Consider the following 115343-nt stretch of genomic DNA (forward strand, 5'->3'; position numbering starts at 1 on the left):
GGCGGGGCAATGATTCCGCCGTACATGGTCAGGACGTGCTGGAAGCCGTAGGCGAAGGTGCTGCCAATGGAAAGGCGCTTGTCCTCCGGGCGCTCGGACTGATGTTTCTGCGAAGAGGTGGTATTCGCGGGGCGGGACTTCTTCTTGATGTTCATGGCAGACTTTCTGGGTTCATGGCAGACGTCTTCGTCTGGCTAACTGTGTCTGGCTAACAAAATCTTGTGGTTTTTGGGGTTGGCTGTGTGCAGGTCCGGCCTTCAGGGGGCGCCGTTGGGAGGGACCTGCACACAAACCCGTTGTCGGTGCGGTTTGTTGCGGGGTTACTGCGGGTTGGTGTGGTGTTTCTGCGGGTTTAGCAGAAGCCGGCGATGCCGCTCCACGCAACCGGTGCAGCCTCGATGTCCTCGCGCTGGACCGTGGCTTCGATCAGGCCGTACGGGCGGTCAGCCGCGAAGAAGACCTCGTTGGGGTTGTCCAGGCCGAACGGGCTCAGGTCAACCAGGAAGTGGTGCTTGTTGGGCATGGAGAACTTGATCTCGTCCACTTCGCTGTGTGCTTCCAGGACCTTCTTGCCCATGTCGAACAGCGTCTGCTGCAGGGCGTGGGAGTAGTTCTCGGTGAAGCCTTCAAGCAGGAGGGCCTTGATGTCCTCGTAGCTCTTGTTGAAGTCCGTGCCGGCGAAGTCCAGGTTGGTGTTGTAGCGCCAGCGGGCGGAAACGTCGGTGGCCAGGATGCGGTCCGTGGTCTCCGGCAGGGTGGTGTACTTGTCGCGCGGGTAGCCGACAAAGCCGGACTGCGTGGTCTTCAGGACGGTCAGGTCCTTGAGGCCGCTGATGAGGTGCGTGGTTGCGCCATCACGGACGACGACGGCGGTACGCACCTCTTGTCCGTTGCGGACGAAGCTGTGGTCATGTCCCTCGCCGTGGGCCTGGATACGATCCCAGCTGTAGGCTTCGGCTTCCCAGCGTCCGCCGGTGACCCAGTCGAATCCACCGGTGAAGTGGTCTGCGAGGCGCAGGAGGAAGGACTCGGGGGAGCCGATGCCTTCACGGGCGAACGCGTAGACCGTGTTCTTCTGGGTGTCGGTGGCAACGACGTGGCCGTTGTCGCCCTGGAGGTGTGCTGCCTGGAAGTCGCCACGCAGCTGCGAGGTGACGTTCAGGTCTTCGATGTGGTGGCGGTCCGTATCCCGAGTGACCTTGACGACGCGGACTTCTGCTTTGCCGTACTGGTTTTCGCCGAGGACGATGTTGTTGCTCATGGTCATATCCCAACTTCTGTGAGGTGGAACCTACGTTCCATCAATGAAATTAAGCGCGTGTTTCCACCGCGTTTCTGGTGGAGCTGACCCAACAAAAAAGAGCCAGCATCCATGGATGCCAGCTCATTACGACCCTGCCTGCTGCTCTCAGGTTACGTGACCTACGCCACGAACTCATTCGAGAGTAGCGCATGATTTCGGCCTGTGTATATGGGTTGCCAAGGATCGTTATGAACCAGCCAAATGTGACCGGGGCAACTTGGTTGGGGTGTCCGGGGGTCTTGACGGCTGCTTTCGCCGCTGCCTACACTTTCCACATAACAATAAAAGATTTCCGAAGAGCGGAAACTGTGTGCATAAGAAAGAGGAGGAACAGATGGACTCGAAGGATACGAACAACGTCGTGGAATTCCCGGCGCCGGGCCAGGAGCTGTACCTGCCCTTCGGTGCAACAGATCCGGACTTCTACATTCCGGCCGACTGTGATCGCAAAGCCGGCGGGTTCTCCCGTTGGCTGCGTGCACTCCCGGTGTTCGGCCGGCAGCGCCCCTAGGATCTTTCCTGCATCCAAAGGCGTGCGGACTCTGCGCAACAGAGCCAACGAGGCGGGCGATACCTGGGGAGGTGTCGCCCGCTTTTGCGTGCCTTCTTCCTGCTGTGGCCGCCCGTTTCGATGGCTTGCTGCGGGGTGTGCCGTGCGCGCGGCATGGTGTGCAGCGAACCCCCGGATTGGCGGGCCATGGCGCCGCAGCTCTGCCCGGTCGTTTGTTGCCCGGACGTTGCCGGCTGCCGTTTCGATGGCTTGCTGCGGGGTGTGCCGTGCGCGCGGAATGGTGTGCAGCGAACCCCCGGATTGGCGGGCGGTGTGCCGCAGCCCTGCCCGCCCGTTTGTTGCCCGGACGTTGCCCGCACCCGTTTCGATGGCTTGCTGCGGGGTGTGCCGTGCGCGCGGCATGGTGTGCAGCGAACCCCCGGATTGGCGGGCCGCGTCGCCGCAACCCTGCCCGGTCGTTTGTTGCCCGGACGTTTGCCGGCTGCCGTTTCGATGGCTTGCTGCGGGGTGTGCCGTGCGCGCGGCATGGTGTGCAGTAAACCCCCGGATTGGCGGGCCGCGTCGCCGCAACCCTGCCCGGTCGTTTGCTGCCCGGCCGTTTGCCCGACTGCCGTTTCGATGGCTTGCTGCGGGGTGTGCCGTGCGCTCGGCATGGTTTGCAGCGAACCCCCGGATTGGCGGGCGGTGGCGACGCATCCCTGCCCGCCCGTTTGTTGCCCGGCCGTTTGCCCGGCTGCCGTTTCGATGGCTTGCTGCGGGGTGTGCCGTGCGCGCGGCATGGTGTGCAGCGAACCCCCGGATTGGCGGGCGGTGGCGCCGCAGCCCTGCCCGAGTCAGCCGCATCCTCACCCGGAGCCTCTACGGAACGGCCTGGCTCGTGGTGCGCAGAACCCCAAGCACGGTTGCTTTGAACTCCTGTTCCTGAAATAGATGCTTCCACTGGACCCGGATGAACTTCCAGCCCTGTGCCATGAGGGCCTTTTCACGTTGTCGTTCCTTGTAGATGACCTCGTCGGTGGGCGCGTATTCGAAGTACTTCACCTTCCCGTCGAACTCCAGAGCAACTTTCTTGTCCCGCCACGCAAAGTCCAGCCGATGACGACCCACAACGGAAGACACCTCCACCTGCAGCTCGGGAAGTTCGATGCGTAGCCGTTGGAGAAGTTCACGGCTCAGCGTTTCGCCCGGTGATTCTGACCTGGCATCGGCGTTTTCCAAAGCCCTCCGGAGAGTCCGGACTCCGCTGCGTCCGGCCATCGATGCGCACATTTGCTGCATCTTCTCCGCGTCGGCACCCTTTCTGAGCGCGTGATCCATCAGCACCAGGGCCTGTTTGTAGTTCAGGAGCCGGCAGCAGTCCACCACCGTTTGTTCCAACGGGGTGCATGGCATGCCCTGAATGAAAGCAACTGCACCCGTCAGCTTCCGCAGGCGGGTATGTGCAACTACGTCCCCGCCGTGAGAAGTGGAAGACGCTGTGGTTTCCGTAGTGATGTGGACCTTGTCATCGACGTCCCATAGAAACAATCCGTGAAGGCGCGCAGCCGAGGTGTGGCTGTAAACCGAGCCGCCGGCCGACGTCGTAAGAGTCCCGTGTGCGTGCGCGGCAACGAGCTGCAGGCTGCGGATCCACGGTTTCTGGGGCGTCCACGTGCTGCCTCTGATATAGCAACCGCGGCGTAGCCGTACCAGTTCTCCGGAGCGGACCAGCGCAGCAATTCGTCGATCGTGGATCCCCGCTTCGTGCAGTTCGCTGGTCCGCCACAAGTCCATTCCCGGGGGCAGCTGGGCACCGATTCTTTTCGTCATGAATCAAGCGTCGAAGGTACAGGAGAGTTGGCACAGGGGAGGGTTGGCCTATGTGGAGAACCGGCGTCGATGGTTCCCTGCCGAACGTGCCGTGCGCGCGGCATCCTGATCAGGGAACCCTCGAAGTGGGCGGCGTGGCGGAATTCGACTTACCGTATGCTGGGCCGACGACCACCTACGGGTACCTCAAGGTCGTGGCGGCCCTGACCGGACACGGGCCGCAAACTCCCGCTCGACCGGGCCGTCTACAGGCGGCGTGCGGCAACGAACGGGAATCCGACGCGCATCGCCGCGCCGTGCCGGGCGATGTCCCGGCTGAAACCCTGCCAAGGCAGGTGGCGAAAGAGCCGGCTGGGGAGACGGCATCGAGGCAGCTTCACTGCGGCTGCAACTCAAAGGAATGCAAGTCATGAAACTCAAGGTCTCAATTTTCGTGGCGGTGATGGCGTTGGCTCTTTCCGGGTGCACAACTCCTGAGCCACAGCCAACACCAAGTGCCACTGCGACTTCGACGGCGACGCCGACTGAAACTGCGACGCCGACACCCACACCCAGCGCAACGCCGACGCCGACTGAAACTGCGACGGCGACGCCCACACCCAGCGCAACGCCGACGCCGACTGAAACTGCGACGCCCACACCCAGTACAACGGCGACGCCGACTGAAACTGCGACGCCGACACCCACACACAGCGCGACGGCGACGCCGACTGAAACTGCGACGCCGACACCCACACCCAGCGCGACGGCGACGCCGACTGAAACTGCGACGCCGACACCCACACCCAGCGCGACGGCGACGCCGACTGAAACTGCGGCGCCCACACCCAGTGCAACGGCGACGCCGACCGAAACTGCGACGCCCACACCCAGCGCAACGGCGACCCCAACCCCAACCCCACCCACTCCACCCACCGGCAGCCTTTCCAACTTGGCCCGGGTTCCTTGGGACGGCGGACCGTCGTACTGGTCCAAGTTCGCCGGTGCGGCGAAGCTGAACGATCCCAATCTCTTCCCCGTGAGCGTCTTCTTCGGGAAGCCGGAACATGCCGCCCAGTTGAAGGACCTTGGAGTGAATGTCTATCAGGAGGCAGAACACGATGGCTCAGCACTGACCTCCATCACTGACACCGGGATGTTGGTCATTGCCGGCCAGGAGTGGACACGCGCCGAGGTGGGTAACAATGCCGGCGTTGTCGCCTGGGCGACGTTTGACGAGTGCGACATGGGCCTGGGTTGTTCCGGGAGCAACACTCAGGAGAACCTGCAGCAGATGAAGGACCTGGTGGCGAAGATACGCGCCTACGGTGATGGCCGCCCCATCAATGCCAACTACGGTAAAGGCATTCTCGGGACGTGGTGGGCCAGTGGGACCATGGATGATTTCCTGGCTGTGGTGGACTTCGCTTCCGCTGATAATTACGCCTACACCAGCCCGGCTGTGGGTGATGCCATCAAGGCTTCTCCCGCCTGGCCTGCGGGAGCGAACCCCGCGGCGAGTGCTGCGTACGGATGGCAGATTGACCGGCTGCGCTCCTTCCAGGCACCCCCTGGAATGAAGCCGAATTGGGCGTTTGTCGAATCGGCTCGGCCCTACTTGTCGGAGTCGAATGCCAGCACCATAACTCCTGAGCAGATGGAAGGAGCCATGTGGTCGGCCATCATCCATGAAGCCCGCGGAATCAGTATCTTCCAGCACAACAACGATTCCCGGTTCGGGACGTATTCGTTGGTGGACATCCCGGCGGACCGCAAAGCGGCGATCAAGGCTGCGCTGGCTGGCATCCAGTCGCTGGCACCTGTCCTCAACACCCAAAGCTATGTGTGGAACGCTGGAGCCCCGGGTGCGGACACCATGCTGAAGGCCAGGGACGGCGACGCTTATCTCTTCGCCGGCATCGGGTTGAATGGTGCCACCGGTTCAAAGACGTTCACAGTTCCTGACGGCATCACCGGCACGCAGGTGGAGGTGGTGGGCGAGAACCGCACCATTTCTGTCCAAGACGGGAAGTTCACGGATTCTTTCGCGAACGAGTACACGCATCACGTTTACAAGATCAGGATCTAGCTAAACCGCGCGCCCATCCAGGCCATCCGTTTCGGGGGTTCCCTGCTAACAGTGCCGTACGCACGGCATCCTGAGCAGCGAACCCCCGAAACGGGCGCGGCCAAAGCAGAAACAACCTACCCCGCCACCAACTTCCGCGCCGCAGCCGAGTGCTCAGCGATCAGTCCGGCCACATCCAGCCCGGGAATCGCACCGTCCACCACGCGCCACTGACCCCCGACCATCACCCGGTCGGCACGGTCCGCCCCGCAGAGCAGCAACGCGGCTACGGGATCGTGGCTGCCCGAGAACCGCAGCTCGTCGGGCTTGAACAGGGCCAGGTCAGCTTGGAGCCCCGGTGCCAGCTGCCCAATATCGGATCGGCCCAACACGGCAGCGGACCCACGGGTTGCCCAGCCCAGTGCACGCTCCACAGGAACGGAGGCGCCATAGCGGAGCCGTTGCAGATACAGTGCCTGCCGTGCTTCGAGGATCATGTTCGAAGCGTCGTTCGACGCCGAACCGTCCACTCCCAGCCCCACGGGAACGCCTGCTGCTTCGAGTTCCAGGACCCGCGCGGTCCCGGAAGCCAGGCGCATGTTCGACGTCGGACAGTGGGCCACCGCTGTTCCTGCGGCTCCCAGCCGCGCAATTTCCTCGTCGTTGAAGTGGATGCCGTGTCCAAGCCAAGTGCGTGATCCCAACCAGCCCACGGATTCCAGGTAGTCCACGGTCCGCAGTCCGAACATGGATTTGCAGAAGTCTTCCTCGTCAATAGTCTCTGCGAGGTGCGTGTGCAGCCGGACATCGAACCGCTCAGCCATCGCCGCAGACTCGGCCATGATTTCCTTCGTCACCGAGAAAGGCGAGCACGGGGCCAAGGCTATTTGCACCACAGCCCCGTCTCCGGTCTCGTGGTACTGACGGATCAGCCGTTCGCTGTCCGCAAGGATCGCCTCGGGTGACTGGACCGTGGTCCTGGGCGGCAGCCCGCCGTCGTCCTCTCCCAAGGTCATGGACCCGCGGGTCAGCGTGGCCCGCATCCCCATGGCACGCACGGCGGCGACTTCAATGTCGATTGCGTCTTCCATGCCGTCGGGGAAGAGGTAGTGGTGGTCGGCGGCGGTGGTGCATCCCGAGAGCAGCAGTTCGGCCAGCGCAACCTGCACGGCAAGCTCGAGGCTTCGAGGAGTCAAACGGGCCCACACGGGGTAGAGGTTCTGCAGCCACGGGAACAGGGGAGCGTTGGCCACCGGTCCCCAGGCGCGGGTGAGGGTTTGGTAGAAGTGGTGGTGCGTGTTGATGAGCCCGGGCAGGACAACGTGCGCGGAGGCATCAAAAACGGAACAGGGAAGCGATGGCTGCCCGCCCGAAGGCACCAGCTCGAGGATGGTGCCGGAGTCGGAAACCACCAGGCCGCCGCCGGCGTCGAGGTCGTTCGCGGTGAAGATACCCAGCGGGTTCTTGATCCATAGAGGGGTCATTGCAGGTTCCTTGTCTGGTCGGCGTGTACGCGTTCCAGCTCAGTTAGGCCCTGTCTGCTGATCCAGGTTGCCGGACCGTCAGAACGGGGTCCAGTCCGAAAAGCGTAGAATGCACGACGGCGGCCGTCAACGCCCGAGGTCGTCATCCGGTCACATTCGGGCGCCAGCCCCGGCACCACACGAGGCGCTTCCCGGCGCCAGCCCCGGCACCACACGAGGCGCCTTCCGGCGCCAGCCCCGGCCCCCCCGAGGCACCACACGGGGCACCACACGAGGCGCTTCCCCGCACCAGCCCCAGCCGACCAGTAATTTCGCATGACGAAATTAAGTTTTCAAAAAACTATGGCGCGGCTCACAAACCTGGTGCTACGCTCTAACTGCCAAAGGCGGGCACCCGGACCTCGGGAAGCTATCTACCAGGCGCAACTTAACCTTCATCGCACATGCTGAAGCCTGGTAACCAAGCTAACTGGAGCTCCTCTCTGTAGCGCCCCCGAACAGGTCACCTGGCTTCCTCAGCACTAAGGAAGTCGCAACATGAGTACAACCGTCACGGCCGAGCAATTCCTGGCCACATCCATTGAGCTGGCTACAGCCAATGTCCTTAACAGTGGTGGCCCTTTCGGCGCCGTCATTGTCACCGCGGACGGACGAGCCTTCGAAGGCGTCAACCGCGTTACCGCAACGAATGATCCCACCGCACACGCAGAGGTTACGGCCATCCGCAACGCCTGCCGCGAACTGGGGACCTTCGATCTCAGCGGAGCAACCCTCTACACCAGCTGCGAGCCATGCCCCATGTGCCTGGCTTCGGCACTCTGGGCACGCGTGGACCGCGTGTTCTTTGCCGCAGACCGTCACGACGCCGCATCCGTTGGCTTTGACGACGCCGTCTTCTACGAGTACTTCGAGAACGACAACCGGGACGCGCTGATGCCGGTAGCCAAGCTGGAACTGGGCGACCCCCAGGCTCCGGAGGCCCTCCAGCCGTTCAACACATGGAACACGCTTGATTCCAGGATTGACTACTAGGGCCCGGTGGCTGACATGAACATCCTGGATAACGCAGAAATGCAGACAGCAGCTGAGAAGCAGGCTGCGCTCTTCCCCAACGGAGAGAACAGCGCAGAGCCCACAGCAGCAAAGCACACGGCAACCGGCCTGGCAGATGGCAACAAGAAGCCCCCGGTGTCGAACTCCTTTCTGGACAGGTTCTTCCAGATCTCCAAGCGTGGCTCCACGCTGGCCCGTGAATTCCGCGGCGGACTGGTCACGTTCTTCACCATGGCGTACATCGTCATCCTGAACCCGCTGATCCTTGGCGGCTTCTCGGCAGAAAACGCTCCCACGGACGTGGCCGGCGGCTGGCTCTCAGCAGCACAGGTCGGTGCCGTAACGGGCCTGACTGCCGGCGTCATGACCATCATTTTCGGTCTGATTGCCAACTTGCCCTTCGGCCTTGCGGCCGGCTTGGGCATCAACTCGTTCCTTGCCGTCGCGGTCATCCAGGAAGTGACATGGCCAGAAGCCATGGGCCTGGTGGTCATCAACGGCATCCTGATTGTCCTTTTCGGTGCCACCGGCGCCCGTACGGCGATCTTCAAGGCAGTCCCCAAGGAACTCAAGGCCGCCATTACCGTTGGCATCGGCCTGTTCATTGCCTTCATCGGCTTCGTCGATTCCGGCTTTGTCCGCGCCACCACGGGCGGTCCGCCGGTCCAGCTGGGCGACAACGGCTCCATCACGTCCATCCCCACCCTCGTCTTCATTGTGGGTCTGCTGACCATGGGCATCCTCGTGGCACGCAAGATTCAGGGCGGCCTGCTGATCGGCATCGTCGCCACCACCATCCTCGCCGCCGTTGCCGAGGCCGTTTTCCACATTGGTCCCGGCAGCGCAGAGAACCCGGGCGGCTGGCACCTCAATGTCCCCATCCTCTCGAGCCAGTTGGTGTCCGTCCCGGACCTCAGCCTGGTGGGCCAGTTCGATCTCTTCGGTTCGTTCGCCCGGATCGGTGGATTGGCAGCAACCATGTTGGTTTTCACCCTGGTATTCACCAACTTCTTCGACGCCATGGGCACCATGACGGGCCTGGCCAGGAGTGCAGGCGTGGCGCATAAGGACGGCACGTTCCCCAAGCTGAAGTCGGCCTTCATTGTTGAAGGCATGGGCGCAGTGGTGGGTGGTGCGACGTCGGGTTCGTCCAACACGGTGTACATCGACTCGGCGGCCGGCATCGGCGAAGGCGCACGTACCGGCCTGGCCTCAGTGGTCACCGGTTTGCTGTTCCTGGGCTCGATGTTCTTCACGCCGCTTACTTCGGTTGTGCCGCTGGAAGTTGCAGCAGCAGCCCTGGTGGTGGTGGGTGCCATGATGATGGCGCAGATCCGCGAGATCAAGTTCACCAAGTTCTCGATTGCGCTCCCGGCGTTCCTGACCATCGTGACCATGCCGTTGACTTACTCGATCGCCAACGGAATCGGCGTCGGATTCGTTTCCTTCGCCGTGATCAGCGCGGCGTCGGGCAAGGCCAAGAAGGTCCACCCGCTGATGTGGGTGGTTACGGCCGGCTTCATCATCTACTTTGCCCGCGGCCCGATCAACGCCCTGATGGGCGTCTAACCGGGAGCCGCACCCGCGCCGGCGGTTGTTCCGGCACTCTGATCGGCGGTCCGCCGGCACCCACCGCACGAATAGGCGTCCGCCGTCGTCGTCCTTCCCGAACCATAAGGACTGGAAGGCACGACGGCGGGCGGCGGCTGGGCGGTCGACGCTCCGTCAAGGAACGGGGGCAGGGAGATGAAGCCCTTGCCCCCGTTCCCATGAACGCTTTTATCGATTACCTGCGACTTCCCCTCAACAACCTCTGGAAATGAGATTATGGGGCAAGATCGCGCACTGCTCCGGCCGGGCCACCCGGCTGGGACACCTGGAATAAGGATGTGTTGCCATGCTGGATCTGATGCCTTCACTGGGCAGCTGGCGGCCTGCGGTCTCCGGCCAACTGTGTGCTGTGGCCACGATCGTAGGGACTGGCGGTTCTGTGCCGCGGCCCATGGGAACCTCAATGTTGGTCTCCGAAAACGGCGAAATCCTGGGCAGCCTGTCCGGGGGTTGCGTGGAAGGCGCCGTGGTGGAAGCGGCTTTGGAAGCAATGCGCGACGGCGGCCCCCGCCTTGAGTCGTTCGGCTACAGTTCCGAGGACGCGTTCGCCGTCGGCCTTACCTGTGGAGGGGAACTGGAAGTCCATATCCAGCCGCTCCGGGCAGGATCGCCTGAGCTGTCTGTTTTTGCCGAAACCCCGCGTCCTGCGGCCTTGATCCGCCGGCTCGATGCGCACGGCGGAGTCATGGTGGTCAATGATCCCGTCCGGTTCCGTGCCATGGAGTCCGAGGAACTGGCCAAACTGCTGGGCGACCACCCCTCCACACTTTTTGCCGCCGCTGCCCAGGTGGAGCCACTGCTCCAAGGTGGCCGAGCCGGTTTGGTGCGCCTGGCACCGCCCGAGGGATGCATCGATGGCTGGGTCACCACGGAGAGGCTGGACATGCCCCCACAGGAGGAAACGCAACCGGAGCCCATCACCCTGTTGGTGGAAAGCCGGTTGCCGGCCGCCCGGATGCTGATCTTCGGCGCCAACGACTTCGGCGCAGCACTGCTGCCTGCAGGACAACTCCTCGGCTACAACGTGACCCTGTGCGACGCCAGGCCTGCGTTCGCCAAGCAAACCCGATTCGCGGGAGCAGACCAAGTGGTCACCGAATGGCCGCATCGTTACCTTGAAGCAGAGGCAGCGGCAGGACGCATCGATGCCCGCACCGTGGTGTGCGTCCTGACGCACGATCCCAAGTTCGACATCCCCCTGCTCCAGAGCGCCCTCCGTATCAACCTGGCGTATCTCGGCGCCATGGGTTCCCGCCGCAGCCACCGCCAACGGATCGACGCCTTGCTCGAGGCAGGCACTTCGCCGGAGTCCCTGGACCGGCTGCATTCGCCGATCGGACTGAACCTGGGTGCTGTCACTCCCGCTGAAGTGGCGGTTTCCATCACCGCCGAAATCATTGCTGAGCGCGGTGCGGGCCGGCGGACTTCGAGTGCCCCCGGGTTCCCTTCCCTCAAAGACAGCGCCGGCCCGATTCACCCAATGCCGATTCACGCAACGCCCAACGCAGCGCCGATCCCGGCCCCGACTTACGCAGCGCCCAACGCAGCGCCGATCCCGGCCCCGACTTACGCAACCACTCAACACCTCACTCAGGAGGACCCATGGACATGAACACCATCGAGGCCGTGGTCCCCACCACGGACCCCGCACAATGGCGCGACGGCGACGCCTGGCTCGCCGGGGGCACTGTCCTTTTCTCCTATGGAAGCACCGTTCTTAAGCGGCTCCTGGACCTTGGCCAGGCGGAATGGCCGGCCATCACCGTTACGGATGCGGGCATCGAACTTGCCGCCACCTGCACCGTCGCTGAGCTCTATGCCCTGCCGCAAACCGCCGAAGCAGCCAGCCGCGAGTGGCCCGGATTGGCGCTGATCCGGCCGTGCTGCGACTCGTTCGTGGCCTCGTTCAAGATCTGGAACATGTCCACCGTGGGCGGAAACATCTGCACCGGGCTGCCCGCAGGACCCATGACCTCGCTCTGCGCAGGACTCGACGGTGAGGCCACCATCCTCAGCCCGGACGGCACCAGCCGCAAGGTTCCCGTGGCCGACGTCGTGACTGGAGACATGCAGACTGTTCTGGCGCCGGGGGAGTTGCTCCGCAGCATCCATCTGCCGGCCAACGCGCTCTCCGCCCGTGTGGCCTTCCGCCGTTTGTCCCTGAGCAACCTCGGCCGCTCCGGTGTGCTGCTGATCGGCCGGCTCGACCCCGACGGCGGCCTGGTCATTACCGTAACCGCGTCCACCAAAAGGCCGGTGCAGCTGCGGTTCCCCGCCGGGCAGGTTCCCGACGCCGGGACGCTGGCTGACGCCGTCGGCGATTCCATTCCGTGGCCGCTGTACCACGACGACATCCACGGGCTCCCCGCGTGGCGGCGGGATATGACGTTCAAGCTGGCGGAGGAAATCCGGGCAGAACTGTTGGGCGAGTCCATGGCTGTGTCCGGCGATTTCTGGCCCCCGCACAATACCTCGCCCCAGCCGTCCACCCAGCCCACACCAACCACCACCCAGCAGAAGGAGGCCCCGAATGGCAATTGAGATCAACGGTTCTGCCTCGCAGGCCACACCCCGCCCGGGCCAGTGCCTGCGCACGTTCCTCCGTGAAGAGGGAAACTTCGGAGTCAAGAAGGGCTGCGACGGCGGCGACTGCGGAGCCTGCACGGTTCACGTAGACGGCACACCCGTCCACAGCTGCATCTACCCGGCTGTTCGCGCAGAAGGTAAAGCGGTCACCACCATCGAGGGCCTCGCGTCGGCCGAAGGCCTGCACCCTGTGCAGGAGCAGTTCCTCGAGGCCCAGGGTTTTCAGTGCGGTTTCTGCACCGCCGGCATGATGATGACTGCTGCAACGTTCGACGACGAACAACGCGCCAATCTGCCGCGCAACCTCAAGGGAAACCTGTGCCGGTGCACCGGTTACCGGTCCATCGCGGATGCGGTCTGCGGCCATGGCGAAGGCCACGGCGGCCGCCACAGTGGCGGAGACCAGCACGACGCCGGAGCTGACGTTTCGGGGGCACAGCCAGTTTCCGGGACGCTGCCTGATTCGGGCGCACAGCGTGTTTCCGGGGCACAGCCTGCTTCCGGGCCGGATCCTGCTTCCGGGGCACAGTCTGTTTCCGGCACGCAGCCGTCCGCTGCAACCGGCACTGCGCAGGCGATGGCAGCAGCAGCTGCCCCTGTTGCAGCCGCTCCGGGCCAGCTCGGCGACAACGTTCCCGCACCAGCCGGCCAAGCCGTGGTCACCGGGACCGCCCGCTACGCCCTGGACGTACCTGCCGAGGACCTTCCGGGCCTGCTGCACCTGAAGCTGCTGCGTTCGCCGCACCCGCATGCCCGGATCGTGTCCATCGACAAGGCCCCAGCATTGGCGGTTCCCGGCGTCGTGGCGGTCTTCACGCATGAGGACGCTCCACAGCTGCTGTTCTCCACGGCCCAGCACGAGAACTTCACCGACGATCCTGACGACACCCGGGTGTTGGACAACGTGGTGCGCTTCATCGGACAGCGCGTTGCTGCGGTAGTCGCTGAATCCGTGGGCGCAGCCGAGGCCGGGGCCCGGGCACTGGAAGTGAATTACGAACTCCTGGAGCCGGTGTTTACGCCGCAAGAGGCCATCCTCCCCGGAGCCCCGGCTATTCACGGAGAAAAGGACGGGGTCTTCTCCCGCATTTCCCGCCCGCATCACAATGTAGTGGCCGAGGTCCATGCCGAGCTGGGCAGCGTTGCGGACGGCTTCGCGGCGGCCGACTTCATCCACGAGCACACGTACCAAACCCAGCGCGTGCAGCATGTGGCCATGGAAACCCACTCGTCCATTGCCTGGCTGGATGAGGACGGCCGGCTGATGATCCGTTCCTCAACGCAGGTTCCGTTCCTGGTGAAAAGGACCTTGAGTCGGGTGTTCAACCTTGCGCCGGAGACCATCCGGGTGGTGGCGGGCCGGGTTGGCGGCGGTTTCGGTGGCAAGCAGGAGGTCCTTACCGAGGACCTGGTGGCCCTCGCCGCCCTGAAACTGCGCAGGCCCGTCCAACTGGAGTTCACACGGACAGAGCAGTTCACCGCGACCACCACCCGCCACCCCTTCACCATCAAGCTCAAGGCCGGTGCCAGCCGGGACGGGTACCTCACGGCGCTGCAGCTTGACGTCCTCACCAATACCGGTGCCTACGGAAACCATGCTCCCGGTGTGATGTTCCACGGCTGTGGAGAATCCTTGGCCGTCTACAAGTGCGTGAACAAGAAGGTGGACGCGCACGCGGTTTACACCAACACCGTCCCCGCAGGCGCTTTCCGCGGGTATGGGCTTAGCCAGATGATCTTCGCCATCGAGTCCGCCATTGACGAGCTGGCCATCGGGATCGGCATGGATCCGCTGGAGTTCCGGCTCAAGAACATGGTCCGGCCCGGCGACCACATGCTCTCCACAACCCCCGAGCCCGAGGAAGACGTCCACTACGGAAGCTACGGATTGGACCAGTGCGTCGCCTTGGTCAGGGATGCCCTGGACCGCGGCAAGGAACGCTACCGGGCTGCCGGCCTGGATGACCTCGGCCCGGACTGGGTAGTAGGGGAGGGCTCGGCGCTGTCCATGATCGACACCGTCCCGCCGCGCGGACACTTCGCCCACACCCGGGTGAGCCTGGAAGCTGACGGAAGGTTCGCCGTCGACGTCGGTACTGCCGAGTTCGGGAACGGCACCACCACCGTCCATGCGCAGTTGGCGGCCACCGCCTTGGCGACGACTGCGTCCAAAGTGACCGTGCGGCAGTCCGATACCGACCTCCTTGAGCACGATACCGGCGCGTTCGGCTCGGCCGGAACCGTGGTGGCCGGAAAAGCGACGCTCGGTGCGGCGCTGGAGCTCGGCACCCGGATCCAGACCGTTGCCTCGTCCCTGACGGGTGTTCCAGTGGCCGACTGCCGCTTGGCGGACGGTGCGGTGCAGTGCGGTGACCGTACGGTGCCGCTGACGGAAATCGTCGACGCCGCCCGGCTGCAAGGCGTTCGGCTCGCCACCGACGGCAACTGGGGTGGGACGCCGCGTTCGGTGGCGTTCAACGTCCATGGCTTCAGGGTCGCTGTCAACACGGGAACCGGCGAGCTGCGGATCCTGCAAAGTGTCCAAGCCGCGGACGCTGGTGTGGTGGTCAACCCGCGGCAGTGCCGTGGCCAGATCGAGGGCGGTATCGCGCAGGCCCTCGGCGCGGTGCTCTACGAGGAAGTAAAAGTGGACGACGCCGGCCGCGTCACCACGGACATCCTGCGGCAGTACCACATCCCTTCGTTCGCGGACGTGCCACGGAGCGAGGTGTACTTCGCAACCACCAACGACTCCACCGGGCCTTTGGGTGCGAAGTCGATGAGCGAGAGCCCGTTCAATCCCGTGGCTCCCGCGCTGGCCAACGCCATCCGCAACGCAACCGGCATCCGCTTCGGCGAGCTGCCCATCGCCCGGGACAAGATCTACCTGGCCCTCCGCGACCGCACCCTGATCCCCAACTGACCCCTGTCCCCATGCCAGCCCAACTAGGTAACAGCAAACGTCGCTATGAGCCCTCATTGCGACGTTTGCTGTACCTACTTGGGGGAGAGGGTGAGCTCCATGAACACGCTGTTCGGGTCCAGGGTGTAATCCCCAAAAGGCGGGCACTCCGTAAAGCCGTGCCGGGCATACAGCCTGCGGGCCGGGGCGAAATAATCCTCGGTACCCGTCTCCAGGCTCACGCGCCCGTAACCCAGCCGCGCGGCTTCGGCCACAATGTGCTCCAGCATCCCGGTGGCCACCCCTCGTCCGCGTGCGGCGGACGTAGTGCGCATGGACTTGATCTCGGCCTGCCCTTCGGAGAGTTTCTTCAACGCACCGCAACCCAGCAGTACCCCGTCTTCGCGGGCTGTCCAGAACGTAATGGACTCGTGCGACAACGCCGAGTGGTCCAGCGCATGAACGCTCTCGGCCGGGGAAGTGGCGAACATGTCGGCCAGGTGCTCGCTGAGGAGCTGGCTGACATCAGGGCGTGCGGGATCGTCGGGTTCGATGCGGATCATCATGCCCCCAAATCTACCCGGCGCTACCCTTCCAGAAGGTGCAGCTGGTCTTTGGTATCCAGGTCCTCGCCGGAACAAAGATCACTGCAATCCACCAGGTCCACCAAGCCTGGATGTGCTTTGAGGAATGAACGCGCGCCGGTGTCGCCGTGAGCTGCCGCAGCAGCGTCGGCGCGGAGTCCGACGTCGAAAATCACCGGGTGCCTGCGCTTCAGGTGACCCGACTCGTCAGGGTAGGCGGCTGCGGTGACCCGGCCGGGACGGTGGCTGCCCAGCAGCCTGCTGACCGCCGTCGGGGTTAAACCGGGTTGGTCCACCAGCGCCACCATGATGCTGTTTCCTGGGGCGGCGGAGTCGATTCCGGCTCGGAAAGAGCCGGCCATTCCCTTGGCCCAGTTCTCGTTCTCGACCACCATATGGGTGCCCAAATCGGTGTTGCTCCGAACATGCCCGGCCTCAGCACCGAGTACCACCACAACCTCGCGGCAACCGCCGTCGAACAAGGTATCGGCGAGAACCTCCACCAAAGTCCGCCCGCGGAAGGGCAGCAAGGCCTTGGGACCACGGCCCAGGCGGGTGCCGGCCCCGGCAGCGAGGAGCACACCCGTGGTGGGGGCCGTGCCGATGTCAGTCATATCCTCACCATACGCGCGGGGGTGCATGCGGTCTCTAGCTCCTTGGTGGCTTTCGAAGCGATCTACCTATATCGGTTGTAAATTACCGATCAGTAGGGCTTTTGGCTGTGTGAAATGGCCGATATCGTCTATGGGGGAGTTATGAAGTCAGCTCGGAAACGCAACGATGCGTGAAAGTACAGGGGAAATGGCTGGCAATTTCGAAATTCTCAAAGCAGGATCCAACTCATTCCGGTTCAGGCTTACCGCCGAGGACGGCACGGTTGTGGCAGTGTCGCCGCAGTTTCCGAACCTCAAGGCCGTGGTGGCCGGCATCAACGCCGTCCGCGAAAATGCGGCAACCGGCTTTGTGGTGGACCGCAGGAACCTGGGCACCTAGGCCCGGTTGGCAGAAACCAACGAAACAACAAGTGGCGGCAGCGTTCTTTACGAACACTGCCGCCACTTGTTGATACGGGGTGTTTAGGCGTCTCCGCCCGCTCCGCCGGTAGTGCCGGCGTTCACGTCCAGCAGTTTGTAGCGGTCAATGGCGTACGACGGCGCGCCCTCCTCGACCTCGCCCCTCGCCGCCAGCAACTGGAGGGTTTTGGCGACGATGGAGTGGGTGTCGTTTTTGAAGTAGCGGCGTGCGGCTTGGCGGGTGTCGGAGAAGCCGAAGCCGTCTGCTCCGAGGGAGGCGAAGTCGTTGGGGATGAATTGGCGGATTTGGTCGGGGACGGCTTTCATGTAGTCCGAGACTGCGATGACTGGTCCGGTGGTGCCTGCGAGTTGTTCGGTGATGAACGGGGTGCGGGCGGGTTGGCCGGGGTTCAGGAAGGCGTGTTCTTCGGCGGCGAGTCCGTCGCGTCGGAGTTCGTTCCAGGAGGTCACGGACCAGACTTCGGCGGCGACTCCCCAGTCTTCGTTGAGGATCCGGGCGGCTTCGAGGGCCCAGGGGACGGACACGCCGGAGGCGAGGATGTTCGCGGTGGGCCGGTTGCTGTCTCCTGTGGGGGCTTCGGCGAGGCGGTAGATGCCTTTGAGGAGCCCGTTGATGTCGAGGTTTTCCGGTTCCGCGGGTTGGGTGATGGGTTCGTTGTAGACGGTGAGGTAGTACATGACATTCCTGTCATCACCGGTGCCGTCAGCGCTGGTGCCGTCTGTGTTGTTTTCGCCGTACATTTCTTCGAGGCCGTGGCGGATGATGTGGCCGATTTCGTAGCCGTAGGCGGGGTCGTAGGTTTTCACGGCGGGGTTGGTGGAGGCCAGGATGGGGGAGTGTCCGTCGGCGTGTTGGAGTCCTTCGCCGGTGAGGGTGGTCCGTCCTGCGGTGGCGCCGATGATGAAGCCGCGGGTCATTTGGTCTGCTGCGGCCCAGAAGGAGTCGCCGGTGCGTTGGAAGCCGAACATGGAGTAGAACACGTAGATCGGGACCAGGGGTTCGCCGTGGGTGGCGTAGGCGGTGCCGGCGGCGGTGAAGGCTGCGACGGCTCCGGCTTCGTTGATGCCGGGGTGGATCAGTTGTCCGGCGGGTGATTCTTTGTAGGCCAGGACGAGGTCGCGGTCCACGGAGAGGTAGTTCTGGCCTTTGGGGTTGTAGATTTTCGCGGTCGGGAAGAACGCGTCCATGCCGAAGGTCCGTGATTCGTCCGGGACGACGGGCACGAAGCGTGCGCCGAAGTTTTTGTCCCGCATGAGGTCCTTCAACAACCTGACGAAGGCCATGGTGGTCGCGGCTTGTTGTTTACCGGATCCGCGTTTGGCTACTTCGTAGGACTTCGCTTCGGGCAGGGTCACGGGGGTGTGTTTGCGGCGGCGTTCGGGGACGAACCCGCCAAGTTCTGCCCGGCGGTCCATGAGGTATTTGATTTCCGGGGCGTCCATGCCGGGGTGGTAGTACGGGGGCCGGTAGAGGTCAGCGTCGAGTTGTTCATCGCTGATGGGGATGCGGAGGTGGTCACGGAAGGCTTTGAGGTCTTCCATGGTCAGTTTCTTCATCTGGTGCGTGGCGTTGCGGCCCTCGAAGTGCGGGCCCAGGCCGTAGCCCTTGACGGTTTTGGCCAGGATGACCGTGGGTTTGCCCTTGAACTCGGTCGCTGCCTTGTACGCGGCGTAGACCTTGCGGTAGTCGTGGCCGCCTCGTTTGAGGCCCCAGATCTGTTCGTCGTCCAAGTCCGCGACCATGTCCTTGGTCTGCGGGGACTTACCGAAGAAGTGTTCACGGACGAACCCGCCGGACTCGGCCTTGTAGGTCTGGTAGTCACCATCGGGGGTTTCGTTCATGATCTTCACCAACGCCCCGTCCCGGTCGTTTTCCAGGAGGTGGTCCCATTCGCGGCCCCAGACGACCTTGATCACGTTCCAGCCCGCGCCGCGGAAGAACGCTTCGAGTTCCTGCATGATTTTGCCGTTGCCGCGGACCGGTCCGTCCAGGCGCTGGAGGTTGCAGTTGATCACGAAGTTCAGGTTGTCCAGGTTCTCGTTCGCGGCGAGCTGGAGCAAGCCACGGGACTCGGGCTCGTCCATTTCCCCGTCACCCAGGAACGCCCAGACCTGCTGGTCCGAGGTGTCCTTGATGCCACGGTTCTGCAGGTACCGGTTGGACTGGGCCTGGTAGATCGCGTTCATCGGGCCGATACCCATCGACACGGTCGGGAATTCCCAGAAATCAGGCATCAACCGCGGGTGCGGGTACGAGGACAGGGCATGACCGGCCTTGGACTTTTCCTGCCGGAACCCGTCCAAATCCTCTTCCGTGAGACGGCCTTCCATGAACGCGCGGGCGTACATGCCAGGGGAAGCATGGCCCTGGAAGAACACCTGGTCCCCGCCACTGGGGTGGTCCTTGCCGCGGAAGAAGTGGTTGAACCCCACCTCGTACAGGGTCGCGGCACCGGCATAAGTGGAGATATGCCCGCCCACACCAATATCAGCCCGCTGCGCACGGTGAACCATCACCGCGGCGTTCCACCGCATATACGCACGGTACCGGCGCTCGAACTCCTCGTTCCCCGGGAACGGCGCTTCCTGGTCCACCGGGATCGTGTTCACATAATCAGTGGTCGTCACCATCGGCACACCCACCGACCTCGCGCCGGCACGCTGCAACAACGAACGCATAATGTACTGGGCACGCTCGGTACCCTGCTCCGCGATCAACGCATCAAGGGACTCAATCCACTCAGCGGTCTCTTCCGGATCACGATCAGGCAGCTGGGCAGTCAACCCGCTGAGGATGTGTGAGGTCTCTTCTCCTGCAGCCACGTCCAACCTCTCTTCATTGAATGTCTGGGCGCTTGCTCTGTGGGGGCGCTCAAGGAATTTCGTATTGTGAGAATAAAATTCTGCAATTCGAGATTACGTCTGCTGATGGGCAGCGTCAACACGGATTGCGTAACCAAAACAGTCAACTGGGAAACCGTTGCCCAAGCAACCGAATGTGACCCTGCATACACCGCGGATCCTTGACGTTACGTGACCTGAGTCATAGAGTGCTTTCACTATTCAATAACTAGATTCCGCAATGTGGAATCAGTACGAAGTGGAGATCCACGATGCAGACGACTTCATCAGTCGGCGTCACTGAGACTCCGGGAGAACCAAACGCAGGTGGCCCCAACCACCCGGTCGTGGGAAACACTGACCTCTGCGCCATTGCTTCCGAAGCCGCAGGCCGTACCATCAGCCCCAGTCTTTACAACATCGACCTTGCACCTACTAAGGCCAAGGGCCGCAAGTGGACCAGCTACAGCATCTTTACCCTCTGGGCCAACGACGTCCACAGCCTGGGTAACTATGCCTTCGCCATCGGCCTGTTCTCCCTCGGACTGGGTGGCTGGCAGATCCTGGTGGCACTGGGCATCGGTGCCATACTGCTGTTCGGCCTCCTGAACTTTTCCGGATTCATGGGACAGAAGACAGGCGTTCCCTTCCCGGTCATGAGCCGCATCAGCTTCGGCATCAGGGGAGCGCAAATTGCCAGCCTTGTCCGCGGCGCCGTCGCCGTAGCCTGGTTTGGCATCCAGACGTACCTGGCCTCTGTGGTCCTTCGCGTCATGCTGGTTGCCATGGCCCCGGGCTTGAAGGACCTGGACAGCAACTCCATCCTGGGCCTCTCAACCCTTGGCTGGCTCTCCTTCGTGGCCCTGTGGATCGTTCAGCTGGTCATCGTCAGCTTTGGCATGGAGATGATCCGTAAGTATGAGGCCTTCGCCGGCCCGGTCATCCTGGTGACCATGGCCGCAATCGCCGTGTGGGTCTTCATCGAAGCCGGTGGCGCCATCCAGTGGTCCGGCATCAAGGGCCTTGAAGGTGGGGAAATGTGGCTGACCATCTTCGCCGGTGGCGCGCTCTGGGTCTCCATCTACGGAACGTTCGTCCTGAACTTCTGCGACTTCACGCGGTCCTCCACCTCCAAGAAGTCAATCGTCAAGGGCAACTTCTGGGGCATTCCCATCAACATGCTTGTCTTCGGCGCCATTGTGGTTGTCATGGCCGGTGGCCAGTACAAGATCAACGGAACGGTCATCGAGAGCCCATCGGACATCGTCCAGAGCATCCCCAACACCCTTCTGCTGGTCCTGGCGTGCCTTGCCCTGCTGATTCTGACAGTGGCAGTGAACCTGATGGCCAACTTCGTTGCTCCGGTCTATGCGCTGACCAATCTCTTCCCGCGGCACCTGAACTTCCGCAAGGCAGCCTGGGTCAGTGGCACCATCGGCTTGGTCATCCTGCCGTGGAACCTCTACAACAACCCCATCGTCATCGTGTACTTCCTCGGTGGCCTCGGCGCATTGCTTGGACCACTGTTCGGCGTCATCATGGCCGACTACTGGCTGGTCCGTCGCGGCAAGGTCAACGTCCCTGAGCTCTACACAGAGGACCCCAAGGGCGCCTATTTCTACAAGCGCGGCGTGAACCCGAAAGCCATCATCGCCATGATTCCGGCGGCAGCAATCGCAATTGCCATTGCCTTCATTCCGGCATTGGCAGCCGCAGCACCGTTCGCCTGGTTTATCGGAGCAGGCGTTGCTGCACTCACGTTCTTCGCAGTGGCTGACAAGAAGCAGGTCCACGAGGACGTCTCCGGCGAGCCGATCGCCGTCGCCAGTACCCACTGACTCACCGAAACATCAAGGCATCGCCCGTCCCCCAACCAGCAGGATCCCAGCAAGCGGATCCGGGCCGGCCGGCAGGGACGGGCATTGCCGTTGGAAGGAAAACCATGCGCATCCTGGTCGCGAACGTCAACACCACCCAGTCCATGACGGACTCCATCGCCGCGCAGGCTCGTGCTGCAGCGGCCCCCGGCACCGAAATCATTGGCATTACCCCGCGCTTCGGCGCCGACTCCTGCGAAGGAAACTTCGAAAGCTACCTTGCCGCGATCGCCGTCATGGACGCCGTGGTCAACTATCCCGAACCATTCGACGCCGTCATCCAGGCCGGCTATGGCGAGCACGGCCGCGAAGGCCTCCAGGAACTCCTGGACGTCCCGGTGGTCGACATCACCGAAGCAGCCGCCAGCACTGCGATGTTCCTGGGCCATAAATATTCCGTGGTCACCACGCTTGACCGCGCGGTTCCGCTGATCGAGGACCGCCTCAAGCTTGCCGGCCTCGATGCCCGGTGTGCTTCTGTGAGGGCCAGTGGCATGGCCGTGCTCGAGCTGGAGGAATACCCGGAACGCGCCGTTGAAGCGATCGTGGGCCAGGCGGAACAAGCGGTCAACCATGACAAAGCCGAGGTCATCGTCCTGGGGTGCGGTGGCATGGCCGGTCTCGACGAGGAGATCCGTCAGCGCACCGGCGTTCCTGTAGTGGATGGTGTGGCCGCGGCAGTCACCATCGCAGAATCCCTGGTCCGCCTCGGACTCTCCACGTCCAAGGTCAGGACATACGCCACCCCGCGTCCCAAGACTGTCATAGGCTGGCCGATAACCGCGGCCTCAACCCACGCAGGACCCCAGCCTGCCGAAGCGGCACACTGAGGCAAAGTACGTCCCTGAAAGGCAACCATATGACTGACTCCAGCCTGCCCGCAGACCCCAGGGTCGCCGTCGTTACCGGGGCGGGTTCAGGTATTGGGCGGGCAGTTGCCCGGCTCATGCTCGCCGAGGGTTACCGCGTAGCGCTGGCCGGGCGTCGTGGGGCGCAGCTGCTCGAAACTGCGGGACGCCATCCGGAAGCGCTGGCAGTTCCGTGCGACGTCACAGCGCCCGACGACGTCGCCCGCCTTTTCGGGGAGGTCCGCCAACGCTGGGGCCGGGTTGATGTGCTGTTCAACAATGCGGGCATCTTCGGACCGGCCGGCGACGTCGGAGAGATCAGCGTGGAGGAGTGGGAAGCAACGCTTCGCGTGAACGTCACCGGTTCCATGCTGTGTGCGGCCGAGGCGGTGCGGACCATGAAAGCCCAGGAGCCCCAAGGTGGCCGCATCATCAACAACGGCTCCATTTCGGCGCATTCGCCAAGGCCAAGGTCCGTGGCCTATACGGTAACCAAGCATGCGATGACGGGCCTGACCAAGAGCATCGAGCTCGACGGCAGGGAGTTCGGGATCACTTGCGGGCAGATCGACATCGGCAATACCCGCACGGAGATCATGGACACCATCGGCGTGGGCTCCGGGGCGCTGCAGGCCGATGGCAGCCGCAAGGTTGAGCCGATGTTCCCGGTGGATGACGCTGCCCGGGTGGTGCTGATGATGGCCAACATGCCGGCCTCGGCCAGTGTGGGGTCCGTGGTGGTGACTGCTGCCGGCATGCCCTTTGTGGGCCGCGGCTAGCGAGTTTTTGTACACATAACGCCCTCAAAACCGCCCTTTCCGGGCATTAGCTGTACAAAACATCCGGTCTGAGGGAGCTGGTCTGTGGATAACTCTTTCTCGCCTCAGCGGTTGTGACTCAATGGGGCATGCGCCCGTTGTCTTCCCTTCCCCCGGCTCTTTCTGACCAAGCCTTTACTCTGGCTGCGGCTGCGGAATTTGGAGTTGCCCCAAAGAGACTCCGGGCATCGGACCTTCTGGTGCCCAGCCGGGGACTCCGCGTGCCGCAGCGGACGCAGACGTTGCTGGAGGTTGCCCGGCCCCACCTTGACCTCCGTCAGGGTGACTTTTTGAGCCATAACAGTGCCGCTGAGGTGCTGGGATTGCCGCTGCCCTCTTGGGCGCAGTTCAGGCCCGACGACGGCGGGCCGGTGACCGCCGTCGTCGAACCTATTCCCTGGGGACCAAAGAGCGGCCCTCATTTTCGGGAGCCGGGACGATTTATCCATCTCTCGCGGCCAAGGGATGGATCGTTGCCTCGGCGGAGGGGAGTGGCCGGCCATCGGCTGACATTGAGGGACGGTGATCTCACAGATCTGGAGGGGGTTATCCTCACGTCTGTGGCACGAACCTGGGTGGATTTGGCCACGATGCTGCCGATGGACGACTTGATCGTGGTCGGGGATGCCATTATCAGCGAGCACAGCCGCACCTTCGGCCCTCCCCGGGTGGCGCTTGTCTCCCTTCAAGCCCTCAAGAGTTTCGTGGAGAAGGCCAACGGTGTTCACGGCGTCCGCAAGGCTCGCGTCGCGTTGGAGTCGCTTCGCGTGGGTGTTGATTCTCCGCCGGAAACCAAGCTCCGGCTCTTGCTTGAAGAGGCCGGGCTTCCTGCATTCGTTCCAAACTGCCGGGTAGACGATGCGCTTGGCAAACCGGTGTGGACTGACTTGGGATGCCCGGAGTATCGGATCTGCCTTGAGTACGAGGGCCTTCATCATCTGTTACCAGAGCAGCAGGCTCTGGATGCTTATCGGGATCAGCGCGTCTCAGAGGCTGGCTGGCGACAGGTAAAGATCAACAAGATCGACATGACGCATGGCAGGAAGTGGGTGGTGGCCCGGGTATCCCAGGGGCTCCGCAAACAGGGATGGACGGGCTGAGGTTTTGTACAGCTGATGCCCTCATGGCTCGTCCTTTGGGGCATCACCTGTACAAAAAACCAAATGTGACTTCCACAATATGGAAACTGAATTCCCCCTTGCGGAATGGAACAAGCAGGCCTACATTTGAAAAACCCCCACAAAATGTGAGGCTGTTCACAACTGATTGGTTCAGAACAATGAAGATCCCAGACTCCGCGGCGCTGAAGGCGAGTTCGGCCCCGCAGAAGAAAAAGCGGCTGTACCAGTCGCTCTTTTTTCAAATCCTGATCGCCGTCGTCGCAGGTGTGCTCATCGGTCATTTTTGGCCGACCATTGGGTCCGCCCTTCGGCCACTGGGCGATGGATTCATTCAACTCATCAAAATGATCATCGCTCCGCTGATCTTCCTCGTGATCGTCACGGGCATCTCGGCAGTGGGCGACGTCAAAGCGGTCGGAAGGGTCGGGGTCAAAGCGCTCCTGTACTTCACCGGCGCCACTCTTTTTGCCCTTGTCTTCGGACTCATCGTAGGAAACATCGTTCAGCCTGGTGCTGGCCTTAATATCGACCCCGCTTCGCTCTCGCAGGACGCACTGGACGCCAAAACCGGTCATGCCGTCCCCAAGGACGCCGCAGCGTTCATCCTGGATGTCATTCCCGTCAGCGTGATCGGTGCTTTTGCCAACAACAGCCTGCTTCAGGTGCTGTTCTTCTCAGTCTTCTTCGGCGCGGCCATTGTGGTCATCGGCCGCGAACGCTGCCTGCCGGTCATCAGCCTCATGGAAACTGTCCTCGAACTGATCTTCAAGATCATGTCTTGGATCATGAGGGTTGCCCCCATCGGCGCCTTCGGTGCCATGGCCTTCATTATCGGCCAGTACGGGATCAGTACGCTGAGCACCTATGCCCTCCTGATAGCCGCCTGCTACGGAGCGGCCATCATCTTCATTGGCTTGCTGTTCGTAGTGGCTTGGGGCTTTGCACGCGTTCCACTATGGCAATTCCTCAAGTACACCCGCGAGGAATTCCTGCTGGCACTGGGCACCGCGTCCACAGAAGCTGTGATGCCGCGCATCATGACCAAGCTGACCAACGCCGGCTGCTCCCGTGCCACCACAGGCCTGGTGGTTCCCACCGGCTACTCGTTCAACCTCGACGGCGCCGCGATCTACCTCTCCATTTCGCTGCTGTTCCTGGCACAGGCCTTCGGGCACAACCTTGACCTCGGCCAGCAACTGGCGGCCTTGGGTGTCCTCCTCCTGACGTCCAAGGGCATGGCCGGCGTCCCCGGCTCGTCCTTCCTGGCGCTCTCCGCGACAGCCGCAGCCCTGGGTATCTTCCCGGTTGCCGGCGTCGCGCTCCTCCTTGGAGCCGACCGCCTCATGGACTCCATGCGGGTAGTGGTCAACCTGCTCGGCAACTGCGTGGCAACGTTCGTGGTGGCCAAGTGGGAAGGTCAGTTCGACCGCAGCGTCATGCTCCGTGCTTTCAACGGCGAAATCACCAACGAGGACACGGCCATCATGCTCGGCAAGGAAGAACTCTTTGCCCAGCAGGAACTGGAGCGGATCAGCGGCGGCCAGGAACCCTCACCGAAATTCCGCGGAGGCCCTGCTGCCGACGCCATCCCGCAATTCGAGATGAGCAAGAAGGGGCAATCAACCACCCCGGTCTGCCCGGACTAAACCGGATACTTTTTGTACAGCTGATGCCCTTAAGACACGGTCTTAGGGGCATTAGCTGTACAAAAACTCCTTAGAGGGGGAGCAGTTCGGAGAGGTCGGCGCGCAAGCCGGACGCCATGACCCGGTGGGTTGAAACGGCGTCCGCCCACGAAAGGGTGCCGGTGACCAACGAGAGCCAGGTGGCGGCGTCGGTCTCTATGACGTTCGGGGGAGTGCCGCGCGTATGGCGGGGCCCCTCCACGCACTGCGTCACCCCGAACGGCGGCACACGGACTTCCACGGAATTCCCGGGCGCGCGGGCGGTGACCTCCTCCAGGGAGTAACGCACCGCCGTCGCAATCAAAGCGCGCGACGGCGGCGTCCCGGCAGCGCCGCCCGGCTCACCTTCACTGTGGGAAGGCCCGACGGCGGCCTGCCAGGCTGCCAGCGCAGCGCGGCCCTCGGAGATATCAACGCGGCGTCGTGCAACTGCCATGGATTTTTTCCTTCTTAACTACTGGTCCGTCATAACTACTGGTCCAGCTACTAGTCCAACAGGGCGGACACTGCATGGCCCAACCGGATCCTGCCCACCGTGCGTCCACCGCCAAGGACGGGCTCAACTACCCGTTCCAGGACGTTCGAAACTGCGGGGATGTCCACGGCGCCGCTCACGGCAAGGAGGGTCAGCCCTACCAGGGTTGTGGCGCGGAGGTTTCCGTCCAGCATCTTCACGGCTACCGTAGCGCCCGTGGGGGTGGCCAGGACCAGGACGCCCTCGGCGCCAATCTTGGCCAGGACTTCGAGTTCTTCCATCACCACGGTGTTGGATTCGCCCCGGCCCTGCACAGCCCAGGGGTAGTCCAACATGGACGTGGCAATGGTGGCCGCGCGTGCATTGGAAGATTTGTCACCGGGGGATTTGGCCAGGCGTGAATAGGCGCGGGCCAGCCCTGTCAGTGACACGGCGGCAACGGGTGCGCCGCAGCCATCGATCCCCAGGTGGGAAATGGTTTCTCCGGTGTATTCCTCAATGACGGACCGGACCCGCTGCTGAAGCGGGTGATTCGGTTCGAGGTAGCTGCGGAGGTCCCAGCCGTTCTCCGTGCAGGCCCACAGGAAGGCAGCGTGTTTGCCGGAGCAGTTGAAAGCCAGCCTGGACTCTCCGCGCTCGGACCGGACCAGCCAATTGCGGGCAGTTTCGTCCTGCGGCCAGGCGCTGGGGCACTGGAGGTTCTCTTCCTTGACGCCCGCCGCTTTGAGCATGCCCTCCACAACATCCATGTGGTCAAGGGAACCGGTGTGGCTGCCGCAGGCAACAGCAACCTGGGCGCCGCGCAAGGGCACGCCCGACTGCATGGAGGCCAAGGCCTGGAAGGGTTTGAGGGTGGAGCGGGCCAGGATGGGGGCATCGATGTCACCAAGACGGGTGACCACCGAGCCGTCACCGGCAAGAACCACGGCCGCGCCGATGTGCCGGGACTCAATAAAGCCACTTCGTTCGATCACTGCCAGTTCCACCGCAGACTCAACGTTGAACGTTTCATGCGAACTCATGGGCATAAGCCAAGTCTAGGGCGCAGCAGGGTCCGGGGAGTGACACAGCTTAGGCCGCGCGCCCTTCACAAAGTACCCTTGAAGACTGTGAAGGTACTCGTCATTGGCCCAGGCGGCCGCGAACACGCCATTGTCCGCTCTCTGCTTGAAGATCCCAACGTTTCCGAGGTCCACGCGGCCCCGGGCAACGCGGGCATCAGCAAACTCGTTCCCACCCACGCGATTGACGGGAACAACCCGGAAGCCGTGTCCGCCCTCGCCACCAAGCTGGCAGTGGACCTGGTTGTTGTAGGACCCGAGGCGCCGCTGGCTGCCGGTGTGTCCGACGCCGTCCGTGAAGCCGGGATTCCGGTCTTCGGTCCCAGCAAGGAAGCTGCCCAGCTGGAGGCTTCCAAGGCCTTCGCCAAGCAGATCATGGCCGAAGCCAACGTCCCCACGGCCATGGCCCGCGTTGCCACCAACGCCGAGGAAGCCGCCGACGCCCTGGACACCTTCGGTGCGCCCCACGTTGTTAAGGACGATGGGCTGGCAGCAGGCAAGGGCGTGGTGGTCACCAAGGACCGCGCGGAGGCCCTGGCCCATGCCCAGGCATGCTTCGACGCCGGTGGAACCGTGGTGATCGAGGAATTCCTGGACGGCCCCGAGGTTTCCCTGTTTGTCCTCTGCGACGGCCGCACCACTGTCCCGTTGTCCCCGGCACAGGACTTCAAGCGCATCTTCGACAACGACGAAGGCCCCAACACCGGTGGCATGGGCGCTTACACCCCGCTTGAATGGGCTCCGGAGGGCCTGGTCCAGGAAGTCATCGACCGCGTCGCCCAGCCCACAGTGGACGAGATGGCCCGCCGCGGCACTCCCTTCGTGGGCGTGCTGTACTGCGGCCTCGCCCTGACGTCCCGCGGCACCCGCGTCATCGAATTCAACGTCCGCTTCGGGGACCCCGAGACGCAGGCCGTCCTGGCCCGCCTCAAGACCCCGCTCGGTGCGCTGCTGCTGGCAGCTGCCAAGGGCGAACTGGACACCGCAGAAGAGCTGCGCTGGTCCAAGGACACGGCAGTCGCCGTCGTCGTGGCCGCCGAAAACTACCCGGACGCACCCCGCACCGGCGATCGCATCCGCGGCCTGAAGAAGGTTGACGAGCTGGACGGCGTCCACGTGGTCCACGCCGGCACCAAGCTGGACGACGAAGGCAAGGTGGTCTCGGCCGGCGGCCGCGTCCTGGCTGTTGTGGCGCTGGGTTCCGATCTGGTGGAGGCCCGCGAGAAAGCGTACGACGGCGTGGAGCTGGTTCAGCTTGAAGGCTCACAGTTCCGCACGGACATCGGAGGCAAAGCCGCACGCGGCGAAATCCGCGTGCCGTACACCGCTACCGGCACCATTCCGAAAGTGCAGGCCTGAGCATGACTGATTCTCTTCCCACCGGCGGTTTCGAGACCGAGACCCTGGATCTTCCAGGCTGGACCCACGTCTACTCCGGGAAGGTCCGGGACCTCTACGTTCCGGCAGATGAGGCCATCACGGAGAAGATCGGCCAGGAGTGCGTGCTGGTTGTGGCCAGTGACCGCATCAGCGCCTATGATCACGTGCTGAGCAGCGAGATCCCGGACAAGGGCCGTGTCCTGACACAGCTGAGCCTGTGGTGGTTCGACCAGTTGGAGGTTGAGCACCACGTGCTGGCCTCCACGGTTGAGGGTGGCGTACCTGCCGCCGTCGAGGGCCGGGCCATGATCTGCAAGAAGCTGGATATGTTCCCGGTGGAGTGCATCGCACGCGGCTACCTCACTGGCTCCGGCTTGGTGGAGTACAAGGAACACGGCACGGTCTGCGAGATCCCGCTGCCCGAGGGCCTGGTGGACGGTTCCCGCCTGGACAAGGCATTGTTCACGCCGTCGGCAAAGGCCGAGGTGGGCGAGCACGACGTCAACATCACTTACGACGACGTCGTAGCCATGGTGGGCGACGATATTGCTGCCCGCCTGAGCGAGCTCACGCTGAAGATCTACACCCGCGCCGAGGAGATCGCCCGTGAACGCGGCATCATCCTGGCCGACACCAAGGTGGAGTTCGGCATTGATGCCGCAACCGGCATCATCACCCTGGGCGACGAAGTCCTCACCCCGGATTCGTCACGCTTCTGGGATGCGTCCACTTACGCGCCGGGCAAGTCGCAGCCGTCCTATGACAAGCAGTATGTCCGCGACTGGCTGACTTCCGCAGAGTCGGGTTGGGACAAGTCCTCCGACACTCCGCCGCCGGCGTTGCCCGCTGAGGTAGTGGAGCGCACCCGTGCACGCTACGTCGAGGCGTACGAGAAACTCACGGGCCGTACCTTCGCCTAGAAGACCCAACTGAGTCGCAATTAGGCGCGTTTTGACCCCTCAAAACGCGCTTAACGGCGACTTACTTGGTTAATCAGGCTTGGGGTTGGATCAGGCTTGCGAGTGTTCTTTCGCGGCACGGCGCTCGGCCAGGCGGATCTCCAGGACTGCGTCCATGGCTTGCTGGACCCTGTCTGAGGCTCCGGCCGCGCTGAAATCATGCTGGGCCTCTTCAAGGAACTGGAGTGCCTCGGAGGCTTCGCCGGCTGCTTTGAGCGACTTGCCCAGCAACAGCGAGACTTCCCCCGCGGTGTGCTTGGCCAGGACCTTGCGGTCTGCATGAATTTCGCGGAGCTTCCCGACGGCGGCCGGAATGTCACCGGTCAGGTACAGCCAGCGTGCGCGGATGAAGGCGACCTCCAGCTGGTCCGTCTTGTTCCCGCCCACAATGGACAACGCGAGTTCTGCACGTTCAATGGCGGAGAGCGTTTCCGGCTCCACGATGCCGGAGGAAAGCCGGACCGCCGCTGAAGCCTTGTTGAACCGCGCCCACAGCTCAATGTCGTTGGCGGGGGAGAGGAGCTTGGCTGCCCGCTCGTGGTGCTTGATGCCCTCCACGTAGTCGTGGCGCATGAAAGCTACGTTGCCCACCACCCAGGCCACCTCGCCGGCGAGCTGGGACATGGAGTGCTCGTCCATGTGCTCGATCATGGCCAGGCAGTACTCCCAGGCCTCATCAAGCTTGCCGCTCTCGGCAAGGGCACCAATCAGCGCGCGGTGCGCACCGATGATGAGCGTGGATCCCTTGGGCAGCTGCTCGGACAGCTTTACTGCCTGCTTTGCATGCTCGACGGCGGTGGCCAGCTGACCTTGTCCGTGACACACAGCGGCAAGCATCTGCCAGGCGCGCACTCCAAGGCCTGCGGATTCCGTGGCCATGGGGTGCTCCAGGAGGTGCTCAACAATCTGCTGGCATTCCTTCAATTGGCCTTGCTTCATCACGCACTCGGCCTGCATGTATGTCATGTTCCACCAGGCGCTGTTGTTCTTGGCTTCGAGGGCAATCTGCGCGGCGGTGGCTGCATGGCTGGCGGCGAGTTGGTAGTCGCGAAGATCCCAGGCTTGCCGGGCATACAGGCCGGCAAGGACGTACTCCGCGTCACTCACGGAAACGGGTTGGCTCCACGCTTCCAGGGCCTTCGGAGCGAGTTCGAGCCTGCGTGCAAGCTCTTCGATGACCTCGGCCGTGGGTTCACGGCGGCCGGTCTCAAGCAGCGAAATGTAGCTGGGCGAATACAGGTTTTTGCCGAGCTCAGCCTGCGTTAACCCACGTTCGAGCCGTTCGGCACGTAGCTTCTCGCCGAATCCGTTTCCCACGGGTCCCTCCTACAGGTGTCTTTTGACCAAAACCTTGACAGTCTCTGTGGAAAACATTTTACAATGTATGTCAACAGGGACCGTGCAATTTCCGTAACGAATCCGACTCGCATTGGGGTACAACATCATGTTCAAGAAAATCATCGCTTCAGTGGCCGTGGCGGGCGCACTGACGTTCGCGGTTGCGGCTCCCGGTGTAGTCTCTGCTGCTCCTGCTGCAGATTCAAGCACAGTAAGCGCCATTGGTAACTGGCCGGATCCTATGCGTGTGGCGGCGCCGACCAAGTCAACCGACACCACGTACACGCCGATGTCCATTGGCAACTGGCCCGACCCTATGTAAAGCAATTGTAGTTAAGAAAACCCCGGGGCGTGACGAGCGATGCCCCGGGGTTTTCTTTTGCCCTGGCAGATTGGAAATCCCCTGCCATCTCTTGAGTACAGCGATAGTCGAGGGAACACAAAAGAGGGCCTTCCAATGGAAGACCCTCTTTGTTTGGTCGGGATGACAGGATTTGAACCTGCGACCTCTTCGTCCCGAACGAAGCGCGCTACCAAGCTGCGCTACATCCCGATCCGCTGCGAAAGCAACTGTTCAAGAATAGCCGAAACGTCCCGTGATGCGAAATCGAGGAGCCGGTGTCCCTTGTCACAGCCGCGAGGCAGCGGAAGCTACACCAGCGAGTCGCGCCACGCCCCGTGCAGTTGGGCAAACCGCCCGCCTCCACTGATCAGCTCGGCGGGTGTTCCGTCTTCCACAATGCGGCCGTCATGGACCACCAGAACCCTGTCGGCCGTCTCTACAGTGGAGAGGCGGTGGGCGATGATGATTGCCGTCCTGGCCCCTCTGCCACCGGCCACTCCTTCCAACAGGTTGGACAGTCCTTGCTGGACCATGCGCTCGGAAGGAATGTCCAGGGAGGATGTTGCCTCATCAAGAATCAGCACGGCCGGTGCGGCCAGGAAGGCGCGGGCGAAACCGATGAGTTGGCGCTGGCCTGAGGACACCCGCCCACCGCGCTTGTTGACGTCAGTGTCGTAGCCCTCGGGAAGGCTCATGATGAACTCGTGCGCACCCACCGCTGCAGCGGCCGCCTCAATCTCAGCCCGCGACGCTTCCGGCCGGCCCAGTGCGATGTTGTCGGCAACGGAGCCGCTGAACAGGAATGCTTCCTGCGTCACCATCACCACGGCGCGGCGGAGGTCGGTGGTGGACAGGTCCCTGAGGTCCACGCCGTCCAGCGTGATCGCGCCGGAGGTGACATCGTAGAAGCGGGCCACGAGCTTAGCCAACGTTGACTTCCCCGCGCCCGTTTGGCCCACCAAAGCAACGGTTTGCCCTGCCGGTATGTGCAGGTCGAGCTTGGGAACAACAACCTTGCCATCGCTATAGCCAAACTCCACGGCCTTGAAGTCGATTTCGCCGCGGGAGCTCTTCAGCGCCACAGGGTTCTTGGGCGGACGGACGGTAGGAACTTCCTCAAGGAGTCCGGACACCTTTTCCAATGCTGCCTGTGCGCTCTGGAAGGAGTTGTAGAACATGGCCATCTGGTCCACGGGTTGGAAGAAGCGCTTGGTGGACAGGATCAGTGCCAGCAGGACGCCGACAGCCAAGTCGCCACTGAGCACCCGGAAACCGCCGAATAGCAGGACCACGGCGACGCAGACGTTGCCGATCAACACCAGGCCAGGCTGGAAGATGCCGTTCAGGTTGATGGAGCGGACGGTGTTCTTGCGGTAATCCTCGGCCAGTTCGCCGTACCGGGAGGCATTCTCGCGCTCCTTGCGGAAAGCCTTCACCGCGCGGATTCCGGTCATGGTTTCCACGAAGTGGACGATCAGGCGGGCTGAGACCACGCGGGACTCACGGAAGGCTATCTGCGAATGCTTTTGGTACCAGCGGGCCAGGAAGAACATGGGCACGCCGGCTGCCAGGACGATCAGTCCGCTCCGCCAGTCAAGGGCAAAGATGGTGAAGGCGGTGAACACCATGAACAGCATGCCGGAGGCCAGGGAGCTGACACCGGAATCCAGGAGTTCCCGGAGCGCTTCAAGATCAGAGGTCTGACGGGCGATGATCCGGCCGGACGTGTATTTCTCGTGGAACTCAAGGCTCAGCCGTTGGGTATGCCGGAAAACCCTCAAGCGAAGATCCAGCAGCATGGCTTGGCTTAGCCGGGCAGTGGAGGTCACGTACAGCGCCGTCATTCCAGCTGTGGCAATCGCAGCTGCCAGATAGAGGGAACCAGCAAGCACCAAGGGGCCGTTGTCACCCGCCTGCAGCGCAGGGAGGGCGTTGTCGATCCCAAAGGCGATCAGTGCAGGTCCGGCAACCCGGGTGAGCTGCGAGACCACCACCATCACGATCGTCAGCCAGAAACGCAACCGTACCGGGCGGATGAGCGAGGCAAGCAAGGTGAGCGACCGGCGTCGTACGGCTTTGCTGTCTGCTTTGGTGAGGAGTGTGTTGTCCTCGTTGGCGGTTCCGAACGTTGCGGCACTCACCGGCGGGCCTCCTCAGCTTCTTCGAGCTCGTCCATTTCGGTGTCCAGGTCCTTGGGTCCTGCGTCCAGGCTGGCAATGACGTAGCGGTAGTGATCGTTTTCGGCCAAGAGTTCCGTATGGGTCCCGACGGCGGTGATGGTTCCGTTTTCGAGCAAGGCCACCCGGTCCGCCAGTGCCACCGTGGAAGGGCGGTGTGCGACGATCAACGTGGTGGTGTCGCGGAGTACCTGGCGCAGCCGGGCCTCAACCCTTTCCTCGGTGTTCACATCCAAGGCCGACAACGGATCATCCAGCACCAGGACCTTTGGCTTGGCCGCGATGGCCCGGGCCAGGGCAATGCGCTGGCGCTGGCCGCCGGAGAGGCTCAGCCCCTCTTCGCCGATCAGCGTGTCCACGCCATCGGGCAATGAGTAGGCAAACTGGGCCTGCGCCACGTCCAAGGCTTCGTCCAAGGCAGCGTCGCTGGGATCGGGAGCGCCGAGGAGCACGTTGTCCCGCACGGAGCTGGAGAACAGCGTGGTGTCCTCGAAAGCCACGGCCACTATCCTGCGAAGCTCCTCAACGTCGTAATCGCGGACATCAACGCCGTCGATCGTCACTGCACCTTCGGTGACGTCATACAGGCGGGGGACCAGTTGGAGCATGGCGCTCTTGCCGCTGCCAGTGATGCCCACCAAGGCCATGGTCTCGCCGGGACGGATATCCAGGGTGAGGTCGTGCAAAAGCGAGCCGCCGTCGTCGAACCCGAACCCCGCGTGCTCAAAGCGCAAGGCGCCCTTTACCGTCTCCGGTACCGAGGCCTGGTCCGGCGAAGTGATGGTGTTCTCCGTGTCCATGACCTCGAAGTGGCGGTCCAAAGCGGTCTTCGCGGTCAGGGCCATGGCCAGGAGCATGCCGGAGAATTCCACCGGCGTGGCCACAACAGCGGCGGTGGCGAAGAATGCCACCAGCGAACCGATGCTCAACTGACCGCTGGCCGCGAGCATGATGCCCACCACCAGACCAACCCCCAAGGCCAGCTCCGGAAGCAGCGTGACCACCAAAGTGAAACCGGCTTGCTGCTTGGCTTTCGCGATCTCCGTCTGGCGAAGTTCCTCGGCCTGGCCATTAAAGTTCTCCAGTGCCTCGCGGCTCCGGCCGAAAGCCTTCAGGACACGGATGCCGTGGACGGATTCCTCCACGGTAGTGGCGAGGTCGCCGGCTTGGTCCTGGCTAAGGCGGGTGACCAGGCTGAAGCGGCGGCGGAAGCGGAAAGAGTTGATCATGATCGGCACGGCCGCGCCCAGGAAGATCAGCGCCAGCTGCCAGCTCATCGAGAACATCACGCCGACGCCGATGATCACCGTCAGCGTGGTGACCACCAGCATGATCGCACCAAAGGCCATCCAGCGGCGCAGGAAGCTCAGGTCGGTCATGGCCCGGGAGAGCAGCTGGCCCGAACCCCAACGGTCGTGGAACGCAACGGTGAGCTCCTGAAGGTGGCCGTACAAGGTCACCCGCATCCTGGTCTCAACCGTGGTGGCCGGGTTGATGACGAACTGCCGGCGCAAAGCCACCAGTCCCGCTTCAGCAACACCCAACGCAAGAATCACGACGGCGGCAATCCAGACTGCGTCCGTGGAACCGCCGGGCTGCAAGGAGTTGTTGACGAGGACGCGCAGGACCTGCGGAATCGTCAACGCAACAATGCTCGCGAGCAAGGCGCAGATCAGGCCCATGAAAAGGCGGGCGAGGATGGGCCGCACATGAGGGTACAGGCGGCCGACGGAGGTGAAAAATGACGTTTGCTTGGACATGCCCGCTTCTCAACAGCTGGATCTTCAGATGGTGCGGAGGTAGTTTCCCGTAGCAACTACCCTATGCCATGGCGTGATTCGTTTCACAGGAGAACGCAACGTCGGTGAAATGTTTGACCCAGTTATTGAGGATCGTAATGATCCGCGGGGATTAGTTGCGGGGCGTGAGCGTCAGCAGCACTGCCTCCGGGCGGCAGGCGATGCGGACCGGTGCGAACCGTGAGGTGCCAATGCCGCCTGAGACGTTCACCGGCGTCGTGAATTCCTTGCTTTCCCAGTCGTGGAGGCCCTTGGCGCGCCAAGTCGGGAGATCACAATTGGAGACGAGGGCGCCGTAGCCGGGGATGCAGATCTGGCCGCCGTGCGTGTGGCCCGCGAGGATCAGGTCTGCCCCGGCTTCGGTGAAGTGGTCCAGCACGCGCTGGTACGGAGCGTGGATCACAGCGACCTTCAGGTGGCGGCGCGCATCCTGGTTCACGGTTCCGCGAGGCCAGCCGGCATACCGCTCGCGTTTGAGGTGGGGATCGTCCACTCCCGAGAAATCGAACCGGAGTCCATTCAGGACCACCGACTGGGCACGGTTGGTCAGATCGATCCAACCACCCATACCGAACGCCGAGCGGAGCTTTGGCCAATCGAGTTTGACGGGGTCCTTCTTGTGCCTCGATGGTCCGCGGAAGTAGCCGGCAGGATTCTTGATCCGCGGGGCGTAGTAGTCATTGGACCCGGGAACGAACACGCCGGGGAACTCCAAGAGCGGACGTAGAGCCTGGATCAGGGGATCAATGGCCTTTGCATGGCTCAGGTTGTCGCCTGTATTGACAACGAGGTCGGGCTTCAGCTCAGCCAGGGACTCAAGCCACTGGGCCTTCTTGTCCTGACCCGGGACGAAGTGGATGTCACTGAGGTGCAGGATACGGAACGGTGCTGAACCCTCTGGGAGGATTGGCAACGTTTCCTGGCGGACCTCGAACTGGTCCTTCTCCCACCAGCCATAAGCAGCTGCTGCCGCGCCGGCTGTTGCACCGAGGGCTGTAGTGACGGCGAAACCGCGCCCGACGGTGCGGACGCGGTTTGCCAGTGAATCACGGAAGGACATGCCTAGCCCTTGTTGCCGTTGCCATTATTGCCATTGTTCCCGTTGCCGCTGTTTCCGTTATTGGAGGGCGGTGCGGGGTTCTGCGTGGTGGGTGCCGGCGTCGTGTTGCGCTGCGGAGCGGCCGTGCCCAACAGGTTGGACGGAGGTGCCGGGAACGGGTTGGTTCCGTATGCAGGAGCCACAGACAACATGTAGTTGGTGAACTGCGGACCGGCAATCATGTAACCGTCAATGGACTGGTAGAACTGGCCGTTGATGGTCAGGTTACGTCCGGGGCGGAGCTGGTTGTCCAGCGGATCACCGAACCACGAAGCCGTGGCCAGGCCGGTGGTGTAACCCACGACCCAGGTGGAGCCGTTGGAGTCGTTGGTACCGGTCTTGGCAGCCACCGGGAAGTTGCCCTTCGTGGAAAGCGACGGGCGGATCAGCGAACCCGAGCCTGCGTTGAGCACTTCCTGCATGGCGTAAGCAACACCACGGGCAACCTCAGGTTTGACGGCATCCTTGCAGTTGGATGACTGGGCAGGCAATTCAGCGCCCGACTGGTCCTTCACCGACGTGATGGCAATCGGCTCACAGTATTTACCGTCAGCAGCGAAGGTCGCAAAAGCAGCCGCCATGGTCAGGGGTGCAGTCTGCGTAGCGCCGATCAGGTTGGACAGTGTGGTCATCGGAACCTTGGGGTTCGGGTCAGTGACCTTGCCCGCTTCATCACGGGTCGGGAGTCCACCGTGGATTCCGGTGGCATCCACAATGCCCTGGATTCCACACAGGTCCACCTGGGAAGCCGAGGCAAACGTCGCGGTGTTGATGGAGTTCATGAGCCCGTACAGGACGGTCATGTTCCGGTAGTAGCCCTCATCCGAGTTCTGGAGGTCGAAGCTACCGGCCACGTTCCTGTCGTAGAAACCATTGACCGGCGTGGGACAGGTGTTACGCCACGGAAAGTTGACTCCATACTTTCGCACGCTCGCGTTGATGGTGGTATTCATCGACTTGCCCTCGTTGAGCCATTGGGCGAACGTGAACGGCTTCATCGTCGAGCCAGGCTGGAAGCCACCGATGCCGTTGAGGTCATTGCCGTCGGCATCCAGGACGTCAACGTTGAAGTTCTGGGTTTGATCGAACTTGCCCTCTTGAGGGAGCCATACGGTGTTCTGGGCCATGCTCACGATCTGGCCCGTGCCCGGCTGGACCGACGTGATGGACGCGCCCCACTTGTCCGGGTTGGCGCCGGCAGTGGCATCAACCTGCTGCTGGGCTACGGTCTGGGCCGTCGGATCGAGGGTGGTCTGGATGGTGAGGCCGCCACGCTGGACGCGCTTGATGCGCTCGTCCGTGGTGTCGCCGTACGCCGGGTTGTTGAAAAGAAGGTGCAGGACGTAGTCACAGAAGTACGGCGCCATGGTGGCATAGGCGCAGCCTTGGCGGGCCGGGGTGACCTTGGTGGTGACCGGTGTTGCTACGGCTTCGTCGTACTGGGCCTGGGTGATCTTGTGCTGGTTCACCATTGCGGCGAGTACAAGGTCGCGGCGCTTCTTCGCGTTGTCCGGGTTGGCGATGGGATCGAAGGCCGAGGGGCTGTTCACGAGGCCGGCCAGGAGGGCGGCCTGCGGAAGTGTCAGGTCCTTGGCGGTGGTGCTGAAGAAGAACTTGGAAGCAGCTTCGATTCCGTAGGCGTCACGGTTGAAGAACACGATGTTGAGGTAGCCCTCAAGGATCTGTTCCTTGGAGAACTTCTTCTCCAAGGCGATGGCGAGCTTCATTTCGCGGAGCTTGTCGCCCACGCCCTTGTCGCCGCCGTTGAGTTTGACGTCTTCTTCGCGGTCGGACGCCACCAGGGACTCGTTGATGACGTTGTTCACGTACTGCTGCGTGATGGTGGACGCGCCCTGCTTGTTGCCGCGGGCGGTGCTGACGATGGCTCGCATGATGCCGGTGGTGTCGATACCGCCGTGCTCATAGAAACGGCTGTCCTCGATCGCGATGACAGCGTCCTTGATGAACGGGCTCATGGAGTCCAGCGGAACCTTGGTCCGGTTCTCCGCATAAATCGAGGCGATCGGCGTACCGTCCTTCGCCAGGATCGTGGTGTTCTGGCTGGGCGGATCCACCTGCAGTTCCGCCGGCAGAGTGTCAAAGAACTGAATTGAACCACTGGCGGCACTGCCCGAAACGGCGGCTGCGGGGACCAAAAGGCCCGCCACGAGGACGCCACAAATCGCGCTCACACCAAGGAAGCCTAGAATCTTTCCGAGGGTGGTGGCAGTGTCGAATAGTGGGTTCTTGCGAGTCACCATGTTTTCCAGTTTACCGGCACGGGCTAGGCTTTCTGTCATGACCAAATGGGAGTACGCCACGATTCCGCTCATTATTCACGCCACGAAGCAGATCCTGGACCAGTGGGGCGAGGACGGCTGGGAGCTTGTCCAGGTTGTCGGAGGCCCCGATGGCAAAGGCCTTGTTGCATACCTGAAGAGGGAGAAGCAGTAACCATGACCACCCCCGCAGAAACCACGTCTCCCGCGGAATCCGGCGCCCCCACATCCGCTGTGGAGCAGCGCCTGGCTGAGCTCGGACTGACTCTTCCCGAGGTCGCCGCACCCGTGGCGGACTACGTTCCGGCCATCGTCTCCGGCAACTACGTTTACACGTCCGGACAGCTGCCCTTTATTAACGGCAAACTCGAAGCCAAGGGCAAAGTTTCCCTCGGCGAGTTGGGCGCGTCCGACGAACCCACCGTTGATCCCGAAGACGCCAAGCGCTACGCCGCTGTCTGCGCCATCAACGCCCTGGCCGCCGTCAAGAGCGTCATCGGCGATCTTGACCGCGTGACCCGCATCGTCAAAGTAGTGGGCTTCGTAGCCTCGGAACCCACCTTCACCGGCCAGCCCGGCGTCATCAACGGTGCATCCGAACTTCTGGGCCAGGTATTTGGCGACGCCGGCAAGCACGCACGCTCCGCCGTCGGCGTTTCTGTCCTGCCGCTCGACTCTCCTGTCGAAGTCGAGCTCATCGCTGAATTCAGCTAAGGAACCGGTTCACCCAATTGCCGCAGCTTGCCCGCCGCCTGTTTGTACTGCCCCCCGAACTCGAAGGGGCAGCACGGAACTGGCTTGAGCTCGGCGAGCGGACCCCCAGGGCCGCCCGCTTCGCATCATCCGTTGTGCTCTTGCGCGACTCACCCACCGGCTTGGAAACCTGGCTTGGCTACAGGCCAGGTTCCTCGCCGCTGGGCGTTGTCGCCTTCCCTGGCGGTTCCCTCGATCCGTCCGACGACGACCCCGTAGGTTGGATCGGCCCCACCCCGCAGCAGTGGGCTGAGCACATGGGAACGGACGACGTCGGACTCGCCCGCCGTCACGTTGTGGGCGCTATCCGCGAACTCTTTGAAGAAACCGGCGTGCTGCTCGCAGGTCCGGACGCATCTTCCACTGTTGAATCGAATTCCACGGTGGACTGGATGCGAGCACGGGAAGCAGTTGCCGCGCAGGAAAAATCCTTTACGGAGATGCTCTCCAAGCGCGGGCTTTCCCTCCGCACCGATCTCCTGAAACCCCTGGTGAACTGGCTGAGCCCGGACTTCGCGCATACCCGCTTCAACACCCGCTACTTCGCTGCCACGGTTCCGGTGAACCAGCAGCCGAGCATCCTGGAAAGCAAGGGCGTGTGGGGTCGCTGGGTGACCGCGGCCGAGGCGATCGCACTCCGCGACACTCCGGCGCTCGGCGACGAGATCGGCCAGGCGAATACTGTGGGCCTCACCCTCGGCCAACTCCTGGTTCCCGGCTCCGAAATCATGCTCGAGAAAATGTCGGCCGCCAACGGTTGCATCGCCTACCTGAGCTACAAGCGCAAAGCGCACGTGTACCAGGCCAAACTGGTGGACGAGGGCGGAATCCTGATGCTCGAGGTCGAAGCCGCCCGTACCATCGCCGGAGAGCCCCAGCGCGAGCGCTAGCCGCACGCTCTTTCACGTCCCCTGGGTTTGGGCCGGACGGTCTCTCATGTCCCCCGGGTTCGGGCTGCACCCTCTCTCACGTCCCCCGGGTGCGGGCCGGACGGTCTCTCAATGCCAACAAAAAAGCCGCCCCGGTGACAACCGGGGCAGCTTTTCTGATGTGATGCTTAGCGGGAACGCTGGCGAAGACGCTGCATGTCCAGGATCACCACGGCGCGGGCTTCGAGGCGGAGCCACCCACGCTGAACAAATTCGGCAAGCGCCTTGTTCACGGTCTCGCGGGAAGCGCCAACCAGCTGGGCGAGTTCTTCCTGCGTGAGCTCGTGAGCCACCAGGACACCGTCGGTCGCCGGACGGCCGAAGCGATCAGCCAGGTCCAGCAGGGCCTTGGCAACGCGGCCGGGAACGTCGGAGAAGACGAGGTCGGACAAAGAGTCGTTGGTCCGACGCAGGCGGCGGGCCAGGGCCTGCAGCAGCTGCGCGGAAACCTCGGGACGCGTGCGGAGCAGTGCGTTGAGGCTCTCGTTCTTGAGGCCGGCCAGACGCGTCTCCGAAACGGCGGTGGCCGTGGCGGTACGCGGGCTGGGGTCGAACAATGCCATCTCGCCGAAGAGCTCGCCCGGGCCGAGGATGGCCAGCAGGGACTCGCGGCCATCGGGGGAGGTGCGGCCGAGCTTCACCTTGCCGGAAACGATGAAGTAGAGCTGGTCACCCTGGTCGCCTTCGCGGAACACCGAAGCTCCACGTGAAAGGTCCACCTCGGTGAGTTCGTCCGTCAGCAAGCGGAATGCGTCGTCGTCAAGGGTGGCGAAGAGGGGTGCGCGGCGCAATACCTCGATGTCCATGAAATCTCCTGAATATAAGTTTCGGTCGTGGCGCTCAGGCCATTGTTTCAGAATTTTTAGGCTTCTGTGACGTACTTGGCACTCGAAACGCTGAAACTACGCGGGTTTCAGCCATGGAACGCCCTAAATGAGGGCCTCGGAACAGGCTAAGAGCAGCATTCACAGGGCTGCCGTGGTGATGTGACTAACGGTTGGTTGTCAGGGTCCACAACTACAATTGGCGCTACGCGGCTATGAGGAGCATTGGTGTTTGGCTTGACGATATTGGATTTCGCATTGATCCTGATGCTCCTGTCCTACCTGATCTATGGCCTGCGCAACGGCTTTATGGTCACGTTGGGTGGAATTGCCGGATTCGTGGTCGGCGCCATCGCAGCGTTCATCGCCGTGCCACTTGTGAGCGGGTGGGTGACGGACAGCGGTTGGAGGCTGACCGCCACGGTGGGTGCCGCCGTCGTGCTTATTGCTTTGGGTCATGGGCTTGGAACCATGATCGGACGCAAAATCCGCCACGCCGTGCGGATCAAGCCGCTGCATGCCGTTGACCGCTTGATCGGCGGCGTAGTGAGCGTAGTGGTGGCGGCGCTGGTCATGTCCATGTTGGCGTTCAGCATCAGTTCGCTGGGTGTGCCTTTTGTTTCCCAGCAACTGGCCGGTTCCCGGGTGATCCGCTACATCGACAACATCACTCCAACGCCCGTCAAGAGCACCATGGCACAGTTGCGTTCCACCGTGATCGGCGATGGCATTCCCAAGCTCATCGAGGGCATCGGCCCTGTGACTCCGGTGCCCGTTCCCAACGCCTCCACGGACACCCCGGCCCTGAACCAGGCAGCGGAGTCAGTCCTCAAAATCGCCGGCACAGCCTTTGAATGCGGCCAGAACCAGACCGGGTCCGGATTTGTTGTGGCGCCCGGGCGCGTCGTGACCAATGCCCACGTCGTGGCGGGCGTGTCGCAGCCCGTGGTGGAAGTTCCCGACGGCGGTGCGTTGCCGGGTCGGGTGGTCTACTTCGACCCCCAGCGGGACATCGCAGTCCTGGCCGTGGATGGACTGCAGTCCAGTCCGCTGCCTATGAGTGCGGACCTGCCCGACGGCAGCCCTGCGGCTTTCGCGGGGTACCCGCACGGCGGTCCTTTCCAGTCCAAGCCGGCAACGGTGCAGGGGATCTCGACCATCATTGTCCCGGATATTTACGGCGCGAATCCTTCTCCGGAACAGGTCTATAAGTTGGCCGGTGATGTTCAACCGGGCAACTCGGGCGGCCCGTTGCTCACCATGCAGGGGGAGGTCGCCGGGCTCATTTTCGCTAAGACAACCACTGACGCCGCCCTGGGCTTCGCCCTCACCATGGCAGACCTGGAACCCGTGGCCGCGCAGGCTTCAGGCCTCAGCAACCCCGTTACGCCGGGCCAGTGCACCCGTAAGTAACGGTTCTCCCGCATGGTGGGTGTTTTCGGGCCGGCACCGCTCACGGAGCGGGCACGGTTCCCGTGAGTTCCCAGGCCGCTATAGATTGGGAGCCATGACTGAAGCCACTCCCGCCACCGAAGCTGGTCGCGGCACCATCCTTGTGATCAATGGACCCAACCTCAACCTCTTGGGCACACGCGAGCCTGAGAAGTATGGAACGTCAACACTGGCCGACGTCGAGCAGCTCGCCATGTCGGCGGCCTCAGCCCATGGCTTCACCGTTGACTGCGTGCAATCAAACCATGAAGGCGACCTCCTGGACGCCATCCACGCAGCGCGAGGCACCGCCGTCGGAATTGTGATCAACGCCGGTGCCTACACGCATACATCAGTGGCACTCCGTGACGCCCTGGCCGCGGTGCAGCTTCCCGCCGTCGAAGTACACATCACCAACGTCCACCAGCGTGAAGAGTTCCGACACCACTCGTATTTGTCGGGTGTCTGTACTGCGATCATCGTTGGCGCGGGCGTACTTGGGTACAAGCTGGCCATCGACTATCTGGCGGACGCCGTCTAAAACGCAGGGGATGTGCGTGAGGGTTCCCGGGAAGCCCTTGGGATGTGCGTGAGGGTTCCCGGGAAGCCCTTGGGATGTGCGTGAGGGTTCCCGGGAAGCCTGGGGGATGTGGGTGAGGGTCAGAGGGCCGTGAACCGCAGCAGGATGGCATGCTCCGGGTTCAGGACCGGCATCGGCAGGCCCACTTCGCCCAGGAAACGTCCCGTGGCTTCGGCCCCGGATGCCAACCACGGCGCGGGCTTTGCCTCGGTGAAGGTGTGCCCGTAGTCGGCGTCAGCGGGTGTCGGGAAAATCGCCTCCACCCGGTATGAACGGGAAGGAACCAGTCCCGGGATCGCCACCCGTCCGGTCAGCTCCCCAAAGCCTGTTCGGGTCTTCACCACAGCGAAAAGTGCAGCAGTGGCACCAGCGGGTGTGCCGCCGTCGGCCCCTTCAGTCTCGGCAACAACGCCGTGCACCATCAGCGACTCGTCCGGCACATCGGCCCGCACCATTCGGCCACTGTGGATCAGTCCGCGGTGTTCCTTGTACAGGCCGATGAAGCGCTTGAGTTCCTCGCGCTCCGCCCCGGCGACGCTGCGGACGTCCCACTCCATGCCAAAGTGCCCGAAAAGGGCAGTGATGGCGCGGAAGGAGAGGTCGTGGGTGCGGCCAGTGGTGTGCGACGTCGTGGGTCCAATGTGGCCGCCCACCAGCTCCGGCGGAACCACCAATCCGGTCCATCGCTGGATGGTCTGCCGTTCCAAGGCGTCGTTGCAGTCCGAGGCCCAGATACGGTCGGTCCGTTCCAGGATGCCGAGGTCCACACGCGCGCCACCGGAGGAGCAGCTTTCGATTTCCACCCCGGGATGGGCGGCCTTCAAGGCGTCGAAGAGCCGGTAGGCAGCCAGTGTTTGCTCGTGGACCGAAGCCCGGCCGGCATGTCCGTGTTCCAGGAGGTCCCGGTTCTGGTCCCACTTGAGGTAGCTGATGCTGTTCTCGCTCAGCAGCGCGTGGATGCGGTCGTAAATGTACTGCCACGCGTCCGGGTTCACGAGGTCGATCACATGCTGCTGCCGCCATCCCAAGGGCAGCCGGCCACCGTCCTTGTGGGAAATTGCCGAGGGCCCCACGATCCATTCGGGATGCGCCCTGGCGATGTCGGAGTCCAGGTTGACCATTTCCGGCTCCACCCAGAGACCGAACTCCATACCGCGGCTGGTCACGGCATCAATCAACGGCGTCAGCCCATCGGGCCAGAGGGTTTCGTCAACGTACCAGTCGCCCAACCCGGCGTGGTCGCCGCGGCGCCCGCGGAACCAGCCGTCGTCGAGCACAAAACGCTCAACGCCAAGCTCAGCCGCCGATTCCGCCAGCTCGATCAGGGTGTCCAGGTTGTGGTCGAAGTACACCGCTTCCCAGGTGTTGAGGACTACTGGGCGGGCCTTTCCGGAAGCTGCACCCACGTGGTGCGGACGTGAGCGGAACCAGGAGTAGAACGCTTCCGAGATCCCATCCAAACCACGGTCTGAGTAGGCGGCAAACAGTGCAGGCGTGGTGTAGCTCCCGCCCGGCTGAAGGATGACTTCGGCGGGTCCCAGCAGCTCTGAGCCGCCCACCATGGTCCGGCCATCGGCGACGCTGTCCGCAAATTGCTCGTGGTTGCCGCTCCAGGCCAGGTGCGTGGCCCACACCTTGCCGTGGCGGTTACCGAACCCGGCGGTCCCCGCAGCCAGCAGGAGGGATGAGTCGTGTCCAGTGCGTCCGTGGCGTCCGGTCCGGACCCACGTTCCCTGTTGGATGGCCCGGCGCTGCGGGTGGCGTTCACGGCACCAGCGACCAGTCAGGTCCAAAAGTTCGACGGCGTCAGGCGCCACCGGGAGCATCGTCGCCAGCTCATCCACCTGGAAAGGCGAGGTGCCGTCGTTGGTGAGGGTGTGTCGCAGTTCGAGAAGCCCGCCCGGGTGCAAGGTGAGGTTGCTGGTCACGGTGATGCCGGCGTCGGGATCGGACTGAACCACGACGGCGGCAGTACCGTCCGCCGTCGCGCTCACCGTGCGAAGGCGGAGGGAGAAATCAAAACCTGGTACGCCGTCGGTAATGCGGTGGCCACGCAGTCCGGGCCGGCCCTGCCAACTGGAGGAAGCCTGCGGCAGGAGCCCTGCGGGGACGTTGGCGTCGATGGCGGAAGGCGGAATTGGCTCGTTGAGAATGGCCAGGTCAGGCAGGGTCTCGCCCAGGTCGGCTCCCCAGTGGGTTATCTCAGCCTCTCCGCGGTGGGTGCTGATCACCAGGCTGGTACCTGCGGAACGGAGGTGGAGCGGGTGCATGTATGAAGTCACTTTCAATCGGTGGGCTCTGAGCCGGTAAAGGGGCGTTGCGGGGCCCACTCTGCGTGCTTCGCGATGAAAATAACGCGCAAAGCAGGCCCCACAACAGGGGTGCTACTTCGCGAAGAGCGCGTTGACCTGTTCGTTGGCTGCCGTCAGCGTACTGGCCGGTGCCTTGCCTGCGATCACAGCGTCAACTGCAGGCTTCATGATTCCGGCAACCTTGGCGGCGTTGTCGGTGATCGGGAGCATGAAGGTTGTCTTGTCCTTCACGTGCTGGGTGAAGGCACTGACGTCCACGTTCTTGGCCTTGAAGGCTTCTGCTGCCTTCTCGGAGGAGGTGGTGATGGCGGGGAACACCACGGCCTTGGAAGCTACGACGTCCTGGCAGGCTGCAGAGCCGAGGTATTCGACCCACTTGATGGCAGCGTCCTTCTTCTTGGTGCCGGCCCACACTGAGTCGGCCAAGCCGTTGAACATGGAGGCGCGTTTGCCTTCGGGGCCCTGGGGAGTGGGGGCGATGCCGACGTCAATGCCCTTGTAGCCGGTGTACTGGCCGATCATCCAGGAACCGTTGCTGTTGATGGCGGCCTTCCCCGCACCGAAGCTATCGGCGGCGTTGGCGCCAACGGTGGTCTCAAGCTTGGGCATGTAGCCCTTCGCGGCGAGCGAGGCCCACCAGTCGATGGTGTCCTGGAGCTTCTTGTCGTCGTAGTTGAAGTGGGTGCCCCAGGGGTTCTTGTCTGTGGTGGTCCAGCCCGTGGTCGCGGACAGGTAGCTCCACTGCGTCTGGCCGGCGTTTTCGGCGTCGGAGCCCGGCAGCCCCAACCCATAGACGGCAACGTTGTTCTTGTCGAAGCCGGCTTCGTCGCCGCGTTTGCCGTTCTTGTCCACGGTGAGCCGGGCGATTGCTTTCTCGTACGTTCCGCCGTCCTGTGGGTTCCAGGTCAGCGAGCCCATCTGTTCAGGGGTGATGCCGGCGTCGGTGGCCATCTTCTGGTTGTAGAACAGGGCAACGGTGTCCCAGTCTTTGGGCAGTCCGTAGCGCTTTCCATCCTGGCCCACCCAGAGGTCGGCAAGGCCTTCGTTGTACTGGGAAACGTCTACGTTGTCCTGCTTGATGGAGTCGTCAAGGGCCACCAGCTGCTTGGTCTTGAGGAAGTCCGGGTACTTGGAAAGGTGGTCCGTGAAGACGTCCGGTGCGGTGCCGGAGGCCATGCCGTTGGTGAGCTTGGACCAGTAGTCGTCCCAACCGGTCTGGGTGATCTTGACAGTGATGTCCGGGTTGGCCTTGGTGAAGTCGGTGGCGCACTGTTGGTAGGCAGGGAGCTGGTTGGCATCCCAGAGCCAGTAGTTGATCTCGCCCTTGGCAGCTTCTGCCCCGGAGGCTCCGCCCGAGCAGGCGGACAGTGCGAGGACAGCGGCTGCGGCGACGGCGCCCAGTGCCTTCTTGTTCATCATGGTTGGTCCTTTCAGGACGGGTGGGGGTGCGTGCCGGCACATGCCGGGTTCCGCGGGAGGGAGGAGATTATTTGGTGCCGTTGAAGCCGATGGAGTTGACGATTCGTTTGCCGAAGATGGCGAAGAGGATCAGCACGGGAGTGGCGGAGACGAGTGTTGCTGCCATGAGCCCGGACCAGTCCGGCGCGCCCTGCGGGGACTGGGATTTGAAGACTCCCAGTCCCACGGTCAGTACCCGGGACTCCTCGGAGGTGCCTACCAGCAGTGGCCAGAAGTATTCGTTCCACTGACCCATGAAGGTCAGCAACGCGAGGGTCGCGATCGGGGCAGCTGCGTTGGGCATGATGATCTGGAAGAAGATCCGCCAGTGCTTGGCGCCGTCGAGCATTGCAGCTTCTTCGACTTCCCTGGACATGTTCAGGAAGAACTGGCGCATGAAGAAGATCGCGAATGGGGTCATGAACAGGTAGGGCAGCACGAGCCCCAGCATGGAATTGAGCAGGCCCAGGTTCTTGATGAGCAGGAAGTTGGGCAGGGCCGTGAAGATCGGCGGGACGAGCATGGTGGCAAGGAACAGGGAGAAGACTGCGTCGCGGCCTTTCCACCGCAGCCGGGAGAACGCGTAGGCGGCCATCGAGCTGAAGAACACCGCACAGGCTGTGGTGATGCCGGAGAAGAGCAGCGAGTTCCACAGGTACTGCCAGAAATTGATCGAAGCGCCCGAGCCGCCTTCGGCGATGGCTTCGGAGGCACTTTGGAGGCCGAAGACACGCTTGAACGCGCCCAGGTTGAAGTCGGCCGGCAACAGGTTGGCGGAGTTCGCGGCGAGGGAGCCGTTGGAGGACAGCGCGGTGCGCAGCACCCAGTAGAAGGGCAGGATGCTCACGGCTACGGCCAGGGCGAGGAGGGTAAGGGCGATGGCACGTCGCCAGTTGAAGGGCCGGCTGAATGCTCGACGGCGGCTGCCGGACTTGGGCGATGCAAGAGTGGTCATGGCGTGTCCTTAGTCCAGGTCCGACTGGTTGCCGCGGAGGAATTTCATCTGGATGAAAGCGACGATTGCGAGGATGAGGAAGAGGATGACGGCCAAGGCGGATCCGTAGCCGAAGTCCTGCTCGTTGAAGGCGCGCTGGTAGATGTAGAACTGCAGCACCCGGGTGGCGTTGACGGGTCCGCCGGCCGTGGTGACGGCCACGGTGTCGAAGACCTGGAAGGAGCCGATGACTGTCACTACGAGGACCAGTACCAGGACCGGCCGCAACAGTGGCAACGTGATCCGCCAGAAAGTGCTCACCGCCCTGGAGCCGTCGATGCTGGCGGCCTCGTAGACGCTGTTTGGGATGGCCTGGAGTCCGGCGAAGATCAGGAGGGCTGTGTAGCCCATGTGCCGCCACGTGTTGATCAGTGCCTGGGTGGGGATGGCCCATTGCTCACTGCCGAAGAAGGCCACCCGCGGAAGCCCGGTCCATTCGATGATCTGGTTGATGATGCCGATCTGGTAGTCAAGCATCCAAAACCAGAGCAGGGCCGCGATGACGTTTGCCATGAGATAGGGCATCAGGAGCGCGCCGCGGATGAGGGTTGACTTTGCCACGCGATGCATCAGGATGGCAAGGCCCAGGGCCAAGGCCGTTTGGAGGACGATGTTGATCACAACGTATTCCGAAGTGACGCCCAAGGCATTCCAGAACAGCGGGTCCTTGGCTATGCGTTCGTAGTTCCGCGTACCGATCCATTCGGGGTCGCCGAGGATGCTGTACTCGGTGAAGCTGAGGTAGATGCCCCTGATGGTCGGGACGAGGTAGAAGAGGATCAAGCCCACCATCGCCGGTGCGATGAAGAAGAGGGCTACCTTCAGGTCACCGATGCCGCGGAACCCATCGGACGGTTTTCCCCGCTTGCGTGGTTTCCCTGGGTTTCCAGGTTTTCCTGGGTTCCCTGGTTTCCGGGCCGCACCGGTGGTGGGCCCCGGATCCGGTTGTTTGGTAATCGTGGTCATCATCGACCCTTTCCTGACTGTGATGTGCGTAACAACTGGTGGTGAATCTACACGAGTAGATCTGAGCATAGCAAGAGCTGGCGCAAACTTTTGGGGAAAAATGTTCACAAATGTTGTTTCTGTTGACTCGAGTAGATTCCGATGCGAGACTCGACGGGAAATCAAGGAAGTACACGCGGAGGCTGCTTCAACGGCCCCAGGAAAGGTAAACAATGACGTTTTCGATCGGTGTTGTGGGTGTAGGGCAGTTCGGCAGCCAGTTCGCCCATTTGTTCAAGCTCCACCCGGGCGTCAGCGCCGTGTACGCGGTGGATGAACTCCCCGAACGGGCAACTGCAGCGCAGGAGCGCTGGGGATTGGATGGCGTCAAGGGCAGCTTTGAGGAGTTGCTGGAGTCCGACGTCGATGCTGTCGCCATCTTTACGCAGCGGTGGACCCACGGCCCCTTGGTGGAGCGCGCCCTCAGGGCCGGCAAGCACGTCTATTCAGCAGTGCCCATGGCCGTTTCCGAAGAGGAGATTGCACGGATCATCGAGGCCGTCCGGGAGACCAAACTGGTCTACGCCATGGGAGAGACCAGCTACTACAACCCCGCTACGGTCTTCGCCCGGCAGCAGCACGCGGCAGGCAAGTTCGGCCGTATCTTCTACACGGAGGGCGATTACGTCCATGACATGGACCTCGGCTTCTACGAGGCTTATCAGTACAGCGGCGGAGAGCGGTGGAAGGAAACCGCCAGCTACCCGCCCATGCTCTACCCGACACATGCCATTGGTGGCGTCCTCGGCGCCGTACCTGGCCACGCCGTCAGCGTCAGCTGCATCGGGGTGAAGGACCAGCGCGGCGATGGCGTCTTCGATAAGGACGTGAGCATGTTCGCCAACGACTTCTCCAACGCCACGGCGTTGTTCGAAATGAACGACGGCGGTGCGATGCGCACCAACGAGATGCGCCGCGTCGGGTACCCATCGCATATCCGTGAGTCCCGCTTCCGGTTCTTCGGCACCGAGGCAAGCTTCGAACAACTTGCCACCACCACGGTGTGGCAGGACAAGTCCACCGTGGAAGACGTCTCCGAGCAGGTGGAAACCAAACCCACCATGTCCCTGGATGACCCCTCCCTGGCAGACGTTGCGCCGGAGTTGAGGGATGCCTTCATCTCGGGGCTGGCTCCGATGCATGACCAGTCCAGGCTCCCGCAGGAGTTCCTGGGCGCACCCAATGGACACGAGGGCAGCCATCAGTTCCTGGTGGACGACTTTGTGACAGCCGTGAACAACCGGTCTCTTCCCCCGGTGAACGCGTGGGTGGCTGCCCGCTTTACCCTCCCCGGCATCATCGCCCACGAGTCCGCGCTGCGTGGCGGGGAGCGACTGCCCATCCGCGACTTCGGTGATGCCCCCGTGGAGTAGCTAGCATTTACCTCATGACACCTTCGGCGGTACAAACCTCGCGCGGCCCGGTTACACGCAAAGACGTGGCCCGGTACGCGGGGGTGAGTACCGCCGTCGTCAGTTATGTGGTGAACGGTGGCCCCAAGAACGTGGCTCCGGCTACGGAAGCCAAAGTCCGCGAGGCCATCCGCGTCCTCGGATACCGGCCCAACGCTGCCGCCCGGGCACTGAAGCTGGGATCCAGCGAAACCATCGGCGTGGTGGTTCCGGATAACACCAACCCGTTCTTCACCCACTTGGCCCATGCCGTGGAAGATGCTGCGGCGGAAATGGGCTTCGGCATGGTGCTTACCAACTCGGACGGAAGCCTGACGCGCGAACGCAAGAATATCCGTACCTTGGCTGCCCGGCAGGTGGACGGTGTGTTCCTTGCCAGTTGTGTTTTCGATCCCGACGTCTCCGAACTCGAAGCCTCCGAGATCCCCGCGGTGTTGCTGAACAACGCGGGCTCACCCCCTGGGTTCAACAGTGTGGGTGTTGACCTGCAAGCTGGGGCCAGGGCCGCCGTGGAGCACCTGATCGGCCACGGCCACACAAACATTGGCCTGGCGATCGGCACCAATACCGGAAACCAATTGGACGGGCGCGAGGTGGGTTGGCTGGCGACCCTGCGTGAGGCGGGACTGCCTGACGGGCCCATGCTGCATGGTCCCTTCAGCCGACCGGGCGGGTATGAGGTGGGCAAGAGGTTCCTCTCCATGGCCAACCGCCCCACAGCGATCTTCGCCAGCAACGACATGCAGGCGATCGGTATCCTCAGGGCACTTCATGAGGCCGGCGTGCGGGTGCCCGAGGACCTTGCGCTGGTGTCCTTCGACGGCTCCCTGGATTCCGAGTACAGCTGGCCCGCGCTCACTACTGTGGCCCAGCCCGTCAAGGCCATGGCCCAAGCTGCCGTGCAGGCCCTGGTTGGCAAGAGCCGCGGCGACGAGCTGCAGCACCATATCTTGCCCACCGAGCTGATCATCCGGCAGTCCTGCGGCTGCAAATAACCCCGCCGAAGTGGCATTTAATGACAGTACTTTGCGCCAACACTGTCACTAAGTGCCACCTCGCGGGGGCTTTTGGGGAGGGGGCTCCAAAAGGGATTACGACGGCGGCTGGTCGGGTCAGGAGTCCATGCTCGCGTAGCGCTCCGGGCGGGCCAGCACCTGGCTGATCTGAGCCGTTCCCGCCGCGACGGCCAGCCGGACCAGCAGGAAACCGGCCACAAACACTCCGCCAATGGTCAGGAGCACAATGGGCTGGGTCAACAACACCATGCCCGTCAGCGGCAGGACCAGGGCGGCCGCAGCGGCTGCGGAAAGGCCGGCCACCAGGAACAGCGGGGACATCACAGCCTTCACCCGCGAGGCCACCATGAGCTTGCGCGGCATGCCCACCCGGTCCAAGGCCACCAGGGTGGACGCCCGGTCCAACACCGACGCCGCCTGATTGACGCCCGCTGAGCAGGCCACCATCAGGAACGAGCCCAGAAGTGTGATCATCACGCCTGTGTTGATATCGCGCACCAACAACGCAGCCTCGTTGTCCGCTCCGGAGCCCATGGTGTCTGCCACGGCCATGCCCACGCCCACAAAAACGCCCACAAAGCTGGTCATCGCGACGCCCCCAACTTGACGCCACGATTCCTTGGGACTCTCCAGGACGGTCCGGGCGGCCAGCAGTTGTTCCGGGCGCTTGGCCCGTTTGAGCTGCGAGGACGCCCGCAACCGCAAGACCCAGGGACCCATCAGGTTCAACGCCAGCAGTGCCAGCCCAAAGCAGCCACCCATGACGGCCACGATCACAATGAACCCGCCAAAGCTGCTGAGCATACCCATCGCCACCACTCCCACAACCACCACAACAGCCGCGATGAGCCCGCGAACCCAATGGACGCCGTCGGCCGATTGCCGTGTCCTGACTCCCAACGGCGTCACCACCACTTTGCGAAGTCCCAAGGCGGCACTTGCTGCGGCCAGCACGCAGACGGCGGCAATGCAGCCCAGGATGGACGGTACGGACAGCCACGCATGGCCGGCAATCGCCTGGCCCCGGAACTGGATCAAACCCAGGAACGGCGCCGCGCAGGCGTACAGTCCCGCGCCCGCGAGTGCGCCAACAGCCGCGAGCACGGTGGACTCGATGACAGTCATCCAGACCACAGTGGCGCTGTCCGCACCCAGCAAACGCAGGGACGCCAAGCGGTCATCACGACGGCGGGCGGCGAGTCGGGCGGCCGAGGCACCCAGCGTCAGGAGCGGGATGATGAGCAAGACCATCGCGACGACGGCCAACGCCTGGTAAGTACCTGCGATGTCGTCGGACCAGGACCAGAAAACCTGTGAACCACCGGCCACGGTCAGCAGGAGGGCGGTGACCGTGCCGAAGGCCAGAACGGGAAGTCCGGCATCGCGCAGGCCCGTTTCGCGCAGGCTGCTGCCGCTGCTTCGCGCCAGGTAAGGGGTGAGCCGGAGGGCCATGGAAAGACTAGACATTGAAGGCACCCTTGAAGTTGGTGGCCTGGGTGTTGGTGGCCTGAGTGTTCAGGGTGGCCGGGGTATTCACGGCTGCCGGGACTTTCGCCGGCTGGACAGGGGCCGACGGCGGAACGGGTCCGCCACTGTCCGCCACGATCCTGCCGTCACGCAGCTCCACTACCCGTTGACACCGGGCTGCGACGTTGGGATCGTGGGTGACCACCAGCAGTGTCCGTCCGTTGGCGGCCACGGAGCGCAGCAAAACGTCCAGGACTTCGGTGGATGTCGCCGAGTCCAAGGCGCCCGTGGGTTCGTCCGCGAAGACAACCCGGGCACCGGTCACCTGGGCCCTCGCGATCGCCACACGCTGGACCTGCCCACCTGACAACTCTCCCAAGCGGCGCTGCTCCATGCCGGCAAGGCCCAGGGCGCCAAGCCATTCGGCGGCCCGGGACTCGGACGACGCCCGGTCAGTCCCGTTGAGCATCAGGGCCAGCGCAACGTTCTCCACGGCAGTCAATTCCGGCAGGAGCATGCCTTGCTGGAACACGAATCCGAACTCTTCCCGGCGCAGGCGGGACAACGCCGCGTCTCCCAAAGTATCCAGGCGCAAAGGCGCCGATGGCGTGTGCAAGGTGATGGAACCGGCGTCGGGCCTCAAAATACCGGCAAGGCAGTGCAACAAGGTGGTCTTGCCCGAGCCGGAGGGCCCGATGATCGCGATGGACTCGCCGGCGTTCGCCGTGAAGTCAACCTGGTCCAAGGCAATGCTGCCGGGGTAGTGCTTGGTGAGTTGCTGGGCGTGGAGGATGGCGTTCATATATCCAGCATCGCCGTCTGCCCCGGCCGGCCGCGTCAGTCCCGCGGCTGAACTCTGCCGCCCGGCCTCCACCCGCGGTATGAGTCAGGCGCCGGCGATCCTTAGCTTCGCCACATTCTCGGCCAGCACCCGCCGGGCATCCTCGCCCAGCAGAGAATCGGTGATCAGTTCATCGGCCTCTTCCAGCTGGGCGATCGAAGCGATGCCCACCACGCCCCACTTGCTGTGATCGGCCAGGACAACGGTGCTCCGGGCGGAGGCCATGAAGGCGCGGTCCGTTTCTGCTTCGAGCAGGTTCGGCGTGGTGAAACCGGCCTGGGCATCCATGCCGTGGACGCCCAGGAACAAGACATCCAAGTGCAGTTGCTTCAGGGAAGCGGTAGCGATGGGTCCCACCAAGGCGTCCGAGGGCGTGCGCTCGCCGCCGATCAGGATCACGGTGGAGCCGAAGCGGGCGGGGCCGGACGACGATCCGTGATGAAAGAGATCAGCGATCCGTACCGAGTTTGTGACCACGGTGATGCGGGGCCCGTGAACCAGTTCCTGCGCCAAGGCCCACGTGGTGGTTCCGGCGCTGAGGCCAATAGCCATGCCTTCCTGGACCATGGATGCAGCCTCGACGGCGATCGCATGCTTTTCGGCGGTGAGCTGAGTGGACTTCAGCTCGAACCCTGGCTCATGCGTGCTTGCATCACCGGGCAGTTTGGCTCCGCCGTGGATGCGCTCCACGCGGCCGGTTTCCTCCAGTGCTTCGATGTCCCGGCGGACGGTCATGGGGGAGACCCCCAGCAACTGTGCGAGGTCCGAGACCCGGACCACGCGTTCGCGCTGGACGGCATCAATGATGGCTGAGTGGCGTGCTGCCTGAAGCATCAGGGCCTTTCTGGAGGGCCTCGTTCAAGGTGAGGCTGAGTCTGGCTCCAGTCTAGGACGCGGTCCCTCCGCCCGGTGGCTCATTGGGTCGCGGCGTCGTCACGCGGGCGTCACGCAACTGCTCCAAAGCACGACGGCGCCGCTCACCCGGGAGGTGGGCGGCGCCGTCGTTTACTGCTTACTTACGGAGCGAATCCGCGATCTGCTGCATGATGCCGGGGTCTGCCAGTGTGGTGGCGTCGCCCGTGTCGCGGCCTTCTGCGATGTCCTTGAGGAGGCGGCGGACGATCTTGCCGGATCGTGTCTTTGGCAGTTCAGGCACGATCAGGAGCTGCTTGGGCTTGGCGATCGGGCCGATTTCCTTGCCCACATGGTTGCGCAGTTCCAGGACGGTTTCGTCGCCGTTGTTCACGGCGTCACCGCGGAGGATGACGAACGCCACCACGGCCTGGCCGGTGGTTTCGTCCGCGGCACCAACCACGGCGGCCTCGGCCACGGATGGGTGGCTGACCAGGGCGGACTCGATCTCGGTGGTGGAGAGTCGGTGTCCGGAGACGTTCATGACGTCGTCCACGCGGCCCAGGAGCCAGACGTCGCCGTCTTCGTCCTTCTTGGCGCCGTCGCCGGCGAAGTACATGGCCTCGAAACGTGACCAGTAGGTGTCCTTGAAGCGCTCCGGGTCGCCCCAGATGCCGCGCAGCATGGACGGCCATGGTTCGCGGACCACCAGGTAGCCGCCTTCGCCGTTGGCCACGGACTGGCCGTTTTCGTCCACGACGTCCACCGCGATTCCCGGCAGTGGAACCTGGGCTGAACCGGGCTTGGTAGCCGTGACGCCGGGAAGCGGGGCGATCATCTGGGCGCCGGTTTCGGTCTGCCACCAGGTGTCCACGATCGGAGCCGGGTGTTCCTTCTTTTCACCGTTCTTGCCGGCGTTGGCGCCGATGACGTCGCGGTACCACATCCACGCTTCCGGGTTGATGGATTCGCCCACTGAGCCCAGGACGCGGATGGAGGAGAGATCGTACTTGTCCGGGATGTCCCGGCCCCACTTCATGAACGTCCGGATCGCAGTGGGGGCGGTGTACAGGATGGAGACCTTGTACTTCTCCACGATTTCCCACCAGCGGCCCTGGTGGGGGGAGTCCGGGGTGCCTTCATACATGACTTGGGTGGCGCCGTTGATGAGCGGAGCGTAGGTGACGTAGGAGTGGCCGGTGACCCATCCGACGTCGGCGGTGCACCAGTACACGTCCGTTTCGGGGTGGAGGTCGAATACGGCCTTGTGCGTGTAGGCGCCCTGGGTGAGGTAGCCGCCGGTGGTGTGCAGGATGCCCTTGGGCTTGCCCGTGGTGCCGGAGGTGTAAAGGATGAACAGCGGGTGCTCGGAGTCGTGCCCGACGGCGGTGTGCTCGGTTGCTGCCTTATCAACCGTTTCAGACCACCAGAGATCGCGGCCTTCCACCCAGTTGACGTCCTCGCCGTTGCGCTTGACCACAACAACGTTCTGGACCGTATGACCTTCTTTGGACAGGGCTTCGTCCACTGCGGGCTTCAGCGCGCTCGGCTTGCCGCGGCGGTAGGTGCCATCGGCGGTGACCACGAGCTTGGCTTCGGCGTCCTCGATCCGGGAACGCAGGGCGTCGGCGGAGAAGCCACCGAACACCACGGAGTGCACGGCGCCGATGCGGGCACAGGCAAGGAGCGTGATGACGGCCTCGGGGATCATGGGCAGGTACACAGCCACGCGATCACCCTTGGCCACGCCGAGGGACTCGAAAGCGTTGGCAGCCTTCTTCACTTCTTCGGTCAACTGCGCATACGTGTAGGTGCGGGTGTCCCCGGGCTCGCCCTCAAAGTAAATGGCAACGCGGTCGCCCAGGCCATTCTCAACGTGACGGTCCAGCGCGTTGTACGCAGCATTGACCTCGCCACCGACAAACCACTTGGCGAACGGCGGGTTGGACCAGTCAAGCGCCTCGGTGAAGTCCTTGTCCCACGTCAACAACTCGCGGGCCTGCTTGGCCCAGAACGCGGGACGGTCTGCCTCTGCCTCTGAATAGGCGTCAGCGCTGGTCACGGCGTTCGCGGCGAACTCTGCAGAGGGCGCGAACTTGCGGTTCTCGTGGAGGAGGTTTTCAAGTGCCTCGACGTGTGCGGCCGATCCGTTCTGAGCAGTTGAAGCTGCAGCGGTGGCCGTGGATCCGGTGGTGTCCTGGGACATGTGAACCTCATCATTCATCGATCTTTGCTGCGCGGAACCTGTCGCGAGGTTCCCGCCCGGGCCGTCGTCGGCGTCGAACGTCTCCCCGAAAGGTCCGCAGAGTGCTGTCCGCCATCAACACTATCGCTTCGGAAGGTCCTACGTGTGCGTCGTCACAAACGTGCCAGCGAGCGGCGCGGATTTAGCGACGAATGGCGCCTCAGGCGGTGGGGAACCGTTTACATGACGTACGACGGCGGCTCCCGCCCGCCGCTGTTAAGGGGCAACTGCAGGCCGCACTCTGTAAGGAACCTTGGAGTTTGCTGTGGGCGAAGCCGGAAGGCCGTTTTCAGCTAGAACCCTGTCAGTGGGGTGGCATAGGCTGAAGAAGTCCTGGGACGCACCTTGAGCGTGGCCGGTTTTCCGCGGATTCCTGCGGGGGTCGCCTGTCCGGACTGCCCAGGACGCCGCCGTACGAAGGAGAAATAGATGAACCAGCTGAGCCCAGGCCCGCACGACACACCGCGAACGGGGCCCGAGACCACGGCTGGAACGGCCACCGCACCAAGTGCCACCCCTGGTGCAAATCCTGATGCTGCCAAGAAAGACGCCACTAAATACGACGCCGTCGCAGGACCCTTCACCATCCGGGACCTCACTGTTTTCGGCTCAACGCTGCTGATGTTTGTTGCGTCCTTGCTGCCGATGTTCGGAGAGCGCTACAACCTCTGGAACCTTGGCAACCTCTTCTTCCTGCTGCTGGGGATCATCCTGCCGCTGGTTGTGGTGGCACTCTTCGTAGCCCGCAGATTGAAGCCGGGAACCGTCGTCCGGGTGGGTTCACTGTCCGTCGACCAGTTCGCGTCCGTCACGGCGTCCTTCGCCTTTCCGCTTTTCTTCCTGACCATCGCCAACTCGTTCAATAGCGGCGTGCTGCTCGGTTTGATTGGTTCAGTGGGCCTTCTGGCCGCAACCGTCCTGGCCCCGCACCTTCCCTGGTTGTCAGCTGATTTCAAGGGCCGCGCGGAAGTCCCGGCCCACGTGGTAGCCCGCGAGGCCGCAATTCCCAGCCGCAAGCCGGCCGCTCCCAAAGCACCCAAGGAACCCGTAACCCCCGCTCCGGCCGCAGGGCAGGCTATGACTGGATCGGCCCCCGGTTTCCAGGCTCCCGCCGGTAATGCATCCTCCGTGAACGCATCCGGCTCTTACGCTCCCGGCTCTCACGACTCCGGCTCGCAATCTGCAGATTCGGTTGCCGGGGCTCCCGGCGCGGGTGCTGGTGCAGCTACCAGCGGTGCTGGTCCAACCTCCAGCGGTGCTGGTGCGTCCGCTGTCGGTGGGGTTGGCGCTGGCGGTACCGGGGCCACAGGTTCCAGCCCGTTCGCTCCGCCGGCCAACTACGGTACTGCGTCGTCGGACGCTGCGGAGGCACCCGCCGTCGTGCATTCAGCGGACGTCAGTCCGGCCGCCAGCGCTCCGGAAGGCCACTCTGGAGCCGTTGGTTCCGCCGCCGCGAGCAACCAGGAAACCGTGGGCAGCCCTGCCCCGGGCGTGGCGGCTCCGGCTCCTGCCGGCGGTAGCGCGCCTTCCTCTGCGGCTGAGCCGGTACCGGAAGCCGCGAAGGGTCCTGAACTGAAGCCGGAAGCCGCAACTTCCCCTGTCGCCGCCGAACCAGCCACAACGCAGCACGCGGCGGAACCTGCCACAACGCAGCACGCCGCTCAACAGCCAGCCGCGCAACAGCCGTGGGCTGCCACCATGGCCACTCCCATCGTTTCCGGCGACACCCGTCGGGTCAGCGAATCGATCGGTGCCACGGTGGATCCCGCCAGTCGTCCGGACGACTCCGACTCACCGCAATACGAGGCGTTCTGGTTCGCTGTTGCCCAACCGCGGACTGCGTACGACGAACACACGGGCACCCCTGCTTTCACCATCGAACCGGGTGGCTGGGTGTTGGCGCTGGAGGACCGCGGCCATGAGTTCCTGGTGCAGGATACCGACGGCAAGGTTGGGGTTCTTCGGGAGCTCAGCAACATCGAACGCGGCTAGGCAGGGACCCCGTGGCCATCGCTGAAGCTGGTTCGCTGCTCGCACTCAAACGCCGGGCCCGCAAGATCAACCGGGTCCTGGCGGAAAAGTATCCGTACGCGCACGCGGAACTGGACTTCCGGAATCCGTTTGAGCTGGTGGTGGCCACGGTCCTGTCAGCACAGACCACGGACGTCCTGGTCAACCAGGTCACCAAGATCCTGTTTGCCCGGTACCCGGATGCGCGGGCCATGGCGGAGGCCGATCCCGTGGAACTGGAGACCATCCTTCAGCCCACCGGCTTCTTCCGGGCCAAAGCGCGGAACGTTCTGGCACTCAGCAACCGGCTGGTGGACGAGTACGACGGCCAGGTTCCCGGCAAGCTGGAGGACCTGGTGACGTTGCCCGGCGTCGGTCGGAAAACCGCCAACGTGGTACTGGGCAACGCGTTCGGCATCCCCGGAATCACGGTGGACACGCACTTTGGGCGGTTGGCCCGCCGATTCGGATGGACGGAGTCCGATGATCCCGTGAAGATCGAGTTCGACGTCGCGGAATTGTTTGAACCGCGGGACTGGACCATGTTGTCGCACCGCGTGGTGTTCCACGGCCGCAGGGTGTGCCACGCCAGGAAGCCCGCCTGCGGTGCCTGCCCTGTGGCCAGCCTCTGCCCCAGTTACGGCGACGGCGAGACGGATCCGGTCAAAGCAGCCAAGCTGTTGAAGTACGAGCTCGCCCCGGGCAATGAGGCACTGCTGGACAAACTGTTGGCGGAGACCCACCGCGCCGCGGAGATCCGCATGGAATCGCAAAGGAGGCCCGGGTGACCGCGCTTGAAGAACTCTCGGCGCTGGTGACCCGGTTCGAGGCCGGCGAACAGCAGCACTCTGCTCTGTGGGAGAAGCTCCCCGTCATCCCCGAAACCAACAGGCCTGCCGCGGTGCTCATGCTCTTCGGCGTGCTTGATGACGTACCCGCAGAGTCCGAGCGCCCCATAGCCCCGGCGGACCTTGATGTCCTCTTGTTGGAGCGCGCACACACCCTGGATGACCATCCCGGCCAAGTAGCCTTCCCTGGCGGCATGGTGGACCCGGAGGATGAGTCGGTGGTGGCTGCGGCATTGCGGGAAGCCGTCGAGGAAACCGGGCTCGACGCCAGCGGTGTCCGTGTGCTCGGCGTCATTCCCGAGCTCGGGCTGATCCGCAGCAATTTCCGGGTGACTCCCGTGCTGGGCTGGTGGGACAAGCCATCGCCGGTCCGCGTAGTGGACTTCGCTGAGTCCGCGCAAGTGTTCAGGGTGCCGGTGCGCGACCTCCTGGATCCAGCCAATCGCGTCACCGCCACCATCACCCGCTTCGGCCGCACCTACACCAGTCCTGGCTTCACTGTGAACGGAGTGCTGGTGTGGGGCTTTACCGGGATGATCCTGAGCGGGCTTTTTGACGAATTGGGCTGGACCGTCCCCTGGGACACGGAGAAGCTGCGCGACGTCGACCTCTAGCAACAGGTGTCTTTCGGCAGCGCCACGGGTCTGAGTAGCTGTCATTTTCAGAAGCTGACTGCACCGAATGTCAGAAGTGGTCTGGACTGCGAATTTATGCTCCATAGAGGATGGGCTTAGGGACACGTCGCGTGCGGTCTTAAGGATTCATTACCGGATGGCGCTCCACTCCACCGGCGATGGCCCGGTTTTCGTCATTGCAGTCCCGTCTTCCGTATTTCACACTGGTCTAATGCACCCATCGTGGACCCGGATACTTAGGCTTGGGCAACACTCATGGCTCGGTCTCGTTGGGGACGTCCTCTACATAGGTGATGAGACGCGGCCTAAAAGGCAGCTCGATCTGGAGATTCCGATAGGGCTGCTTCCGTGTCTTGAACGTCCTTACGAGGAAGTCCGAGCTGAACTTGGAGCGTGTGAGCGTGAGTTGTCCATGTTGTCTGGGCCATTGCTTTCAGCAGTTCCGTTGGCAGCGATTCCGAGGACAGCGGTGGCGACTCAGATGGACTATTGGACTTCCCTTTCCGTGCCCTGGCTGGCTTCACTTCCCGCCAGCGAGGTCGATGACAACGTCATCATTGCTATCGAAGAAGCGTCTTGGGCAGGCCAGGCGAGCAGGCATGCTGCCCGTAGACTTCGACGGAGTAGGAGCAGAACCTGGACAAGGTTGCCTGATGATCCTTCATAGCCTTGCCTACGAGCGTAACTGGATCCTTCACCGGACGCGCGCTAGAGGTTGGTAGCGGCGCCGGGCGAAGTGAGAATCGTGCCGTCCGAGACCAGTGCCACGCGGATGGATGCAGCGTGGAGGCCGATTGTGCCGAGACCACCTTCAACGGTGTAGTGGTCTCCCTCGATGATGAGTGAGTCGATATTGCCGTAGTCAACTGACCCGTCAGGGTCACGCGAAGGCCGGGAACTGAGCTGACCCGTCCAAGTCAGATCTTTTACACCTTCGAACACCAGCACCCCCTTGCGGTAACAGTATTGCTCTCCGAAGCGTGCCGGAGCATATGAGGGGTGTTCCTCGGTCAGTACGAACTCCGCCGTGATGACAAGCTGTCCTCGGCTTGCATAGATGTCCAGTACCCAACTGTCTTCCAGGTAGAAGCCCCAAAAAACTTCATGCTCAAAGTACTTTCCCAACGTCGGCCCTTCTTACGTGCCCATGTACCGGTCTTCCGGGTCTGGGGAGCTGGAACAGTAAATCGACGGCAACCTCGGCACCAGATCTACCGAAACCTCTGGCTGCTCCCGTGGGCCTCTACCTAGTGAAGTATCCACCGGCGGTCAGGATCGATTCCCCCATAACCCACTGGCCCCAGACGCACCCCACGATGAGAGTCGGCGCGAGGATGTAATAAGCGATGCGCGACCCTTTGCCCATATGATGCGCGTCAAGCTTCCTCCCGGAGCGCCACAAACCAAAAAGGAGTGCCAAACAGGGAAGCATGGCGATCTGCATCGGTATGCCGCTCCCATCCCGACTGAATTTCCCGTCGTAGGGCATTCGGGTGTCCCAGGGGACACTCAAAAGCACGAAAATCGTGATCCCCAGACCGAGCACAAATCCGATTGCACAAAGAACGGTTTTGAACCTAACAGCCTTCTTCCCTAACCGCAGGTCTCCCTTAGTGAGTTCGCCCATCCAATGATCTTTTCCCGACGCCCGACCCCACACCATCATCACTCGCCAAGGTTCGTTCCATTCTCTTCGGTCACGAGACTCACGCTGTCGACAATAGCTTCAGGATGAGTTCCACCGTGTGTAGCGCTGCTCCTAAGGCGACTCGCCTGACGTCAAGGCACGAAGGACTCGTCGACGAAGCTCCCGACTACCTGCCCTGGTGACACACAGACCTTCTGTTTCTCGAAGCGCTACTCCTGGGCCGGCCTCGATACATGACCAACTTTTAGTCGACATGCGACGAGCTCGCCACAGCTCGGGCCAACCAACCTCCATTCGTCTGGGGTAAAACCAGTCCGAATACCTAAACCGACCTCTCGTGAGCCTCAGAATGCTGTCCGCAAGCCGGTCGGCGATACGCTCGTGGTGACCAAGCTCGATCGAATGGCGCGCACTCTATCTGATGCCAGGGGCATCGCCGGTGCCTGAAGGCCAGGGTACTCCTGACATTCTCATGTCACACTCATCTGCACTCCCGCCGGAAATCCGAGGGAGCGCGGCCGACTTTTGAAAAATGACCGCAGCGCTGGTTCGCTGTCAGGCGGCCTTGCGCGCCGCCGTCGAACGGTCCACTATCAGCCCGGTAGCGGCGTTCTCCCGCACGGCCTTGATGCCTGCAATGACACCGTCAAGGTGTCCGTACGTGGGCGATTCGGCCACAACCGTGCCGTCGGCGGCGGTGAGGCGGAACCTGTACGCCTCGTCGCTGTCTTTGAGAATTTCGAACCTGCCGGCCATTGATGCTCCCCCTTGTGCTTCCGCGCAGAAAAATGTGGAAAACAACGTATCCACATAGCGAAAGTAGCCAGAACCAGGGGAGAACGAAAGTTACTTGGCGGTACCGGTCATTCCGCCTCATACGGCGAGATATGACTGGATAGTCCACGAGGTTGTGGGTACTCTGCGGCTACTTCGCCTTGTCGTAGGAATCTACGACGGCGATGCTCACCGGGAATTCGACCGGGATTCGTCCGAACATGAGCTCCTTGGCCGCGGCGGCTGCTTCCTCGATGGCTTGGATACAGGCTTCCACCGCCTCGTCCGGGGCGTGAACCATCACTTCGTCGTGCAGGAAGAAGACGAGCTCCCCGGAAGGCAAGCCACCGGCGCGCATGGCCCGCAGCCGCCGTCGTAATTCAGCGAGCCAGCAGGCCGCCCATTCCGCAGCCGAACCCTGGACTACGAAGTTGCGGGTGAAGCGGCCCCGGGAGCGGGCCAGGTTGTCCGCGCGGCGCTGTTCTTCGGCAGTGGTGGACTGCTGGCTGCGCAACCAGCCCAACGACGGCGGCGGGCTGCTTCGGCCAAGCCTCGTGGTGACCGTCCTGCCGGCCTCGCCTTGGCGGGCGGCTTGCTCCACGAACCCGACGGCGCGCGGATAGGTGCGCGTGAGCTGCGGCATGAGCCTGCCCGATTCGCCAGTAGTGGCGCCGTAGATTGCTCCCAGCAGGGCAATCTTGGCCTTGGCCCGGTCGCCGCCGAAACCCTGGGCCGCAATGCCCGCGTAGAGGTCTTTGTCGCGGGCGGCCTCGGCCATCTTTGTGTCCTGGGCAAGCGCCACCAACACGCGCGGTTCGAGTTGCGAGGCATCAGCGACGATGAGTTTGTGGCCGGGATTGGCATGGACCGCACCGCGGATGTTCCGCGGGATCTGCAGCGCACCGCCGCCGCGGGAAGCCCAGCGGCCGGACACGACGCCGCCCACCACGTATTCCGGGTGGAACCTGCCCTCCCGCACCCATGCGTCCAGCCATGCCCAGCCGTTGGCCGTGTGGAGGCGGGAGAGTTTCTTATAGGCGAGCAGGGGCTGGATGGCGGGGTGTTTGGACTCCTGCAGCTCCCATTGGCGCGTGCTCTTTACCTCTATACCGTTCCGGTGGAGGGCTCGCATGAGGTCCTGGGGGGAGTCCGGGTTCAGGCCAGGGGAGTTCAGGAGGCTGCGGAGCTCGGCGCAGAGAGCTTCGAGGGCCGGAGGCCTCCGTCCTTGGGGCGGCCTGGGTCCGAGGACGTCGGCGAGGATCTGCTGATGCAGCTCTTCGCGCCACGGGACGCCGGCGTGTTGCATCTCCACAGCGATGATGGCGCAGGCTGATTCGGCTGCCAGCAGCAGTTGGAGCCGTTGCTTCCGCTGCTCATCGCTGGACACCTGAGCCACTGCCTGTTGTTGGGCTGCGAATTCCTCCCGGAGTTCGGCCAGCCCCGCTTTGGGGTTGGACGGGGCAGGATCTTCAAACAAGGCCCCCTGGTCCGCAGGAGGGGGCGGTGGTTGAAGAGCGCGCGGTGGAGCCGAGTCATCGTCCTGCGTGATCTTGACGGCATGCCGGGCGTAGTCGGTGTCCGCCGTGAATTCCGAGTGCGCCAGGATGGCTCCACACAGTGCCAGATCATGGCATCGCTCCAGCTCCACACCGTGGGTCAGCAGTTCCGGATACCAGTCCATGGCGCGGTGCCACACCCAGCGGGGCCGCTGGGTTTCGAACTCACGCACGACGCCGGGAAGCTCACCTCGCGTGACCACGCGCGCGTCCGCCGTGGGCTTGCCGGTGGGGGAAATTCTTTGTATGGCTGCGCCTTCCGGGTGGGCGGCGAGCAGCAAATACATGGTCTCTATTCTGCCTTGTGCGTAGTGGTGCGTGGTGCGTGGTGGTGCCCTGCACTGTTCCTCCACATGTGGTCCCGGGCAGCCGGTTCCATCCAGGTTGTGCACATACGGGTCTGGGGTCCTGATGGTGTTCCCGAAGGTCCGCAAGGGTGGATCCATGAGCAAGCGAGAACGCCGGCACCGGCAAGCCACAAACCAGCCACTGGAAGCGGACATGGACGGAACCTGGGTTCCCCATGATTCTGCCGGAATACTGCTCGTCTCCTCGGACCCTTACTTGCAGGAAGAGGCCAAGCGGATTGTGGCCGCCGCGGGTGGAAACCTCACCACCGCTGCCGACGTCGTCGAGGCCTTGCAGGGTTGGGAGAGCGCCGACGTCGTTTTGGTGGGCAGCGATGTCCGGGAGTTGCCCCCTCGAAGACGCTCTCCCACAGTGCTGTTGGGGAAGGCAACAGATGGGGACAATCTGTGGGAGCTCGCCGCCCTCCTCGGGGCTGAACGGGTTGCCGTCCTACCCGAAGCGGCCGCCTGGCTGGCTGAACACCTCAGCATGTCCGGATCCCCCGAGCCTGGCGGCATGGTTATGGGGATCATCGGTGGCAGCGGCGGCGCCGGGGCAACCACTACAGCCATTTGGCTGGCGCAAACGGCTGCGGAACACGGTGTCAGCACCATGCTCGTCGACGGAGATCCTTGGGGAGGCGGCCTTGAACTGGCCGTGAGTGCCGAGGATGTTCCAGGGCTGAAGTGGCCCGATTTCGCCGAGACCCGCGGGCACATTGACCCCGTGCAGTTTCGGGATTCCTTGCCCTTTACCGGTGGGTTCGCCTATTTGTCATGGCCAGGCACGAGGGACGCGTTCCACAGCCCGGACACCCGCGCAGTAGCCGCCGTCATGGACGCCGCGCGCCGCAGCTTCGAACTCATCCTCGTGGACATAGGGCGCAGCGGAGAAGGAGTGCGCAACCTCGCCTGGGACTGCGACCGCATGGTCCTGCTCGCCAGGGCGCACCTTAAATCCGCGGTTGCAGCAGGGCGGATCCTCAATGAACTCCCTCCCTCGGACGCCGGGGTGGTGGTGCGTGGAAGCGGTGCTTCGTCTGTTGATGCTGGGCTCATCGCAGAGTCCTTGGGATTGCCATTGCTGGGCATCCTCCCCGACATGCGGGGCGTGGCGGTTGGCACTGAACTCGGCCGCATCCTTGAGTTCGGCCGGCGCAAACCCATCAACCGCCTGGCCCTGTCCGTGCTGGAACTGAACGGTGCCATTCAATGAACCGGTTCGAAGCAACACGGCGAAGGCAAGGCCGAAAACTCGATTCCCTGCTCCTTGAGACCGTGCGGGAGTCTGTCCTGGCAGGCAACGGGCCAGTCACTCCGTCCACGGTGGCAGCGGCTGTCCAGGCAAGCGGCAGGTTGCTGGGCACAGCCGGCGCCCTTGAAGCGGCCGAATCCATCAACGCTGAGCTCAACGGGTTGGGACCCCTGCAACAGTTGGCACAGGATCCAGCCGTGACGGACATCTTCGTCAACGGCCCCAACTCCGTCTGGCTGGACAGAGGGCAAGGGCTGGAACGGTCACCGGTGCACTTCGAGACTGAGCAACAGGTCAGATCCCTGGCGTCCCGTTTGGTCTCAGCCGGTGGCCGTCGTTTGGATGATGGGTCGCCCTGCGTCGATGTCCGGCTCAACGGCGGATACCGGGTGCATGCGGTTCTTTCGCCGATCTCCACCACCGGAACACTTCTCTCCATTCGTATTCGCCGCGAGAATGTCTTCACCCTTGCGGAGTTGAGGGAGAGCGGCATGTTTTCGGAGCAAGCCGAGTGGGTTCTCAAGGCCATCATCAGCCAAAGGCTTAGCTTTCTAATCAGCGGAGCCACAGGCTCGGGAAAGACCACACTGCTGTCCACCATGCTCGGTTTGAGCCACCCGTCCGAGAGGCTGGTCCTGATCGAGGACGCTGCCGAACTCAACCCCGTCCACCCCCATGTGGTCACCCTTGAATCCCGGCACGGAAACCTTGAGGGTGGGGGTGCCCTGGATCTTGGCGAACTGGTCCGCCAAGCACTGCGAATGCGGCCGGACCGGCTGATCGTTGGAGAATGCCGTGGCGCTGAAGTCCGTGAACTGCTGACGGCCCTCAACACCGGGCACACAGGCGGTGGTGGGACCATCCACGCCAACACGGCAGAGGCCGTCCCTGCACGGTTGGTGGCACTGGGTGCGCTGGCGGGGTTGAACGCTGAGGCCGTACGGCTCCAGGTTTCCAGTGCCTTGGACGTCGTCATTCATGTGGACCGGACGCCAGCGGGAAGGAAAGTGGCCTCCATAGGGGTACTGACTGATACCGCTGAGGGCCAGAAAGTGCTCTCCGCCCTCCACTGGGACCCCACCGGGATGACATGCGGGCCCGCCTGGCCGGCCCTTGCCGGCAGGCTTGCCCCGGCGTTGCCCGCGGGGTTGGACTGGTTCCGGGATGCCGGGTCACCAGGTCCCGGGTCACCGGGTCCCAGGTCCGGCACATGATCGCTGCCTTTGTCCTCATTGCAGCCCTCGCGGCCTGGCAGCACTTCCGTGGCAGCCGCGTTGATGATCGACGGGTGCGGAAGAGATTGGGGGAGCCTCAAGGAGGCATGGGTGCCGCACGCAGTGCCCGGCAGGGTGTGGGGCTGCGCCGTCCCTGGCGGACCCAGCGCACAGAGTCCTTGCCGCTGGTTGTGCTCGTCCAACAGCTTGCGGCCTTATTGCGTGGTGGGCGGGGAACGTCCCGATTATGGGACGAACTGTGGATGGTCCATGGCTCCCGGTTGAGCAAGGATGGCTCCGCGGACACGGTGGCACAGCGGGGGACAATTACCCTCAGCACGCAATCGCTGCTGGTGGTGGCCGCGGCCAGGGCGGCATCCAGCTTGGGAAATCCTACGGCTGAAGCAATCCGGGACACCGCCGCGCGGAGCTATCCCCGGCGGGGAAGTTCCGAACGACGTGTATGGATGGAACTGGCGGCATGCCTGGAAGTTGCAGAAACAAGTGGCTGTCCGCTTGCTGACCTCCTGACCCGCTTTGCTGCCCAACTGGAAGCCGAAGAAGACGCAGAAGCCGCCCGGCAAACGGCGCTCGCCGGGCCAAAAGCCACGGTCAGGCTGCTGTCGTGGCTCCCAGTGTTCGGGCTCTTGCTGGGGATGGGCCTTGGTGTGGACCCGCTGGGAATCCTCCTGGACAACATTCTGGGTGTCGCCACGTTCGTGGCTGGCATTCTCCTGACCGTGGCCGGCCGGGTTTGGTCCTCACGCCTGGTGGCCTCTGCGACCGGGAGCACGTGATGGCAGCGCTGTTGATGGTTATTGTCCTGGGCCTGGCGGCGTCCATCTGGCTCGCCGGACCGGTCCGTGCCAGGGCTCGATTACTGATTCGCGGCGAAGGTGACTCGTCGCCGACCGGTCCTGCACGCCGGGCTCCGGACGATGGCCTCCACGACACCGCCATGATGCTGGAGCTGGTGGCATCAATGCTCGACGCCGGCGCTGGTATTGGGCGGTCACTTGAACTTATTTCCGGATGCGCCTCCCCTCCCATCAGGAAATCGCTCAGGCCAGTGGTGGCCGCCCTTGCCATAGGGGCCGATTGGGAAACGGCGTGGCGGGCACCCACTGAGCACATCCCCGAGGTGGTCCGCCTCAAAGAGGCACTGGCATTTGCAGCGCTGACGGGTGCGCCCTCGGCATCGATCCTTTACGCCCAGGCTGCCAGGGAACGGCGTGAACAGTTCAGGGCTGCGGAGAAGAGAGCCGCAGCCTTGGGTGTGAAACTGGTGGTGCCACTGGGCCTTTGCTCACTGCCCGCGTTCATCTGCCTGGGGATAGTACCCGTCCTGATAGCCATGCTTCCTGCCGGATGAACCGGGCAGGAAGCATGCAAATACACGCTGTGAATAATGGCCACTCTCCCTCCACATCCGGGCCATTTGCATGGGTTATCCACTTGGAAGAATCCGCTTCTTTTGGCAGTGGCTAAGCCACGGAAGAGTCGAACCAGCCGGCGGATCCGCTGGTTTTTCTTGAAAGGAATCCACTGTGAAAACACTATTCAGGCCCGGACCTGCCCGCCGTCCGGGTCGTCGCTCTGCAGGCACGGATCGAGTCTGGTTGGACCGGACGTGGCTGGACCGGGGAACCACTGCAGGGAAGCCCGGCATGAGGGCGTTTGGTATTGAGCAATTTGAGCTCGAGGAATTCAAGGATTCCGGGTTAGGGCAAGTGGAGTCAGGGGGCGGTGGAACCAGCCTCCAAGTCTCCGCACCAAGCGATGCTCTGGCCCTACGGGGGCCGCTGGCCGCCCGAAACCCGGATTTGGTCGAGGACCATGCTTCTCTGCGGAGGCGGCCTGGCCGGCGGCAGCGGAGGAGCTATCGGAGGATCGGGGAAAAGCTCCGGACACGGGGAATGCTCCTGGGCTCCGAAAGCGGTATGGCCACAGCAGAGTACGCGATCGCTACCTTGGCCGCGGTGGGTCTGGCCGGCCTGCTGGTGGTCATCCTTCGGAGTGAAGAAGTCCGTGGCTTCCTGCTCAACCTGATCCGCACTGCACTGTCCTTGCCATGATGCACGTGCTGCCTGCCGGCGGGAGGTCACCTGCTGCCTGCGCAGGACCACCATCCAGATGGAAGAGGGACGGGGCGGAATCAGGAGCCGTGACAGCGGAGTTTGCCGTTGCCTTGCCGGCTGTGGTCTTGCTCTTGGCCTTCCTGTTGGCAGGCGGCGCTGCGGGGATCACGCAACTGCGGTTGGAAGAAGCTGCCACGGCCGGAGCCCGGGCGTCAGCTCGGGGCGAGACCGGCGGAACAGTGGAGGGAATCGTCACAAGGCTCGCCGGTGACACCGCCACTTCGACCCTGGCTGAAAGCGGTGGATGGCTCACGGTGACAGCGTCATCCCGGGTCGGGGGAGCGCTGGGACCGTTGATTCCCTGGACGTTGACGGCGTCGGCGTCTGCCCGTGCAGAGTCAGGCCGCACTGACTCAGCCGGCACTGCACCAGGCCGTGCAGAGTCAGGTGGTTCAGGGGCAAGCAATCCATGAATCAGTCGGGAGTTCCTGTGCACCCTGAACGCGGGGCGGGAACGGTCCTCGCGTTGGTGTTGGGCGCGGTAGTGATTGCCCTGCTCTTCGGCGTGCTCTTCCTGGCCCAGGCCGGGGTCTTGGCTTCGAGGGCTGCTTCCGCGGCAGATCTGGCAGCCCTCGCGGGGGCGGACGCCGCCCGGGGCCTCACCTCGGGGGAACCGTGTTCGGTCGCTTCAGACGTTGCGGGGCGGCAGGAAGCCAAGATTGTGTCCTGCACAGTGACCGGCGGAACGGTAGTTGACGTTGCCACCGAGCTGGACCACCCTTTCGGCTGGGGAGTTGCCACGGGGCGGGCGCGGGCGGGGCCACCTCCCTAATGCCGCCGAACAGCCTGCCCTAGATGGCGTCCTTCAACAACACACCAAGGAGGGTGATGGCGGCTGCCTTGTCCAGCGGATTGTTCTTGTTGCCGCATTTAGGGGACTGGACGCAGGATGGGCAGCCTGCCTCACACTCACAGGCCTGAATGGCTTCTTTGGTTGCCGTCAACCAGATCTTGGCCTTTTCAAAGCCCCGCTCAGCGAATCCGGCACCACCAGGATGTCCGTCGTAGACGAAAATCGTGGGCACCCCGGTGTCGGCGTGCAGGGCAGTGGAAACACCGCCAATGTCCCAGCGGTCACTGGAGGCAACCAACGGAAGGAGCCCGATGGCAGCGTGTTCGGCAGCGTGAAGTGCCCCCGGGAACTCTGCTTCCACCAGACCTGCCCCGTGAAGAGAGCGGTTATCCACAACAAACCAGACGGCCTTGGTAAAGAGATCCCGGGCGCCCAGCTCCAAGGGTTCTTCACCAAGGATCTCGTTGGAAATCAAGGCCTTGCGTTGGAAGGAGACAACTTGCGTAGTTACTTTGACGTCGCCAAAATGCACGGTGATGTCGCCCCACTGGACCGAGCGCGACGTTTCGAGCACCTCGATCTGGGTCACGTCCCTCGCGGTGGTGTAGAAATCGGGGTTCACCCGGCGGACCATGACGCAATGGTCGGCCTCATTGAGGTCTTCCACCAGGTAGCTTTCGCCTTGGTGGACATAGATGGCACCCGTGTGGGCCTGATAGTGGGTTTGCGGCGAGTCCATGGTCCCCAGGAGCGACCCTGTTTCGGCGTCAACGATGCTCACTGGACCGCCTCCGTCCGCCCGGAGATTCACCATTCCGGCGGCACTCTCCGGGTGGGTCCAGAACCATCCTGCAGGCCGCTTGCGCAGGTATCCCTGGACAACAAGCCGGTCCAGGAGTCCCTCGGAGGTCGGGCCGAAAAGATCAAGCTCGGCAGGCCCGATCGGCAGTTCAGCAGCCGCTGCACACAGGTGGGGTCCCAGGACGTAGGGGTTTCCAGGATCAAAGACGGTGGCTTCCACGGAAACGTCAAAAATGGCCTCGGGATGGTTCACCAGGTACGTGTCCAAGGGGTCGTCGCTTGCCACGAAAGCGGCAATGGCATCCTGCCCCGCCCGGCCGGCCCGGCCAATCTGTTGGAAAAGGGAGGCACGGGTGCCCGGCCATCCAGCCACCAGCACCGCATCGAGGCCGGAAATGTCGATCCCCAGTTCCAAAGCGGACGTGCTGGAAACACCCAACAGCTGGCCGGACCTCAAAGCCTGCTCCAGAGCACGACGTTCCTCGGGAAGATACCCGGATCTATAGGCGGCCACGCGCCCTGGCAGACTTGGGTCCACCTCGTCGAGGAGCCTCTTGGTGATCGAAGCAATGGATTCGGCACCCCGACGCGACTTGATGAACGCGATGGTCCTTACACGCGAGGACACCAGGTTGGCCAGGATGTCCGCTGTTTCGGCTACGGCAGTCCGCCGCTGTTTGGCACCGTTTTCACCCTTGACATCGGTCAGCGCGGGCTCCCAAAAAGCCACCGTGGTGGAACCGTGCGGCGAGCAGTCCTCGGAGACTTCCCTGACGGGAGCACCGATGAGCCGGCCAAAGGAAACACCGGGATCGGACGCGGTGGCCGACGCTGCAATGAACACCGGCTCGGGGAACGTGTTGCCTGCACCGTAGTAAGCGCAGATCCGCCGGAGGCGACGCATCAGGTTTGCCACATGGGAACCGAACACTCCGCGGTAGCTGTGTGCCTCGTCCACAATGACGTAGCGCAGCCGCCGGAAAAACTTTGCCCACCAAGTGTGGTTGGGCAGGATTCCAAAGTGCAGCATGTCCGGGTTGGCCAGGATGAAGTTGGCATGGTCGCGGATCCAACGTCGCGACGCCACGTCGGTGTCGCCGTCGTATGTTTCCGCCCTTACGGTGGGAAGCTTCAACGCACGGATCGCCGCGAGCTGGTCTGCAGCCAGAGCCTTGGTAGGGGACAGGTAGAGGGTGACCGCACCGTCGTCGTGGATCTTTCCGGGATCGGAGAGCACCCGCAGCTCCGAACGGTGAATCGCGTCCAGGGCAGGAAGCTGGTACGCCAGAGACTTGCCGGATGCCGTACCAGTGGCGATCACCACGTGTTGTCCGGAATGGGCGAGCTCGGCCGCCTGGATCTGGTGCCGGTACGGTTCCTGGATACCCAGGGACTGGTAGGCGTCCACGACGTCGGGGTGAGCCCAGCCCGGCCAGGGCTCGTTAACGGCCTTCCGCGCAGGGATGGTGTGGACATGGCGCAACTGCTCCGGGTCCGGCGTCCGGCCCAGCAAGGAGATCAATGATTGAGGTGCAGCCACCGAATCATTCTGTCACTGTGCAGCCATGCCGACGGCGGCACCCGCGGGCGCCGCCGTCGAACCCAACACGACCGCGGTGCAGTTACAGCCCCGAGAGATCAGATCCTTCGGTGCCGCTGGCGGACATCATGAGCACGTGCCCCACCACTTCCCAGCCGAGATGGGAGTACAGTTTCTGCCCGTCCAGGGATGCCAGCAGCAGCCCGTTCTCGACATCGTGGGAAAAAGCCTGGGCAGCCAGGGCCTTCATGATGAAGGTGCCCAACCCACGCCGTTGGAAGTCCGGTTCGGTGACGATTTTGTCGAAGACGGCGGTCCCGTCCACCACGAAGACCCGTCCGCTCGCAGCTACCTGCTCGCCGGAATGGACCACCGCGTAGTGGACCCCGTTGGATTCGGAGGTAGCCAGTTCCAGGTCATCGTCCGGGAGCCAGGGATCCTCGGCATCCTGGGTTTCCATATCCACGATCATCATGGTTTGCGATGCGGAGGTCACGGTCAGCCCGTGCTGTTCCGCGAGGTACTTGTAGCGTTGGACGTCGTTGGTAAGGACCGTCAGGATCCGGGTGGGAGCTTCTGCGGTTTTAGCCGCCAGGGCGGTGAACTCTTCGTCCGAGGGATCATGGGCAAAATACTCCCAGTCACCGGTCTTGTCGGCGCGAAGTGCGGCAGGGAAGCGGCCTTCCTGGCGTGACTCGTAGCCCCGGCAGCCGGACCAGCCGGCTACCCAGACTTCCAAGAGGTGCGCAATGTCTTCAACCAAGGCGTCTGGACTCATGTAGAGAGAGTATGCCAGCACACCATGAAGCAACAGAGCCGGATCAGCGCCGGAATGGTTGCTTATGCAATTGTGACTTCTCCTCGCGGCAGCCACCCCGACAGCCACCGCAGGACATGCCCCGGGAGCCACCCCGGCAGCCGCCGCAGAACATGCCCCGGCAGCCGCCGCAGAACATGCCCCGGCAGCCGCCGCAGAACATGCCCCGACAGCCGCCGCAGAACATGCCCTGGCAGCAACCCCCGCAGCTGCCCCGGCACTTGGCCGGCAGTCCTGCCGCCCGGCGATTTTACTGCACCAAGTACCCTTGAATAGTGGCTTTGAACCGAATTGTGCTCTTCTATGGCTTTACCCCGATCGCCGACCCCGACGCCGTGCGTCTATGGCAGCGTGCCCTCTGCGAGAAACTTGGGCTCACCGGCCGGATCCTCATCTCGAAGGACGGCATCAACGCCACGGTGGGCGGCGAACTGAACAACATGAAGCAGTACGTGAAGACCACACGCGAATATAAGGGCTTCCACGGGATCGACTTCAAATGGTCGGAGGGTGGCGCCGCAGATTTCCCGCGCCTCAGCGTCAAGGTCCGCGATGAAATCGTGTCGTTCGGTGCTCCCGGGGAACTCAGGGTTGATGACCAGGGCGTGGTGGGCGGCGGCAAACACCTGCAGCCGGAGGAACTCCACGCGTTGGTGGATGCGAAGAAGTCCAGCGGCGAGGACGTGGTGTTCTTTGATGGCCGCAACGCGTTCGAGGCACAGATCGGCAAGTTCAAGGATGCGATCGTTCCGGATGTGGACACCACGCATGACTTCATCAAGGAACTCGACTCGGGCAAGTACGACGACCTCAAGGATAAGCCTGTTGTTACCTATTGCACTGGCGGAATCCGCTGCGAGGTCTTGTCCAGCCTGATGGTCAACAGGGGCTTCAAAGAGGTCTACCAGCTCGATGGCGGGATTGTCCGGTACGGCGAAACGTTCAAGGACAAGGGCCTCTGGGAAGGTTCCCTGTACGTCTTTGACAAGCGCATGCACGTTGAGTTCAGCGAGGACGCCAAGACCATCGGTGAATGCGTGCGCTGCTCCGCTCCCACCAACAAGTTCGAGAACTGCTCCAACCTCAGCTGCCGGACCTTGACCCTTTACTGTGCCGAGTGTGCTTCAAGCCCGGAAACGCTGCGCTGCCCCGGAGGCTGCGAAGCAGCGTAAGGCCGGGTTCAGAGCCGGCTGACCCGGTAGGCGAAGTTGGCATCGGACCTGGATCCCACGGTGATGGACAAGATGGCGTCCTTATCCAGTTGGACAACGCTCACCCTGGCGTTGGCGCATCCCAAGGTCAGGTCCACCAAGGCGACCCCGTTCAACGTGACATCGAAGGACACACGACGCGTGCCGCGGCATGCCAACGTTACGGCGTACGTTCCAGCGGGCAACTGCACAGTTTGCTCGGACTTGGACTCACCGGGGTTCAGGTAGCCGTTGCTGGAGTAGAACGATTGCCCTTGGGATTCGGGCAGCGCAGCTTTCGCCCATTCTTCAAGGGCCTCGCCGCTGACGGTTTCTTCCAGTGCCGGATCAGGCGGAAGCGCAATATTTCCCGCCGTGGAGGTGGCACTCGCTTCCGGCTTGCCGCCGTCCTCATAGGTGTACTCGCAACCGGCCACGCCGCCGCACAGGACAACAAGAAGCACGACGGCGGCCCTCGCCAGCCGCTGTGGCCTCACCGAGCAAGCTGCCTTGCTGCCCATGCACTGACTTTACGCCCGGGCGGCCTCCGTCTGAAGGCCCTGCGGAGCCAGGTTCTGGCGGGTCCTAGCTTGTGGTTGGAGCCAGATGGTAGGCGTAGATCAACGGGGCGTCAACGCTGCTGGTGGAGATGTTGATCGGACCAGTTGCGGGCACTTTGATTTTCACCACATCCAGGCTGCCGTTGCATGCAGCTGCGGCATCGGCAATCTTGTTTCCACTTGAAGAGACTGCGAAGTAAGCCTTGCCGCCGCCGTCGCAGGCCATGGTGAGCGTGTAGGTTCCGGCGGGGACACTGGTCGATTCCTTCACCAGCGGATCCCTGTTGAGGATCTTGCCTGAGTCCTCCAGAACCGCGCCGTTTGCTGCCGGAAGGACCTTTTCCTTCCAGGCAGGAACGTCTGCATCTGCGATGTTGACGGGCGCTTGGCAGGCGCCGGTCCCCAGCAGGACAGCAGCGGCCAGGGCAACAAGGCCCGCGCGGCGCCTTGTGGAGGAGAAGTTGAGCATGATTCCACGCTACCGGGTTCCAATGGGGTCCTTCGTCCACATAGCCCGGATCGGCCCCGCAAGGCCTTGCCCGCCGCACCTACACTTGCAAGGTGACTGACACAGCTTTCGCCTTTACTGCAGGCAATACCGATGATGCTCCCCGAAGCGACCAGCCCGGCCTGCTCCAGGTTCTCGCCGGGGACCTTCAGGCCATCTCCTACACCGTGGACGGCGTTGCTGCCCTCCTGGGGGAGTCGGCGTCGGCGGCCCTTGGCCGGGACCAGGTGGTGCCCGCCCTCTTGGCCACCGAGCGGCTGACGGACTCGCACGATCCCGCTGTCCGGGCACTGGCTGTGGTGGTCCGTCTATGGCTGTTGGCCGTCCCGCAGTCCGTGGCCGAGGTTGACTCAGCCCTGCCTGGAATTCGCAGCCAAGGACTCGTGGACCTCGGCCTGGCCACGGTGGACGCCGGCGTTGTCCGGGTCACGGTTGATTTACGCCCTTACGGTTGGGATGCGAATGCCGACGGCAGCGGCGGTGCCGAACTTTGGGTAGCCAGTGATCTCGCTGCCCACCAGCAGCCGGGGGTCCTTCGTCATGACCATGTCCTGGGCATCGGGCGCGCCTCCACGACGCTGGTCCAGACGACCATCAGGGAACACACCCAACGTGCCCTGGACCTGGGGACCGGATGCGGGATTCAAACGTTCCACCTCCTGCACCATTGCGAGCACGTCACGGCTACGGACATCTCCGAACGCGCGCTGGCTTTCACCCGGTTCAACCTCCTGCTGAACGCTGCGGAACTTGAACTGGATCCGCAGGATCTGGAAAGCCGGGTAAGCCTGCGGCTCGGATCGCTCCTGGAACCAGTGGCGGGCGAACAGTTCGGACTGGTGGTATCCAACCCTCCCTTCGTGATCACGCCAAGGAAAGGCGGGGAATCCTCCTCGGACCAATTCACCTACCGTGACGGTGGGCTTCCCGGAGACGGAATTGTGGCGTCGTTGGTGCAGTCGATCTCAGGGGTCCTTGCGCCCGGGGGCACCGCCCAGATGCTGGGAAATTGGGAGGTCACTGAGGGAACGGACTGGAAGGACCGTCCCAAGGAATGGCTCAAGGACGCGGAACTTGACGTGTGGTTCATTCAACGCGAGCAAGTGGATCCGGAACAGTATGCCGAGACCTGGCTTCAGGACGCCTCTCAGAACCGTGACCGCGAGCAATACAAAGAGTCCTATGCTTCCTACCTTGATGACTTCGCGTCCCGGAACGTGGAGGGCGTGGGCTTCGGCATGATCTGGTTGCGCCGCCCTGAGGCCGGGCAGCGGGCCATCATCAGCCGTTTCGAGGAGATTACCTATCCCATCGAGCAACCCATTGGACCCCATCTGGGTGCGGCCGTTGAACGGGCCGATTGGGTGGCTGCCAACGCAGTGCCCGAGGCGCACCTGCTGGTAGCGGAGGACGTGACCGAAGAACGACACCAACGCCCCGGTGCTGCCCACCCGGGCGTTATCCTCTTCAGGCAGGGAGCGGGTCTCCGAAGGACCAATCTGCTCAGCACGGAACTTGCAGGTTTCGCATCTGCCTGCGATGGAGAGCTCTCGGTCCGGCAGATCGTGGCAGCCCTGGTCTCCCTGCTGGGAGGCGGTGAAGACTTCGACGAGGATGCCTTCAGGGATGGCTTGTACCGCGACGTCACCAACCTCGTCCTTGAGGGATTCCTGCTTCCGGACCCAGCACAGGCCGGCACATGAGCAGCGACGCGACGCCGGCGGGAATGAACTCCGCTGGTCCGGTTAGTGACCCTGACTACACTGATCAAGTGATTGCGAACAACGAGACATCCCAAACGTCAGGAGACGTTCCGCGGCGGAAGCGGGCCGAGAAGACGGTTGAGATCACCGACCCCAAGGCTATCCGTGCCTTGGCGCACGCTGCACGCATCGAGGTCATCTCCGAGCTCTACGCCACCCAGGTGAGCCACACCGCCACTGAACTCGCTGCGCGTACGGGCCTGACCCCCAGTGCCATGAGCTACCACCTCCGTGCCCTCCAGAAATGGGGAATCGTGGCACCGGCCGAAAATGCGGGGGACGCGCGCGAGCGGCGTTGGAAGGCAGCTGGTACAGACTTCACTATCTCCGGAGGCAGCGTCGCCAGTCCCGAGATAGCCGTGGTTGACCTTGAGCTGGATGCTTTCCGCCGACGGGCTTCGGCGTTCGCCAAAGCCCGTGGAGAACGCCGCCAGCGCGGTGAAGGGGGAGATGAACCGGTTTCGGTGGTCCTCTCCAGCAACCTGCTCTACCTCACCCACCCGCAACGGAAGGAACTTGCGGACAGAATCCGTGAGGTAGTCAGGGAGTACGAGCTGGAGGATCCGACGCAGATTCCCGAAGGTGCCGAACGTGTGGCAACCTTGTGGTCAATGATCCCGGATGATCGTGTGGCACCCGGGCAGTAACCTTCCGGCCGGGTCACCGAATGACCGCCCTGGTTTCCGTACCAGAACGCAGGATTCTGCAATCTATGGTGAACTAGGCCAATATGGGCACCAGCCCAATTACACATTTTTTCTGTAGGAGCACCGTGCCCAGCAAGGCAAAAACCGGCAAGAAACTCGTGATCGTGGAGTCTCCCGCCAAGAGTAAGACCATCGCCAAGTACCTTGGCGAGGGCTTCATCGTCGAGGCTTCCATCGGCCACATCCGGGACCTCCCGCAGCCCTCGGACCTCCCTGCAGAACTGAAGAAGACCTCGCTGGGCAAGTTCGCCGTCGACGTCGAAAACGGCTTCAAGCCGTACTACGTTGTCTCCCCGGACAAAAAGAAAAAAGTTGCCGAGCTCAAGGCGCAGCTGAAAGACGCTGACGCGCTCTATCTCGCAACCGATGGGGACCGCGAAGGCGAAGCCATCGCGTGGCACCTCCTTGAGGTCCTGAAACCCAAGGTTCCCGTCTACCGCATGACCTTCGGTGAAATCACCAAGGAAGCCATTCACCGTGCCATGGACAACCTGCGCGATGTCGACACCGCCCTGGTGGACGCCCAGGAAACCCGCCGTATCCTTGACCGCCTGTACGGCTACGAAATCTCTCCTGTCCTGTGGCGCAAGGTTGCCCGCGGGCTCTCGGCGGGCCGCGTGCAGTCCGTGGTGACCCGCATGGTGGTGGACCGTGAACGCGAACGCATGGCCTTCCGGGCCGCGTCCTACTGGGACCTTACGGGCCAATTCGGTGCCGGCTCGGGGTCCTTTAAAGCCAAGCTTGCTGCCGTGGACGGTTCCAAGGTTGCCAGTGGCCGCGATTTCAACGACAACGGCCAGCTGACCTCCTCCACCGTGGTGCACCTCAACGAGGAACTTGCTACGTCTTTGGCTGCTGGACTGGAGAACGCCGAATTCCGCGTTCGTTCCGTCGATACCAAGCCGTACACCCGCCGTCCTGCCGCGCCGTTCACCACCTCGACGCTTCAGCAGGAAGCCGGCCGCAAGCTGCGTTTCTCCTCCAAGAGCACCATGCAGGTAGCCCAACGCCTGTATGAAAACGGCTACATCACCTATATGCGTACCGACTCCTCGGCATTGAGCGATGAAGCCCTCACGGCATCCCGTCGCCAGGCTGCCGAGCTGTACGGCCCCGAGTACGTACCCCAGAGCCCACGCGTGTACGCCAACAAGGCAGCCAATGCCCAGGAAGCCCACGAGGCCATCCGTCCCGCCGGTGACTCCTTCCGCACCCCTGCCCAGGTGGCCAAGCAGCTGAGCGGCGACGAGTTCCGGCTGTACGAGCTCATCTGGAAGCGCACGGTGGCCTCCCAGATGGCCGATGCCAAGGGCTCCACGGCCACCATCCGCCTCGGAGCCGTGGCTGCTGACGGACGCGACGCCGAATTCTCGGCTTCAGGCACCGTCATCACCTTCCCCGGCTTCCTGGCCGCCTATGAAGAAGGCAAGGATGAGAGCCGCGGAGACGATGAATCCGACGAAGCCCGACGCCTGCCCAACGTGGCCAAGGGCGATGAGCTCACCGCCTCCGACATCCTGGCTGTGGGCCACGAAACCTCACCGCCGCCTCGGTACACCGAAGCTTCGCTGACGGCTGAGCTGGAAAAGCGCGGCATCGGCCGCCCGTCCACTTACGCCTCCACCATTTCCACCATCCAGGACCGTGGCTACGTCCGTAAGCAGGGGTCCGCCTTGGTCCCCAGCTGGATTGCGTTCTCCGTGATCCGTTTGCTGGAACAGCACTTCACGGATTACGTGGACTATGAGTTCACCGCGGACATGGAAGGCGACCTGGATAAGATCGCCAACGGACAGGCCGTGGGTGCCGCCTGGCTGAAGCACTTCTACTATGGTGAAGACGCCGATCCTGGCCTGTTGAGCATTGTGAACAACCTGGGCGAAATCGATGCCCGCGAAATCAACTCCGTACCTATCGCCGAGGGCATTACCCTCCGCGTAGGCAAGTTCGGACCCTACCTGGAAAGCTCCATCCCCACCGTGGATGAGAAGACCGGAGAGGTAGTGGAATCCGCGCGTGCCAACGTCCCCGAGGAACTGGCCCCGGATGAGCTCACGGCCGACAAAGCCAAAGAACTCATGGAGACCGCTGCCCCGGAGGAACGGGTGCTGGGAACCGATCCCCACACCGGACACACCGTGGTGGCCAAAAATGGCCGCTATGGGGCCTACGTCACCGAGATCATTCCCGAGATGACCGAGGAACAACTGGCCAACCAGCCGGTGGAGTATTACAAGAACGGCAAGCCCAAGCCGCCGAAGAAACCCGTCAAGGCCAAGCCGCGCACTGGCTCACTGTTCAAGTCCATGACTGTGGACACTGTGACCCTGGACGAGGCCTTGCAGCTCATGAGCCTGCCCCGGGTCCTGGGCGAGGATGCCGACGGCAACCCCATCACGGTGCAGAACGGCCGCTTTGGTCCCTACCTGAAGAAGGGCACGGATTCCCGGTCCATCGGCTCGGAAGAGGAGATCTTCACGATCACCCTGGAGCAGGCACTGGAGATCTATTCCCAGCCTAAGCAGCGTGGTGCGCGTGCGGCTGTACCTCCGCTGGCGGAGTTCGGTCCGGACCCCGTTTCGGAAAAGAACATCGTGGTGAAGGAAGGCCGCTTCGGTCCGTACATCACTGACGGCGTCACCAACATCACCGTCCCCCGCTCAACCTCGTTGGAGGAACTGACCCGGGAACGCGCCGTCGAACTTTTGGCCGAGAAGCGGGCCAAGGGCCCGGTCAAGCGGACCACCACCCGCAAGGCGCCGGCCAAGAAGAAGGCCACCGCCAAGAAGTAGGCCGCGGCCATAAAGCAGCCACTATGAAGGCACCGGCCAAGAAGTAGGCCGCGGCCAAGAAGTAGGCTGCGGCCATGAAGCAGCCGCCATGAAGGCCGGGACAGCAAGCGCGAATTGCGTCCCGGCCGGCATCGTGGTCGAGTAGAACCATGACTGAACAGACCGTTTCACCGGACAACGAACCCTTGAACGACCTCGAGGCCAAGCTTGCCTCGGCCGAGCAGCCGGACGCCAACCCGGTTGATGTCATCCTCGCTTTCCTGAACAACGAGGTCTACCTGGTCAGCTCCGAAGCCGTGGACGGCCCGGATTCGTCGGTGGAGCCGTTGGTGCTCTCCAACGCTGACGGTCAGCCCGTCCTGGCTGTCTTCAGCCACCCAAGCCGCGTTGATGAGCGGTTCCTCGAAGCGGCCCCGCACGTCCTGGGCACCATGGGCTCAGCGATCCTGGGAAACATCGGTGATGAACTCGGCATGGTCATCAACCCGGGCAGTGAGTTCGGCTTCGAAATCGACCCCGAAGGCATCGCCAACATCCGCCGTGACTTCAAGCGCGCAGATGAAGCAGGGGAGCCTACCGAATAGCCGGTGCCCAAACCGCCGGACACCAATCCGACGGCGAAACGTCGCCGCCAAGTTGCTTCACGGCCTTGGAATCGGTGAATAATGGCAGAATGCGTCTTGGCGTTCTAGACATCGGTTCCAACACCGTCCATCTGCTTCTTGTGGATGCTCACCCGGGCGCGCGCCCGGTGGCTTTCGCATCCCACAAGCGTCCCCTGTCCCTGGTGCAGTACCTCGACGGTGACGGCAACATCAACGACGCCGGCCAGCACGAGCTCATCGAGTTCGTACTGGAAGCCTGGGAGTTCGCCGCCAGCCACAAAGCCGAGGACCTCCTGGCGTTTTGTACCTCGGCAATCCGCGAGGCCACCAACGGTCCGGAAGTCCTGGCACGGGTCAAGCACGAAACAACGGTGACCCTGCAGGAACTGACAGGCAGCGAGGAAGCGTCCATGACGTTCTTCGCAGTCCGCCGCTGGTATGGGTGGGGCGCAGGTCCCATCCTTGACCTGGACATTGGTGGGGGCTCCTTTGAAATGGCCTATGGAACCGATGAACTTCCCGAGTTCGCCACCTCGGTTCCCCTGGGTGCCAGCCGTTTGACACGGGATTGGCTCCACGATGATCCTCCGACGGCAAAAAGCGTCAAGGAACTGCGGCGCTACATCCGTTCCACGCTGAAGCCTGTGGTCCGCAATTTCCACGAGCTCGGCCGTGCGAACCTCGTGGCCGGTACTTCCAAGACCTTCCGGTCGCTGGCACGCATCGCAGGCGCGGCGCCGAGTGCGGCAGGACCCTACGTGAAGCGCGAACTCCACGCCGCGGACCTCGGCCTGTGGGCCCAGCGGATTTCGGCTATGACAGTGGAGGACCGGCTGTACCTGCCGGGTGTCTCGGACGCCCGGGCACGCCAACTGTTGGCAGGTGCACTGGTGGCCGAGGCCGCGCTTGAGCTCTTTGAATTCCCCACCATGGAGATTTGTCCGTGGGCACTGCGGGAGGGCCTGATCCTTCGCCGGCTTGACCAGCTGGTCTTTGAAGAGGCCCTCGACCCCGCGCCGCATGTGGGCAAGCGGAAGAAGGACAAGTCCAAAAAGAAAGCAGCCAAGGACGGTGCCAAGACGGTGGATAATGATGAGTCCCACCCCGGGATCGATGAGTCCCACCCCGGGATCAAGGAATTTCCTGTCCCCGTGAACACCCCGTCCCCTGCACCAATCCCAGCCCCCGTGGCAGGCGGGCTGGCCTCCTGAGATGAGCAACGACGTCGAACCTGAAGTGAATGACCGCCAGATCCCCGTAGCGCTGTCCAGCGCGTCCGTCTACCCCTTGAGCGTCCATGACGCTTTCGCCGTGGCGCAGGACCTGGGTTATGAGGGCGTGGAAGTGATGGTCACCAACAACGCGGTGAGTCAGAACCCGGCCGCCCTGATCCAGTTGAGCCACCGCTACCACCAGGAGATCGTCTCCATTCACGCGCCCACATTGCTGCTGACGCAACAGGTGTGGGGCACGGCCTGGAACAAGATCGAGAAGTCGTGCCAGATGGCCGCCGACGTAGGATGCGACACCGTGGTGGCCCACCCGCCGTTCCGCTGGCAGTCCAACTATGCGGAGAACTTCGTGGAAGGCGTCCGGGAGATCGCGGCGAGGTACCAGGTGCATATTGCCGTGGAGAACATGTACCCGTGGCGTGTCCGTGGCCGCGAAGCTGTGGCTTACCTGCCGCACTGGGATCCCCTGGGACAGGATTACGACGACGTCACCTGGGATTTCTCGCACGCGGCCACTGCCGGGGCCAACAGTTTGGAAGCCATCAAGGCATTGGGCAGCAAGCTCCGCCACGTCCACCTCACAGACGGTTCAGGTTCCGGTAAGGACGAGCACCTGGTGCCCGGCACGGGAACGCAACAGTGCGCCGACGCCCTCCAGCACCTGGCGTCCACTGGGTTCGATGGCGTGGTGGTGGCCGAGATCTCCACCCGCAAGGCCAAGGTGGCGGGGGAGCGCGAGGAAATGCTGGCAGAAACCCTGCGCTTCGCGCGGCAGCACCTCAGCGCACCATCAATGCGCAGCGTAGAGAACTAACGGCGTCGAGCCCTGTTCTGAGCTTGTTGGCCTGACGCGCCGGTGGCCTGACGCGCCGGTGGCCTGACGCTGTTCGCCTGACGCTGCTCGCCTGACGCACTGTTCGCCTGACGCACCGTTTCACACGGTGTGTCGGGCGGGCGGCGCCAGGTCGGGCCGTTAAAAGCGAAAGCACCGGCGGCCGAATCGGGAAATGGGGGAAAACCCGCCCGGCCACCGGTGCTTGTGGCGGACATCCCCATGCCCGCCTCATCACTCGCACCCTCAATGAGGTAACTACTAAGTTACGGACCAACAATGAGTGCTGCCTGCAATAACCTTGGGAACAAGCTGGGAATCCGGAATCCGTTAGACCCCGTCCAAGGCCAACTGCAATGATGGAGCCATGAGCAACCGAATCGCATTCCTTGGCTGTGGATCCATGAACGAGGCAATCCTGGGAGGCCTGATCGCCGCCGGGACCGACCCCGCAGACATCGTGGCCACGGTCCGACGGGCCGAGCGCGCCGACGAACTCGCCCAGCGGCACGGGGTCATGGCCATCGCCGGCGAAGAGGAGCCGGACAACAATAAGTTGGCTACCAAGGGCTCCGGCCTGGTCATCCTTGGCGTTAAACCGGTAGGCATTCTGGATCTGGCACGGGAGATCAGCCCGGCCTTGGCCAAGGACACGATTGTTGTCAGCGTCGCGGCGGCCGTTTCCATCGCCCAGCTTGAAGCAGCGCTGCCGGACGGCCAGCCGGTGATCCGCACCATGCCCAATACGCCTGCCCGGTTGGGGCGCGGCGTCATCTCGGTCTCCCCGGGGACGCATTGCACCCCTGAGCAGCTTGAACGGGCCAAAGCCGCGCTGGCTGGTGCCGGCACGGTTGTGGAGATCCCGGAGGAACAGGTGGACGCGCTGTCTGCCATCAGCGGCTCTGGCCCGGCATACGCTTTCTACCTGGCCGAGGCCATGGCAGCAGCCGGTGTCGAACTGGGCCTGGACCAGGAGCTGTCCGTCATGCTTGCCCGCGAAACAGTGGCCGGCGCCGGCTTCATGCTGGCCGAACCGGGTGCGGATCCCTCAGCCCTGCGAATCGCCGTCACCAGCCCCAATGGCACCACTGAGCGTGCCATCATGGCCTTCGACGACGGCGGCATCCCCAAGATCATTGCCGACGGCGCCCGCGCGGCAGCAGCCCGCGCAGCAGAGATCACCAAGCAGCTCGGCTAACCTCGGAGTTTTTGTACAGCTAACGCCCCTAAGAGCGCGTCTAAAGGGCGTTAGCTGTACAAAAACTCCATCACGGTTACGGGCGTGCTGCGAAGCGCTCCAGCAGGTCCACGTGTCCGGACACGATCAACATATCGTGGCCGGACACTTTGGTTTCCGGCCGTGCGTAGGTGAAATCCTCGCCCGGGGTTTTGACGCCGACGATCGTTACGCCGTACTTGGAGCGGACCTTGGATTCTTCCAGGGTGAAGCCCACGGTTTCCTTGGGCGGGTACATTTTCACGATCGCGTAGTCGTCGTCGAACTCGATGAAGTCCAGCATGCGCCCGGACACCAGGTGCGCTGCCCGGACACCGGCATCGGCCTCCGGGTAGATCACATGGTTGGCGCCGATGCGGGTGAGGATCTTGCCGTGGGATGGCGTGATGGCCTTGACCCACAGGTGTTGGATGCCCAGGTCCACCAGGTTCACGGTGATGAGCACCGAGGACTCGATGGACGTGCCAACACCAACTACAGCTGAGCTGAACTCCTGGGCTCCAAGCTGGCGCAGGGCATCGATGTTGGTGGCGTCGGCCTCCACCACGTGCGTGAGCACGGGCGCCCACTTTTGGACGAGGGTACGGTCGCGCTCGATGGCCAGGACTTCGCGGCCCTGCTTGACCAGCTGCTCAGCCGTGGCGGATCCGAACCGGCCCAGGCCAATGACCAGTACTGGGGCGTTGTGTGCGGGGCGGTTGGCAGCCCCCGTGGTACTAGCCAATGATTGGCCTCTCTTCCGGGTAGTGGTACAGCTGGCTTCGTTGGCGCAGGGCCAGTCCGGCAGCAAGGGTTACGGTGCCGACGCGGCCGGCGAACATCAAAGCAGTCAGGACATAAACGCCCGACGGCGGCAGCTCGGCACTGAGGTTGGTGCTCAGTCCCACGGTGGCAAAGGCGGATATGGATTCGAAGAGCACCCGGTCCAATGATGCTCCGCTGATGGAGAGCAGCAGGAACGCTGCAACGGAGACCAGGGTGGCGCCGGCAACGATCACCGAGATGGCCACGCGCATGGTGCCTTGGGGGATGGTGCGGCCATAGACCTTCACGTCGGCGTCGCCACGGGCTTCGGCCATGATGGCCAGGAACATGACGGCGATGGTGGTTACTTTGATGCCACCGGCTGTGGACGCCGACCCGCCGCCGGCGAACATGAGGGCATCGGTGAGGAGCATCGTGGTGGATTCCATGTGGTTTTGGTCCACCAGGTTGAAGCCGCCGGATCTGGTCATCACGGAGGCGAACAGGGAATGGGCCACCTTGTCGCCAAGGCCCATATGGCCGATGGTGCGCAGGTTGTCCCACTCCATCAGGCCCCACAGCACTGCGCCGGATGCCAGCAGGATGAAGGAGACCTGGATGGTGAGCTTGGTGTGGAGGTTCCACTTCTTCCAATTGAGCCCGTTCTGCTGCAGCACCATCACCACCGGGAATCCGAGGCTGCCGAGGAAGACGCCCAACATCAGCGGAACCAGGATCCACAGGTCGGTCTCATAGGGGACGATGCCATCGGAATGCGGTGTGAATCCGGCGTTGTTGAACGCGGAAATGGAGTAGAAGACACCGTGCCACACCGATTGCCAGAAGCTCTCCCCGAGCACTATGAAGCGGGGAATCAGCACGATGGCCAGTCCGGCCTCAATCACCACCGAGGTCACTATGACGATCCGGAGCAGGGTACCCACCTCACCGAGGCGGCCTGCGTTGTTCATGGCTTCCTGGGCGATCAGCTTGCCGCGTACGCCCAGCCGCTTGCTGACCATGAGGGCCAGGAGGGAGGCGAGCGTCAACGTGCCAAGGCCTCCCACGAAGATGCCGATCAGGATCACCAGCTGGCCAAAGAAGGTCCAGTGGGTAGCGGTGGAAACCACCGTCAGCCCGGTGACGCACACGGCAGAGACCGCTGTGAACATGGATTGATGCAAGGGTGTGACCGTACCGGCAGCGGACGCCGCGGGCAGGGACAGCAGGCCCGTGAACACCAGGATGACCACGGCGAAGACGGTCAACGCCAAACGGGCAGGCGAGGTGTTGGCAATGTTGTCGATGAAGTCGCGCACGCGGGTGAAGATCCACAGACCTTCCCGCTCCTGCTGGTTGGGTTGCCAGTTGGCCGGGCTCGTGGACCGCGACTGGCTTTGAGACATGGCGCTCTTCCTCGGTTGAAACAAGCTTTCCTGAGTAGTAAACCACTATTCCCGCGGCGTAACCGGGCGTGGGGGCCCTCCAGCCTCAGGTAGCCTGTTCTGGATGAACTCCAGGCTCGGGACTACGGCTTCCAGCATTACCCGCTCCGCACTGCCAACGACGGTGGTGTGGGACCCAGCCATGACTGCCTACAATTTTGGCCCCGGCCACCCCATGGCTCCCCAGCGACTGGAACTGACAGCACGGTTGGCCGAATCCCTGGGCTTGTTTGACCATGAGCATGTGGCGGTTGAGGCACCCGAGGTAGCAACCGACGTCGAACTTTTAACGGTGCACAGCGCCGGCTACGTGGAGGCCGTCCGGCGCGTCAGCGAGGACCCGTCCACCCCGGAGGAAAGCCGCGGACTGGGGACGGAGGATGACCCCGCGTTCGCCGGAATGCACGAGGCCAGTGCCAGGCTTGCCGGCGGTTCACTGCTGGCCGCTGAGAGCATCCTCTCGGGCAAGGCGGTCCGGGCGGTGAACTTCAGTGGCGGGATGCACCATGCCGCACGCGAGCGGGCCAGCGGCTTTTGCGTCTACAACGACGTCGCGCTGGCAATCCAAAGACTGCTCGACGGCGGGGTGCAGCGGATCGTCAGCATCGACGTCGATGCCCATCACGGCGACGGGACGCAGAGTATCTTCTGGAACGATCCCCGTGTCCTGACCATCAGCCTGCACGAAACGGGCCTGACCCTCTTCCCGGGGACCGGCTTTGCCAATGAAACCGGCGGGCCGGACGCTCCAGGGACTGCGGTCAACGTCGCGCTTCCCACTTTTACGGGTGATGCCGCCTGGTTGCGGGCCTTCCATGCAGTGGTTCCGCAGCTTGTGGGTGCCTTCCAGCCGGAGGTCATCGTCAGCCAGCACGGGTGCGACTCCCACCGCGACGACCCCCTGACGCACCTCACCCTCAGCGTCGACGGTCAGCGTGAGGCTGCCTCCGCCGTCGCGAGCCTGGCGGCCCGTTACTGCGGGAACCGATGGATTGCCACTGGCGGCGGCGGTTATGACGTCACCGGTGTTGTGCCGCGTGCGTGGAGCCACCTGATCGGGATGGTGACACAGCGCCCGGTGCCACTCAGTGCGCCCGTGCCTGAAGCGTGGCGGACGTATGTGCGCGAAACCTATGGCGTGTGGGCTCCGGAGTCCATGGGCGATGACGTGGACGTGTGGTGGCGCTCCTGGGAAGTGGGCTATGACCCCGCCGATGAGGTGGACCGGACAGTCATTGCCACGCGCAAGGAAATCTTCCCGCTCTACGGGCTGGACCCTTGGTTCGATTGACGGAGGCCACGCTCCACAGGCCCTGCATCACAAAGAAACAGGGATGCCAATCGGCGTATATGTCGCTAGGGTGGGAGGCATGGTGACTGACGACGTATTTGCCGTCATAGCTGAGGCAACCAGGCGCGACATCCTGGTTTCCCTCCGCTCTGGGGATAAAGCAGTAGGCGAACTGGTGGAAGAACTGGCTGCGAGCCAACCCACTATCTCCAAGCATCTGAAGGTGCTCCGCGAGGCTGATCTTGTCAGCATGCGCGCGCAAGGCCAGAAGCGCTTCTATGCGCTCAATCCCAAGCCGCTTGCCGGCGTCGCGAGCTGGCTTGAAACGTTCGACGTCGGAGGCCCGGCTCCCGCCGCCGTCGTGCCTGCCGCTGTGGCGCCTGCCGTGGCCGCGTCCCAGGCCCCTGCGGAAATTCCCGCAGTCAGTACACCGCCAGTTGAAACTGCTGCACCGGTCCCGAACCGTGCCGACGCCATCAGCCAGGCTGTCAAGGTCCACGCGCGTGAAACGCCTGTTTCGGTTGACCCTGCCTCCGATGACACCGTTCCCCAGCAGATTGGCCGTACTGTTGGCCGCGCTGCCACTAAGGCTGCTGACCTCCTGGCCAACCTTCCGAACCTGCCCAACCTGCCAAAGTTTGGCCGTAAGCGGTAGCGCGCAACGACTTAACGTGATCCTCATCACATTGTGAGTTTTTGTTTACCTCCCGCTTCCTTGTGTTTTCAACGATTTTCTACAGTTGTGTTAACTCAGCTTTGAGGGTCACATTGTCTCCGGATGGAGATCCTATGTCCCTCGGTGCAACCATGGGCGGGACTAATCGTCTCGCCGCGGGTCGGCGCACTGAGGATAGGAACACGCATGGATTCAAGGCTCGAAGCTGTCCGCGACACCGTGTTGGCGCGGAACCCGGGGGAGAAGGAATTCCACCAGGCCGTCACTGAGGTCTTCGAAAGCCTTGGCCCCGTTCATGACCGCCACCCCGAATTCCTCGAAGGTGCCGTCCTGGAACGCCTGTGCGAGCCCGAACGCCAGATCATCTTCCGCGTCCCGTGGACCGACGACGCGGGCCGCGTCCACGTAAACCGCGGCTTCCGCGTGGAGTTCAACTCCGCCCTGGGCCCCTACAAGGGCGGGCTCCGGTTCCACCCCTCGGTATACCTGGGGATCGTGAAGTTCCTTGGCTTCGAGCAGATCTTCAAGAACGCGCTCACCGGCATGCCCATTGGCGGCGGCAAGGGTGGCTCGGACTTTGATCCGCGCGGGCGTTCCGACTCCGAAATCATGCGTTTCTGCCAGTCCTTCATGACCGAGCTCTACCGCCACATCGGCGAGTACACCGACGTCCCTGCCGGCGACATCGGCGTGGGTGGACGCGAAATCGGTTACCTCTTTGGCCAGTACAAGCGCATTACCAACCGCTACGAGTCGGGAGTCCTCACGGGCAAGGGCATCTCCTGGGGCGGCTCCCTGGTCCGCCCCGAGGCTACCGGCTACGGCACGGTGATCTTCGCCCAGGAGATGCTGAAGACGCGGGGCCAGTCCTTTGACGGCCAGCGGGTGGTGGTTTCCGGTTCGGGCAACGTTGCCATCCATGCCATCGCCAAGGCGCAGTCCCTGGGCGCCACCGTGGTGGCCTGTTCAGATTCGGCCGGTTACATCGTGGACGAGGCGGGGATCGACGTCGGGCTTCTGAGCCAGATCAAGGAAGTGGAGCGCGGACGCCTCACCGAGTACGCCGCGCGCCGTTCCGGAGCCAACCATGTTGCCGGTGGTTCCGTATGGGACGTGACCGGCACGGTGGCCTTGCCGTGCGCCACGCAGAACGAGCTCGACGGCGATGCTGCCGCCAAGCTGGTCAGCAACGGCCTGATTGCGGTGGCGGAGGGTGCGAACATGCCCTCCACCCGTGCCGCGGTATCGGTGTTCCAGGAAGCCGGGATCCTGTTTGGACCGGGCAAGGCCGCCAACGCCGGGGGTGTTGCAACGTCTGCGCTGGAAATGCAGCAGAATGCCAGCCGCGATTCGTGGTCCTTCGAGCACACCGAACAGCGCCTCACCGAGATCATGGTGGGCATCCACGATCGCTGTGCCGAAACAGCCGACGCCTACGGTGCGCCCGGAAACTACGTGGTGGGTGCCAACATCGGAGGCTTCGTCAAGGTAGCCGACGCCATGCTGGCCCAGGGCCTGATCTAACCCTTTACCCAAACAACGCAACAGCCCCTGTTCGCAATGGACGTCCATTGCGAACAGGGGCTGTTGCCTGCATGGGTGCTTTTAGCGCTGGAGCAACCGCACGTGGTCCGGGTTCAGGTCCTCCACCTTGCTGACGCCCAACAGCGCCATGGTGCGGGTCATGTCCTTCTCGAGGATCTGGATGGTGCGGTCCACGCCTTCGCGTCCGCCGGCCATCAGGCCATAAAGGTAAGCGCGGCCGATCAGGGCGAAGTCTGCGCCCAGTGCCAGGGCTGCCACGATGTCCGCGCCGCTCATGATGCCCGTGTCCAGGATGACCGCGGCCTCGCTGTTGTCCGCCTTCAGCGCTGTGGTGACTTCCGGCAGCAGGTGGAACGGGATGGGTGCGCGGTCCAGCTGGCGTCCGCCGTGGTTGGACAGGATGATTCCATCAGCACCGTGGTCAACAACGCGCCGGGCGTCTTCCACGGTCTGGATGCCCTTGACCACCAGCTTGCCCTTCCAGGTTTCGCGGAGCCAGTCCAGGTCCTCGTAGGTCAGCGTGGGATCGAACATGGAGTTGATGAGGTCGGCCACGGTGCCGGTGTAGCGCGAGAGCGAGGCGAACGTCAGGGGCTCGTGGGTGAGGAAGTTGAACCACCAGGCCGGGCGGTACGAGGCGTCCAGGACTGTCTTGATGGTCAGTGCCGGCGGGATGGTCATGCCATTGCGGACGTCGCGGAGGCGGGCGCCTGCAACAGCGGTGTCCACGGTGACCATGAGGGTGTCGTTGCCGGCTTTGGCGGCACGTTCGATCAGTTCCAGGGAGCGGTCGCGGTCCGTCCACAGGTACAGCTGGAACCAGTTCCGGCCGTTCGGGGCGGCGGTGGCCACGTCCTCGATGGAGGCGGTGCCCATGGTGGAGAGGGTATAGGGGATTCCGGCAGCTTCAGCAGCCTGCGAACCGGCATATTCGCCCTCGGACTGCATCATGCGCGTGAATCCCGTAGGTGCGATGCCGAAGGGCAGGCGGGATTCCTTGCCCAGGATTTCCGTGCGGAGGTCAATCCTTGAAACATCGCGAAGGATGCCCGGCCGGAATTCGATGTCCTGGAACGCCTGGCGTGCACGGCGCAGGGTGATCTCTTCTTCGGCGGCGCCGTCGGTGTAGTCGAATGGTGCCTGCGGGGTGCGGCGCTTGGCCATGTCCCGCAGTTCCCAGATGGTGCTGGCGCGCTTGAGCCGGGCGGTCTTGCTGAATTCGGGCTTCTTGAACTGCATCAGCGGCGCGAGGTCCGAGACCTTGGGGATGCGCCGCTTCAATGCCGGAGGCACCAAGGATGGAAGTACGACGGCGGGCGCCGGCTGCTGCTGCCGGGTCACGTTCTGATCGCTCCCGGCATTGGCGGGCTCGGCGGTGATCTTGGGATCGAGGGTGTCGGTCATGCGGTTCTCCCTTGAATTCTGTGGTCCTGCCACTGTGGTCTAACCACACTGTAATCCATGTGGTTGGACCACATCAACTAGTATTTCGTTTATGCGTACCCACGAGTTGGTCCTGCAATGGATCGAGAAGCAGTTGTCCGACGGTGACCTTGCCCTCGGTGGCAGGCTGCCGGGCGAACGCACCATGGCCGAGCAGTTGAAGGTTTCCCGGACGTCGGTGCGCGAGGCCGTCAGGATCCTGGAGGCAATGGGAGTGGTCCGCGCGGGGGTGGGTTCGGGCAAGGATGCCGGGACTGTGGTCATCGCCGAGCCGGGCTCCGCACTGGGTTCCACCCTGAGGTTGCATGTGGCAACGCGTCACCTTCCCGTGGCGGACATCGTGGAGACCCGCGTCCTGCTGGAATCCTGGGCGGCCGAACGCGCCCACGTGGGTGTGCCGGAGCTGGAGGAGGCTGCGGAGCTCCTGGACCAGATGGACTCTGCCCAGGACATTGACTCGTTCCTGGCCCTCGATGCCCGCTTCCATGTGGCCCTGGCGCAGGCGGCAGGCAACACCGTGGTGAGCGCCATGATGGCCTCGCTCCGGGGTGCGATCGAGAATTACGCGGGCGAGCTGACGGGAAACCTTCCGGATTGGAACGCGACCTCAGGCAGGCTGCGGGCCGAGCACCGCGCCATCCTCACCGCCGTCAACAACCACGACGGCGCCAAAGCAGCTGAGTTGGTAGCCGCCCACATCCAGGGCTTCTACAAAGAGGCCGGCGTGGGCGCAAACCCTGCCCCGAACCAGGGCAATGCGGGGTCACTCAAGGCCCCGTAGAACCGCCTAAAGGGGCCATAAGTGACCCCGCGTTGCATCTAGGCGGGCTTGAGGGCCGGCGCCGCGGTGCTCTTGCGGATCTCCACCCTGGGCGAGAACTCGTCCTGCGCCTGGGTCGTGGCTTCGCCGGCCTGCTGGATCTGCTCCCGCATCCTCCGCCAGGCAAGGCTGCCGAGCTCGTTGATGGGCACAGCCGCGGTGGTCAACGGGGGCGTGGTGTATTTGGCGAACGGAATATCGTCAAACCCCGTCACGGAAATGTCCTCCGGGACGCGGATGCCGCGCTCGTGAAGGCCGCTGAGCAGGCCCATGGCCACGAGGTCGTTGAAGGCCAGGATTCCGGTGGCACCACTGGCAATGATGGCCTCGGTGGATTCGTGGCCTGAATCGAAGTTGGAACCGCCATGGAGCATCTGCAAATCGATCTCCGGGTGCTTGGCGCGGAACTGGTCCAGGCCCACCAGGCGTTGGCGGTTGGAGGCGCTGTGCTCGGGACCGGAGAGGAAAACCAGCCGGCGGTGTCCCAGTGAGACCAGGTGCTGCGCCAGTTCCTGGATTCCCTGCCCGTAGTCCACGCTCAGGCTGGGAGTGTTGGTGGCGATGGTGGTCCGGTTGATGAGTACCAGGGGATGCAGGGTGGGAGCCAGTTCCTCGAGTTCGGCGTCCGCCATGCGGGGTGCGCACAGGACCACGCCATCGCAGCGGCGGCGGGCTTCCCCAGCAAGGATGGCTTCCTCGCTGGTGACTTCGGAGGAGTCCGCAATGAGGACGCGGTATCCGTCCTGGGCTGCAGCGATGCTGAGGCCGCGGAGGATGGCCTGGAACGTGGGGTTGGCCAGGTCCGGGACAACTATTCCGATGGTGTCGGTCTTGCCCAGGGCGAGGCTGCGCCCCACAGGGTTGGGCTGGTACTTCAATTCAGCGGCGGCTGCCCGGACCCGCGCTGCGATCCCGGGGTCCACTGCGGCGTTACCGTTCATGACGCGGGAGACGGTGGCGTGCGAAACCCCGGCCTTCTCCGCGACGTCAGCTATCCCGACGCGCCTGTTGGTGTTCCTGCGTGCCATGTGGCCCCTTCCCATTGGTCGTCTCCCGTATGCACCGTCGTTGGTGCAGTGGTTGACGTGACCACCAGAGTCTTGATACAAAGCTTATAACGCTCTGAGAAAACGCTTTCTCATGATTCTTCCCACACGAAGCCGGGCCGTCAAGCGGTTCACTCCTGCCTTTTGAAAGGGGCATCCCACATGGTCACCGTCGACTCAGCCGAGACCCAGACAGAATCAGCAGCATCGGCAACACCCACAGCCCAGCCCGAAGGCGGCAAGCGGACCCGTATTGCCCTCATTGGAACCGGTGGCCGCTCCGAGATGTACATCCGGGCCATCTACGGCCAGCACGCGGACGTAGCCGAACTCATTGCGCTCTCGGACGTCAACCAAGGCCGGGTGGACTTCTACCAGGAGCTCATCCGCGAACTTGGCGGAACGGAACCCGTGGCATCCTTCGAGCCCGGCCAGCTCACCAGCTTCATCCAGTCCAACGGCATCGAGCGCGTCATCGTCACGACGCCCGACTACACCCACGCCGACTACATCGTCGAAGCGCTCGAGGCGGGTGCCGGCGTCGTGGTTGAAAAGCCGCTGACCATTGACGTGGATGGCTGCCGCCGCATCACCGAGGCCGTGGCGAAGACCGGCCGCAACGTGGTGGTGACTTTCAACTACCGGTACTCGCCGCGCAACACGGCCTTGAAGGAAGTCATCCAGAACGGCGTGATCGGCAAGGTCACGTCCATCGACTTCAGCTGGGTCCTGGACACCGTGCACGGCGCCGACTACTTCCGCCGCTGGCACCGCGAAAAGAAGAACTCCGGCGGCCTGCTCATCCACAAGGCTTCCCACCACTTCGACCTGGTCAACTGGTGGATCAACGACGTTCCGGAGCGCGTTTTCGCCTCCGGTGGCCTGCGCTTCTACGGCGACAAGAACGCTGCCGAGCGTGGCCTGGGTGCCCGCCCCGAGCGCGGCACGGTTGATGGACTGGGGCACGATCCCTTCCGCCTGGACATGCGCGATGACGAGCGCCTGAAGGCCCTGTACTACGACAACGAAAAGTTCGACGGCTACATCCGCGACCAGGACGTCTTCACCGAGGGCATCACCATCGAGGACAACCTGGCCCTCGTGGTGGACTACCAGGGCGGACCCACCCTGAGCTACTCGCTCAATGCGCACAGTCCGTGGGAGGGCTACCGCGTGACTGTCAACGGCACCGAAGGCCGCGCCGAGCTCGAAGTGGTGGAACGCGCCGCCGTCGAGTCTTCCACCGACAAGAAGACCGTGGTTGACCCCAGCGCCACGCCCATCGAGGAAGATGACGCCGTGCGCCGCAACGGCGAGCGCCTGGTAGTCCAGCGCCACTGGGAGGCTGCCTACGAGGTTCCGATCGTCAACGGTGAGGGCGGCCACGGCGGCGGCGACAACCTCCTGCTCTCGGACCTCTTCAACGGCCCAGGCATCGATCCGCTGGGCCGTCCGTCCGGCTACATCGACGGACTCCGTTCCGTCTCGGTGGGAATTGCCGGCAACCAGTCCCTGGATACCGACCTCCCGGTCCGGATCAGCGAACTTGGCCTAGGCGTCGATCTCAGCCGCAGCCAGGCCTGACCCGTTCACTACCAAGCAAGGAACACACCATGAGCAGGATTTTTGTCACCGGAGGTTCCGGTCGGCTGGGGCGCAGCGTTGTTGCCGGGCTGGCGGACGCCGGCCACAAGGTGATCTCGGTGGACCGGGACGCCATCCCCGCCGAGCAATTGCCCGCCGGAGCCGAACAGCACACCGCTGATCTCCTGGCACCCGGGGAAGCAGAGCGGCTCATCCGGGAAACAGCGCCCGACGCCGTCATTCACCTCGCTGCTATTGCCGTACCTTTCAGCGCACCCGAGGATGTCATTTTCAGCACGAACACCCGGCTCGCCTATGCGGTGGTCAGTGCGGCCACCGACGCGGGTGTGCCGAAGATCGTGACGGCGTCCAGCCCCACCGCCCTGGGCTATGGCTCACCGGCAGGGTGGCTGCCGCCCTCGTTCCCCTTGGATGAGCAGACGCCGCCCAAGCCGTGGAACGCGTACGCCTTGTCCAAGCTGATCGCCGAGCAGACAGTGCAGATGTTCGCCGCGGCCCAGGGCGACAGGATCCGGTATGCGGCCTTCCGCCCGTGCTACGTCCTTTCCCCGGAGGAGTGGGAAGGGGCCCCGACGCAGCAAGGCCACACCATCCGGGAACGCCTGGATGATCCCGCGTTGTCCGCGCCGGCTCTGTTCAACTATGTAGACGCCCGGGATGTGGCTGACTTCCTGGATGTGCTGCTGGAGAAGATGGACAGCATTCCCAACGGCCAGGTCTTCTTCGTGGGAGCCAAGGATGCCTTGGCTACCGCGCCGCTCTCGGAATTGTTCCCCCGCTTCCTGCCGGGCAGCGGACCCCTCACGGAGCACCTCACCGGGACCAGCCCGGCGTTCTCCATCGACAAAGCCCGTGAGCTCCTCGGTTGGGAACCGAAGCGGTCCTGGCGCACCGAACTGGCCCCGCCCTATGAAGGGGCCGACACAGCGGCAAGCGAACAAGCCGCACTGAACGGCGCAGCACAGAACGGCGCAGCACTGAACGGCGCAGCGCCGAACGGCGCAACACTAAATCAGGCAGCACTAGATCACGCAGTACTCAACGACGAGAATCCCTCCGGCCTGGTCCCGGCGGGAGCAACCAAGGAGACACCATGAACTTCGACGGCGTACTGTTCTTCCCCGTCACTCCCTTCGCCGAGGACGGCAGCGTCGATGTGGCCCTGCTGAAGGAACACATCACCTCCCGTCTGCCCTTCGGCCCCGGCGGCGTTTTCCCTGCGTGCGGCACAGGCGAATTCCATGCGCTCTCACTTGAGGAGATCCGCACCGTGGTGACTGCCGCCGTCGAGGCTGTTGCGGGAGCTGTTCCCGTGGTCTCCGGTGCCGGTGGACCGCTGGGTCACGCCATTGCCGCCGCGAAGGTGGCTGAGGAAGCCGGCGCGGACGCCCTCCTGGTGCTCCCGCCGTACTTGGTGACCGGCCCCACCGATGGTGTGGTGGCCTATGTCGAGGCCATCGCCGCAGCGAGCAGCCTGCCGGTGATCGTGTACCACCGCGGCACGGCAAAGTTCACTGCCGAAGCCATCACCCGCCTCACCGCTAACCCGAAGGTTGTTGGCTTCAAGGACGGAATCGGCGACGTCGGACTGGCCCAGGAAATCGTCTCGGCGATCAACGCCAGCGGCCGCACCGATTTCGCGCTCTTCAATGGCCTGTTGACTGCCGAGCTGACCCAGGGCGCCTACCGTGGCCTGGGGATCCCGCTCTACTCCTCGGCAGCGTTCGCCATGGCCCCCGAGATCGCCAAGGCCTACTACGACGCCTACATCTCCGGCGATGAAGAGCGCCGCCATGCGCTGCTTGAAGGGTTCTATGCGCCCTTGGTCCGGCTGCGTGACCAGACTCCGGGCTTCGGCGTTTCACTGATCAAGGCCGGCCTTCGCCTTGCCGGGCTCCCGGTTGGCCCGGTACGGCCGCCCCTGGTGGACCCTTCCGAGGAACAAATGCTGGAGCTCAAGTCCATCCTGGCCAAGGGCCACGAGCTGGCCGGCAGCTGATGCCGGCCCGCATCACGGGCCTCACCACCCGGCTGATCACGGTCCCGCTGCTGCGCAGCTGGGGTGCCGAGGCGCCCGAAAACCATGTGGTCGTTACCGAACTGAGCACCGACGACGGCGGCACCGGCCACGGTTTCTCGTGGACACCCACCATTGGTCCGCAAGCGGTCAAAGCGCTCCTGGATTACGATATTGCCCCGTTCATCCTTGGCCTCGAAGCCAACCCTGACATGGTGTGGGACCAGTTGTGGAAACGGCTCCATGAAGCCGGCGGGGGAGGCCTGACCACCATTGCGATGGCCGGCGTGGACTTGGCCTTATGGGACCTGAAGGCACGGCAGGCCGGCACCTCGGTCACAGGGCTGTTGGGCCAGCGCCGGGAATCGGTGGAAGTTTACGGCTCCGGCGTGAACCTGCATTACACCCTGGAGCAGCTCGTGGAGCAGGCGCAGCGATGGGTTGCTGCGGGGCATAACGCCGTGAAGATCAAGGTGGGCAAGCCCGAACTCCGGGAAGATGCCGAACGCGTCGCCGCGGTCCGGCAGGTCATCGGCCCGGACCGTTTGCTCATGATCGATGCCAACCAGCGGTGGGACCTAGCCCATACGTTCCGTGCCTTGGATATTTTGGGGGAGTACGGACTCGAATGGCTGGAAGAACCCCTCCGCGCAGATGACCTCTGGGCCTACCGGCGTCTGCGCAAGCAGTCCCCGGTCCCCATCGCCTTGGGGGAGAACGTCCACACCATCTACCGTTTCCGCGACTTCATCGAAGCCGAAGCGGTGGACATCATCCAGCCCAACATCGTCCGCGTGGGCGGCATAACCCCGTTCCGCAGGATCGTTGAATTGGCCCGTGCCAACAGCATCCGGGTGGCGCCGCACCTGCTTCCGGAACTCTCCGGGCAGCTGGCCCTCACCCTTGCCGATGCCGTGAGCGTGGAGGACGTGGAAGATGCGTCCTTCGGGCAGCTCGGAATCCTGGCCGGACCTTCGCCGGTGAAAATCAGCAACAGCACCGGCAGGAGCCTGCTTACCAGCACAGACCGTCCGGGGCTCGGCTTCGAGTTCGGAAAGCCGGCACAACTGCCCGCCACCGACAGCGCCGTTACCGAGAGCGCCGTAGCCGACAGCGCCGTTACCACCAGTAAAGGAAACCGCATTGAGTACAGCAACTCTTGACCTGACAGCCATCACCTCAGCCGCCACGGAAGCAGCCAAGGTGACCGCAGCAGCATCCGATGCCGAGCGCGCCGCCTGGCTGACCGCCGTCGCCGATGCCTTGGACGCGAACGTCACCGAACTGGTGGCCATTGCCGATTCCGAAACCAGCCTGGGCACCGTCCGGCTCACGGGTGAGGTGGCGAGGACCAGCGGCCAGCTCCGCCTGTTCGCCAATGTGATCACCGAGGGCTCCTACCTTGAAGCCGTCATTGACCACGCTGATCCGACGTCCACCCCGCCCAAGCCGGATCTGCGCCGCATCCTTCGTCCCATCGGCCCGGTGGCGGTGTTCTCGGCGTCGAACTTCCCGTTCGCCTTCTCCGTAGCCGGTGGCGACACCGCCTCCGCGCTGGCCGTGGGTTGCCCGGTGATCGTCAAGGCGCACTCCGGCCACATCCGGCTCTCTGAGCGCACCGCCGAGGTTGTCACCGAAGCCCTTGCCAAGGCAGGGGCCCCGGAAGGGATCTTCGCCCTGGTCAGTGGCCGCGAGGCAGGCACGGCACTGGTTCAGGACCCGGCCATCAAGGCTGTCGGCTTCACCGGCTCCATCCCCGGTGGCCGTGCCCTGTTCGACCTCGCAGCCTCGCGACCCGAGCCCATCCCGTTCTACGGGGAACTGGGCAGCCTGAACCCCGTGGTCATCACCGCGGACGCGCTTGCGGAACGTGGACAGCAGCTTGCCGCGGGCCTGGCCGGTTCCTTCACCATGGGCGCCGGGCAGTTCTGCACCAAACCCGGGCTGGTCTTCATCCCGGCAGGCACGGACTTCGCATCCAACCTGGCTGAGGCCAGCAAGGACAAGCCCACCGCGGCCATGCTCACCGAGCGCATCGCCGAGGCCTACCCGGACGGGCTGCGGAACGTCGCGGACCAGCCGGGTGTCGCCGTCGTCAGCGGTACAGTGCAGCAGGACAGCCTGGCCGACGGCGCCGCGCCCGTGGTCTTCTCCACCAGTGCCGCGAACGTCCTGGAACGTCCGGAAGAGTTGTTGGAGGAGTGCTTCGGCCCCACCACGCTGCTGATCGAGTACGCCAACCAGGAAGAGCTGTCCGCTGCCCTGGCCAAGGTCCCGGGCAGCCTGACCGGCACGGTGCACGCACAGCCGGGCGAAGACGTATCCGCCTTGGTGGAGCAGCTCAGCGGGCTCGCCGGACGCGTCCTGTTCGACGGTTGGCCCACCGGGGTTGCCGTGAACTGGGCCCAGCAGCATGGTGGCCCGTACCCGGCCACGACGTCCCTGTTCACCTCCGTAGGCGCTACCGCGGTCCGCCGTTTCCAGCGCCCGGTGGCCTACCAGGACGCCCCCGAGTCCGTCCTGCACCCGGCGTTGCACGATGCCAACCCGCTGGGCATCCCCCGGCGCGTGGACGGCGTGCTGACCCTCAGCTAACCCACCCCAACGGGGCCCAATTGATTACGACCTACTTGGGTCAGGAGAGACAAAAAGGGGCGGGGTCACCATTACGGTGACCCCGCCCCTTTCGTGTGGGGAGTCAGGCGTTACGGGCGAAGCGTCAGCGGACGACGGCGGCCGTCAACGTCGGTGGTTGGCCAACGGTCATCAGTGGTCAGGACCTGCAGGCCGGATTCCGTGAGCAGCACAGTGTCCTCGATCTTCACCCCGGGGCCGGACGGGTTCCAGGTAAAGGGCTGGTTCAGCACAATCGTGTCAGTGACTTCAGCGGTGACTCGGGGATCACGGCCGGCATAACCAGCCGGGCCGCCCTGGTGGTGCAGCGTCCACTGGTCCTCGCCGAAACCGTGCCGGGCGTAGGCCTGCTGGATTTCAGAGAACACCTGGTTGAGCCTTGCACCGGGGACGGTGGCGCGGAAAATGTCGGCCTCAACGGCAGCGATGCGTGCCTCGGCGTCGAGCTCCAGGGGAGTACCGGCGTCGAACGCCACCCACCGGGTCACGTTGGCAACCAAGCCGTTCCGACGCGCGCACACCACAGCCATGGCACGGCGCCCGATGGGGGAGTGCGTTGCCAAAGGATGGCGGAAGTCGCTCCGGGACGAACCGTTGCAGAGCAAGACCAGCGGCTCGGCGCCCACTGAAACAATCCGTGCGGCCAGTTCAGCCACGAGCTCGAATTCCGTGGTTTCCGGGGTCGCAGCAGTGAGGACATCGGTCATGGCGGCTGCGGCATCGGCTGAGAGCCCGGCATAGCGGGCGGCTTCGGCCGGGAGGAGCTGTTGGCGGGCGGCACGGAGTTCGGTGGTGACCGCCGCTTCGACCAACGGATCACCATCAACGGCCAACCCGGCGGCGACTGCATGCAGCTGGCCGTGCCACGGCACCGTGTGGAGGCTGACATCCGCAGGCAGTTCCTCGGCCGCGATCCGGCCGGCCTCGTTGTTGAAGGTCACCAAATGGTCGCCCTCGCGGTCCACCAGCAGGGCCGCGATGGGGTCGCCGGCAAGGCTGATGTGTACCCGGCTCCCGTCCAGGTACCAGGTGAGGGCGGTGTTGGAGGTGAGCAGGAGTGAGTCGCGGCCGGCGGCATCAAGGATGTCCAGCACGCGGCGGCGCTTCACTGCGCGGTCGGCGGCGCTGGCGGGAGCAGTGCGTCCGGCCGGCGCCAATGCCGGCGTCGGGGCCTGCCCGGCCATGGGTGTCGATTGAGTAGGTGTGGTCATGCCTGTTCCCCCAAAGTTGAGATGAGTCGTTCAATGTCTTGTGTGGCCAGGAAGCCATCCGTGATGAGGATGGTGGCAGTCCTTTGGACCGGGTGGCCCGGTTCTGTGGTCACCGGAGCGTCCCAGGCGAGCGAAAGGCCGACGCCGGGGTAGCCTTCGTGCCGGACAAACCATGGGTCCGGTGCCTGCGGCGAGGCCAGGAACACGAGGGTCGCCGGGTGCCCCAGCCCGGGATCGGGATCGCCGGTGACATGCGCTGGATTGGCTGTTCCGGCGTCGAACGTCCCGGACCACGCCAGCCATGGCGACACGCTCCCGTGCACGGCGTCCTCGCCCCGCGCGTCGGGCGTCCATATCGTCGCATCGCCAACTTTGGGAAGCCGCCAGAAGAAGCCGCCGTAACCGCCCTGCGGCCGGCCATTGGAACCCGGGCTGCCCAGCAGCACAGGACGTCCCGTGGCTGAGTCCAGCGTGAAGTCAAGCGTTAGTTTCCACGCTGAATCCCCGACGGCGGACCACCGCCACTGGCGCTTTTCGCGCAGTACAGGTGACCGGTCGGGCCCCAGCCAGCTCAGCTGTTCGCGTCGCTGACCGTCGGTGTGCTCCACGGAATCAGTGACGATCATGCCGTGATCCTTGCGCCAGACGTAGGCGCCTGCGTCCCGGGTGTAGGTCCGGCCGCCCCAGAAGTTGATGCCGTCCACGTCCTGGAGGGCGACCCCTGCTCCCAGGTGCCAGACATGGTCCTCGGGGATGTGATCGGTAACTATGGTTCCGGCGAACGTACGCACAGGGTGCAGGTAGGGCCGCGGCGAGGACGTGGGCCGGACCAGGGCGCCGTCCTGCACTGCAGCCACGGGGGTGCCGTTGATCTCCAAAGTGTCCGGAACGGGCCCGGCTGAAGCGGCCCACGGCGCGCCCAGCTCGGCGAACGTCGCCTGTCCCAAGGCTGCCCGGCGGATCAGGGACTCGATGCCGTGCACCACGGGGTGGGCGTCATCGCCCTCGCCTTCCCAGGTAACAAAGTCCGGGTGGATCTGCCGGGGCGGCTCGGCCGTGCGGATCGCCTCCAGCACCGAAACGTAGGCGCCCACGCCGCTGAGCGGGCTGAGCAGGTCTTCTTCCGTGCGTGCGGACAAGAGGTTTTCCAACAGGTCCGTCCGTCCGAACGACTGGCTCCGCGTGCCGTCGGCAGTGGTGAAGTCCACGCGGTCCTCGGTATAGAAAAGTGTGAATTGCCCCGAGGTGCCGTAGATGGTCACGGTGGGCGCGGACTGTGCCGGGGCGCACAACGTCAGGGCGCAGGTTACTACCGGTGCGCCGCTGAATCCGTCTCCCCTGGAGGTCCGGACACGCACCACCGAGGTGTCATCGCTTTCGGTGTCGTTGGCACGGTAGAGGTCCGTCTCCACCGAGGCCACGTCAGAGACCGTGCGGGCGCCGGCAAGCCGCAGCCCTGTTGCCACGGCGTGCGCCAAGGCGTTGGTGACAACGCCGTCCACCACGTCCGTTCCGTTCAGGCTGCGCTTCCCGGCCCACCGCGACCGTTTGAAGTAGGCCCGGTTCCGCAGCCACAACCCGGTGGCACTGATACCGCGGACCTCACCGATCCCACCGGAGGCCACCAGGGCGTCAATTGCGGGAAGGGCTTCGGAGCCCAGGCTTTGGAAGCCCACCTGCACCAGCCGGCCGGCGCTCGCAGCCGCGGCCATGACGTCCTGGTACTGCGCCATGGACGCTACGGGCGGCTTTTCCAGGTACACGTGGGACCCGGCTTTGAGGGCAGCAAGTGCCAGCGGTGCGTGTGTCTGGATCGGCGTGGAAATGATGACGACATCCGGCGCGGTTCCTGCCGCCAAGAGATCGTCCAGGGAAGGGAAGACCTCCACACCGGGGGCCAGTTTCCCCTCTGCGGGCGGGCGGGGATCGGCCACAGCCACCAGTTCCAGTGTGCCGGCAGCCGTGAGCCGATCCAGGTTGGCAAGGTGCCTTTCGCCGAATCCGTGGACACCCACCAGGGCTACGCGGGGGAGCCGGGGGCGTACTTCCGGAGCGGTTGTGGTCAAGGGCTGGGTCATGAGTCTGTCCTAGCGGGCTCAGGTGTTGGGGAAGTCCCGGATGGGGTAGGGCGCAGGGCTGCGGCGAGGAAGGCCGAAGCCTCTTCCTGCATGGCCCGGGTAAAGACGTGGGGTTCGTGCCACAAGCTGCCGGAATAACGTGCGGGCATGTGCTCCAGCAGGTGTGTGTGGGCATCGCGCATTCCCTGTTCGGGGAACAGGGGGTCGGCCAGCCCGTACTGGACCAGGACCTTTTCGGCGGCGGAACGGACAGCCAGGTCCGGCCATTCGCCCAGCCTGGACAGGCCTGGGGAATGAAGCAGCCAGGAATGGGCGTCAAGGTAGGCCGGAAGCAGCGAGCCGAACGTGGTCATCATGCAGGTCACCACGTAGCTGCGGATCAGCGGACTCAGCGCCGCGAGGACCATGGCGCGCCCGCCGCCCCCGGAGAATCCCAGGCAGCCGAGCCGTTCGGCGTCCACCCCGGGGAGCGTTGAAAGGATGTCCAGCGCGGCGAGGTCGTCATGCGCCACAGTGCCCGCGACGCTGCTGCCGAGCAGTGTTGCGGCTTTGGCCACCGTTTCCTCGTGGGCGGCGGCCGCTGCGTTGTACATCTCCGCCGCGGAAGGTTCGACGCCGGCCTCCCGCCACAGTGCCTGCCGGCCGTTGACGGCGGCGGCGGTCCGCCAGGGCGGGGTGTCCAGGCCAAAGCGGCGGCTTCCCCACATGAAGGTGTCGTGGGCCAGTACGGCGAAGCCCTGCTGAGCAAGCCAGGTGGCGAGTGCACGGCCGTCGTAGAGCTTTTCCCTCACCTCGGCCGGGATCGGGCCGAAGGGCTGCAGGTTGTGACCGGAGAAGACACCGGTGGGGGTTCCGCCGTCGTCAGTCTGTTTCCTGTCCGGAAGGGCGCCCTCCGCGAAGGGGCCGTCCGGAAGGGAGCGCTCCGCAAAGGCGCCCTCCCGAAGGGACACGAGCCGCTCGGCTCCGTAAGCCTTTTCTCCGCCGTGGCAGTGGAGGGCAAGAATGCCGGGAAGCGGACGTGTTTCGCCGGTGGGCCGGACGAACCAAGCCGAGGTCCTGGGACCGAACCCCAACTGCCACGACAAATGCGAGGTGGTAACGCCGTCACGATCGGCTTCGCTATGCACTGTGTAGTCAAGATCCGGTGTTACGGAGGGCACGCCGAGTGTGTCGGCCAGTTGCTGTGCTGCGGGGGTGGCCGCGGTGAAGCGGTGGCGGACGGCATAGTCCGGCCAGTCTTCGTAGCGGGCCACAGCGCTGGGGCGGATGGGCGTATCTGCCATGTCAGCCGCGCTCATGGCAGTCGCAGTCGGTGGGGAACAATAGTGTCCTGCCTTATCGATGCGTCAAGGGTGTGCGGGGGCGCACGCCGGGCGTCTTCAGCGTGGGGAAATCAGATTCGGCGGCTTCATCAGAAAACGCTTTCTCAAAAATTAGCAAAAGGCTGTACATGGGTCAAGAAAACGTTTACTTTGGTACGGAGCCGCTGAAGCCCGGGACCCAAATCCTGGTCCCTCAGGGGAACTGCCAGGAACACCGGCGCCCCCGAAGGCAAGCACCAACCAGACTCGAAGTCCGTGGATGGCCACGATGACCAAAGGAGACCACATGGCCGCTGTACTACACACGGGGACGCCGCAAGGCGTTCGCGGGCCGGCGAGGGGGAAGCGATGAGCGCCATAGGCGAACTCTCAACGATGACCCGCCGCAAGGGCCCCATGACGAAGGAAGAGAAGAAGGCCAACGGCCGCGACAACAAGGCCGCCTACGTCTTCCTTCTTCCCTGGCTGATTGGGCTTGCTCTGATCACCGTGGGACCCATGCTGATGTCGTTGTACTTGTCCTTTACGGACTACAACCTCCTGCAGCCCCCGGAATGGGTGGGCCTGGACAACTTTGTCCGCATGTTCGGCGACGCCCGGCTCCACAACTCCTTGCGCGTCACCTTCACCTACGTTTTGGTGGGTGTTCCGCTGCAGCTGGCAGTTGCGTTGGTGATTGCCCTGGTCCTGGACAAGGGACTCCGCGGACTTCCGTTCTACCGGTCAATCTTCTACTTGCCGTCCCTGCTGGGCGGTTCGGTGGCAGTTGCCATCCTCTGGAAGCAGATCTTCGGCACTACGGGCCTGGTCAACCAGGTCCTGGCGATGGTGGGCATCGAGGGGCCGGGCTGGATCTCGGATCCCAACACCGCGCTTGGTTCCATCATCCTGCTGCACGTCTGGACGTTCGGCAGTCCCATGATCATCTTCCTGGCCGGCCTGCGCCAGATCCCCACCATGTACTACGAGGCTGCCGAAGTTGACGGCGCCACCACACTGCAGAAGTTCTGGCGGATCACCCTGCCGATGCTGAGCCCCATCATCTTCTTCAACCTGGTGCTGCAGATCATCGGTTCGTTCCAGTCGTTCACCCAGGCGTTCATCGTCTCGGGCGGCAACGGCGGACCATCCGACTCCACCATGTTCTTCACCCTGTACCTGTACCAAAAGGGCTTCGGCCAGTTCGATATGGGTTACGCCTCAGCGATGGCCTGGTTCCTGCTGGTCATCATCGGTGCCTTCACTGCCATCAACTTCATCGCTTCAAAGTATTGGGTGTTCTACGATGACTAAACTCCAGACCCTCCCCGCAGCATCCTCCGACGACGCCAAGGCCGGCAGGTCCGGAAAAGGCCCACGCCGCCGCGAATCCCGCGGCAGCCTCGCTTTCTCTCGCAGCGCCCGCATCAAAGGCCTGGTCAAGCACGCCATCCTGATCATCGTGGGCGGCGTGATGATCTACCCGCTGCTGTGGATGGTGGTTTCTTCCCTGCGGCCCAACGACCTCATCTTCCGCGAACCGGGCCTGTGGCTGGAAAACCTGGAAATGAGCAACTACACCGATGGCTGGTCCGCGCTGACGCACCCGTTCGGTCACTACATGATCAACTCGGCGATCGTTGTCCTGGGCTCCATCCTGGGCAACCTGATCTCCTGCTCCATGGCTGCCTACGCTTTTGCCCGGCTCCAGTTCAGCGGCAAGAAGATCTTCTTCGGCATCATGCTCCTGACCATCATGCTCCCGTTCCACGTGGTGATCGTGCCGCAGTACATCCTGTTCTCCCAGATCGGCTGGGTAAACACGTTCTGGCCGCTGATCGTGCCCAAGCTCCTGGCCACCGACGCGTTCTTCGTGTTCCTGATGGTCCAGTTTATCCGCGGCATTCCCAAGGACCTTGATGAAGCAGCACGCATCGACGGCGCCGGCCACCCCAGGATCTTCCTCCGCGTTATCCTGCCCCTGATGGTCCCGGCCCTGGCCACCACCACCATCTTTACGTTCATTTGGACCTGGAACGACTTCTTCGGCGCACTGATCTACCTCACGGATCCGGACATGTTCACCGTTCCGGTGGCACTGCGGGCCTTCGTTGACTCGCAGTCGGCCACCAGCTGGGGATCGCTGTTCGCAATGTCCATCGTGTCCTTGCTCCCGGTGTTCCTCGTCTTCCTGTTCGGCCAGCGGTTCCTCATCAAGGGCATCGCCACCACCGGCATCAAATAGGCGGAACCATCTCCGGAAGGGGGTGGCGGTTGCCTCCCCCTTCCGATGGATGCCGCCAACTGCCGGGCGTTCGACGCCGGAGCAGCCAATCGACGGCGGACGGTCCCGCCGACGTCGGGCGGACCGCCGCTGGTGAGTGCCGGCGTCGGGCGAACCGCCGCTGGTGGGTACCGGCGTCGGGTAATCCAACAACTAGGACAAGTTTCTATCTTGTAATACAAGATTGTGACTTGTATCATAATGAGCAGTAAGAAAACGCTTTCCCATTCGCATCAGGATCAATGAAGATCGGAGACAACAGTGCCGGAACATCACAAGGGTGAAGCAGTCGCCCCCGCAGCACATAACCCCACGGCCCAGGAACCGAAGGCCCGGAGGACCAAGCGCAAGCTTCGCGCCTCGGCCCTGGTAGCTGCCACGGCAGCAGCCGTCCTTGCCCTCACCGCCTGCGGCGGCGGAGGAGGATCCGAAGCCAAGAGCGCCGACGGCAAGGTGGAGCTGCGGTTCGCATGGTGGGGCGGCGACAAGCGCGCCCAGGTCACCCAGGCAGCCATCGCTGCGTTCGAGGCCGAGAACCCCAACATCAAGATCAAGCCCGAGTACGGCGACTGGAGCGGCTACTGGGACAAGCTGGCCACGCAGGTGGCAGCAAACGACGCTCCGGACATCATCCAGATGGACGAGAAGTACATCACCGAGTACTCCACCCGCGGGGCCTTGCTTGACCTTTCCAAGTACAAGATCGATACCTCCAAGCTTGACGCGGCCGCATTGGAAGCAGGCAAGGGCGAGAAGGGCCTGACCGGTATTGCCGCCGGCATCAACGCCGCCACCATCCTTGCCAACCCTGCGGTGTTCCAGGCGGCAGGGGTTGCCATCCCCGATGACAAGACCTGGACGTGGGAAGACTTCGAGCGCGTTGCTGCCGAGGTCACCGCCAAGTCGCCCAAGGGCACCTACGGCGCTGCAGCCTACGGCACGGACGAAGCGTCCCTGGGAGTGTGGCTCCGCCAGAACGGCAAGTCCCTCTACACCGAAGACGGCAAGCTTGGTTTCGAGCCCTCGGACATCGCCGAATGGTGGGGCTTTCTGAAGGAACTGAGCGAGAAGAAGGCTGTTCCGTCGGCCTCTGAAGTTGTTGAAGCCGAAGCTGCTCCGCTGGACCAGAGCGGCCTGGCCACCGGCAAGAACGGACTGGCCTTCTGGTGGTCCAACCAGCTCCCGGCCCTTGAGAAGGCTGCCGGCGGTGAACTGCAGATCCTGCGCTTCCCGTCCAAGACCGGCAAGGCTGACGACGCCAAGCTCTGGTACAAGGCTTCCCAGTTCTGGTCCGCATCATCGCGCACCAAGCACCCGGAGGAAACCGCCAAGTTCATCGACTTCCTGACCAACAACGTCAAGGCCGGCGAGGCACTCCTGGCAGACCGCGGCGTGTACCCCAACTCGGAGGTCCGCGAGGCAATAGCCCCCAAGCTGGCCAAGGCAGACGTCAAGGTTGTCAGCTTCATTGACGGGATCAAGGGTGAGCTTGGCGATGCCCCTGCGGCGCCGCCGAAGGGTGCAGGCGCCATCCAGGAAATCATCAAGCGCTACACCTCGGAGGTCCTGTTCAACAGGCTTTCCACTGAAGAGGCCGGCAAGAAGGCTGTGGACGAAATGAAGTCCGCCATCAGCTGACTTTCCTGAAGCACAACCGCGCCCCGGACGGATCATTCGTGATCCGCCCGGGGCGCGGTTTTTTGCGTGCGCCAGCCTTGTGACAGCCTTGCGCGCGCCAGCCTTGTGACAGCCTTGCGCGCGCCAGCCTGGCGACAGCACATGGGGCTCTGGGGACCCATTGCCCCTATGTGCTGTCACCTGCTTGGGTTAGTCCTCCGCGATGACGGCCACGGCGCCAGCGGGAACCACACCCGTGAAGCGCAGTCCACTGAGGAGCTCGGCGCCGTCGGCCTTGACCGTGACATCCTCGCGGCTGTGGTTGATGGCGAACAGGAACGTACGGCCGTCGTCGGCGCGCCTGCGGGAAAGTTCGACGCCGGCGCTCGCCTCGGCCACGGCCCTCACCCCCGCTTCCTCCACCAGCCGGGTGGTCAGGGCCTCGATGCCGGCCGCGTCCGGAAGCGTGGCCAAATACCAGGCCGAACCGTTGCCGACGGATCGGCGCGTCAGGGCCGGAACGCCGTCGAGCGGGTAATCGGTGAAGGTCGCAAGAACCTCCGCCGAAGCACCGGCGGACCCGGCAACGTGCACGTGCTCGCTCCACACGGAGCCCACGGTTCCATCGCTCAAGGTCACCGAAGTGCCCGGGAACAGGGGGTGGAATTCCTCGCTGCGGATCCCCAGCAAGTCCCGGAAAGCACCCGGGTAGCCGCCGAGCCGGACGTGGTCCCGTTCGTCGACGATCCCGCTGAAGTAGCTGACCAGCACCGTTGCGCCACGTTCCGCGGCGGCGGAAATCGAGGCGGCCGACTGGTCCGTCACAGAGTACAAAGTGCACACGAGGATCAGGTCGTAACCGGAGAGGTCGCCGGTGGGGTGAATAAAATCCGCAGTGATTCCGCGCAGGTACAGTGCGCGGTGGAAGGCGCGCATGGTGTCGAGGTATTTCAGGGAATTGTTGGGGTGGGAGTCCAGTTCGGAGGCCCACCAGGCCTCGTAATCGAAGACGATCCCTACCCGTGATTCCACCCGGGAGCCCTTGAGCGGTTCCAGCCTCTTCAGTGCTTCGCCCAGGTCCACCACGTTGCGCCACACCTGCGTGTCGCGGCCGCCGTGGGGGACCATCGCCGAGTGGAACTTTTCCGAGCCGGCCTTGCTTTGCCGCCACTGGAAGAACATGACGGCGTCCGCACCGCGGGCCACATGGGCCAGGGAATTGCGGAGCATTTCGCCTGGCATTTTGGGCTGGTTGTGGGGCTGCCAGTTGACCGCGGACGTGGAGTGTTCCATGAGGATCCATGGCTGACCGGATGCTACGCCACGGGTGAGGTCGGCGCTGAAGGCGAGTTCGATTTCGCGTTCAGGGTCCGCGGCCACCAGGTAGTGGTCGTTGGCGACCACGTCCATGTCCTTGGCCCAATCGAAGTAGTCCAAAGCTTTCGTGGCGCTGGAGACCATGAAGTTGGTGGTGGCCGGGACATTGGGGGTGACCTCGCGCAGCACTTCCAGCAGCTCGCGGTAGTAGTCCATGAACACCCACGAGTTGAAACGGGCAAAGTCCAGTTGCTGGCCCGGGTTGAGCGTGGTGGGAGCCGCGCCGGGCGGGATGATTTCAGCGAATGAGGCGTAGTGCTGGGACCAGAACGCAGTACCCCAGGCGTCGTTGAGGGCCTCGATGGAGCCGTAGCGGCGCTCAAGCCAGGCCCGGAAAGCGGCGGCATCTTCTTCGCCGTGGAACTCACCAACGTGGCAGCCAAGTTCGTTGTCCACGTGCCAGAGCGCCAAGGCGGGGTGGTCCTTGTAGCGTTCGGCGATGACGCGCGTCATGGTGGTGGCGTACTTGCGGTAGACGGCCGACGACGGCGTGTAGTGGCGTCGCGAGCCTCGCTCCAGCCGGACTCCTTCCGCCGTGACGGGCAGTATTTCGGGGTGTTTGCGGGCCAGCCACGCCGGGGGAGAAGCGGTGGCCGTCGCCAGGGCCACCTTGATTCCGGCCCCGTGGAGGTTGTCCAGGACATCGTCCAGCCAGCCGAAGTCGTAGTTGCCTTCGGTGGGTTCCAGGAGTCCCCAGGAGAAGATGGCGACGCTCAGGAAGTTCACCCCGGCTTCCTTCATCAGTTCGATGTCTTCGAGGCGGATGTCTTCCGGCCACTGCTCAGGGTTGTAGTCCCCGCCGTAGGCGAGGCCATCGATGGCGTTCCAGACAGCTGGACTGCCGGTGTTTTCGGGGGAGGTCAAGGGGACTCCTTCGTCATGGTGGCGGGTTCAGTCTTTTGTGGTGGCGGAAGGTATGCAAGCAGCGTAGCGGAGGAAACAGGCGGGATAGAGCTTCATTGGAAAACGCTTGCCCAGATTCGCATTTAGGGATATTGTATCGATTCAGAACGAGTGTAAGCGAGATCACTGCCACGTTGTAGAGATCCCGGAAGCTTGCACCAACTGAGCAAGGAGGCTCTCATGATTGATAGAAGGAAATTCCTCGGAACCGTGGCTCTCGGCACCGCATCTGCCGCGTTCCTGGCTGCCTGTGGCCAGTCCTCGTCTCCGGCCCAAACCGGATCCGCGGACAACCCCGTCACCATCACCTACACCTGGTGGGGCAACGACGACCGTGCAGAACGCACCCGCAAGGCGATTGCGCTGTTCGAGTCCAAGAACCCGGACGTCAAGGTCAACGGCAACTTCTCCGATTTCGCCGGATACTGGCAGAAGCGCGCCACCGAAGCCGCCGGCGGCGGCCTCCCCGACGTCATGCAGTGGGATCTTTCCTACCTCCGCGACTACGGCCAGCGGAACCAGCTCCTTGACCTGGGCACCGTGAAGATCAACACGGACGCTTTCGACAAGTCGCTCCTGCCCTCCGGCCAGATCAGGGGAAAGACCTACGGAATCCCCACCAGCACCAATGCTTTCGCTGTGTACTACGATCCTGCCAAGCTCGCTTCCCTGGGCATCGCCGAGCCGGATGGTTCCTGGAACTACAAGGAATTCAACGCATTCCTTTCCGAGGTTGGCCAGAAGGGCAACGGGACCTTGTTTGGAGGCACCGACTACACCGGGGTCTGGTGGAACTTCAACATCTGGTTGCGCCAGAACGACATCAAGGCCTTCACCGAGGACGGCAAGCTTGGTTTCTCGAAAGACGACCTGAAGAAGTGGTGGAACCTCAGCGCAGACCTGCGCGGCACAGGCGCCATTGTGGGAGAAGACAAGACCACACAGCTGTTGCCCAAGTCCCCGTTTGGTTCCAACGTCACTGCCACTGAGGTTACCTGGGACAACTTCATGGCCGGATACCTCGCTGACAGCGGCGCGAAGGAACTCAAGCTCGTGCCCGTTCCCTCCGATGACCCGGACAATCTGGGCCTGTTCCTCAAGCCCTCCATGCTCATGGTGGCCAGCGCCAAGACCAAGTACAAGGACGCTGCTGCACGTTTCATCGACTTCATGGTCAACGATCCCGAGGTCGGCCAGATCTTCAAGACCTCCCGCGGCGTGCCGGCGTCGAAGACCCAGCGCGACGGCACCACCTTCGAAGGCACCGACAAGCTGGTGGTGGACTACGAGAAATCCATCGAGAAGTACCTCAAGGACGCCCCGGAGCCGCCCATCGTTGGTTTCGGCACGCTCGAATCAACGTTCAAGCGCGTCAGCTCGGACCTGAACTACGGAAAGCTGACCATCGACGGCGCAGCTGATGCGTGGTTCAAGGAAGCCGAAGACCTTATCAAGCAGAACGCCTGATCCAGGCTTTCATGACTGACGGACTACTCTCGTGACGCAAAGCCCAACCTTGAGCAGGCGCGCCGCCTCCGCTCCCTCGCAGCCGCGTAAATCGCGGCGGCGGGGAGCGGACACCCGCGCCGGCTACACCTTCCTGCTGCCATGGCTGCTGGGATTCATCGCCCTGACCGTAGGACCGATGATTTCCTCGCTGTACCTCTCCTTCACCAACTACAACCTCTTCGACGCCCCCAAGTGGATTGGCCTGGACAACTACACGTCCCTCTTCCAGGACGAACGTTTCCTGCAGTCCGTAGGCGTGACCATGCAGTACGTGGTCTTCGGTACTCCGTTGAAGCTGGCGGCGGCGTTGGCGATCGCGATGCTCCTCAACAGCAAGCGCCGCGGCCAGGGCTTCTACCGGTCCGCGTTCTATGCTCCGTCATTGATCGGCGCGTCGGTGTCGATCGCCATCGTATGGAAGGCCATGTTCGGCGATTCCGGACCGGTTGACCAAGGCCTGTCCTTCTTCGGAATCAACCTGGGCGGGTGGGTTGGCAACCCCAACATGACCATGGGCATGATGATCCTGCTGACCGTCTGGCAGTTCGGCGCTCCGATGGTCATCTTCCTGGCCGGCCTTAAGCAGATCCCCGTGGACCTCTACGAGGCAGCCTCGATGGACGGCGCGGGTCCGGTCCGGAAGTTCATGAACATCACCTGGCCCATGCTGTCCCCGGTGATCTTCTTCAACCTGCTCATGGAGACCATCCACGCCTTCCAGATCTTCGCTTCGGCCTACATCATCTCCAACGGTGAAGGCGGCCCGGCAGGCTCCACCCTCTTCTACACCCTCTACCTGTACTTGCGCGGTTTCTCCGATTTCCGGATGGGTTACGCCTCGGCGATGGCCTGGCTCCTGGTGATCGTGGTCGGCATCATCACGCTGATCTTCTTCAAGACCTCCAAGTCCTGGGTCCACTACAGCGGTGATTCGAAATGACAACCATGGCAACCCCCACCCAGCCCGCTCCCACGAAACCCCCGGCGGCGCAGGCTTACAACCCGAAGTCCGAGTCCACCACAGCCAAGCGCATCAAGAGCACCATCTTCCACATTGTTGCCTTGGCACTGGTGGCCGTGGTCCTCTACCCGGCCATCTGGATGATCTCGGCCTCGTTCAAGCCGAACTCCGAGATCGGCGGTGGCAACAACGCCCTGTGGTCGGCCAACTTCAGTTTCGACAACTTTGTCACTGCCATGGACGGTATTGGCGGGGTCTCCACGCTGACGTTCTTCACCAACTCCCTGATCCTGGCAGTGGGCGCTGTTGTGGGAACCGTCCTCTCGGCATCCATCTCGGCCTACGCCTTCGCCCGGATCAACTTCCCCGGACGTGGTCTGTTCTTCGGCATGATGATCGCCACCCTGCTCCTGCCGTTCCACGTGGTGATCATCCCGCAGTACATCGTGTTCCAGCAGCTTGGCCTGGTGGACACGTACGTGCCGCTGTTGATCGGCAAGTTCCTGGCCGCCGACGCATTCTTCGTCTTCCTCATGGTCCAGTTCATGCGGGGCCTCCCGGCCGAACTGGATGAGGCCGCCCGCATCGACGGCGCCGGCCACGCCCGGATCTTTGGGTCCATCATGCTTCCGCTGATGAAACCTGCCCTGATCTCCACGTCGATCTTCTCCTTCATCTGGAGCTGGAACGACTTCCTGGGCCCGTTGCTGTACTTGAACACTCCCGAAAAGTACCCGCTTCCCTTGGCGTTGCGGCTCTTCGTTGACCAGACCCAGAGCTCGGATTACGGAGCCATGATCGCCATGTCCGTCCTGGCGCTGCTGCCCGTGCTGGTCTTCTTCCTCGTCTTCCAGCGCTACATCGTAGAAGGCGTCTCCACACAAGGCCTCAAAGGCTGACGGACACGGAAGAGAATACAGAAATGAGCACCATGAACGCCACAGGCAAGTCATCGCCGAAGTCCGGCATCCCGGTCAACCGCTTCGCCCTCTTCGCCGAGACCATCCTGGCCGGGGTCATTGTGCTCCTCCTCTCCGTCCCCCTGGTGACGGCGCCGGCTGCCTATGCGGCCGGCGTCGCGCACCTCGAAAGGCACCTCAGCGGCAGGGATGACTCACTCCGCAGCTTGTGGGGGAATTTCCGCCGTGCGCTGCCCGGCAGTTGGAAGCTGGGAATCACGACGGCGGCAGCCGCCGTCGTGATTGTCCTGAACCTCTTGCTCGCACTGGTGGGTCAACTGCCCGGGCGTGCCTTTATCCTGCCGGCGACGCTGATTTTGGCCGCTGCAGGTGCGGTTCTGCTGCTCCGCACCGCTGCCAACTGGAGCGGCAGCGTCACTTGGGACGGCGATGCCGGCCGGACGCGGGCTGAAGTGCCGGGTCCGCAACGCTGGTCCGATGCCTATTCCAGCGCCAAGAACGATTCCGTGCGCGACTGGAGCGGTACGTTGCTGCTGCTTGCGGCCCTTTTCATGGCGGTGGTCTTCGTCTGGATGCTGCAGGCGTTGTTCGTGATTGTTCCAGGAACACTGGTCCTGGCAGCCGCAGCCATCAAGATCCGCTCCCACCGTTGAGTTTTTGTACAGCTAATGCCCTTTAGGAGCCTCCTTAGGGGCATTAGCTGTACAAAAACTCCATAAGAAACCGACCCCAAGAGCTGAATCGAGCACTCCACCCCGTGTCGCCGCGCCCGTTCCCACTGCGCCCCCAATCCGCTAAATCCACCAAGTCCACCAAACCCGCTCCACGGGCCGGCTCCGCCGAAACCTGGCACTATCCGCTGCGGCACCACAATTACCGGATCTTCGTGGCCTTGTCCCTGGTGGGAAGCGGCGGGGTGTGGATGCAACGGCTGGCGCAGGACTGGCTGGTTCTCCAGCTCACGGGAAGCC

The 115343-nt window shown here is 63.4% G+C and carries 97 protein-coding genes, 1 tRNA gene and 1 pseudogene (2 of these 99 only partly in view); 58 read left to right on the forward strand and 41 right to left on the reverse strand.

Annotated elements, in window-relative coordinates:
- Positions 1 to 155: the 5' portion of a nucleobase:cation symporter-2 family protein gene (locus AC6JA3_RS04295; RefSeq protein WP_026541934.1), read on the reverse strand. It extends 1354 nt beyond the left edge of the window; the window shows 155 of its 1509 coding nt (coding positions 1-155); it begins with the start codon at positions 153 to 155; its stop codon lies beyond the left edge, outside the window.
- A gap of 197 nt (positions 156 to 352) precedes the next feature.
- Complete coding sequence (gene pucL / locus AC6JA3_RS04300) at positions 353 to 1267, reverse strand: factor-independent urate hydroxylase (RefSeq protein WP_026541933.1); 915 nt, start codon at positions 1265 to 1267, stop codon at positions 353 to 355.
- 370 nt (positions 1268 to 1637) lie between these two features.
- Here pucL and AC6JA3_RS04305 point away from each other — a divergent pair, with 370 nt between their 5' ends.
- Positions 1638 to 1814 (forward strand): hypothetical protein, encoded by a 177-nt coding sequence (locus AC6JA3_RS04305; protein WP_014922716.1) that lies wholly within the window; start codon positions 1638 to 1640, stop codon positions 1812 to 1814.
- A gap of 858 nt (positions 1815 to 2672) precedes the next feature.
- On the opposite strand, the gene AC6JA3_RS04310 is transcribed toward AC6JA3_RS04305, so the two are convergent.
- Positions 2673 to 3623 carry a type IV toxin-antitoxin system AbiEi family antitoxin domain-containing protein gene (locus AC6JA3_RS04310; protein WP_347782667.1) on the reverse strand — a complete coding sequence of 317 codons (951 nt, stop codon included), beginning with the start codon at positions 3621 to 3623 and terminating at the stop codon, positions 2673 to 2675.
- A gap of 186 nt (positions 3624 to 3809) precedes the next feature.
- Positions 3810 to 4553 (reverse strand): hypothetical protein, encoded by a 744-nt coding sequence (locus AC6JA3_RS04315; RefSeq protein ID WP_347782668.1) that lies wholly within the window; start codon positions 4551 to 4553, stop codon positions 3810 to 3812.
- Position 4554: 1 nt separating this feature from the next.
- Between AC6JA3_RS04315 and AC6JA3_RS04320 the strand changes: the two genes are divergently transcribed.
- Positions 4555 to 5691, forward strand: coding sequence for a hypothetical protein (locus AC6JA3_RS04320; protein ID WP_347782669.1), 1137 nt, complete (start codon positions 4555 to 4557; stop codon positions 5689 to 5691).
- Positions 5692 to 5807: 116 nt separating this feature from the next.
- Here AC6JA3_RS04320 and AC6JA3_RS04325 read toward each other — a convergent pair whose 3' ends face one another.
- Positions 5808 to 7154 (reverse strand): 8-oxoguanine deaminase, encoded by a 1347-nt coding sequence (locus tag AC6JA3_RS04325; RefSeq protein ID WP_347782670.1) that lies wholly within the window; start codon positions 7152 to 7154, stop codon positions 5808 to 5810.
- Positions 7155 to 7691: 537 nt separating this feature from the next.
- Between AC6JA3_RS04325 and AC6JA3_RS04330 the strand changes: the two genes are divergently transcribed.
- From AC6JA3_RS04330 to AC6JA3_RS04350, 5 genes are all read left to right on the forward strand, one after another.
- The gene (locus AC6JA3_RS04330; protein WP_011776019.1) at positions 7692 to 8186 is read left to right on the forward strand and encodes a nucleoside deaminase; all 495 of its coding nucleotides are present in this window, start codon (positions 7692 to 7694) and stop codon (positions 8184 to 8186) included.
- Between the two features lie 6 nt (positions 8187 to 8192).
- The gene (locus tag AC6JA3_RS04335; protein WP_347782671.1) at positions 8193 to 9776 is read left to right on the forward strand and encodes an NCS2 family permease; all 1584 of its coding nucleotides are present in this window, start codon (positions 8193 to 8195) and stop codon (positions 9774 to 9776) included.
- 328 nt (positions 9777 to 10104) lie between these two features.
- Complete coding sequence (locus AC6JA3_RS04340; RefSeq protein WP_347782672.1) at positions 10105 to 11430, forward strand: XdhC family protein; 1326 nt, start codon at positions 10105 to 10107, stop codon at positions 11428 to 11430.
- The gene (locus AC6JA3_RS04345; RefSeq protein ID WP_347782673.1) at positions 11421 to 12359 is read left to right on the forward strand and encodes an FAD binding domain-containing protein; all 939 of its coding nucleotides are present in this window, start codon (positions 11421 to 11423) and stop codon (positions 12357 to 12359) included. The genes AC6JA3_RS04340 and AC6JA3_RS04345 overlap by 10 nt, the downstream gene beginning before the upstream one ends.
- Positions 12349 to 15327, forward strand: coding sequence for a molybdopterin-dependent oxidoreductase (locus tag AC6JA3_RS04350; RefSeq protein ID WP_347782674.1), 2979 nt, complete (start codon positions 12349 to 12351; stop codon positions 15325 to 15327). Before AC6JA3_RS04345 ends, AC6JA3_RS04350 begins: the two co-directional genes overlap by 11 nt.
- 74 nt (positions 15328 to 15401) lie before the next feature.
- On the opposite strand, the gene AC6JA3_RS04355 is transcribed toward AC6JA3_RS04350, so the two are convergent.
- Both AC6JA3_RS04355 and nboR read right to left on the reverse strand, forming a co-directional pair.
- Positions 15402 to 15869 carry a GNAT family N-acetyltransferase gene (locus AC6JA3_RS04355; protein ID WP_347783634.1) on the reverse strand — a complete coding sequence of 156 codons (468 nt, stop codon included), beginning with the start codon at positions 15867 to 15869 and terminating at the stop codon, positions 15402 to 15404.
- A 23-nt stretch (positions 15870 to 15892) separates the two neighbouring features.
- On the reverse strand, positions 15893 to 16531 hold the full coding sequence (nboR, locus tag AC6JA3_RS04360) for a nicotine blue oxidoreductase (protein WP_347782675.1): 639 nt from the start codon (positions 16529 to 16531) through the stop codon (positions 15893 to 15895).
- A 160-nt stretch (positions 16532 to 16691) separates the two neighbouring features.
- On the opposite strand from nboR, the gene AC6JA3_RS04365 reads away from it, so the two are divergent.
- On the forward strand, positions 16692 to 16883 hold the full coding sequence (locus AC6JA3_RS04365; RefSeq protein ID WP_026541924.1) for a YegP family protein: 192 nt from the start codon (positions 16692 to 16694) through the stop codon (positions 16881 to 16883).
- A gap of 83 nt (positions 16884 to 16966) precedes the next feature.
- Here the strand turns inward: AC6JA3_RS04365 and aceE are convergent, their stop codons facing one another.
- On the reverse strand, positions 16967 to 19747 hold the full coding sequence (gene aceE, locus AC6JA3_RS04370; RefSeq protein ID WP_497919919.1) for a pyruvate dehydrogenase (acetyl-transferring), homodimeric type: 2781 nt from the start codon (positions 19745 to 19747) through the stop codon (positions 16967 to 16969).
- A gap of 290 nt (positions 19748 to 20037) precedes the next feature.
- On the opposite strand from aceE, the gene AC6JA3_RS04375 reads away from it, so the two are divergent.
- The 5 genes from AC6JA3_RS04375 (at position 20038) to AC6JA3_RS04395 (ending at position 26075) form a co-directional block, all read left to right on the forward strand.
- Positions 20038 to 21603, forward strand: a complete 1566-nt coding sequence (locus AC6JA3_RS04375) for an NCS1 family nucleobase:cation symporter-1 (RefSeq protein ID WP_347782677.1) — start codon at positions 20038 to 20040, stop codon at positions 21601 to 21603.
- Between the two features lie 104 nt (positions 21604 to 21707).
- Complete coding sequence (locus AC6JA3_RS04380; RefSeq protein ID WP_347782678.1) at positions 21708 to 22472, forward strand: aspartate/glutamate racemase family protein; 765 nt, start codon at positions 21708 to 21710, stop codon at positions 22470 to 22472.
- Between the two features lie 29 nt (positions 22473 to 22501).
- Positions 22502 to 23269, forward strand: a complete 768-nt coding sequence (locus AC6JA3_RS04385; RefSeq protein ID WP_347782679.1) for an SDR family oxidoreductase — start codon at positions 22502 to 22504, stop codon at positions 23267 to 23269.
- A gap of 629 nt (positions 23270 to 23898) precedes the next feature.
- Positions 23899 to 24408 carry a putative endonuclease domain-containing protein gene (locus tag AC6JA3_RS04390; protein ID WP_497919920.1) on the forward strand — a complete coding sequence of 170 codons (510 nt, stop codon included), beginning with the start codon at positions 23899 to 23901 and terminating at the stop codon, positions 24406 to 24408.
- 179 nt (positions 24409 to 24587) lie between these two features.
- Positions 24588 to 26075, forward strand: a complete 1488-nt coding sequence (locus AC6JA3_RS04395) for a cation:dicarboxylate symporter family transporter (RefSeq protein ID WP_223943681.1) — start codon at positions 24588 to 24590, stop codon at positions 26073 to 26075.
- 70 nt (positions 26076 to 26145) lie between these two features.
- On the opposite strand, the gene AC6JA3_RS04400 is transcribed toward AC6JA3_RS04395, so the two are convergent.
- Entirely contained in the window at positions 26146 to 26550 is a 405-nt protein-coding gene (locus AC6JA3_RS04400; protein ID WP_347782680.1) for a sterol carrier family protein, read from the reverse strand.
- A 50-nt stretch (positions 26551 to 26600) separates the two neighbouring features.
- Entirely contained in the window at positions 26601 to 27617 is a 1017-nt protein-coding gene (locus AC6JA3_RS04405) for an asparaginase (RefSeq protein WP_026541401.1), read from the reverse strand.
- 81 nt (positions 27618 to 27698) lie between these two features.
- Here AC6JA3_RS04405 and purD point away from each other — a divergent pair, with 81 nt between their 5' ends.
- Complete coding sequence (gene purD / locus AC6JA3_RS04410; protein WP_026546562.1) at positions 27699 to 29009, forward strand: phosphoribosylamine--glycine ligase; 1311 nt, start codon at positions 27699 to 27701, stop codon at positions 29007 to 29009.
- Positions 29010 to 29011: 2 nt separating this feature from the next.
- On the forward strand, positions 29012 to 29950 hold the full coding sequence (locus tag AC6JA3_RS04415) for a phosphoribosylaminoimidazolesuccinocarboxamide synthase (protein WP_026541399.1): 939 nt from the start codon (positions 29012 to 29014) through the stop codon (positions 29948 to 29950).
- Positions 29951 to 30040: 90 nt separating this feature from the next.
- On the opposite strand, the gene AC6JA3_RS04420 is transcribed toward AC6JA3_RS04415, so the two are convergent.
- On the reverse strand, positions 30041 to 31306 hold the full coding sequence (locus AC6JA3_RS04420) for a helix-turn-helix domain-containing protein (RefSeq protein WP_026541398.1): 1266 nt from the start codon (positions 31304 to 31306) through the stop codon (positions 30041 to 30043).
- 127 nt (positions 31307 to 31433) lie between these two features.
- Between AC6JA3_RS04420 and AC6JA3_RS04425 the strand changes: the two genes are divergently transcribed.
- On the forward strand, positions 31434 to 31649 hold the full coding sequence (locus AC6JA3_RS04425; RefSeq protein WP_026546560.1) for a hypothetical protein: 216 nt from the start codon (positions 31434 to 31436) through the stop codon (positions 31647 to 31649).
- A gap of 154 nt (positions 31650 to 31803) precedes the next feature.
- Here the strand turns inward: AC6JA3_RS04425 and AC6JA3_RS04430 are convergent.
- The 5 genes from AC6JA3_RS04430 to AC6JA3_RS04450 form a co-directional block, all read right to left on the reverse strand.
- Positions 31804 to 31880, reverse strand: a tRNA-Pro gene (locus AC6JA3_RS04430).
- Positions 31881 to 31978: 98 nt separating this feature from the next.
- Positions 31979 to 33811, reverse strand: a complete 1833-nt coding sequence (locus AC6JA3_RS04435; protein ID WP_172323540.1) for an ABC transporter ATP-binding protein — start codon at positions 33809 to 33811, stop codon at positions 31979 to 31981.
- Positions 33808 to 35607 (reverse strand): ABC transporter ATP-binding protein, encoded by a 1800-nt coding sequence (locus tag AC6JA3_RS04440; RefSeq protein ID WP_497919921.1) that lies wholly within the window; start codon positions 35605 to 35607, stop codon positions 33808 to 33810. Before AC6JA3_RS04440 ends, AC6JA3_RS04435 begins: the two co-directional genes overlap by 4 nt.
- A 151-nt stretch (positions 35608 to 35758) precedes the next feature.
- Positions 35759 to 36706, reverse strand: a complete 948-nt coding sequence (locus tag AC6JA3_RS04445) for a metallophosphoesterase (RefSeq protein ID WP_347782682.1) — start codon at positions 36704 to 36706, stop codon at positions 35759 to 35761.
- Positions 36707 to 36708: 2 nt separating this feature from the next.
- Positions 36709 to 39045 (reverse strand): transglycosylase domain-containing protein, encoded by a 2337-nt coding sequence (locus AC6JA3_RS04450; RefSeq protein ID WP_497919922.1) that lies wholly within the window; start codon positions 39043 to 39045, stop codon positions 36709 to 36711.
- Between AC6JA3_RS04450 and sp36 the strand changes: the two genes are divergently transcribed.
- The 3 genes from sp36 to AC6JA3_RS04465 are packed head-to-tail and all read left to right on the forward strand — an operon-like array spanning position 39044 to position 40667.
- The gene (gene sp36 / locus AC6JA3_RS04455) at positions 39044 to 39199 is read left to right on the forward strand and encodes a Sp36 family protein (protein ID WP_011775990.1); all 156 of its coding nucleotides are present in this window, start codon (positions 39044 to 39046) and stop codon (positions 39197 to 39199) included. The genes AC6JA3_RS04450 and sp36 overlap by 2 nt on opposite strands.
- A gap of 2 nt (positions 39200 to 39201) precedes the next feature.
- The gene (locus tag AC6JA3_RS04460) at positions 39202 to 39738 is read left to right on the forward strand and encodes a RidA family protein (RefSeq protein ID WP_026546555.1); all 537 of its coding nucleotides are present in this window, start codon (positions 39202 to 39204) and stop codon (positions 39736 to 39738) included.
- Between the two features lie 17 nt (positions 39739 to 39755).
- The gene (locus tag AC6JA3_RS04465) at positions 39756 to 40667 is read left to right on the forward strand and encodes an NUDIX hydrolase (protein WP_026541391.1); all 912 of its coding nucleotides are present in this window, start codon (positions 39756 to 39758) and stop codon (positions 40665 to 40667) included.
- 167 nt (positions 40668 to 40834) lie between these two features.
- Here AC6JA3_RS04465 and AC6JA3_RS04470 read toward each other — a convergent pair whose 3' ends face one another.
- Positions 40835 to 41512, reverse strand: coding sequence for a Crp/Fnr family transcriptional regulator (locus AC6JA3_RS04470; RefSeq protein WP_011775987.1), 678 nt, complete (start codon positions 41510 to 41512; stop codon positions 40835 to 40837).
- Positions 41513 to 41758: 246 nt separating this feature from the next.
- On the opposite strand from AC6JA3_RS04470, the gene AC6JA3_RS04475 reads away from it, so the two are divergent.
- Both AC6JA3_RS04475 and aroQ read left to right on the forward strand, forming a co-directional pair.
- Positions 41759 to 42943 (forward strand): MarP family serine protease, encoded by a 1185-nt coding sequence (locus AC6JA3_RS04475; RefSeq protein ID WP_026541390.1) that lies wholly within the window; start codon positions 41759 to 41761, stop codon positions 42941 to 42943.
- A 94-nt stretch (positions 42944 to 43037) separates the two neighbouring features.
- Positions 43038 to 43502, forward strand: a complete 465-nt coding sequence (gene aroQ / locus AC6JA3_RS04480; protein ID WP_026546553.1) for a type II 3-dehydroquinate dehydratase — start codon at positions 43038 to 43040, stop codon at positions 43500 to 43502.
- 119 nt (positions 43503 to 43621) lie between these two features.
- Here the strand turns inward: aroQ and AC6JA3_RS04485 are convergent, their stop codons facing one another.
- The 4 genes from AC6JA3_RS04485 to AC6JA3_RS04500 form a co-directional block, all read right to left on the reverse strand.
- The gene (locus AC6JA3_RS04485) at positions 43622 to 45811 is read right to left on the reverse strand and encodes an alpha-galactosidase (RefSeq protein WP_347783635.1); all 2190 of its coding nucleotides are present in this window, start codon (positions 45809 to 45811) and stop codon (positions 43622 to 43624) included.
- 114 nt (positions 45812 to 45925) lie between these two features.
- Complete coding sequence (locus tag AC6JA3_RS04490; RefSeq protein WP_347782684.1) at positions 45926 to 47272, reverse strand: ABC transporter substrate-binding protein; 1347 nt, start codon at positions 47270 to 47272, stop codon at positions 45926 to 45928.
- A gap of 67 nt (positions 47273 to 47339) precedes the next feature.
- The gene (locus AC6JA3_RS04495) at positions 47340 to 48266 is read right to left on the reverse strand and encodes a carbohydrate ABC transporter permease (protein WP_026541386.1); all 927 of its coding nucleotides are present in this window, start codon (positions 48264 to 48266) and stop codon (positions 47340 to 47342) included.
- A gap of 9 nt (positions 48267 to 48275) precedes the next feature.
- Positions 48276 to 49271, reverse strand: coding sequence for a carbohydrate ABC transporter permease (locus AC6JA3_RS04500; protein ID WP_497920619.1), 996 nt, complete (start codon positions 49269 to 49271; stop codon positions 48276 to 48278).
- Positions 49272 to 49483: 212 nt separating this feature from the next.
- On the opposite strand from AC6JA3_RS04500, the gene AC6JA3_RS04505 reads away from it, so the two are divergent.
- Positions 49484 to 50683, forward strand: coding sequence for a Gfo/Idh/MocA family protein (locus AC6JA3_RS04505; RefSeq protein WP_497919923.1), 1200 nt, complete (start codon positions 49484 to 49486; stop codon positions 50681 to 50683).
- Between the two features lie 14 nt (positions 50684 to 50697).
- On the forward strand, positions 50698 to 51717 hold the full coding sequence (locus AC6JA3_RS04510; RefSeq protein WP_497919924.1) for a LacI family DNA-binding transcriptional regulator: 1020 nt from the start codon (positions 50698 to 50700) through the stop codon (positions 51715 to 51717).
- A gap of 117 nt (positions 51718 to 51834) precedes the next feature.
- Here the strand turns inward: AC6JA3_RS04510 and AC6JA3_RS04515 are convergent, their stop codons facing one another.
- The 4 genes from AC6JA3_RS04515 to acs form a co-directional block, all read right to left on the reverse strand.
- On the reverse strand, positions 51835 to 53190 hold the full coding sequence (locus tag AC6JA3_RS04515) for an FtsX-like permease family protein (protein ID WP_431768476.1): 1356 nt from the start codon (positions 53188 to 53190) through the stop codon (positions 51835 to 51837).
- 7 nt (positions 53191 to 53197) lie between these two features.
- On the reverse strand, positions 53198 to 54007 hold the full coding sequence (locus AC6JA3_RS04520) for an ABC transporter ATP-binding protein (protein WP_347782688.1): 810 nt from the start codon (positions 54005 to 54007) through the stop codon (positions 53198 to 53200).
- 84 nt (positions 54008 to 54091) lie between these two features.
- Positions 54092 to 54880, reverse strand: coding sequence for a DeoR/GlpR family DNA-binding transcription regulator (locus tag AC6JA3_RS04525; RefSeq protein WP_026546546.1), 789 nt, complete (start codon positions 54878 to 54880; stop codon positions 54092 to 54094).
- A 178-nt stretch (positions 54881 to 55058) separates the two neighbouring features.
- Positions 55059 to 57104 (reverse strand): acetate--CoA ligase, encoded by a 2046-nt coding sequence (acs, locus tag AC6JA3_RS04530; protein WP_026541379.1) that lies wholly within the window; start codon positions 57102 to 57104, stop codon positions 55059 to 55061.
- A gap of 468 nt (positions 57105 to 57572) precedes the next feature.
- On the opposite strand from acs, the gene AC6JA3_RS04535 reads away from it, so the two are divergent.
- The 3 genes from AC6JA3_RS04535 to AC6JA3_RS04545 are packed head-to-tail and all read left to right on the forward strand — an operon-like array spanning position 57573 to position 60615.
- A complete protein-coding gene (locus AC6JA3_RS04535; RefSeq protein ID WP_497919925.1) occupies positions 57573 to 59135 on the forward strand; it encodes a hypothetical protein in 1563 nt (520 codons plus the stop codon).
- An 11-nt stretch (positions 59136 to 59146) separates the two neighbouring features.
- Positions 59147 to 59941, forward strand: a complete 795-nt coding sequence (gene nth / locus AC6JA3_RS04540; RefSeq protein WP_347782690.1) for an endonuclease III — start codon at positions 59147 to 59149, stop codon at positions 59939 to 59941.
- Complete coding sequence (locus AC6JA3_RS04545) at positions 59938 to 60615, forward strand: NUDIX hydrolase (RefSeq protein WP_347782691.1); 678 nt, start codon at positions 59938 to 59940, stop codon at positions 60613 to 60615. The genes nth and AC6JA3_RS04545 overlap by 4 nt, the downstream gene beginning before the upstream one ends.
- Before the next feature lie 729 nt (positions 60616 to 61344).
- On the opposite strand, the gene AC6JA3_RS04550 is transcribed toward AC6JA3_RS04545, so the two are convergent.
- The 4 genes from AC6JA3_RS04550 to AC6JA3_RS04565 all read right to left on the reverse strand — a co-directional run bounded on the left by AC6JA3_RS04550 (position 61345) and on the right by AC6JA3_RS04565 (position 64901).
- The gene (locus tag AC6JA3_RS04550) at positions 61345 to 61761 is read right to left on the reverse strand and encodes a hypothetical protein (RefSeq protein WP_091549683.1); all 417 of its coding nucleotides are present in this window, start codon (positions 61759 to 61761) and stop codon (positions 61345 to 61347) included.
- A 118-nt stretch (positions 61762 to 61879) separates the two neighbouring features.
- Positions 61880 to 62263 (reverse strand): hypothetical protein, encoded by a 384-nt coding sequence (locus AC6JA3_RS04555; RefSeq protein WP_091549684.1) that lies wholly within the window; start codon positions 62261 to 62263, stop codon positions 61880 to 61882.
- A 576-nt stretch (positions 62264 to 62839) separates the two neighbouring features.
- Positions 62840 to 63040: a YegP family protein gene (locus AC6JA3_RS04560; protein WP_347782692.1), complete on the reverse strand. Its 201-nt coding sequence runs from the start codon at positions 63038 to 63040 to the stop codon at positions 62840 to 62842.
- Positions 63041 to 63209: 169 nt separating this feature from the next.
- Positions 63210 to 64901, reverse strand: coding sequence for a bifunctional 3'-5' exonuclease/DNA polymerase (locus tag AC6JA3_RS04565; RefSeq protein ID WP_347782693.1), 1692 nt, complete (start codon positions 64899 to 64901; stop codon positions 63210 to 63212).
- A 157-nt stretch (positions 64902 to 65058) separates the two neighbouring features.
- Between AC6JA3_RS04565 and ssd the strand changes: the two genes are divergently transcribed.
- The 7 genes and pseudogenes from ssd (at position 65059) to AC6JA3_RS04600 (ending at position 70340) form a co-directional block, all read left to right on the forward strand.
- A complete protein-coding gene (ssd, locus tag AC6JA3_RS04570) occupies positions 65059 to 66177 on the forward strand; it encodes a septum site-determining protein Ssd (protein ID WP_347782694.1) in 1119 nt (372 codons plus the stop codon).
- Positions 66174 to 67430, forward strand: coding sequence for a TadA family conjugal transfer-associated ATPase (locus AC6JA3_RS04575; RefSeq protein WP_091549686.1), 1257 nt, complete (start codon positions 66174 to 66176; stop codon positions 67428 to 67430). The genes ssd and AC6JA3_RS04575 overlap by 4 nt, the downstream gene beginning before the upstream one ends.
- Positions 67427 to 68227 carry a type II secretion system F family protein gene (locus AC6JA3_RS04580; RefSeq protein WP_091549687.1) on the forward strand — a complete coding sequence of 267 codons (801 nt, stop codon included), beginning with the start codon at positions 67427 to 67429 and terminating at the stop codon, positions 68225 to 68227. The genes AC6JA3_RS04575 and AC6JA3_RS04580 overlap by 4 nt, the downstream gene beginning before the upstream one ends.
- On the forward strand, positions 68227 to 68802 hold the full coding sequence (locus tag AC6JA3_RS04585) for a type II secretion system F family protein (RefSeq protein ID WP_043431948.1): 576 nt from the start codon (positions 68227 to 68229) through the stop codon (positions 68800 to 68802). The genes AC6JA3_RS04580 and AC6JA3_RS04585 overlap by 1 nt, the downstream gene beginning before the upstream one ends.
- A 538-nt stretch (positions 68803 to 69340) precedes the next feature.
- Positions 69341 to 69505 (forward strand): annotated as a pseudogene (locus AC6JA3_RS04590) (DUF4244 domain-containing protein); the annotation flags it as partial.
- 89 nt (positions 69506 to 69594) lie between these two features.
- Positions 69595 to 69981 carry a TadE family type IV pilus minor pilin gene (locus AC6JA3_RS04595; protein ID WP_347782695.1) on the forward strand — a complete coding sequence of 129 codons (387 nt, stop codon included), beginning with the start codon at positions 69595 to 69597 and terminating at the stop codon, positions 69979 to 69981.
- Positions 69978 to 70340, forward strand: a complete 363-nt coding sequence (locus AC6JA3_RS04600; RefSeq protein WP_026541364.1) for an Rv3654c family TadE-like protein — start codon at positions 69978 to 69980, stop codon at positions 70338 to 70340. Before AC6JA3_RS04595 ends, AC6JA3_RS04600 begins: the two co-directional genes overlap by 4 nt.
- Before the next feature lie 19 nt (positions 70341 to 70359).
- On the opposite strand, the gene AC6JA3_RS04605 is transcribed toward AC6JA3_RS04600, so the two are convergent.
- Together AC6JA3_RS04605 and AC6JA3_RS04610 are read right to left on the reverse strand one after the other, a co-directional pair.
- Positions 70360 to 72702: a DEAD/DEAH box helicase gene (locus AC6JA3_RS04605; protein ID WP_026541363.1), complete on the reverse strand. Its 2343-nt coding sequence runs from the start codon at positions 72700 to 72702 to the stop codon at positions 70360 to 70362.
- 82 nt (positions 72703 to 72784) lie between these two features.
- Complete coding sequence (locus AC6JA3_RS04610) at positions 72785 to 73480, reverse strand: GNAT family N-acetyltransferase (protein WP_347782696.1); 696 nt, start codon at positions 73478 to 73480, stop codon at positions 72785 to 72787.
- A gap of 314 nt (positions 73481 to 73794) precedes the next feature.
- Here AC6JA3_RS04610 and trhO point away from each other — a divergent pair, with 314 nt between their 5' ends.
- Positions 73795 to 74691, forward strand: coding sequence for an oxygen-dependent tRNA uridine(34) hydroxylase TrhO (gene trhO / locus AC6JA3_RS04615; RefSeq protein ID WP_026541361.1), 897 nt, complete (start codon positions 73795 to 73797; stop codon positions 74689 to 74691).
- A gap of 8 nt (positions 74692 to 74699) precedes the next feature.
- Here trhO and AC6JA3_RS04620 read toward each other — a convergent pair whose 3' ends face one another.
- Positions 74700 to 75230: a DUF6023 family protein gene (locus tag AC6JA3_RS04620; RefSeq protein ID WP_223943658.1), complete on the reverse strand. Its 531-nt coding sequence runs from the start codon at positions 75228 to 75230 to the stop codon at positions 74700 to 74702.
- A 64-nt stretch (positions 75231 to 75294) separates the two neighbouring features.
- A complete protein-coding gene (locus tag AC6JA3_RS04625) occupies positions 75295 to 75738 on the reverse strand; it encodes a DUF6023 family protein (protein ID WP_347782697.1) in 444 nt (147 codons plus the stop codon).
- 92 nt (positions 75739 to 75830) lie between these two features.
- Here AC6JA3_RS04625 and AC6JA3_RS04630 point away from each other — a divergent pair, with 92 nt between their 5' ends.
- From AC6JA3_RS04630 to proC, 7 genes are all read left to right on the forward strand, one after another.
- Complete coding sequence (locus AC6JA3_RS04630) at positions 75831 to 77480, forward strand: DUF7059 domain-containing protein (protein ID WP_347782698.1); 1650 nt, start codon at positions 75831 to 75833, stop codon at positions 77478 to 77480.
- A gap of 23 nt (positions 77481 to 77503) precedes the next feature.
- Positions 77504 to 78187 carry an ArsR/SmtB family transcription factor gene (locus AC6JA3_RS04635; RefSeq protein WP_397334541.1) on the forward strand — a complete coding sequence of 228 codons (684 nt, stop codon included), beginning with the start codon at positions 77504 to 77506 and terminating at the stop codon, positions 78185 to 78187.
- A gap of 125 nt (positions 78188 to 78312) precedes the next feature.
- The gene (topA, locus tag AC6JA3_RS04640; protein WP_091549688.1) at positions 78313 to 81039 is read left to right on the forward strand and encodes a type I DNA topoisomerase; all 2727 of its coding nucleotides are present in this window, start codon (positions 78313 to 78315) and stop codon (positions 81037 to 81039) included.
- A gap of 149 nt (positions 81040 to 81188) precedes the next feature.
- Entirely contained in the window at positions 81189 to 81623 is a 435-nt protein-coding gene (locus AC6JA3_RS04645; protein WP_026541355.1) for an SseB family protein, read from the forward strand.
- A gap of 89 nt (positions 81624 to 81712) precedes the next feature.
- Positions 81713 to 82855, forward strand: a complete 1143-nt coding sequence (locus AC6JA3_RS04650; protein ID WP_026541354.1) for a Ppx/GppA phosphatase family protein — start codon at positions 81713 to 81715, stop codon at positions 82853 to 82855.
- Between the two features lies 1 nt (position 82856).
- Positions 82857 to 83690, forward strand: coding sequence for a sugar phosphate isomerase/epimerase family protein (locus AC6JA3_RS04655; protein ID WP_026541353.1), 834 nt, complete (start codon positions 82857 to 82859; stop codon positions 83688 to 83690).
- 385 nt (positions 83691 to 84075) lie between these two features.
- Positions 84076 to 84906: a pyrroline-5-carboxylate reductase gene (proC, locus tag AC6JA3_RS04660; RefSeq protein ID WP_026541352.1), complete on the forward strand. Its 831-nt coding sequence runs from the start codon at positions 84076 to 84078 to the stop codon at positions 84904 to 84906.
- 76 nt (positions 84907 to 84982) lie between these two features.
- Here the strand turns inward: proC and AC6JA3_RS04665 are convergent, their stop codons facing one another.
- Together AC6JA3_RS04665 and AC6JA3_RS04670 are read right to left on the reverse strand one after the other, a co-directional pair.
- Positions 84983 to 85669, reverse strand: a complete 687-nt coding sequence (locus AC6JA3_RS04665; RefSeq protein WP_026541351.1) for a potassium channel family protein — start codon at positions 85667 to 85669, stop codon at positions 84983 to 84985.
- A complete protein-coding gene (locus tag AC6JA3_RS04670) occupies positions 85662 to 87095 on the reverse strand; it encodes a TrkH family potassium uptake protein (protein WP_091549690.1) in 1434 nt (477 codons plus the stop codon). Before AC6JA3_RS04670 ends, AC6JA3_RS04665 begins: the two co-directional genes overlap by 8 nt.
- A gap of 103 nt (positions 87096 to 87198) precedes the next feature.
- Here AC6JA3_RS04670 and AC6JA3_RS04675 point away from each other — a divergent pair, with 103 nt between their 5' ends.
- The 3 genes from AC6JA3_RS04675 (at position 87199) to gdhA (ending at position 90625) form a co-directional block, all read left to right on the forward strand.
- The gene (locus tag AC6JA3_RS04675; protein WP_026541349.1) at positions 87199 to 88425 is read left to right on the forward strand and encodes an acetoin utilization protein AcuC; all 1227 of its coding nucleotides are present in this window, start codon (positions 87199 to 87201) and stop codon (positions 88423 to 88425) included.
- A gap of 79 nt (positions 88426 to 88504) precedes the next feature.
- Entirely contained in the window at positions 88505 to 89080 is a 576-nt protein-coding gene (locus AC6JA3_RS04680; RefSeq protein WP_347782700.1) for an ArsR/SmtB family transcription factor, read from the forward strand.
- Between the two features lie 207 nt (positions 89081 to 89287).
- Positions 89288 to 90625, forward strand: coding sequence for an NADP-specific glutamate dehydrogenase (gene gdhA, locus AC6JA3_RS04685; protein WP_347782701.1), 1338 nt, complete (start codon positions 89288 to 89290; stop codon positions 90623 to 90625).
- An 81-nt stretch (positions 90626 to 90706) separates the two neighbouring features.
- Here gdhA and AC6JA3_RS04690 read toward each other — a convergent pair whose 3' ends face one another.
- On the reverse strand, positions 90707 to 92050 hold the full coding sequence (locus tag AC6JA3_RS04690; protein WP_347782702.1) for an alpha-hydroxy acid oxidase: 1344 nt from the start codon (positions 92048 to 92050) through the stop codon (positions 90707 to 90709).
- Between the two features lie 91 nt (positions 92051 to 92141).
- On the opposite strand from AC6JA3_RS04690, the gene AC6JA3_RS04695 reads away from it, so the two are divergent.
- Positions 92142 to 92870: a FadR/GntR family transcriptional regulator gene (locus tag AC6JA3_RS04695; RefSeq protein ID WP_091549693.1), complete on the forward strand. Its 729-nt coding sequence runs from the start codon at positions 92142 to 92144 to the stop codon at positions 92868 to 92870.
- A gap of 38 nt (positions 92871 to 92908) precedes the next feature.
- On the opposite strand, the gene AC6JA3_RS04700 is transcribed toward AC6JA3_RS04695, so the two are convergent.
- Positions 92909 to 93937 (reverse strand): LacI family DNA-binding transcriptional regulator, encoded by a 1029-nt coding sequence (locus tag AC6JA3_RS04700; RefSeq protein ID WP_026541345.1) that lies wholly within the window; start codon positions 93935 to 93937, stop codon positions 92909 to 92911.
- 180 nt (positions 93938 to 94117) lie between these two features.
- Between AC6JA3_RS04700 and AC6JA3_RS04705 the strand changes: the two genes are divergently transcribed.
- From AC6JA3_RS04705 to AC6JA3_RS04725, 5 genes are read left to right on the forward strand one after another with little or no spacing between them, the layout of a single operon-like run.
- On the forward strand, positions 94118 to 95539 hold the full coding sequence (locus AC6JA3_RS04705) for a Gfo/Idh/MocA family protein (protein WP_347782703.1): 1422 nt from the start codon (positions 94118 to 94120) through the stop codon (positions 95537 to 95539).
- A 29-nt stretch (positions 95540 to 95568) separates the two neighbouring features.
- Positions 95569 to 96657, forward strand: coding sequence for an NAD-dependent epimerase/dehydratase family protein (locus AC6JA3_RS04710; RefSeq protein WP_347782704.1), 1089 nt, complete (start codon positions 95569 to 95571; stop codon positions 96655 to 96657).
- Positions 96654 to 97559 (forward strand): 5-dehydro-4-deoxyglucarate dehydratase, encoded by a 906-nt coding sequence (locus AC6JA3_RS04715; protein WP_026546527.1) that lies wholly within the window; start codon positions 96654 to 96656, stop codon positions 97557 to 97559. The genes AC6JA3_RS04710 and AC6JA3_RS04715 overlap by 4 nt, the downstream gene beginning before the upstream one ends.
- The gene (locus tag AC6JA3_RS04720; protein ID WP_497919926.1) at positions 97559 to 98740 is read left to right on the forward strand and encodes a mandelate racemase/muconate lactonizing enzyme family protein; all 1182 of its coding nucleotides are present in this window, start codon (positions 97559 to 97561) and stop codon (positions 98738 to 98740) included. The genes AC6JA3_RS04715 and AC6JA3_RS04720 overlap by 1 nt, the downstream gene beginning before the upstream one ends.
- Entirely contained in the window at positions 98721 to 100172 is a 1452-nt protein-coding gene (locus AC6JA3_RS04725; RefSeq protein ID WP_026546525.1) for an aldehyde dehydrogenase (NADP(+)), read from the forward strand. Before AC6JA3_RS04720 ends, AC6JA3_RS04725 begins: the two co-directional genes overlap by 20 nt.
- Before the next feature lie 110 nt (positions 100173 to 100282).
- Here AC6JA3_RS04725 and AC6JA3_RS04730 read toward each other — a convergent pair whose 3' ends face one another.
- The 3 genes from AC6JA3_RS04730 to AC6JA3_RS04740 are packed head-to-tail and all read right to left on the reverse strand — an operon-like array spanning position 100283 to position 104783.
- Entirely contained in the window at positions 100283 to 101422 is a 1140-nt protein-coding gene (locus AC6JA3_RS04730; protein ID WP_347782706.1) for a M24 family metallopeptidase, read from the reverse strand.
- Complete coding sequence (locus AC6JA3_RS04735) at positions 101419 to 103500, reverse strand: DUF6807 family protein (RefSeq protein WP_347782707.1); 2082 nt, start codon at positions 103498 to 103500, stop codon at positions 101419 to 101421. The genes AC6JA3_RS04730 and AC6JA3_RS04735 overlap by 4 nt, the downstream gene beginning before the upstream one ends.
- Positions 103497 to 104783 carry an acetylxylan esterase gene (locus AC6JA3_RS04740; RefSeq protein ID WP_347782708.1) on the reverse strand — a complete coding sequence of 429 codons (1287 nt, stop codon included), beginning with the start codon at positions 104781 to 104783 and terminating at the stop codon, positions 103497 to 103499. Before AC6JA3_RS04740 ends, AC6JA3_RS04735 begins: the two co-directional genes overlap by 4 nt.
- A gap of 387 nt (positions 104784 to 105170) precedes the next feature.
- Here AC6JA3_RS04740 and AC6JA3_RS04745 point away from each other — a divergent pair, with 387 nt between their 5' ends.
- From AC6JA3_RS04745 to AC6JA3_RS04755, 3 genes are all read left to right on the forward strand, one after another.
- Positions 105171 to 106115 (forward strand): carbohydrate ABC transporter permease, encoded by a 945-nt coding sequence (locus tag AC6JA3_RS04745; protein ID WP_026541336.1) that lies wholly within the window; start codon positions 105171 to 105173, stop codon positions 106113 to 106115.
- Entirely contained in the window at positions 106108 to 107046 is a 939-nt protein-coding gene (locus AC6JA3_RS04750; protein WP_026541335.1) for a carbohydrate ABC transporter permease, read from the forward strand. The genes AC6JA3_RS04745 and AC6JA3_RS04750 overlap by 8 nt, the downstream gene beginning before the upstream one ends.
- 300 nt (positions 107047 to 107346) lie before the next feature.
- Positions 107347 to 108723: an ABC transporter substrate-binding protein gene (locus tag AC6JA3_RS04755; RefSeq protein ID WP_347782709.1), complete on the forward strand. Its 1377-nt coding sequence runs from the start codon at positions 107347 to 107349 to the stop codon at positions 108721 to 108723.
- A gap of 189 nt (positions 108724 to 108912) precedes the next feature.
- Here the strand turns inward: AC6JA3_RS04755 and AC6JA3_RS04760 are convergent, their stop codons facing one another.
- Complete coding sequence (locus AC6JA3_RS04760) at positions 108913 to 110943, reverse strand: beta-galactosidase (RefSeq protein WP_347782710.1); 2031 nt, start codon at positions 110941 to 110943, stop codon at positions 108913 to 108915.
- Between the two features lie 219 nt (positions 110944 to 111162).
- On the opposite strand from AC6JA3_RS04760, the gene AC6JA3_RS04765 reads away from it, so the two are divergent.
- The 5 genes from AC6JA3_RS04765 to AC6JA3_RS04785 form a co-directional block, all read left to right on the forward strand.
- Positions 111163 to 112449: an ABC transporter substrate-binding protein gene (locus AC6JA3_RS04765; protein ID WP_026541332.1), complete on the forward strand. Its 1287-nt coding sequence runs from the start codon at positions 111163 to 111165 to the stop codon at positions 112447 to 112449.
- 31 nt (positions 112450 to 112480) lie between these two features.
- Entirely contained in the window at positions 112481 to 113431 is a 951-nt protein-coding gene (locus AC6JA3_RS04770) for a carbohydrate ABC transporter permease (protein ID WP_026541331.1), read from the forward strand.
- Positions 113428 to 114351 carry a carbohydrate ABC transporter permease gene (locus tag AC6JA3_RS04775; protein ID WP_091549702.1) on the forward strand — a complete coding sequence of 308 codons (924 nt, stop codon included), beginning with the start codon at positions 113428 to 113430 and terminating at the stop codon, positions 114349 to 114351. The genes AC6JA3_RS04770 and AC6JA3_RS04775 overlap by 4 nt, the downstream gene beginning before the upstream one ends.
- 32 nt (positions 114352 to 114383) lie before the next feature.
- Positions 114384 to 115025 carry a Poxvirus protein I5 gene (locus AC6JA3_RS04780; RefSeq protein WP_081733345.1) on the forward strand — a complete coding sequence of 214 codons (642 nt, stop codon included), beginning with the start codon at positions 114384 to 114386 and terminating at the stop codon, positions 115023 to 115025.
- A gap of 104 nt (positions 115026 to 115129) precedes the next feature.
- Positions 115130 to 115343, forward strand: the 5' portion of a protein-coding gene (locus tag AC6JA3_RS04785) for an MFS transporter (protein WP_347782712.1). Its footprint extends 1094 nt past the window's final position; only the first 214 of its 1308 coding nucleotides appear in the window; its start codon is at positions 115130 to 115132; the stop codon falls past the right edge of the window.

This window comes from Arthrobacter sp. TmtSoilC79, assembly GCF_059739405.1.

What these genes read in the sequence shown, in the direction of transcription:
- AC6JA3_RS04565 (WP_347782693.1), bottom strand. Translation starts at nt 64,901, where the DNA reads ATGTATTTGCTGCTCGCCGCCCACCCGGAAGGCGCAGCCATACAAAGA.
- AC6JA3_RS04395 (WP_223943681.1), top strand. Translation starts at nt 24,588, where the DNA reads ATGAAGATCCCAGACTCCGCGGCGCTGAAGGCGAGTTCGGCCCCGCAG.
- AC6JA3_RS04345 (WP_347782673.1), top strand. Translation starts at nt 11,421, where the DNA reads ATGGACATGAACACCATCGAGGCCGTGGTCCCCACCACGGACCCCGCA.
- sp36 (WP_011775990.1), top strand. Translation starts at nt 39,044, where the DNA reads ATGACCAAATGGGAGTACGCCACGATTCCGCTCATTATTCACGCCACG.
- AC6JA3_RS04310 (WP_347782667.1), bottom strand. Translation starts at nt 3,623, where the DNA reads ATGACGAAAAGAATCGGTGCCCAGCTGCCCCCGGGAATGGACTTGTGG.
- pucL (WP_026541933.1), bottom strand. Translation starts at nt 1,267, where the DNA reads ATGACCATGAGCAACAACATCGTCCTCGGCGAAAACCAGTACGGCAAA.
- AC6JA3_RS04715 (WP_026546527.1), top strand. Translation starts at nt 96,654, where the DNA reads ATGAACTTCGACGGCGTACTGTTCTTCCCCGTCACTCCCTTCGCCGAG.
- AC6JA3_RS04500 (WP_497920619.1), bottom strand. Translation starts at nt 49,271, where the DNA reads ATGACCACGATTACCAAACAACCGGATCCGGGGCCCACCACCGGTGCG.
- AC6JA3_RS04655 (WP_026541353.1), top strand. Translation starts at nt 82,857, where the DNA reads ATGAGCAACGACGTCGAACCTGAAGTGAATGACCGCCAGATCCCCGTA.
- AC6JA3_RS04485 (WP_347783635.1), bottom strand. Translation starts at nt 45,811, where the DNA reads ATGCACCCGCTCCACCTCCGTTCCGCAGGTACCAGCCTGGTGATCAGC.
- AC6JA3_RS04645 (WP_026541355.1), top strand. Translation starts at nt 81,189, where the DNA reads ATGACTGAACAGACCGTTTCACCGGACAACGAACCCTTGAACGACCTC.
- AC6JA3_RS04535 (WP_497919925.1), top strand. Translation starts at nt 57,573, where the DNA reads ATGAACCAGCTGAGCCCAGGCCCGCACGACACACCGCGAACGGGGCCC.
- AC6JA3_RS04635 (WP_397334541.1), top strand. Translation starts at nt 77,504, where the DNA reads ATGAACTCCGCTGGTCCGGTTAGTGACCCTGACTACACTGATCAAGTG.
- AC6JA3_RS04610 (WP_347782696.1), bottom strand. Translation starts at nt 73,480, where the DNA reads ATGAGTCCAGACGCCTTGGTTGAAGACATTGCGCACCTCTTGGAAGTC.
- AC6JA3_RS04750 (WP_026541335.1), top strand. Translation starts at nt 106,108, where the DNA reads ATGACTAAACTCCAGACCCTCCCCGCAGCATCCTCCGACGACGCCAAG.
- AC6JA3_RS04515 (WP_431768476.1), bottom strand. Translation starts at nt 53,190, where the DNA reads ATGGCCCTCCGGCTCACCCCTTACCTGGCGCGAAGCAGCGGCAGCAGC.
- AC6JA3_RS04425 (WP_026546560.1), top strand. Translation starts at nt 31,434, where the DNA reads ATGTTCAAGAAAATCATCGCTTCAGTGGCCGTGGCGGGCGCACTGACG.
- AC6JA3_RS04745 (WP_026541336.1), top strand. Translation starts at nt 105,171, where the DNA reads ATGAGCGCCATAGGCGAACTCTCAACGATGACCCGCCGCAAGGGCCCC.
- AC6JA3_RS04305 (WP_014922716.1), top strand. Translation starts at nt 1,638, where the DNA reads ATGGACTCGAAGGATACGAACAACGTCGTGGAATTCCCGGCGCCGGGC.
- AC6JA3_RS04780 (WP_081733345.1), top strand. Translation starts at nt 114,384, where the DNA reads ATGAACGCCACAGGCAAGTCATCGCCGAAGTCCGGCATCCCGGTCAAC.
- AC6JA3_RS04375 (WP_347782677.1), top strand. Translation starts at nt 20,038, where the DNA reads ATGCAGACGACTTCATCAGTCGGCGTCACTGAGACTCCGGGAGAACCA.
- AC6JA3_RS04675 (WP_026541349.1), top strand. Translation starts at nt 87,199, where the DNA reads ATGAACTCCAGGCTCGGGACTACGGCTTCCAGCATTACCCGCTCCGCA.
- AC6JA3_RS04700 (WP_026541345.1), bottom strand. Translation starts at nt 93,937, where the DNA reads ATGGCACGCAGGAACACCAACAGGCGCGTCGGGATAGCTGACGTCGCG.
- AC6JA3_RS04625 (WP_347782697.1), bottom strand. Translation starts at nt 75,738, where the DNA reads ATGCTCAACTTCTCCTCCACAAGGCGCCGCGCGGGCCTTGTTGCCCTG.
- AC6JA3_RS04740 (WP_347782708.1), bottom strand. Translation starts at nt 104,783, where the DNA reads ATGGCAGATACGCCCATCCGCCCCAGCGCTGTGGCCCGCTACGAAGAC.
- AC6JA3_RS04490 (WP_347782684.1), bottom strand. Translation starts at nt 47,272, where the DNA reads ATGATGAACAAGAAGGCACTGGGCGCCGTCGCCGCAGCCGCTGTCCTC.
- AC6JA3_RS04695 (WP_091549693.1), top strand. Translation starts at nt 92,142, where the DNA reads ATGCGTACCCACGAGTTGGTCCTGCAATGGATCGAGAAGCAGTTGTCC.
- nboR (WP_347782675.1), bottom strand. Translation starts at nt 16,531, where the DNA reads ATGCACCCCCGCGCGTATGGTGAGGATATGACTGACATCGGCACGGCC.
- AC6JA3_RS04575 (WP_091549686.1), top strand. Translation starts at nt 66,174, where the DNA reads ATGAACCGGTTCGAAGCAACACGGCGAAGGCAAGGCCGAAAACTCGAT.
- AC6JA3_RS04720 (WP_497919926.1), top strand. Translation starts at nt 97,559, where the DNA reads ATGCCGGCCCGCATCACGGGCCTCACCACCCGGCTGATCACGGTCCCG.
- aroQ (WP_026546553.1), top strand. Translation starts at nt 43,038, where the DNA reads ATGACTGAAGCCACTCCCGCCACCGAAGCTGGTCGCGGCACCATCCTT.
- AC6JA3_RS04670 (WP_091549690.1), bottom strand. Translation starts at nt 87,095, where the DNA reads ATGTCTCAAAGCCAGTCGCGGTCCACGAGCCCGGCCAACTGGCAACCC.
- gdhA (WP_347782701.1), top strand. Translation starts at nt 89,288, where the DNA reads ATGGATTCAAGGCTCGAAGCTGTCCGCGACACCGTGTTGGCGCGGAAC.
- AC6JA3_RS04555 (WP_091549684.1), bottom strand. Translation starts at nt 62,263, where the DNA reads ATGGGCGAACTCACTAAGGGAGACCTGCGGTTAGGGAAGAAGGCTGTT.
- acs (WP_026541379.1), bottom strand. Translation starts at nt 57,104, where the DNA reads ATGTCCCAGGACACCACCGGATCCACGGCCACCGCTGCAGCTTCAACT.
- AC6JA3_RS04390 (WP_497919920.1), top strand. Translation starts at nt 23,899, where the DNA reads ATGCTGCCGATGGACGACTTGATCGTGGTCGGGGATGCCATTATCAGC.
- AC6JA3_RS04405 (WP_026541401.1), bottom strand. Translation starts at nt 27,617, where the DNA reads ATGCCCATGAGTTCGCATGAAACGTTCAACGTTGAGTCTGCGGTGGAA.
- AC6JA3_RS04710 (WP_347782704.1), top strand. Translation starts at nt 95,569, where the DNA reads ATGAGCAGGATTTTTGTCACCGGAGGTTCCGGTCGGCTGGGGCGCAGC.
- proC (WP_026541352.1), top strand. Translation starts at nt 84,076, where the DNA reads ATGAGCAACCGAATCGCATTCCTTGGCTGTGGATCCATGAACGAGGCA.
- ssd (WP_347782694.1), top strand. Translation starts at nt 65,059, where the DNA reads ATGAGCAAGCGAGAACGCCGGCACCGGCAAGCCACAAACCAGCCACTG.
- AC6JA3_RS04440 (WP_497919921.1), bottom strand. Translation starts at nt 35,607, where the DNA reads ATGTCCAAGCAAACGTCATTTTTCACCTCCGTCGGCCGCCTGTACCCT.
- AC6JA3_RS04445 (WP_347782682.1), bottom strand. Translation starts at nt 36,706, where the DNA reads ATGTCCTTCCGTGATTCACTGGCAAACCGCGTCCGCACCGTCGGGCGC.
- AC6JA3_RS04650 (WP_026541354.1), top strand. Translation starts at nt 81,713, where the DNA reads ATGCGTCTTGGCGTTCTAGACATCGGTTCCAACACCGTCCATCTGCTT.
- AC6JA3_RS04620 (WP_223943658.1), bottom strand. Translation starts at nt 75,230, where the DNA reads ATGGGCAGCAAGGCAGCTTGCTCGGTGAGGCCACAGCGGCTGGCGAGG.
- AC6JA3_RS04560 (WP_347782692.1), bottom strand. Translation starts at nt 63,040, where the DNA reads ATGGCCGGCAGGTTCGAAATTCTCAAAGACAGCGACGAGGCGTACAGG.
- AC6JA3_RS04775 (WP_091549702.1), top strand. Translation starts at nt 113,428, where the DNA reads ATGACAACCATGGCAACCCCCACCCAGCCCGCTCCCACGAAACCCCCG.
- AC6JA3_RS04765 (WP_026541332.1), top strand. Translation starts at nt 111,163, where the DNA reads ATGATTGATAGAAGGAAATTCCTCGGAACCGTGGCTCTCGGCACCGCA.
- AC6JA3_RS04690 (WP_347782702.1), bottom strand. Translation starts at nt 92,050, where the DNA reads ATGACCGACACCCTCGATCCCAAGATCACCGCCGAGCCCGCCAATGCC.
- AC6JA3_RS04680 (WP_347782700.1), top strand. Translation starts at nt 88,505, where the DNA reads ATGGTGACTGACGACGTATTTGCCGTCATAGCTGAGGCAACCAGGCGC.
- AC6JA3_RS04350 (WP_347782674.1), top strand. Translation starts at nt 12,349, where the DNA reads ATGGCAATTGAGATCAACGGTTCTGCCTCGCAGGCCACACCCCGCCCG.
- AC6JA3_RS04580 (WP_091549687.1), top strand. Translation starts at nt 67,427, where the DNA reads ATGATCGCTGCCTTTGTCCTCATTGCAGCCCTCGCGGCCTGGCAGCAC.
- AC6JA3_RS04735 (WP_347782707.1), bottom strand. Translation starts at nt 103,500, where the DNA reads ATGACCCAGCCCTTGACCACAACCGCTCCGGAAGTACGCCCCCGGCTC.
- AC6JA3_RS04400 (WP_347782680.1), bottom strand. Translation starts at nt 26,550, where the DNA reads ATGGCAGTTGCACGACGCCGCGTTGATATCTCCGAGGGCCGCGCTGCG.
- AC6JA3_RS04330 (WP_011776019.1), top strand. Translation starts at nt 7,692, where the DNA reads ATGAGTACAACCGTCACGGCCGAGCAATTCCTGGCCACATCCATTGAG.
- AC6JA3_RS04510 (WP_497919924.1), top strand. Translation starts at nt 50,698, where the DNA reads ATGACACCTTCGGCGGTACAAACCTCGCGCGGCCCGGTTACACGCAAA.
- AC6JA3_RS04470 (WP_011775987.1), bottom strand. Translation starts at nt 41,512, where the DNA reads ATGGACATCGAGGTATTGCGCCGCGCACCCCTCTTCGCCACCCTTGAC.
- AC6JA3_RS04460 (WP_026546555.1), top strand. Translation starts at nt 39,202, where the DNA reads ATGACCACCCCCGCAGAAACCACGTCTCCCGCGGAATCCGGCGCCCCC.
- AC6JA3_RS04505 (WP_497919923.1), top strand. Translation starts at nt 49,484, where the DNA reads ATGACGTTTTCGATCGGTGTTGTGGGTGTAGGGCAGTTCGGCAGCCAG.
- AC6JA3_RS04525 (WP_026546546.1), bottom strand. Translation starts at nt 54,880, where the DNA reads ATGCTTCAGGCAGCACGCCACTCAGCCATCATTGATGCCGTCCAGCGC.
- AC6JA3_RS04385 (WP_347782679.1), top strand. Translation starts at nt 22,502, where the DNA reads ATGACTGACTCCAGCCTGCCCGCAGACCCCAGGGTCGCCGTCGTTACC.
- AC6JA3_RS04705 (WP_347782703.1), top strand. Translation starts at nt 94,118, where the DNA reads ATGGTCACCGTCGACTCAGCCGAGACCCAGACAGAATCAGCAGCATCG.
- AC6JA3_RS04380 (WP_347782678.1), top strand. Translation starts at nt 21,708, where the DNA reads ATGCGCATCCTGGTCGCGAACGTCAACACCACCCAGTCCATGACGGAC.
- AC6JA3_RS04365 (WP_026541924.1), top strand. Translation starts at nt 16,692, where the DNA reads ATGGCTGGCAATTTCGAAATTCTCAAAGCAGGATCCAACTCATTCCGG.
- AC6JA3_RS04325 (WP_347782670.1), bottom strand. Translation starts at nt 7,154, where the DNA reads ATGACCCCTCTATGGATCAAGAACCCGCTGGGTATCTTCACCGCGAAC.
- AC6JA3_RS04520 (WP_347782688.1), bottom strand. Translation starts at nt 54,007, where the DNA reads ATGAACGCCATCCTCCACGCCCAGCAACTCACCAAGCACTACCCCGGC.
- AC6JA3_RS04585 (WP_043431948.1), top strand. Translation starts at nt 68,227, where the DNA reads ATGGCAGCGCTGTTGATGGTTATTGTCCTGGGCCTGGCGGCGTCCATC.
- AC6JA3_RS04450 (WP_497919922.1), bottom strand. Translation starts at nt 39,045, where the DNA reads ATGACAGAAAGCCTAGCCCGTGCCGGTAAACTGGAAAACATGGTGACT.
- AC6JA3_RS04730 (WP_347782706.1), bottom strand. Translation starts at nt 101,422, where the DNA reads ATGACCACACCTACTCAATCGACACCCATGGCCGGGCAGGCCCCGACG.
- AC6JA3_RS04340 (WP_347782672.1), top strand. Translation starts at nt 10,105, where the DNA reads ATGCTGGATCTGATGCCTTCACTGGGCAGCTGGCGGCCTGCGGTCTCC.
- AC6JA3_RS04495 (WP_026541386.1), bottom strand. Translation starts at nt 48,266, where the DNA reads ATGACCACTCTTGCATCGCCCAAGTCCGGCAGCCGCCGTCGAGCATTC.
- AC6JA3_RS04415 (WP_026541399.1), top strand. Translation starts at nt 29,012, where the DNA reads ATGACTGATTCTCTTCCCACCGGCGGTTTCGAGACCGAGACCCTGGAT.
- AC6JA3_RS04600 (WP_026541364.1), top strand. Translation starts at nt 69,978, where the DNA reads ATGAATCAGTCGGGAGTTCCTGTGCACCCTGAACGCGGGGCGGGAACG.
- AC6JA3_RS04355 (WP_347783634.1), bottom strand. Translation starts at nt 15,869, where the DNA reads ATGATCCGCATCGAACCCGACGATCCCGCACGCCCTGATGTCAGCCAG.